General features: G+C 63.7%; 98 protein-coding genes and 1 tRNA gene. 37 read left to right on the plus strand and 62 right to left on the minus strand.

Annotation, left to right across the window (positions count from 1 at the left end; all coding sequences use genetic code 11):
* A partial coding sequence (locus IQ26_RS21465) for a transposase (RefSeq protein ID WP_145720349.1) occupies window positions 1–192 on the plus strand: 192 nt, incomplete at its 5' end.
* Window positions 193–361: 169 nt separating this feature from the next.
* On the opposite strand, the gene IQ26_RS21470 is transcribed toward IQ26_RS21465, so the two are convergent.
* A complete protein-coding gene (locus IQ26_RS21470; protein WP_145720350.1) occupies window positions 362–835 on the minus strand; it encodes a VOC family protein in 474 nt (157 codons plus the stop codon).
* 255 nt (window positions 836–1,090) lie between these two features.
* Between IQ26_RS21470 and ilvD the strand changes: the two genes are divergently transcribed.
* Complete coding sequence (gene ilvD / locus IQ26_RS21475; protein WP_145720351.1) at window positions 1,091–2,935, plus strand: dihydroxy-acid dehydratase; 1,845 nt, start codon at window positions 1,091–1,093, stop codon at window positions 2,933–2,935.
* Window positions 2,936–3,097: 162 nt separating this feature from the next.
* On the opposite strand, the gene IQ26_RS21480 is transcribed toward ilvD, so the two are convergent.
* The gene (locus tag IQ26_RS21480; protein WP_145720352.1) at window positions 3,098–4,852 is read right to left on the minus strand and encodes an ABC transporter ATP-binding protein; all 1,755 of its coding nucleotides are present in this window, start codon (window positions 4,850–4,852) and stop codon (window positions 3,098–3,100) included.
* Window positions 4,853–5,096: 244 nt separating this feature from the next.
* Between IQ26_RS21480 and IQ26_RS21485 the strand changes: the two genes are divergently transcribed.
* From IQ26_RS21485 to IQ26_RS21495, 3 genes are all read left to right on the plus strand, one after another.
* Entirely contained in the window at window positions 5,097–6,383 is a 1,287-nt protein-coding gene (locus IQ26_RS21485) for an amidohydrolase family protein (protein ID WP_145720353.1), read from the plus strand.
* Between the two features lie 138 nt (window positions 6,384–6,521).
* The gene (locus IQ26_RS21490; RefSeq protein ID WP_145720354.1) at window positions 6,522–6,776 is read left to right on the plus strand and encodes a hypothetical protein; all 255 of its coding nucleotides are present in this window, start codon (window positions 6,522–6,524) and stop codon (window positions 6,774–6,776) included.
* A gap of 158 nt (window positions 6,777–6,934) precedes the next feature.
* Window positions 6,935–7,855, plus strand: a complete 921-nt coding sequence (locus tag IQ26_RS21495) for a DMT family transporter (RefSeq protein WP_145720355.1) — start codon at window positions 6,935–6,937, stop codon at window positions 7,853–7,855.
* 53 nt (window positions 7,856–7,908) lie between these two features.
* Here the strand turns inward: IQ26_RS21495 and IQ26_RS21500 are convergent, their stop codons facing one another.
* Both IQ26_RS21500 and IQ26_RS21505 read right to left on the minus strand, forming a co-directional pair.
* Window positions 7,909–10,362, minus strand: a complete 2,454-nt coding sequence (locus tag IQ26_RS21500) for a GcvT family protein (protein WP_145720356.1) — start codon at window positions 10,360–10,362, stop codon at window positions 7,909–7,911.
* Window positions 10,359–11,243, minus strand: a complete 885-nt coding sequence (locus IQ26_RS21505) for a phosphotransferase family protein (protein ID WP_145720357.1) — start codon at window positions 11,241–11,243, stop codon at window positions 10,359–10,361. The genes IQ26_RS21500 and IQ26_RS21505 overlap by 4 nt, the downstream gene beginning before the upstream one ends.
* Window positions 11,244–11,678: 435 nt before the next feature.
* Between IQ26_RS21505 and IQ26_RS21510 the strand changes: the two genes are divergently transcribed.
* Window positions 11,679–12,455, plus strand: a complete 777-nt coding sequence (locus tag IQ26_RS21510; RefSeq protein WP_145720358.1) for a DeoR/GlpR family DNA-binding transcription regulator — start codon at window positions 11,679–11,681, stop codon at window positions 12,453–12,455.
* A gap of 123 nt (window positions 12,456–12,578) precedes the next feature.
* Here the strand turns inward: IQ26_RS21510 and IQ26_RS21515 are convergent, their stop codons facing one another.
* Window positions 12,579–13,499: an NAD(P)/FAD-dependent oxidoreductase gene (locus IQ26_RS21515; protein WP_145720359.1), complete on the minus strand. Its 921-nt coding sequence runs from the start codon at window positions 13,497–13,499 to the stop codon at window positions 12,579–12,581.
* Complete coding sequence (locus IQ26_RS21520; protein WP_145720360.1) at window positions 13,489–13,938, minus strand: RrF2 family transcriptional regulator; 450 nt, start codon at window positions 13,936–13,938, stop codon at window positions 13,489–13,491. Before IQ26_RS21520 ends, IQ26_RS21515 begins: the two co-directional genes overlap by 11 nt.
* Before the next feature lie 88 nt (window positions 13,939–14,026).
* Between IQ26_RS21520 and IQ26_RS21525 the strand changes: the two genes are divergently transcribed.
* From IQ26_RS21525 to IQ26_RS21550, 6 genes are all read left to right on the plus strand, one after another.
* Window positions 14,027–14,953 (plus strand): LysR family transcriptional regulator, encoded by a 927-nt coding sequence (locus IQ26_RS21525; protein WP_145720361.1) that lies wholly within the window; start codon window positions 14,027–14,029, stop codon window positions 14,951–14,953.
* Window positions 14,954–15,087: 134 nt separating this feature from the next.
* Window positions 15,088–16,260 (plus strand): ABC transporter substrate-binding protein, encoded by a 1,173-nt coding sequence (locus IQ26_RS21530; RefSeq protein WP_145720362.1) that lies wholly within the window; start codon window positions 15,088–15,090, stop codon window positions 16,258–16,260.
* A 215-nt stretch (window positions 16,261–16,475) separates the two neighbouring features.
* Window positions 16,476–17,474 carry an ABC transporter ATP-binding protein gene (locus IQ26_RS21535; protein ID WP_145720363.1) on the plus strand — a complete coding sequence of 333 codons (999 nt, stop codon included), beginning with the start codon at window positions 16,476–16,478 and terminating at the stop codon, window positions 17,472–17,474.
* Window positions 17,475–17,616: 142 nt separating this feature from the next.
* Window positions 17,617–18,582, plus strand: a complete 966-nt coding sequence (locus IQ26_RS21540; RefSeq protein ID WP_145720364.1) for an ABC transporter permease — start codon at window positions 17,617–17,619, stop codon at window positions 18,580–18,582.
* Entirely contained in the window at window positions 18,572–19,387 is an 816-nt protein-coding gene (locus tag IQ26_RS21545) for an ABC transporter permease (protein ID WP_145720365.1), read from the plus strand. Before IQ26_RS21540 ends, IQ26_RS21545 begins: the two co-directional genes overlap by 11 nt.
* A gap of 29 nt (window positions 19,388–19,416) precedes the next feature.
* Complete coding sequence (locus IQ26_RS21550; RefSeq protein WP_145720366.1) at window positions 19,417–20,844, plus strand: gamma-aminobutyraldehyde dehydrogenase; 1,428 nt, start codon at window positions 19,417–19,419, stop codon at window positions 20,842–20,844.
* 140 nt (window positions 20,845–20,984) lie between these two features.
* Here the strand turns inward: IQ26_RS21550 and IQ26_RS21555 are convergent, their stop codons facing one another.
* The 9 genes from IQ26_RS21555 to IQ26_RS21595 form a co-directional block, all read right to left on the minus strand.
* Window positions 20,985–21,299, minus strand: coding sequence for a hypothetical protein (locus IQ26_RS21555; RefSeq protein WP_145720367.1), 315 nt, complete (start codon window positions 21,297–21,299; stop codon window positions 20,985–20,987).
* Window positions 21,300–21,309: 10 nt separating this feature from the next.
* Window positions 21,310–21,846, minus strand: coding sequence for a nuclear transport factor 2 family protein (locus tag IQ26_RS21560; RefSeq protein ID WP_240547191.1), 537 nt, complete (start codon window positions 21,844–21,846; stop codon window positions 21,310–21,312).
* A gap of 5 nt (window positions 21,847–21,851) precedes the next feature.
* On the minus strand, window positions 21,852–23,405 hold the full coding sequence (locus IQ26_RS21565; RefSeq protein WP_145720368.1) for an alpha/beta fold hydrolase: 1,554 nt from the start codon (window positions 23,403–23,405) through the stop codon (window positions 21,852–21,854).
* Between the two features lie 125 nt (window positions 23,406–23,530).
* Complete coding sequence (locus IQ26_RS21570; protein WP_145720369.1) at window positions 23,531–23,851, minus strand: formate dehydrogenase subunit delta; 321 nt, start codon at window positions 23,849–23,851, stop codon at window positions 23,531–23,533.
* Window positions 23,841–24,674 carry a formate dehydrogenase accessory sulfurtransferase FdhD gene (fdhD, locus tag IQ26_RS21575; protein WP_145720370.1) on the minus strand — a complete coding sequence of 278 codons (834 nt, stop codon included), beginning with the start codon at window positions 24,672–24,674 and terminating at the stop codon, window positions 23,841–23,843. Before fdhD ends, IQ26_RS21570 begins: the two co-directional genes overlap by 11 nt.
* 2 nt (window positions 24,675–24,676) lie before the next feature.
* Window positions 24,677–27,589 (minus strand): formate dehydrogenase subunit alpha, encoded by a 2,913-nt coding sequence (gene fdhF, locus IQ26_RS21580; protein ID WP_145720371.1) that lies wholly within the window; start codon window positions 27,587–27,589, stop codon window positions 24,677–24,679.
* Window positions 27,590–27,600: 11 nt separating this feature from the next.
* The gene (locus tag IQ26_RS21585; RefSeq protein WP_145720372.1) at window positions 27,601–29,160 is read right to left on the minus strand and encodes a formate dehydrogenase beta subunit; all 1,560 of its coding nucleotides are present in this window, start codon (window positions 29,158–29,160) and stop codon (window positions 27,601–27,603) included.
* Window positions 29,157–29,636, minus strand: coding sequence for a formate dehydrogenase subunit gamma (locus IQ26_RS21590; RefSeq protein WP_145720373.1), 480 nt, complete (start codon window positions 29,634–29,636; stop codon window positions 29,157–29,159). Before IQ26_RS21590 ends, IQ26_RS21585 begins: the two co-directional genes overlap by 4 nt.
* 135 nt (window positions 29,637–29,771) lie before the next feature.
* On the minus strand, window positions 29,772–30,671 hold the full coding sequence (locus IQ26_RS21595) for a LysR family transcriptional regulator (RefSeq protein WP_145720374.1): 900 nt from the start codon (window positions 30,669–30,671) through the stop codon (window positions 29,772–29,774).
* A gap of 166 nt (window positions 30,672–30,837) precedes the next feature.
* Here IQ26_RS21595 and IQ26_RS21600 point away from each other — a divergent pair, with 166 nt between their 5' ends.
* Together IQ26_RS21600 and IQ26_RS21605 are read left to right on the plus strand one after the other, a co-directional pair.
* A complete protein-coding gene (locus IQ26_RS21600) occupies window positions 30,838–31,479 on the plus strand; it encodes a DUF47 domain-containing protein (RefSeq protein WP_145720440.1) in 642 nt (213 codons plus the stop codon).
* A gap of 3 nt (window positions 31,480–31,482) precedes the next feature.
* Window positions 31,483–32,487: an inorganic phosphate transporter gene (locus IQ26_RS21605; protein ID WP_145720375.1), complete on the plus strand. Its 1,005-nt coding sequence runs from the start codon at window positions 31,483–31,485 to the stop codon at window positions 32,485–32,487.
* Window positions 32,488–32,529: 42 nt separating this feature from the next.
* On the opposite strand, the gene IQ26_RS21610 is transcribed toward IQ26_RS21605, so the two are convergent.
* Window positions 32,530–32,907 carry a VOC family protein gene (locus IQ26_RS21610; protein WP_145720376.1) on the minus strand — a complete coding sequence of 126 codons (378 nt, stop codon included), beginning with the start codon at window positions 32,905–32,907 and terminating at the stop codon, window positions 32,530–32,532.
* 160 nt (window positions 32,908–33,067) lie between these two features.
* Here IQ26_RS21610 and IQ26_RS21615 point away from each other — a divergent pair, with 160 nt between their 5' ends.
* The gene (locus IQ26_RS21615) at window positions 33,068–34,261 is read left to right on the plus strand and encodes an Mrp/NBP35 family ATP-binding protein (RefSeq protein ID WP_145720377.1); all 1,194 of its coding nucleotides are present in this window, start codon (window positions 33,068–33,070) and stop codon (window positions 34,259–34,261) included.
* 155 nt (window positions 34,262–34,416) lie between these two features.
* Here the strand turns inward: IQ26_RS21615 and IQ26_RS21620 are convergent, their stop codons facing one another.
* Window positions 34,417–34,866: an SRPBCC family protein gene (locus tag IQ26_RS21620; RefSeq protein ID WP_145720378.1), complete on the minus strand. Its 450-nt coding sequence runs from the start codon at window positions 34,864–34,866 to the stop codon at window positions 34,417–34,419.
* A gap of 211 nt (window positions 34,867–35,077) precedes the next feature.
* Between IQ26_RS21620 and IQ26_RS21625 the strand changes: the two genes are divergently transcribed.
* Window positions 35,078–36,883 (plus strand): IlvD/Edd family dehydratase, encoded by a 1,806-nt coding sequence (locus IQ26_RS21625; RefSeq protein WP_145720379.1) that lies wholly within the window; start codon window positions 35,078–35,080, stop codon window positions 36,881–36,883.
* Between the two features lie 62 nt (window positions 36,884–36,945).
* On the opposite strand, the gene IQ26_RS21630 is transcribed toward IQ26_RS21625, so the two are convergent.
* From IQ26_RS21630 to IQ26_RS21640, 3 genes are all read right to left on the minus strand, one after another.
* Entirely contained in the window at window positions 36,946–37,365 is a 420-nt protein-coding gene (locus IQ26_RS21630; RefSeq protein WP_145720380.1) for a GFA family protein, read from the minus strand.
* A gap of 67 nt (window positions 37,366–37,432) precedes the next feature.
* Complete coding sequence (locus IQ26_RS21635) at window positions 37,433–37,900, minus strand: SRPBCC domain-containing protein (RefSeq protein WP_145720381.1); 468 nt, start codon at window positions 37,898–37,900, stop codon at window positions 37,433–37,435.
* Window positions 37,884–38,234 carry an ArsR/SmtB family transcription factor gene (locus tag IQ26_RS21640; RefSeq protein WP_145720382.1) on the minus strand — a complete coding sequence of 117 codons (351 nt, stop codon included), beginning with the start codon at window positions 38,232–38,234 and terminating at the stop codon, window positions 37,884–37,886. Before IQ26_RS21640 ends, IQ26_RS21635 begins: the two co-directional genes overlap by 17 nt.
* A gap of 264 nt (window positions 38,235–38,498) precedes the next feature.
* On the opposite strand from IQ26_RS21640, the gene IQ26_RS21645 reads away from it, so the two are divergent.
* The 3 genes from IQ26_RS21645 to IQ26_RS21655 are packed head-to-tail and all read left to right on the plus strand — an operon-like array spanning window position 38,499 to window position 41,193.
* Window positions 38,499–39,317 (plus strand): chromate resistance protein ChrB domain-containing protein, encoded by an 819-nt coding sequence (locus IQ26_RS21645; RefSeq protein WP_145720441.1) that lies wholly within the window; start codon window positions 38,499–38,501, stop codon window positions 39,315–39,317.
* Window positions 39,314–40,741, plus strand: coding sequence for a chromate efflux transporter (chrA, locus tag IQ26_RS21650; RefSeq protein WP_145720383.1), 1,428 nt, complete (start codon window positions 39,314–39,316; stop codon window positions 40,739–40,741). Before IQ26_RS21645 ends, chrA begins: the two co-directional genes overlap by 4 nt.
* A gap of 53 nt (window positions 40,742–40,794) precedes the next feature.
* On the plus strand, window positions 40,795–41,193 hold the full coding sequence (locus IQ26_RS21655; RefSeq protein WP_145720384.1) for a hypothetical protein: 399 nt from the start codon (window positions 40,795–40,797) through the stop codon (window positions 41,191–41,193).
* A 21-nt stretch (window positions 41,194–41,214) separates the two neighbouring features.
* On the opposite strand, the gene IQ26_RS21660 is transcribed toward IQ26_RS21655, so the two are convergent.
* Both IQ26_RS21660 and pdxR read right to left on the minus strand, forming a co-directional pair.
* Entirely contained in the window at window positions 41,215–42,804 is a 1,590-nt protein-coding gene (locus IQ26_RS21660; protein WP_145720385.1) for a trimethylamine methyltransferase family protein, read from the minus strand.
* 173 nt (window positions 42,805–42,977) lie between these two features.
* Window positions 42,978–44,471, minus strand: a complete 1,494-nt coding sequence (gene pdxR, locus IQ26_RS21665) for a MocR-like pyridoxine biosynthesis transcription factor PdxR (RefSeq protein WP_145720386.1) — start codon at window positions 44,469–44,471, stop codon at window positions 42,978–42,980.
* A gap of 242 nt (window positions 44,472–44,713) precedes the next feature.
* On the opposite strand from pdxR, the gene pgi reads away from it, so the two are divergent.
* Window positions 44,714–46,375, plus strand: a complete 1,662-nt coding sequence (gene pgi, locus IQ26_RS21670) for a glucose-6-phosphate isomerase (protein WP_145720387.1) — start codon at window positions 44,714–44,716, stop codon at window positions 46,373–46,375.
* Window positions 46,376–46,380: 5 nt separating this feature from the next.
* Complete coding sequence (locus IQ26_RS21675; protein WP_145720388.1) at window positions 46,381–47,103, plus strand: HAD family hydrolase; 723 nt, start codon at window positions 46,381–46,383, stop codon at window positions 47,101–47,103.
* Window positions 47,104–47,183: 80 nt separating this feature from the next.
* On the opposite strand, the gene IQ26_RS21680 is transcribed toward IQ26_RS21675, so the two are convergent.
* Both IQ26_RS21680 and IQ26_RS21685 read right to left on the minus strand, forming a co-directional pair.
* Window positions 47,184–47,948, minus strand: a complete 765-nt coding sequence (locus IQ26_RS21680; protein ID WP_407660289.1) for a class I SAM-dependent methyltransferase — start codon at window positions 47,946–47,948, stop codon at window positions 47,184–47,186.
* A gap of 8 nt (window positions 47,949–47,956) precedes the next feature.
* Window positions 47,957–49,894: a long-chain fatty acid--CoA ligase gene (locus tag IQ26_RS21685; RefSeq protein WP_145720389.1), complete on the minus strand. Its 1,938-nt coding sequence runs from the start codon at window positions 49,892–49,894 to the stop codon at window positions 47,957–47,959.
* A gap of 429 nt (window positions 49,895–50,323) precedes the next feature.
* Between IQ26_RS21685 and IQ26_RS21690 the strand changes: the two genes are divergently transcribed.
* Genes IQ26_RS21690 through IQ26_RS21710 form a run of 5 tightly spaced genes read left to right on the plus strand, consistent with a single transcriptional unit; the run spans window position 50,324 to window position 55,607 of the window.
* Entirely contained in the window at window positions 50,324–51,916 is a 1,593-nt protein-coding gene (locus tag IQ26_RS21690; protein ID WP_145720390.1) for an ABC transporter substrate-binding protein, read from the plus strand.
* A 59-nt stretch (window positions 51,917–51,975) separates the two neighbouring features.
* Window positions 51,976–52,983: an ABC transporter permease subunit gene (locus tag IQ26_RS21695; protein WP_145720391.1), complete on the plus strand. Its 1,008-nt coding sequence runs from the start codon at window positions 51,976–51,978 to the stop codon at window positions 52,981–52,983.
* A 1-nt stretch (window position 52,984) separates the two neighbouring features.
* On the plus strand, window positions 52,985–53,902 hold the full coding sequence (locus tag IQ26_RS21700) for an ABC transporter permease subunit (protein WP_145720392.1): 918 nt from the start codon (window positions 52,985–52,987) through the stop codon (window positions 53,900–53,902).
* Between the two features lie 2 nt (window positions 53,903–53,904).
* A complete protein-coding gene (locus tag IQ26_RS21705) occupies window positions 53,905–54,780 on the plus strand; it encodes an ABC transporter ATP-binding protein (RefSeq protein ID WP_145720393.1) in 876 nt (291 codons plus the stop codon).
* The gene (locus tag IQ26_RS21710; RefSeq protein ID WP_145720394.1) at window positions 54,777–55,607 is read left to right on the plus strand and encodes a dipeptide ABC transporter ATP-binding protein; all 831 of its coding nucleotides are present in this window, start codon (window positions 54,777–54,779) and stop codon (window positions 55,605–55,607) included. Before IQ26_RS21705 ends, IQ26_RS21710 begins: the two co-directional genes overlap by 4 nt.
* A gap of 44 nt (window positions 55,608–55,651) precedes the next feature.
* On the opposite strand, the gene IQ26_RS21715 is transcribed toward IQ26_RS21710, so the two are convergent.
* From IQ26_RS21715 to IQ26_RS21805, 18 genes are all read right to left on the minus strand, one after another.
* Window positions 55,652–56,932 (minus strand): cysteine desulfurase-like protein, encoded by a 1,281-nt coding sequence (locus tag IQ26_RS21715; RefSeq protein WP_145720395.1) that lies wholly within the window; start codon window positions 56,930–56,932, stop codon window positions 55,652–55,654.
* 67 nt (window positions 56,933–56,999) lie between these two features.
* A complete protein-coding gene (locus tag IQ26_RS21720; protein ID WP_145720396.1) occupies window positions 57,000–57,674 on the minus strand; it encodes an amino acid ABC transporter permease in 675 nt (224 codons plus the stop codon).
* A 199-nt stretch (window positions 57,675–57,873) separates the two neighbouring features.
* Window positions 57,874–58,671, minus strand: a complete 798-nt coding sequence (locus IQ26_RS21725) for an ABC transporter substrate-binding protein (RefSeq protein ID WP_145720397.1) — start codon at window positions 58,669–58,671, stop codon at window positions 57,874–57,876.
* Between the two features lie 99 nt (window positions 58,672–58,770).
* Complete coding sequence (locus tag IQ26_RS21730) at window positions 58,771–59,910, minus strand: aminotransferase class V-fold PLP-dependent enzyme (RefSeq protein ID WP_145720398.1); 1,140 nt, start codon at window positions 59,908–59,910, stop codon at window positions 58,771–58,773.
* Between the two features lie 167 nt (window positions 59,911–60,077).
* Window positions 60,078–60,806 carry a GntR family transcriptional regulator gene (locus IQ26_RS21735; protein ID WP_145720399.1) on the minus strand — a complete coding sequence of 243 codons (729 nt, stop codon included), beginning with the start codon at window positions 60,804–60,806 and terminating at the stop codon, window positions 60,078–60,080.
* Between the two features lie 372 nt (window positions 60,807–61,178).
* Entirely contained in the window at window positions 61,179–61,574 is a 396-nt protein-coding gene (locus tag IQ26_RS21740) for a RidA family protein (RefSeq protein WP_145720400.1), read from the minus strand.
* 77 nt (window positions 61,575–61,651) lie between these two features.
* On the minus strand, window positions 61,652–62,800 hold the full coding sequence (locus tag IQ26_RS21745) for an acyl-CoA dehydrogenase family protein (protein ID WP_145720401.1): 1,149 nt from the start codon (window positions 62,798–62,800) through the stop codon (window positions 61,652–61,654).
* 245 nt (window positions 62,801–63,045) lie between these two features.
* Window positions 63,046–63,858 carry an enoyl-CoA hydratase family protein gene (locus IQ26_RS21755; protein WP_145720402.1) on the minus strand — a complete coding sequence of 271 codons (813 nt, stop codon included), beginning with the start codon at window positions 63,856–63,858 and terminating at the stop codon, window positions 63,046–63,048.
* A complete protein-coding gene (locus IQ26_RS21760) occupies window positions 63,855–64,325 on the minus strand; it encodes a MarR family winged helix-turn-helix transcriptional regulator (protein WP_095487734.1) in 471 nt (156 codons plus the stop codon). The genes IQ26_RS21755 and IQ26_RS21760 overlap by 4 nt, the downstream gene beginning before the upstream one ends.
* The gene (locus IQ26_RS21765) at window positions 64,319–65,092 is read right to left on the minus strand and encodes an SDR family NAD(P)-dependent oxidoreductase (protein ID WP_145720403.1); all 774 of its coding nucleotides are present in this window, start codon (window positions 65,090–65,092) and stop codon (window positions 64,319–64,321) included. The genes IQ26_RS21760 and IQ26_RS21765 overlap by 7 nt, the downstream gene beginning before the upstream one ends.
* A complete protein-coding gene (locus tag IQ26_RS21770; RefSeq protein WP_145720404.1) occupies window positions 65,089–67,383 on the minus strand; it encodes a bifunctional salicylyl-CoA 5-hydroxylase/oxidoreductase in 2,295 nt (764 codons plus the stop codon). Before IQ26_RS21770 ends, IQ26_RS21765 begins: the two co-directional genes overlap by 4 nt.
* A gap of 144 nt (window positions 67,384–67,527) precedes the next feature.
* Complete coding sequence (locus tag IQ26_RS21775) at window positions 67,528–68,127, minus strand: VOC family protein (RefSeq protein WP_145720405.1); 600 nt, start codon at window positions 68,125–68,127, stop codon at window positions 67,528–67,530.
* Window positions 68,128–68,226: 99 nt separating this feature from the next.
* Window positions 68,227–69,057 (minus strand): ATP-binding cassette domain-containing protein, encoded by an 831-nt coding sequence (locus IQ26_RS21780; protein WP_145720406.1) that lies wholly within the window; start codon window positions 69,055–69,057, stop codon window positions 68,227–68,229.
* A complete protein-coding gene (locus IQ26_RS21785; protein WP_145720407.1) occupies window positions 69,050–69,940 on the minus strand; it encodes an ABC transporter ATP-binding protein in 891 nt (296 codons plus the stop codon). The genes IQ26_RS21780 and IQ26_RS21785 overlap by 8 nt, the downstream gene beginning before the upstream one ends.
* Window positions 69,937–70,785: an ABC transporter permease gene (locus IQ26_RS21790; protein ID WP_145720408.1), complete on the minus strand. Its 849-nt coding sequence runs from the start codon at window positions 70,783–70,785 to the stop codon at window positions 69,937–69,939. The genes IQ26_RS21785 and IQ26_RS21790 overlap by 4 nt, the downstream gene beginning before the upstream one ends.
* Window positions 70,778–71,785 (minus strand): ABC transporter permease, encoded by a 1,008-nt coding sequence (locus IQ26_RS21795; RefSeq protein WP_145720409.1) that lies wholly within the window; start codon window positions 71,783–71,785, stop codon window positions 70,778–70,780. The genes IQ26_RS21790 and IQ26_RS21795 overlap by 8 nt, the downstream gene beginning before the upstream one ends.
* Window positions 71,786–71,856: 71 nt before the next feature.
* Complete coding sequence (locus IQ26_RS21800) at window positions 71,857–73,383, minus strand: ABC transporter substrate-binding protein (RefSeq protein WP_145720410.1); 1,527 nt, start codon at window positions 73,381–73,383, stop codon at window positions 71,857–71,859.
* A gap of 102 nt (window positions 73,384–73,485) precedes the next feature.
* The gene (locus IQ26_RS21805; protein ID WP_145720411.1) at window positions 73,486–75,060 is read right to left on the minus strand and encodes a phytoene desaturase family protein; all 1,575 of its coding nucleotides are present in this window, start codon (window positions 75,058–75,060) and stop codon (window positions 73,486–73,488) included.
* Window positions 75,061–75,182: 122 nt separating this feature from the next.
* On the opposite strand from IQ26_RS21805, the gene IQ26_RS21810 reads away from it, so the two are divergent.
* From IQ26_RS21810 to IQ26_RS21830, 5 genes are read left to right on the plus strand one after another with little or no spacing between them, the layout of a single operon-like run.
* Window positions 75,183–75,974 carry a cyclase family protein gene (locus IQ26_RS21810; RefSeq protein ID WP_145720412.1) on the plus strand — a complete coding sequence of 264 codons (792 nt, stop codon included), beginning with the start codon at window positions 75,183–75,185 and terminating at the stop codon, window positions 75,972–75,974.
* Between the two features lie 16 nt (window positions 75,975–75,990).
* On the plus strand, window positions 75,991–77,562 hold the full coding sequence (locus IQ26_RS21815) for a phytoene desaturase family protein (RefSeq protein WP_145720413.1): 1,572 nt from the start codon (window positions 75,991–75,993) through the stop codon (window positions 77,560–77,562).
* A complete protein-coding gene (locus IQ26_RS21820; RefSeq protein WP_126037474.1) occupies window positions 77,562–78,041 on the plus strand; it encodes a MarR family winged helix-turn-helix transcriptional regulator in 480 nt (159 codons plus the stop codon). Before IQ26_RS21815 ends, IQ26_RS21820 begins: the two co-directional genes overlap by 1 nt.
* Before the next feature lie 48 nt (window positions 78,042–78,089).
* Window positions 78,090–80,243, plus strand: coding sequence for a thiamine pyrophosphate-dependent enzyme (locus IQ26_RS21825; protein ID WP_145720414.1), 2,154 nt, complete (start codon window positions 78,090–78,092; stop codon window positions 80,241–80,243).
* Window positions 80,236–81,849, plus strand: a complete 1,614-nt coding sequence (locus IQ26_RS21830) for an indolepyruvate oxidoreductase subunit beta family protein (RefSeq protein ID WP_145720415.1) — start codon at window positions 80,236–80,238, stop codon at window positions 81,847–81,849. Before IQ26_RS21825 ends, IQ26_RS21830 begins: the two co-directional genes overlap by 8 nt.
* Window positions 81,850–81,930: 81 nt before the next feature.
* Here the strand turns inward: IQ26_RS21830 and IQ26_RS21835 are convergent, their stop codons facing one another.
* The 5 genes from IQ26_RS21835 to IQ26_RS21855 all read right to left on the minus strand — a co-directional run bounded on the left by IQ26_RS21835 (window position 81,931) and on the right by IQ26_RS21855 (window position 84,540).
* Complete coding sequence (locus IQ26_RS21835; protein ID WP_145720416.1) at window positions 81,931–82,386, minus strand: pyridoxamine 5'-phosphate oxidase family protein; 456 nt, start codon at window positions 82,384–82,386, stop codon at window positions 81,931–81,933.
* A 292-nt stretch (window positions 82,387–82,678) separates the two neighbouring features.
* Window positions 82,679–83,212 carry a DUF2380 domain-containing protein gene (locus IQ26_RS21840; protein ID WP_162458034.1) on the minus strand — a complete coding sequence of 178 codons (534 nt, stop codon included), beginning with the start codon at window positions 83,210–83,212 and terminating at the stop codon, window positions 82,679–82,681.
* A gap of 127 nt (window positions 83,213–83,339) precedes the next feature.
* Window positions 83,340–83,666 carry a hypothetical protein gene (locus tag IQ26_RS21845; RefSeq protein ID WP_145720418.1) on the minus strand — a complete coding sequence of 109 codons (327 nt, stop codon included), beginning with the start codon at window positions 83,664–83,666 and terminating at the stop codon, window positions 83,340–83,342.
* Window positions 83,667–83,731: 65 nt separating this feature from the next.
* A complete protein-coding gene (locus IQ26_RS21850) occupies window positions 83,732–84,157 on the minus strand; it encodes a globin family protein (RefSeq protein ID WP_145720419.1) in 426 nt (141 codons plus the stop codon).
* 307 nt (window positions 84,158–84,464) lie between these two features.
* Window positions 84,465–84,540, minus strand: a tRNA-Thr gene (locus IQ26_RS21855).
* A 265-nt stretch (window positions 84,541–84,805) separates the two neighbouring features.
* On the opposite strand from IQ26_RS21855, the gene IQ26_RS21860 reads away from it, so the two are divergent.
* Window positions 84,806–86,098, plus strand: a complete 1,293-nt coding sequence (locus tag IQ26_RS21860) for a hypothetical protein (protein ID WP_145720420.1) — start codon at window positions 84,806–84,808, stop codon at window positions 86,096–86,098.
* On the opposite strand, the gene IQ26_RS21865 is transcribed toward IQ26_RS21860, so the two are convergent.
* Window positions 86,095–87,693 carry a cisplatin damage response ATP-dependent DNA ligase gene (locus IQ26_RS21865; RefSeq protein ID WP_145720421.1) on the minus strand — a complete coding sequence of 533 codons (1,599 nt, stop codon included), beginning with the start codon at window positions 87,691–87,693 and terminating at the stop codon, window positions 86,095–86,097. The genes IQ26_RS21860 and IQ26_RS21865 overlap by 4 nt on opposite strands.
* Window positions 87,694–87,925: 232 nt before the next feature.
* Window positions 87,926–88,936 (minus strand): ligase-associated DNA damage response exonuclease, encoded by a 1,011-nt coding sequence (locus IQ26_RS21875; RefSeq protein ID WP_145720422.1) that lies wholly within the window; start codon window positions 88,934–88,936, stop codon window positions 87,926–87,928.
* 188 nt (window positions 88,937–89,124) lie between these two features.
* On the opposite strand from IQ26_RS21875, the gene IQ26_RS21880 reads away from it, so the two are divergent.
* Window positions 89,125–89,484, plus strand: coding sequence for a hypothetical protein (locus IQ26_RS21880; RefSeq protein WP_145720423.1), 360 nt, complete (start codon window positions 89,125–89,127; stop codon window positions 89,482–89,484).
* Here the strand turns inward: IQ26_RS21880 and IQ26_RS21885 are convergent.
* The 7 genes from IQ26_RS21885 to IQ26_RS21920 all read right to left on the minus strand — a co-directional run bounded on the left by IQ26_RS21885 (window position 89,481) and on the right by IQ26_RS21920 (window position 99,316).
* Window positions 89,481–90,422: a 2-hydroxyacid dehydrogenase gene (locus IQ26_RS21885; protein WP_145720424.1), complete on the minus strand. Its 942-nt coding sequence runs from the start codon at window positions 90,420–90,422 to the stop codon at window positions 89,481–89,483. The two genes, IQ26_RS21880 and IQ26_RS21885, sit on opposite strands and share 4 nt — an antisense overlap.
* A gap of 132 nt (window positions 90,423–90,554) precedes the next feature.
* Window positions 90,555–92,186: an ABC transporter ATP-binding protein gene (locus IQ26_RS21890; RefSeq protein ID WP_145720425.1), complete on the minus strand. Its 1,632-nt coding sequence runs from the start codon at window positions 92,184–92,186 to the stop codon at window positions 90,555–90,557.
* Window positions 92,183–93,322 (minus strand): ABC transporter permease, encoded by a 1,140-nt coding sequence (locus IQ26_RS21895; protein ID WP_145720426.1) that lies wholly within the window; start codon window positions 93,320–93,322, stop codon window positions 92,183–92,185. Before IQ26_RS21895 ends, IQ26_RS21890 begins: the two co-directional genes overlap by 4 nt.
* The gene (locus IQ26_RS21900) at window positions 93,322–94,416 is read right to left on the minus strand and encodes a microcin C ABC transporter permease YejB (protein ID WP_145720427.1); all 1,095 of its coding nucleotides are present in this window, start codon (window positions 94,414–94,416) and stop codon (window positions 93,322–93,324) included. Before IQ26_RS21900 ends, IQ26_RS21895 begins: the two co-directional genes overlap by 1 nt.
* 279 nt (window positions 94,417–94,695) lie before the next feature.
* Entirely contained in the window at window positions 94,696–96,582 is a 1,887-nt protein-coding gene (locus IQ26_RS21910; RefSeq protein ID WP_145720428.1) for an extracellular solute-binding protein, read from the minus strand.
* Complete coding sequence (locus IQ26_RS21915) at window positions 96,582–98,459, minus strand: extracellular solute-binding protein (protein WP_145720429.1); 1,878 nt, start codon at window positions 98,457–98,459, stop codon at window positions 96,582–96,584. Before IQ26_RS21915 ends, IQ26_RS21910 begins: the two co-directional genes overlap by 1 nt.
* A 158-nt stretch (window positions 98,460–98,617) precedes the next feature.
* A complete protein-coding gene (locus IQ26_RS21920; protein WP_145720430.1) occupies window positions 98,618–99,316 on the minus strand; it encodes a c-type cytochrome in 699 nt (232 codons plus the stop codon).
* Between the two features lie 193 nt (window positions 99,317–99,509).
* On the opposite strand from IQ26_RS21920, the gene IQ26_RS21925 reads away from it, so the two are divergent.
* From IQ26_RS21925 to IQ26_RS39175, 4 genes are all read left to right on the plus strand, one after another.
* The gene (locus IQ26_RS21925) at window positions 99,510–100,238 is read left to right on the plus strand and encodes a 3-deoxy-manno-octulosonate cytidylyltransferase (protein WP_145720431.1); all 729 of its coding nucleotides are present in this window, start codon (window positions 99,510–99,512) and stop codon (window positions 100,236–100,238) included.
* A 28-nt stretch (window positions 100,239–100,266) separates the two neighbouring features.
* Entirely contained in the window at window positions 100,267–101,130 is an 864-nt protein-coding gene (locus IQ26_RS21930; protein ID WP_145720432.1) for a prephenate dehydratase, read from the plus strand.
* A gap of 86 nt (window positions 101,131–101,216) precedes the next feature.
* Window positions 101,217–102,011 carry an alpha/beta hydrolase gene (locus IQ26_RS21935; RefSeq protein WP_145720433.1) on the plus strand — a complete coding sequence of 265 codons (795 nt, stop codon included), beginning with the start codon at window positions 101,217–101,219 and terminating at the stop codon, window positions 102,009–102,011.
* 24 nt (window positions 102,012–102,035) lie between these two features.
* Window positions 102,036–102,176, plus strand: coding sequence for a hypothetical protein (locus IQ26_RS39175; protein ID WP_156090943.1), 141 nt, complete (start codon window positions 102,036–102,038; stop codon window positions 102,174–102,176).
* Between the two features lie 8 nt (window positions 102,177–102,184).
* Here IQ26_RS39175 and IQ26_RS21940 read toward each other — a convergent pair whose 3' ends face one another.
* The 6 genes from IQ26_RS21940 to IQ26_RS21965 all read right to left on the minus strand — a co-directional run bounded on the left by IQ26_RS21940 (window position 102,185) and on the right by IQ26_RS21965 (window position 105,546).
* Window positions 102,185–102,670: a hypothetical protein gene (locus IQ26_RS21940; RefSeq protein WP_145720434.1), complete on the minus strand. Its 486-nt coding sequence runs from the start codon at window positions 102,668–102,670 to the stop codon at window positions 102,185–102,187.
* A 71-nt stretch (window positions 102,671–102,741) separates the two neighbouring features.
* The gene (locus IQ26_RS21945) at window positions 102,742–103,023 is read right to left on the minus strand and encodes a hypothetical protein (protein ID WP_208760194.1); all 282 of its coding nucleotides are present in this window, start codon (window positions 103,021–103,023) and stop codon (window positions 102,742–102,744) included.
* A gap of 64 nt (window positions 103,024–103,087) precedes the next feature.
* Entirely contained in the window at window positions 103,088–103,270 is a 183-nt protein-coding gene (locus tag IQ26_RS21950; protein WP_145720435.1) for a hypothetical protein, read from the minus strand.
* 566 nt (window positions 103,271–103,836) lie between these two features.
* Window positions 103,837–104,130: a Dabb family protein gene (locus IQ26_RS21955; protein ID WP_145720436.1), complete on the minus strand. Its 294-nt coding sequence runs from the start codon at window positions 104,128–104,130 to the stop codon at window positions 103,837–103,839.
* 18 nt (window positions 104,131–104,148) lie between these two features.
* On the minus strand, window positions 104,149–105,090 hold the full coding sequence (gene nudC, locus IQ26_RS21960; protein WP_145720437.1) for an NAD(+) diphosphatase: 942 nt from the start codon (window positions 105,088–105,090) through the stop codon (window positions 104,149–104,151).
* 36 nt (window positions 105,091–105,126) lie between these two features.
* On the minus strand, window positions 105,127–105,546 hold the full coding sequence (locus IQ26_RS21965) for an HIT domain-containing protein (protein WP_145720438.1): 420 nt from the start codon (window positions 105,544–105,546) through the stop codon (window positions 105,127–105,129).
* Window positions 105,547–106,202: the final 656 nt, after the last annotated feature.

The raw sequence follows: 106,202 nt of genomic DNA on the forward strand, positions 1-106,202 counted from the left end.
CCGCCGCGGCTCAAACGCTACAACCGCCTGATCGCCAGAAGGCGGGCTGCGGTGGAGACCACTTTCGCCATGCTCAAGCGCCGCATGAAGCTGACCACGATCCGCTATGTCGGGCTGGCCAAGGCAGCCGCCCAGGTGACGATGGCGGCCATCGCCTTCAACATGCGCCGATGGGCCGCCATCACAGGATAGGTGCGCCCGGATTCCGGCCACACAGGGCCGGACCGCCGCCTGAAACCCCAGACAGGACACCCCAAAACCCAAAAACAAACGAAAACCGGCGCCAAACCCGTTCCCGCCAGCGCTCTCCTGAAACTGCGCAACGGTCCCCTTGTGGGAGAAGGGAAGAGAGCGCGTTCGATCATCCCTTGGCTGCCTCTTCGAGCTTGGCGATGTCGATCTTGGTCATCTGCATCATCGCCTGCATGACACGGCCGGCCTTTTCCTTATCGGGATCCCGCAGCAGCTTCGGCAACTGCTCGGGAACGACCTGCCAGGAAAGGCCGAATTTGTCCTTCAGCCAGCTGCACTGGCTGGGCTCACCACCGCCCTCGATTAGCCTGTTCCAGAAATGGTCGACCTCTTCCTGCGTCTTGCAGTTGATGGACAGCGAGACTGCCTCGGTGAACTTGAATTGCGGCCCGCCGTTGAGCGCCTGAAACTGCACGCCGTCGAGCTCGAATTCGACCACCAACACCTTTCCCTCATGATCGCCGCTGCCCTTGGGCCAGCGCATCACGCTCAGCACCTTCGAATTCTTGAAGATGGAGATGTAGTGGTTCATCGCGTCCTCGGCCTGGTCTTCAAACCACAGGCAGGGGGTGATCTTTTGCATTTGCTTGCTCCTCGGCTGTTGCAGTTGGCTATCACAGTGAAACGGCCTGGCTTGGCGTTGGTGTTATTTGCCCTGCCGTTTGCCCAAGGACGCCCGGGCGGCACGCAATCCGACAGTGTCATCAAATTTTCTTGGAAAAATCTGGCGCATTGCAAAATTGTGGCCAGACCACACCCCTGCGTCTATAACGCCTGCGACCAGAATTCCGCTCCGCCGCTTGGCCAGTCCAGCGCGCCAGCCAGCAAGGAAAGACGCATGCCCGCCTATCGCTCCCGCACCACCACCCATGGCCGCAACATGGCCGGCGCCCGCGGCCTGTGGCGCGCCACAGGCATGAAGGATTCCGATTTCGGCAAGCCGATCATCGCTATCGTCAATTCCTTCACCCAGTTCGTGCCAGGCCATGTCCATCTCAAGGATCTCGGTCAGCTCGTCGCCCGCGAGATCGAAAAGGCCGGCGGCGTGGCCAAGGAGTTCAACACCATCGCCGTCGACGACGGCATCGCCATGGGCCATGACGGCATGCTCTATTCGCTGCCGTCGCGCGAGCTGATCGCCGACTCGGTCGAATACATGGTCAACGCCCACTGCGCCGACGCCATGGTCTGCATCTCCAATTGCGACAAGATCACGCCGGGCATGCTGATGGCGTCGCTGCGCCTCAACATCCCGACCGTCTTCGTCTCCGGCGGGCCGATGGAAGCCGGCAAGGTGGTGCTCGCCGGCAAGACGCAGGCGCTCGATCTGGTCGACGCCATGGTCGCGGCCGCCGACGACAAGATCTCCGACGAGGACGTCAAGACCATCGAGCGCTCGGCCTGTCCGACCTGCGGCTCCTGCTCGGGCATGTTCACCGCCAATTCGATGAACTGCCTGACCGAGGCGCTGGGTCTTTCATTGCCCGGCAACGGCTCGACGCTAGCCACCCATGCCGACCGCAAGCGGCTGTTCGTCGAGGCCGGCCATCTGATCGTCGATCTCGCCCAACGCTACTACGAGCAGGACGACGAAACCGCGCTGCCGCGCAGCATCGCCTCGAAGGGCGCCTTCGAGAACGCCATGACGCTCGACATCGCCATGGGCGGCTCGACCAACACCGTGCTGCACATCCTGGCTGCCGCGCATGAGGGCGAGGTCGACTTCACCATGGAGGACATCGACCGGCTGTCGCGGCGGGTTCCGGTGCTGTGCAAGGTGGCGCCGGCCAAGGCCGATGTCCATATGGAGGACGTCCACCGCGCCGGCGGCATCATGGCGATCCTCGGCCAACTCGACAGCGCCGGGCTGATCAACCGCGACCTGCCGACGGTGCACACGGCAAGCCTCGGCGAGGCCCTCGACCATTGGGACATCTCGCGCACGACCAGCCAGAACGTTCGCGATTTCTTTCTGGCGGCGCCGGGCGGCGTGCCGACGCAGATCGCCTTCAGCCAGGACCGCCGCTGGGACGAGCTCGATCTTGATCGTGAGAAAGGTGCCATCCGCTCGGCCGAACACCCCTTCTCGAGGGATGGCGGCCTTGCCGTGCTGAAAGGCAACCTGGCGCTCGACGGCTGCATCGTGAAGACCGCCGGCGTCGACGAATCCATCCTCAAATTCACCGGCCCGGCCCGGGTGTTCGAAAGCCAGGACGCCAGCGTCAAGGCGATCCTGTCGAACGAGATCAAGGCCGGCGACGTCGTCGTCATCCGCTACGAGGGGCCGCGCGGCGGCCCCGGCATGCAGGAAATGCTCTACCCGACCAGCTATCTCAAGTCGAAAGGGCTCGGCAAAGCCTGCGCGCTCATCACTGATGGCCGCTTTTCCGGCGGCACCTCCGGCCTGTCGATCGGCCATGCCTCGCCGGAGGCGGCGGAAGGTGGGCTGATCGGGCTGGTGCAGGAGGGTGACACGATCGAGATCGATATCCCGAACCGTACCATTAGGCTTGCTGTCGACGACGCCGAACTCGCAGCCCGCCGCGCGGCGATGGAGGCTAAGGGCGCTGCCGCCTGGAAGCCCGAGGAAAAGCGCAAGCGCAAGGTGACGACGGCGTTGCGAGCCTATGCGTCGATGGCGACAAGTGCTGCCAAGGGTGCGGTACGGTACGTGCCGGAGTAGGTTGGCGCCTAGGCCCCCTCATCCGGCCGCTTCGCGGCCACCTTCTCCCCGCTGGGGAGAAGAGGCTGGCGCCGGTGTTGGCGATCTCTTCTCCCCTTGGGGAGAAGGTGGCCCGAAGGGCCGGATGAGGGGGCATGGCTCCAATGCCCGGCAACATGCCACTCAAGGCATCAGCTGATACTCATAAAGCTTCTGGTAGAGCCCACCCTGGTTGAGCAACATCCGGTGCGACCCGCTTTCCACCACTTTGCCGGCTTCCAGCACCACGATCGTATCGGCCTGGTGCACGGTGGATAGCCGGTGGGCGATGACGATGGTCGTGCGTCCGGCCGTCAGCTGCTGCAGCGCGTCACGAAACAGCGCCTCGGACTCGGCGTCGAGCGCGCTGGTCGCCTCGTCGAGAAGCAGGATCTCCGCATTGCGCAGCATGGCGCGCGCGATCGAAATGCGCTGGCGCTGGCCGCCGGAAAGCCGGGCGCCGTTCTCGCCGACTTCCGTGTCGTAGCCTTCCGCCATGGCGACGATGAAGTTGTGAGCATTGGCAGCCTTGGCGGCGGCGATCACGTCCTCGTCGCTCGCGTCCTGCCGCCCGAGACGGATGTTGTGCATCACCGTGCCGGCGAACAGGAACGTGTCCTGGCTGACATAGGCGATCTTCTGCCGCAGCGAAGCGAGCGTGGCGTGCGCAATGTCCTGGCCGTCGAACAGCACCTTGCCGCTGTCGGGATCGTACATGCGCATGATCAGATTCAGCATGGTCGACTTGCCGCTGCCCGAAGGCCCCACCAGCGCCGTCATCTTGCCGGCCGCGAAGGTCAGGTCGAAATGTTCCAGCACGGGTTGGCCGTCCTGATAGGCGAAGCTCACATCGTCGAACCGGATTTCGCCTGGGCCCGGCAGAAGCGGCTTGGCACCGGGCTTTTCGGCCAGCGTCAGCGGCCGATCGGCCAGTTGGAACATCATGCGCACCCCGACCATGCCGGTCTCCAGCGAGATGCGGACACGGGCAAGGCGCTTTGCCGGCTCGTAGGCAAGCAGGAGCGCGGTGATGAAGGCCATGATGCTGCCGGGTGTCTGCCCGCCTTGCACGACGAGAACGCCGCTGACCAGGATGACGCCGGCGATGGCCAGCCCGGCCAGCGTTTCCATGATCGGGCTGGTGCCGGCCTCCAGCGTCGCGATGCTGTTGGCCCTGCTTTCGACATCGGAAACCGCCTTGTGCATGCGCTTGCGCATCGAATCCTCGAGATTGAAGGACTTGACGACGCGCACGCCGATTGTCGTTTCCTGCATCACCTGCACGATCTGTCCGATGGAGCGGAATTCCATTTCGGTGATCTTGCGGATCCGCTTGAGGATGCGGTTGACGAAATAGATCGCCGCCGGCCCGATAATGAAGGAAACCAGCGACAGCGCCGGTTGCTGGATAAACATGACCAGCAGCAGGCCGATGAGCGAAACCAGATCGCGCACGAACGACGTGACGACGAGGTCGAGCACCCTGCGCGCGGCCTGCGCGTTGTTGGTCATCCGGGTGATCAGGTCGGACGAGGAGGTCGAGTGGTAGAATTCGATGCCTTGCGCCAGGATCCGGTCGTAGATCTTGCGCTGCCGCTCGGCGATGATGCTGTTGCCGACCCGGCTGAGGAAATAGGCCTGGACGAAGCTGGCGACGCCCTTGATGATGAAGATGGCGGCGACCGCGCCCGCGATCAGGTAGATCCGCTTGACGTCCCGCGAGATCATGAATTCGTTGGTGATGTCGCGCATGATCCAGGCGCTGGCTGCCGTCATGCCGGCCACCACCAGCATCGCCAGTATGGCGATAGTGTAGCCGAACATGTGTTTGCGGAATGATTCCCTCAGCAGCCTCACGACGAGGTGCAGGTTCTCCGACGAGCGGAAAAATCGAAACAAACGGCTGATCCCTGAAACCGCGACAACGAAAGGCGGCTTATAGAGCGAGTTGCGGCCGGATGGAACCATTCGCCGCCGTGGAAAGAAGCGGCTGCGGCAACCTGTGCGCCACGATGCGCATGACCCGTAAATCGGAATCGATTTTCGCTGGGGATCATGCGCAAAATCAAAGTGCTGCAGCGTCCTTGCGCGTCCAAGAGGACACGCGGCGCTGTAGTGTGATTCTGAAAAGGGATGACGACAGATGAATTTCGACCTTATCGTTCGCGGCGGCATGCTGCCCGACGGCACGATCGCCGATATCGGCATCGTCGGCGAGACGATCGCGGCCATCGAGCGCGAACTGAACGTAACCGCGGGCACGGCGATCGACGCCCATGGCAATCTGATCTCGCCGCCTTTCGTCGATCCGCATTTCCACATGGATGCGACGCTCTCCCTGGGCATTCCGCGCATCAACGCGTCGGGCACGCTGCTGGAAGGCATTTCACTGTGGGGCGAGCTGAAGCCGCTGCTGACGCACGAAGCGGTGCGCGAGCGCGCGCTCGCCTATTGCGACTGGGCGGTGTCGATGGGCCTGCTCGCCATTCGCACCCACGTCGATGTTTGCGATAGCAGGTTGCTGGCGGTCGAAGCCCTGCTCGACGTGAAGAAGACGGTCGCGCCCTATATCGACCTGCAACTGGTCGCCTTCCCGCAGGATGGATTCTATCGCTCGCCGACGGCGCGCGACAACACCATCCGCGCGCTCGACATGGGCGTCGACATCGTCGGCGGCATTCCGCATTTCGAGCGCACCATGGCCGACGGCACGCGCTCGGTGACGGAATTGTGCGAAATCGCGGCAAAGCGCGGCCTCATGGTCGATCTGCATTGCGACGAGACCGACGATCCGCTGTCGCGCCATATCGAGCAGCTGGCCTATGAGACGCAGCGCCTCGGCCTGCAGGGCAGGGTCGCCGGCTCGCATCTCACCTCGATGCACTCGATGGACAACTACTATGTCTCGAAGCTGCTGCCGCTGATCGCCGAGGCAGGCGTCTCGGCGATTCCCAATCCGCTGATCAACATCATGCTGCAGGGCCGCCACGACACTTTTCCCAAACGGCGCGGCCTGACGCGGGTGAAGGAAATGCTTGCCCACGGCATCCGCGTCGGCTGGGGCCAGGATTGCGTGCTCGACCCCTGGTATTCGCTGGGCACCGCCGACATGCTGGACGTCGCCTTCATGGGCCTCCACGTCGCCCAGATGTCGAGCCCGGCCGACATGGCGCGGTGCTTCGACATGGTCACCAACGTCAACGCCGCCATCATGGGCCTCGACCATCTTGGCCTCAGCGTGGGCAAGCGCGCCAGCCTCGTCGTCCTCGACGCCGGCGATCCGGTCGAGGCGTTGCGCCTGCGCCCCGAGCGCCTGTGCGTCATCGCCAGGGGCAAGGTGGTGGCCGAGCGGACCAGGCAGGACACGCGGCTTTCGATCGCGGGACGGCCGGGAACGGTGAACCGCAGGCATCGTCCGCCCATGTCATGACCAGGAATTGTCATGACCGATAGTGGGCAGGCCCAATAGGACGGCGGGCCTGCATCAAAGCCGCCCGCTTCGATCAGATTGATAGGTCCTGATCTTAAGTCTACAGTCAGTCTCCACTTTTATGTCGAGGAGGACAGCATGTGGTACAAGACGGCGATCGTGGTCGCGCTGGCTGCAATCTGCACAGGCTGCATGACGGCGGAAGATCGCCGTGCCGCGGACGAGGCGAAATGCCGGTCCTACGGCTTCGTCAGGAAGAATGATGCCTTCGCCGAATGTCTGCAGCGCATCGATCTCGCGCGCCGCGCGGACCTGAGAAGCGCGTCGGCTTTCGATCCTTGGGACAGGCCGGTGATCTATCGTCCGATCATCATCCGGCCACGGCCGAAGTAGGCCGGCCGTTCGAGCGCCATTTCGATCATATTCATGAGTGTAGGCCCAGCCGATTTCCGGCTCTGGTCTGGCTGGTTTCCCGATTTCCGCTCGTCAAAGCGGCTGCTTGCGTCTACGACCCGGCTCACCGGCTTCATGCGGGAGGAAGCGAGATCGGCATGGCGGAGCCAACAGTCCAGAATTCGACGATCAGGAACGTGCTTTTGGCCGGCATTCTGCTGATGCTGGCCGGCGATTTCCTGTTTGCGTTGAACGATGCGATGGGCAAGTGGCTGGTCGCCAGCTTTTCGGTCGGCCAGGTCGTGCTGATCCGCTCCATCGGCGCCTTTTTCGTGCTCGGCCCGATGATCGCGCGTCAGGGCACGGCCAAGCTGTTCCACATGGAGCGCCTTGAACTGCAGGTCCTGCGCGTCGTCATGACGACGCTCGACACGGCGTTGTTCTATGCCGCCGTCGTCTATCTGCCGCTCGCCGACGTCATGAGTTTCTACATGGCGGGGCCGATCTACGTTGCGGCGCTATCGCACCTGTTGCTCGGTGAAAAGGTCGGCTGGCGCCGCTGGATGGCGATCCTGGTCGGCTTCTGCGGCGTTTTGATCATGCTGAAGCCGTCCTCGGCGGCGTTTTCGCTGTCGTCGAGCTTCGCACTGGCCGGAAGCATTTCATTCGCCTTCGCCATCATCCTCAATCGGCGGCTGCGTGGCACCAGCGACACCTCGCTCGTTACCTGGCAAACCATCGGCACCTTGCTGGTCGGCGGAGTTCTCACCATCGGTAACTGGCAGACGCCGTCCCCCCTCGATTTTGGCGCCATGCTGCTTCTTGGCATCGTCTCTTGCGGCGCGCATCTGATGATCACCAGGGCGCTGAAGCTGGCGCCCGCCTCGACGCTGGCGCCGCTGCATTACAGCCTGCTGCTGTGGGCCGTCATTTTCGGACTGGCCTTCTTCGGCGACATGCCCGGCCCGCGCATCCTGATCGGCTCGGGCATCATCGTGCTGGCCGGCCTGTTCATCTTCCATCGCCAGAAGGTGGTCGACACGGTGCCGCCCGAAAACGTGCCGAAGGGCGTCAACTAATGCTCAGATTTCTGATACCTAACGTTGCGTGTCGCCGCTGACCCAGAAAGCCTCTAAGCCCTGACCCTTTCGCCCGCCGGGTCGTAAAGCGGCTCGAAATGGATCTTTGCCGGCGTCCGTTCCATCGCCACCACCAGCTCGTAATCGCCGGAGGCGAGGAATTCGTCGCTGACGCCATCGGCGTTGCGCACATAGCCGTAGCCGATGGCCTTGCCGACCGTGTAGCCATAGCCGCCGCTGGTCAGGTAGCCAACCGGCTCGTCGTTGCGCAGGATCGTCTCGCGCCCGAGCAGCACGATCTCGCGATCGTCGACCGTGAAGCCGGCAAAGCGCTTTTTCAGCGCGGCGCCGTCGAGCTTTTCAAGCGCCCGCCTGCCGACGAAATCCGTGTTCTTTCTGAGCTTCACCGCCCAGCCGAGGCCGGCCTCATGCGGCGTGTCGTTGGGCGTGATGTCGGAGCCCCAGGCGCGGTAGCCTTTTTCCAGCCGCAGCGATTCCAGCGCCCGGTAGCCGACCGGGCGGATGCCGTGCTTCTCGCCCGCCGCCATCAGCGCGTCGAAGACCTCGCCGGTTGCCGCGATCGGCACATGCAGCTCCCAGCCGAGTTCGCCGACATAGGTAACGCGCAGCGCCCGGATTGTGTGGCCGGCGATGGCGATTTCCCGAACATGTCCGAACGGGAAAGCGGTGTTCGACACATCCGCATCGGTCACCACAGCCAGCACGTCGCGGGCACGCGGCCCCATCAGCGACAGCGTGCCGAAATCCTCGGTGACGTCGGTCGGCGTCACGTCGAGTTCCTTGCCGACATGGTCGCCGATCCACGAGAAATCATGCGTGCGGAAACCAGTGCCGGTGACGATGTAGAATGTTTCCTCAGCCAGCCGCGCCACGGTCAGGTCGGCCTCGATGCCACCTCGCGTGTTGAGAAGCTGTGTGTAGGTCAGCCGGCCGACCGGCTTGTTGATGTCGTTGGCGCAGATCCAGTCGAGTGCTTTCAGCGCGTCCGCGCCGCGCAGTTCATATTTGGCAAAGGACGACTGGTCGAAGATGCCGACGTTCTCGCGCACGTGCCGGTGTTCGTCGCCGACCGGCGAGAACCAGTTCTGCCGGTCCATCGAATAGATGTCCTTCGGCTCGGCACCCTCGGGCGCGAACCAGTTCGGCCGCTCCCAACCGAGCTTCGAGCCGAACACGGCGCGGTGCTTTTGCAGCCGTTGATAGAGCGGTGACACGATCCGCGGCCGGCCCGTGGCATATTCCTCATGCGGGAAGCCGATCGTGTAGTGCTTGCCATAGGCTTCCAGCGTGCGGTCGCGAACCCATTGCCGGTCGCGGTGCAGGTCGCAAAAGCGTCTGATATCGACCACCCACAGGTCGAGCGGCGCCTCGCCGTCGACCACCCATTGCGCCAGCACCCAGCCGGCGCCGCCGCCCGATGCGATGCCGAAGGCGTTGAAGCCGGCGCCGACGAACATGTTGGCGCATTCGGGTGCCACGCCGAGAATGAAATTGCCGTCCGGCGTGAAACTCTCCGGCCCGTTGATCATCTGCTTGACGCCGACGGTTTCGAGCGCCGGAACCCGCGCGATCGCCTGGTTCATATGCTGCTCGAAATGATCGTAATCGTCGTCGAACAGCCGGAACTCCCAGTCATCAGGAACATCGCCCCCGGGAAGATCGGTCGTCCAGGCTTGCGGGTTCGGCTCATAACCGCCCATCACCAGCCCGCCGACCTCCTCCTTGAAATAAGTGCGGCGGTCGGGGTCACGGATCGTCGGCGCATCGGTCGCCAACCCGTCGATCTTTTCGGTGATGATGTACTGGTGCTTGACCGGCTGCAGCGGCACGTTGATGCCGGCCAGCGCCCCCACCTGCCGCGCCCATTGCCCGGCGCAGTTCACCACCTTGTCGCAGGCGATATCGCCCTTGTTGGTCTTCACCGCGGTGATGCGGCCATCCTTCATCTCAAAGCCGGCGACGCGTACCTCCTCGAACAGCCTGGCGCCATGCATGCGCGCGCCCTTGGCCAGCGACTGCGTGATGTCGGAAGGGCTTGCCTGGCCGTCGGTCGGCAGCCAGCTGGCGCCGACGAGATCGCCGGTTTCCAGCAGCGGCCACATTGTCTTGACCTCGGCCGGGGACAGCAACTGCATGTCCATGCCGAAGCTTTTCGCCGTCGTCGCCAGCCTCTTGTACTCGATCCAGCGGTCGGCATTGTTGGCGAGCCTGAGGCACCCGGTCATCTTCCAGCCGGTGGCCAGCCCGGTTTCGGCTTCCAGCCCCTTGTAGAGATCGACCGAATATTTGAGCACGCGGGTGATGGAGGCCGACGAGCGCAACTGTCCGACCAGCCCCGCCGCATGCCAGGTGGAGCCCGAAGTCAGCTTGCCCTGCTCCAAAAGCACGACATCGGCCTTGTGGTCACGCGCCAGATGATAGGCCGTCGAACAGCCGATGATGCCGCCGCCGATGACGACGATCTCGGCATGGGCGGGCAATGTCATGATTTCTGTCCGTACTTTGTTCTGTAGTTTTCCAGCGCGGCTTGCAGCCGCGTCAGGTTGTCGTCGGTATAGGCGACGTAGTCGATGCCGGGCGCGTCGAGATAAAGTTCGGAAACCATGCTCCACATCGCCTCGCGCAGCAGCGATGCGCATTGCATGGCCGCGTGCGAACGGCGGATCGCCTGGTCCGGCTCCTTCATGAAATAGGCGGTCAGGAAGGCGAAGGACTCCTCGTCGCTCATGCTGGCGTTCGAGGCGACGCCGGCGAGGTCGAACATCGCCGTGTTGAAGCCGGCATATTCGAAATCGATAAGCCACAGCCTGTGGCCGTCGTCGAGAATATTAGCCGGCAAGAGATCATTGTGGCCGAAGACGATTGGCAGCAGTTTCTGCGCCCGTTCGAGCTCGTCCGCCAGAGCCAACAGGCGTGGCAACTCGCTTCGCTTGCGGCTGCTGCCTTCCTCGAGCGTGCGTGCATAGTCGCGGATGACATGGAACACCCAGAACATGAAGCCGGCGCCGGAGACATGATTGGGCATCTCCCGATGGAAGCCGCGCATCAGGGCGGCGACGCGGCCGATATTGGCGCGCACGTCTTCCGCGACATAGGTCTTGGCGCCGAGAAATTCCGTCACCAGGATGCCGGGCTCGGAATAGCGGACCGCCGGCGCGAAGCCGGCGGCGTGCGCCGCTCGCGCGGTCATCACCTCGCGCTCGCGAAAGACGTGGTGGAACGGAAAGTCCTGGCCGAAGCGCACGACATGCCGCCCGGCCGCGTCCTCGACCAGATAGTTGGCGTTGCTCAGGCCGCCCGGCAGCGGCTCGATTTCGACGCTGCCGGTCCAGCAGGGCAGGGCGCGGATGCGGTCTTCAGCAGTCACAAATTCATCCCTCGTCTGGCAGATATCAAGACGCCACGGAGGACACAAAGATGGCGGTCGGCAGGAGGGAGCAATGCGAAAGTCTCGTCGGTGCGGGACGCCAGGATTGGTATCCCGCACCGCACCGACGAGCCCCTGTGCCGGGTTCTTTGACGCCGGCATCCGCCCCCGCGGATTCGAAAAAATCCTTTTCCCTTGCGCCAGACGATTTTCCAGACGTTCGGGCAGGTAAATTCTGGTGCGGCTCTGCCATCATTCTCTCGTGGCCGTTCCGAGCCTGTCACCAAGCCAGTGTCCTGCCATCTGACTTGGCTTGTCAACGAAAATTTGTGGCTTTTTCTGTCGTTTTGCCCGAAATCGCAAGGATTTCTTGTAAGCTGTGGCAGATTTGCCTTAGAAGCGGTCAGCGGCGCAACAATCCGATGGCGAAACCCGATGATCCATTCGAAGCGGCATGGCGAAATCCTGCGTCTCCTGCAGGAGGAGGGCACCGTCACCATCGCCAGCCTGGCCAACCGGCTGGGCGTCTCGCTCGAGACCGTGCGCCGCGACGTCAAGCCGCTGACCAGTGACGGTTCGATCCTGAAGATGCATGGCGCCGTCGGCCTGCCCTCGATGGCCGGCGAGGCGCCGTTCGAGCGGCGCATGCGCGAGAATGCCGACGCCAAGCGCGCCATCGCCCGCATGGTTGCCGCGACCATCCGCGACGGTGAATCGGTTATGCTCGACACCGGCACCACTACCTCTTTCCTGGCCCGCGAACTGCTCGGCCACCGGCGGCTGACGGTGGTCACCAACTCCTCCGACATTGCCCGCACGCTGGCCACGGTCAACGGCAACAAGGTCTACATGGCCGGCGGCGAGTTGCGCAGCGATTCGGGCGCCGCCTTCGGCGTCTCGGCCATCGAATTCGTCAGCCGGTTTTCCGTCAACCATGCGGTGATCTCCACCGGCGCGGTCGATGCCGTCACGGGCGTCATGGACTATGATCTGGAGGAGGCGGAATTCGCCCGCATGGTGCTGTCGCGCGGCCAGCGTACGCTTGTCATCACCGACCACACCAAATTCGGCCGCCAGGGCCTAGTCCAGGTCTGCGGCTTCGACGGTTTTTCCGAACTTTCCACCGACCGGCCGCCGCCGCGCGACATCGCCGCCGCCCTTGCCGAGTCCGGCGCACGGCTCAGCATTGCCGGCGACGAGAGCGGGATATAAAGCGCGTCGCGTTTGAACGAACGAATGCGATGCGCTTTAGCTTCTTGTTCTATGCGTGTCGCTATCGCAAAACCGCCACGCACCCTCGGTTCAAGACCGAGGGCATGCTTTTGGGCGACAGCATTAACCGAAAACAAGCGATTGGTGGGCGCATATGCCCGCGAAGGCGCCGCCTGATACGGCGAAGGCAATGTTGTGCATCGATCGTGCCGCATCTCCGGCGGCATAGACACCGGGGACCGTCGTCTGCTGGCGGTCGTCGACGGTGATCACCGGGCCGAGAAGACCTTCCGTGAAGCCGCAGCCGAGCTGTTCGGCAACCGGACTCGCCATGGTGTTGCGCGGTGCGGTGAACAGTGCCTTGACGCCGGCTTTGCGGCCGTCTTCGAGCCTGACGGTCAGTCCGCCCGAACCATCCTTTTCCAGTTCGGCCACGCCGGCCGGCTCAAGCCGCACATTCCGCCTTTCCAGCGCAAGCATTTGTTCCGCGTCGGGCTCGAACATGCCGTTTGCGAACAGCGTGACGTCGCCCCAGTCGGCGATCAGCTGCGCCTGATGCACCGACATCGGCCCGGTTGCGAGCACGCCAAGCGGACCGCCGGCCACCTCGTAGCCATGGCAATAAGGACAATGCAGCACGCTCTTTCCCCAATGCTCGGCAAGCCCGGGGACATCCGGCAGGATATCGCGCACGCCGGTGGCAAGAACCAGCCGCGCCGCGCCGAATGTTTCGCCGCGCTCCGTGGTGATCTCGAAGCCGGAACCGGCGGCAACGGCCTTGTCCGCCAATCCGGCGACGAGCTTGGCCGTCGGATAGGCCAGCAGCAGCTGCCGTCTTGCGTCGTCCAGGATTGCGCCGGGCGTGCGCCCGTCCTGTCCGAGGAAACCGTGCGAATGCTCGGCGAAACGGTTGCGCGGCTGGCCCGCGTCGATCACCAGGACGTTGCGCCGGGCCCGCGCTGCCTGGACGGCTGCGGACAGGCCGGCAAAGCTGCCGCCCACGACAATTAGATCATACTGCGTAACTGACAGATCATACTGCATGGCTGGTCACTCCAATCAGTTCGTAACGGCGGCGGAAATCGGCGGCGAGATCGGCAAGCGTGATGCGGCTGAGTTTTTCCGCCAGCAGCCTTTCGGCCTCGACGCGAAAATCATCGAGCGCCGCCATCACCGCTTGTTCGACAAGGCAGCCGGGGCTTTCCGGCTCGGTGCTGAACGGCAGCAGCGTTTCGCCAAGCGCGGCGCTGATCTCGGCCAGCGAAATTTTCTCGGGCGCACGGCCAAGCTGCCAGCCGCCGCCATGGCCGCGCGACGAGGTGACGATGCCGGCGTCGCGCAAGCCGGCGATGGTCCGGCGGACCACGACCGGGTTGGTGTGGATGAATGTGGCGAGTTGCTCGGAGGTCAGCGCGTGTTCCTGTGTCTCGGTCATGTGGACGAGAATGTGCAGGGTCGAGGACAGTCTGCTGTTTCGTTTCATGTAACTTAGTTAGTTACGAGTCTTGCGATCGTCAAGTGATGTCGATCGCCCACTTCCCAGCGCCGCCTCCGCCGTGTTTAGTCCGGCGATGGCCTTCACCATCCGCCAGCTGCAGTTCTTCATCGCCGTCGCCGAGCAAGGCACGGTATCGGGCGCCGCGCAGAACCTGTCGATCTCGCAATCGTCGGTCACCGAGGCGATCAAGGAGCTTGAGAGCGATCTCGGCGTCGAACTGTTCGAGCGCCACCCGCGTGGCCTTAACATCACCCACAAGGGTCACCAGTTCCTGCGTCACGCGACCAAGATCCTTGCCGACGTTTCCGACGCGCGCCGCGCCTTCTTCGGCGATCAGGCGGTGGCAGGCGGCCGGCTCCAGCTCGGCGTCACCTCGCTGGTAGCCGGTTATGTGCTGTCGGACCTTCTCGCCCGCTACCGCCGCGCCTATCCCGGCGTCGAAATCTCGGCCATCGAGGACAATGGCGACTACCTCGAGCATCTCTTGATCGGCGGCAAGCTCGACATCGCCGTCATGGTCACCTCGAACCTGCGCGACCGCACCGCGCTGCAGTCGGAAATCCTCGAAGTCTCGGCCTACCGGCTGTGGCTGCCGCTCGGCCATCCGCTGGCCGGCGCCGATATCATCGGCATAGGCGACATCGCCTCGGAGCCGCTGATCATGCTGACCGTCGACGAGATCGAGGAGAATACCGGAAAACTGCTGGCGGCGATCGGCGCCAAGCCGCATGTCGCCTTCCGCACCCGCTCGGTCGAAGCGGTGCGCAGCCTCGTCGCCACCGGCGCCGGCGTGGCGCTGTTGCCCGACCTCGTCTACCGGCCGTGGTCGCTGGAAGGTGACCGCATCGAATCGCGCGATATTTCGGGCTCCTTGCCGGTGGTCCAGGTCGGCATGGTCTGGCGCCGTGGCTCCGGCCTGCCGCAGGCCGCGCGCGACTTCATCGGCCTTGCCCAGTCGCAGCGCATGGTCCGTCAGCGGCCGGAGAAGATTGGCCGCTGACCTATCGGAAAAACCGATATCGCCTTTCTGATAAATGAATTTGCGAAACCGGAAGTTTCACAGCACCTTGACCATCAGGGACCAAAGCCGCCGCGAGAGTGCGGCCCCTTATGCGCCAAAATGGGAGATCGACGATGAATTCATTCCTGAAGTCATGCACTGCCCTGAAGTCTTGCACTGCATTCACAGTCGCGCTTGCCTTCTCCGGCCAGGCCATCGCCCAGGTCACGGAACTCGGCAAGGGCGAAGGCCAGGTCAACATTGTCGCTTGGCCCGGCTATATCGAGCGCGGCGAGACCGACAAGGGCTACGACTGGGTGACGTCCTTCGAGAAGGACACAGGCTGCAAGGTCAACATCAAGACCGCCAACACCTCCGACGAGATGGTCGCGCTGATGAATGAGGGCGGCTTCGACCTCGTCACCGCCTCCGGCGATGCCTCGCTGCGCCTCGTCGCCGGCAAGCGCGTCCAGCCGATCAACACCGATCTCATCCCGAGCTGGAAGACGATCGACGATCGCCTGAAGGATGCCCCATGGTTCACGGTCGGCGGCGCCCATTACGGCGTCCCCTACCAGTGGGGGCCGAACGTGCTGATGTACAACACCGAGGTGTTCAAGGAAGCGCCGAAGAGCTGGAACGTCGTCTTCGAGGAGATGACCTTGCCTGACGGCAAGTCGAACAAGGGCCGCGTCCAGGCCTATGACGGGCCGATCCACATTGCCGATGCCGCCAATTATCTGATGGCCCACAAGCCGGAACTCGGCATCAAGGACCCCTATGAGCTGACCGAGGACCAGTACAAGGCCGCCCTCGATCTCTTGCGCGTCCAGCGCACGCTGGTCGGACGCTACTGGCATGACGCCGCCATCCAGGTAGACGATTTCCAGAATGAGGGCGTTGTCGCCTCCGGTTCATGGCCCTACCAGGTCAACACGCTGGTCGCCGCCAAGAAGCCGGTCGCCTCGACCATTCCCGAGGAAGGCGTCACCGGCTGGGCCGACACCACCATGATGGAGGCCGACGCGGCCCACCCGAACTGCGCCTATATGTGGATGGAGCACTCGCTGTCGCCGAAAGTGCAGGGCGATGTCTCCGCCTGGTTCGGTTCGCTGCCGGTGGTGCCCGCCGCCTGCAAGGGCAACGAACTGCTCGGCGACGAAGGCTGCAAGACCAACGGCTACGGCAATTTCGACAAGATCAAGTTCTGGAAGACGCCAGTATCGAAATGCGCCACCCAGAACGACCAATGCGTGCCTTACTATCGCTGGGTGTCGGATTACATCGGCGTCATCGGCGGGCGGTGAGCTCCCTTACCCTCTCCCTTGTGGGGAGGGTCGACGCGTAGCGTCGGGGTGGGGGTCCGCTCGGCAGTTCCTGCTGAATCACCCCCACCCGCGGCTTCGCCGCGGCCTCCTCGCAAGGGGGGAGGTAGGGCGTCACGCAGTTCGTGGCCCCGCCCGCAGTCCGTGGCGGCGCTGACGATGTCAACAAAATCAAACCGGCTAAAGACTGACAGCCCATGACCTCAGCCGTTTCCTTTCAGAAAGTCTCGCGCCATTTCGGCAGCGTGCGTGCCGTCGACACTGTCGATCTCGATATCGTGCCGGGCGAGTTCTTCGCCATGCTCGGGCCTTCCGGCTCCGGCAAGACGACCTGCCTGCGCCTGATCGCCGGCTTCGAGCAGCCGACGGCGGGCTCGATCTCCATCTTCGGCGAACGGGCCGAGGGCGTCCCGCCCTATCGCCGCAACGTCAACACCGTGTTCCAGGACTACGCGCTGTTTCCGCATCTCGACGTGCTCGACAATGTCGCCTACGGGCTGATGGTCAAGGGCGTCGGCAAGCCGGAGCGGCGGAAGGCGGCGGAGGAGGCGCTGTCGCTGGTGCGGCTTCCCGGTTACGGCGCCCGCCGTCCCGGCCAGCTCTCCGGCGGCCAGCGCCAGCGCGTCGCGCTCGCCCGCGCCTTGGTCAACCAGCCAAAGGTGCTTCTGCTCGACGAGCCGCTTGGCGCGCTCGACCTCAAGCTGCGCGAGAACATGCAGGAGGAGCTGAAGTCGCTGCAGAAGGCGCTTGGCATCACCTTCGTCTTCGTCACCCACGACCAGGGCGAGGCGCTGTCCATGGCCGACCGCGTCGCCGTCTTCAACGACGGCAAAATCATGCAGGTCGGCACGCCGGAAGACATCTACCAACGGCCGAGGACGCGCTTCGTCGCCGATTTCGTCGGCTCGTCCAACGTGCTGCCGCCGGATTTCGTCCAGCGTTATTCCGGGCAGCACCGCTGGGGCAGCCTGCGCCCTGAATCCATTCGCGTCGGTCGTGCCGCCAAGGGCGACGGCGTAGCCGCCCGTCTCGTCTCGGCCAACTATCTCGGCGCTACGACAAGACTGGCGCTCGACGCCGACGGGCTGAGGCTGCACGCCATCGTGCCGGCGGGTTCGAAATTGCCCAGGGAAGGCGAGGCGGTCACCCTCACCTTCAACCGCGAGCATTTGCATCTTATGGACGAGACGGCATGAAGGTGTTTTCGGCAACTGTCGCCAATAGCCGAGGCAGGGCACTCTACGGCGCCCCCCTCTGTCCAGCCGGACTGTCCGGCAGGACAGAGGGGGGCGCGAAGGATCGCGGCCTCTCTATCCTCCGCCAAGGCAGGGCGGCGTCATGACAATCGCCGCGCTCAACTCCAACCCCGCCCCCGCCATCCTACCGGGAAGCGGCGGCCTGCGTGGCGCCCTGTCCGACCTCTTGTGGCGCAAGCCGAGCCTGCTGCTGCTCCTCATGCTGCTGCCACCGATCCTGTGGCTCGGCATCGTCTATATCGGCTCGTTGTTCGCGCTGCTCCTACAGAGCTTTTTCTCGATCGACGAGTTCTCCGGCCTCATCAATCGCGAATTCACGCTGAAGACCTATGGCGACCTGCTGCAGGCCGCCAATCTCGACATCATCCTGCGCACGGTGACGATGGCAGCCCTGGTCACACTCGCCTCCGCGGTCATCGCCTTCCCAATCGCCTATTACGCGACGCGCTATGCCCGCGGCCGCTGGAAGGCGCTGTTCTATCTCGGCGTCATGCTGCCGCTGTGGTCGAGCTACCTGGTCAAGATCTACGCCTGGAAGCTCATCCTCGCCAAGGAAGGCATCCTGACCTGGCTGCTCGCCAAGCTGCATCTTCTGTGGCTGCTCGATGCCTGGCTGTCGCTGCCGATCGTCGGCGGCAACTCTCTGTCGGTCTCTTATACCGGCACCTTCATCGTCTTCGTCTATGTCTGGCTGCCCTTCATGATCCTGCCGGTGCAGGCGGCACTCGAGCGCGTGCCGGGCAATCTGGTCGAAGCCTCGTCCGATCTCGGCGCCTCGCCCGGCCAGACCTTCCGCAACGTGCTGTTCCCGCTGGCGCTGCCGGGCATCGTCGCCGGCTCGATCTTCACCTTCTCGCTGACGCTCGGCGACTACATCATCCCGCAGATCATCGGCACCTCGCGACTGTTCATCGGGCAGGCCGTCTATTCGCAGCAGGGCACCGCCGGCAACATTCCGCTCGCCGCCGCTTTCACCGTGGTGCCCATCGTCATCATGGGCTTCTACCTCTGGGGCGCCAAGCGCATGGGAGCCTTCGATGCGCTCTGATCGCGGCCAATCGGCCCCTCCCGGCTTGAAGATCGCCGCCGCCGGCGGCCTGCTGTTTCTGCATTTGCCAATCCTCCTGATCTTCGTCTATGCCTTCACGACCGAGGAAAAGAGCTTCGTCTGGCCGCCGCCGGGGCTGACCACGCAGTGGTTCGCCGTCACCTGGAACCGCCCCGACGTGTGGGAAGCGCTGTCGCTGTCGGTCCGGGTCGCCGCCATCTCGACCGCCGTCGCCATGGTCCTCGGCACGCTCTGCGCGGCCGCCGTGTCGCGAACACGGTTTTTTGGCCGCGAGACGATCTCGCTGCTGGTCATCCTGCCCATCGCGCTGCCCGGCATCATCACCGGCATCGCGCTGCGTTCGGCCTTTTCGCTGGCCGAGATACCGTTCTCGTTCTGGACGATCGTCCTCGGCCACGCCACCTTCTGCGTCGTCGTCGTCTACAACAACGCCGTCGCCCGGTTCCGCCGCACCTCCGGCTCGATGATCGAGGCGTCGATGGATCTTGGCGCCGATGGCTTTCAGACGTTTCGCCATGTCGTGCTGCCCAATATCGCCACCGCGCTGCTCGCCGGCGGCATGCTTGCCTTCGCGCTGTCGTTTGACGAGGTCATCGTCACCACCTTCACCGCCGGCCAGCAGCAGACGCTGCCGATCTGGATGCTGGAGGAGCTGATCCGTCCGCGTCAGCGCCCGGTCACCAATGTCGTGGCCATGGTCGTCGTGCTGGTGACGCTGCTGCCTATTCTCGCCGCCTATTACCTGACCCGCGACGGCGACCAGATCGCCGGCTCGGGAAAATGACGTCAAGAATCCGCAAGGGAGAGACTGCCATGGACACAAAGATGCTGATCGGCGCGAAATTCGAGAAGGGCACCGAAACCGAGGAGCCGATCCTAGATCCGAAAACCGGGGCGACCATCCTCAACCTGCCCGAAGCCAGCCAGGCGCAGATCGAGGCGGCGGTGCTGGCGGCCGAGAAGGCCTTCGTCACCTGGTCGCGCACCACGCCGGCGCAGCGCTCCGGCTATCTCCTGAAGATCGCCGACCGCATCGAGGCCGACGCGAAGGATTTCGCGGCCCTCGAGGCGCTCAATTGCGGCAAGCCGATCAATGCCGTGCTCAATGACGAGATCCCGGCGATCGTCGACTGCTATCGCTTCTTTGCCGGTGCTGTCCGCTCGATGCCCGGCCAGGTCGCCGGCGAATACATTCCCGGTCACACCTCGATGGTCCGCCGCGACGCCATCGGCGTCGTCGCCTCGATCGCGCCGTGGAACTACCCGCTGATGATGATGGCCTGGAAGCTGGCGCCGGCGATTGCCGGCGGCAACACCGTCGTCTTCAAGCCGTCGGAGCAGACGCCGCTGACCTCGCTCAAGCTGGCGAAGATCCTCGCCGAGATCCTGCCGGAAGGCGTCGTCAATGTCGTGCTCGGCCGCGGCGACAGCGTCGGCAACACGCTGATCAACCACCCCAAGGTCAACATGATCTCGATCACCGGCGACGTCGCCACCGGCAAGAAGGTGCTGCAGGCCGCCGCCAAATCGGTCAAGCGCACGCATCTCGAGCTCGGCGGCAAGGCGCCGGTCATCGTCTTCGACGATGCCGATCTCGGCGCGGTGGTCAACGGCCTGCGCGCCTTCGGCTACTACAATGCCGGTCAGGATTGCACCGCCGCCTGCCGCATCTATGCCGGCAAGAAGATCTACGACAAGCTCGTCGCCGATCTCTCCTCCGCCGTCTCGACCATCAAGTACAACCGCCCCGACGACACCGAAAACGAGATCGGGCCGCTCATCTCACGCCGTCAGCGTGACCGCGTCTCGAGCTTCGTCGAGCGCGCCTCCGAGCTGAAGCACATCGAGATCACGACCGGCGGCAAGCCGGGTGAGGGCTCCGGCTTCTTCTACCAGCCGACCGTCGTCGCCGGCGCCTTGCAGGAAGACGAGATCGTGCGCCGCGAGGTGTTCGGGCCAGTCGTCTCCGTCACCCGCTTTTCCGAGGTCGACGAGGCGGTGACCTGGGCCAATGACAGCGATTATGGCCTCGCCTCGTCGGTGTGGACCAAGGATATTTCCCGCGCCATGGCGACAGCCGCGCGGCTTCAGTACGGCTGCACCTGGATCAACACCCATTTCATGCTGACCAACGAGATGCCGCATGGTGGACTGAAGCAGTCCGGCTACGGCAAGGACATGTCGCTCTATGCCCTGGAGGACTACACCGCCGTGCGGCATGTGATGGTGGCGCACGGGTAGCGGTTCTTACCTCTCCCTTGTGGGAGAGGCAATCTGGGTGAGGGGTAAGCCGGCGCCAAGCTGGAACACCCCTCATCCGTCTCGCCGCTTCGCGACGATCCACCTTCTCCCACAAGAAGGGGAGAAGGAAGACGCATTTGCTACTCGACAATGCGATAGATATTCCACAGGCTGGTGCCCGACACGACATGAGGCTCCATCTCCTTGCCCCAATTGGCGTGCGCGTCGATCTTGCCGATCTTGGCGAAGAACTCCTCCAGTTGGGCCAGGCTTTCGACCTGGTGATGCGACTCGACCGTCGCTTCCCGCGCACCGATCGAGCCAGTCATGATCTTGAACTCCAGATCGGCAATGCCAACCTGCGAGCCGATCTCGCGCTCCCATTTTTTCAACAAGTCGAGCACTGTCTGCTTGTGCCCGAACTTGGCGTCGATCTGCCATCTTGCGTTGAACATCGCCGCCTCCTCACTCGTCCCAGGCCTGTACGACAGTCTGCCGTGCAATCTGGCCGTCCTTCAGCTCCAGCATCGCCGCAGCAAACACCTTCGTACCGTCCGGATAGGCGCAAGCCTGGGTGAAGGCGAGGCTGTTGCCGTCGGCGATGGTGGTGTCGACCTTGTGGGTCATGGCACGGCTGCAGATGTCGTCCCAGAACGTGCTGATCGCCGCGCGCCCGCGGATTTCGCGCGGCTTGCTCGGCGGATTGTTGCGGTCGATCACCCGCACCAGCGCATCATCGGCATAGAAGCTCGATAGCATCCTTCCATCACGCCCCTCGATCGCTTCCTTGATCGCCGCGCCGTTCACGGCCTGTGTCTTGGTTGCCATTTCATCCTCCATGTGCCCGTCTTTACGATCGGGCTGTTGATGCTGTCCGGCGCTAGCCGTCGGGCAACACTTCATCGTCCCTTCGCAGCACCTTTCCAGCGGCATCCGCCTGGCCTGCATGGGCAGAATTGATAGCGCTTGCGCGTCCTGTGCCGCTTCGCCCGAAAGCGCCATGGCTCTCATGGCCCGTCCGGGCCAGGGTGCCTCACCGAAAATGCCGCCGCAGCCGCCCGCGACGGCAAGTCCAGCTTGAGGAGTATGTTGGCGACGTGGCGCTTGACCGTATGCTCGCTCAGCCTGAGCTCGGCGGCGATCGCGGCGTTGCTCTTGCCGTCGGCAATCAGGTTCACCACCTCGCTTTCGCGCGCTGTCAGCGCCGCCGGCTCGGTCGCCTTGATCCTGGAATGGCAGGCCGGCTCCAGATGCTGCTCGGACGTCGCCAGGACCAGTGCCAGCGGCTCGCTCAGCTCGTCGAGCGTGATCCGCCCGGCATCGGTGAAATGAAGGCCCGAGCCGGTCGCCAGATCGGCAACCAGCCGCGAAGCGAGAATGTCGCCGCGGCGGGCATGGGCGGCAAGCTGCGTCGCCACGCGCACCGTTAATCCCGTTGGCGGCCCGCGCAGTTCGATTTCGCCGACATGTATACCCTGCGCGCTGGCCACGCCGATGCCCTGCGTCGCCTCGCGCAGCGCCGCCGCGCAGCGTATGGCACGTGCCGGGCTGTCGAAGCGCGAAATCATCAGCTCGCCATGCATACCTGCCGCTCGGCCACCATGGTGCCCGACCAACAGCCGCCAGGTTTCCTGGAAGCGTTGGAAGCGCTCGTTCCACATGCGGTCACCGAGCCGTGCCGTATCGTGGATGCGCGTCGCCAGAAGTGCTGCGAGCGCGCGCTCCGTCTCGGCCACGACGCGTTGACCGGTGAGGAATACTTCGATCAGATCGGCAACTCGTTCCACATCGCCGGTCCAGATCGGGTGATCCCGCCCCGGCACCTCGACCAGTCGCGCATTCGCGATCTTCCTGGCCAGGAAACGGCTGGCATCGGGATCGACCCGCGCGTCGTTGCGGCGATGGATCAGCAGCGTTGGAGCGCGGATCGCCGCAAGCACGCCGCGTACGTCGATTCCCGCGTTCATGCGCGCCAGGGCGGCTGCCGCCGTCGGGCTTGCCGACAGCCGCTCGAAGCGCCCCCACCATGTGGCGAAACGGGGATCGTCGACCCGCCCGGGCGCAAAATGCTGCAAGGTGGCGCCGGTGCCCCATGCGGTCTCCGCCATCTCGATGAAGGCGTCGAGGCGTTCGGGCGGCATCACCCATTTGTGGAAATGCGCATAGCCGCCATAGAGCACCAGCGCCCGCGTCCGTTCCGGATAGGTGGCGGCAAACAGCATCGCCATCGATGCGCCTTCCGAAGCACCGAGCAATGCCGCGCGGCCGCTGCCGGCCGCATCCATCACCGCGCGCACGTCGTCCATGCGGGTCTCGAGACTGGGCAGATGATGACTATCGACGCGGTCCGACAAACCGGTGCCGCGCTTGTCGAACAGGATCAGCCGCGAGAAGGCAGAGAGCCGCTTCAGCAGCCGGCTGAAGCCTTCGTCTTCCCAATGCAGATCGAGATTGGAAATGAAACCCGGCACGAAAACCAGATCGAACGAACCTTGGCCGACCACCTGATAGGCGATCCGCACGTCGCCACTAAGCGCGTATCGAGTTTCGATCGGCCTCACGCAAATGTCCCGCCCGGCCAGACGATTTCTTGTCGCCGACCATAGCAGAACCATGCCGTTTGCGGCAGCCAAACTTTAGAGGGTCGAAATATAAGGCCTTTGGTGACCGGGAGGCGGTTGTCGGGCTATTTCTGCGGGGCGGCCCTCTCGGCCTGCGCAGGCCCACGCCCGGTGTAACCGATGCTCGTATCAGCCTGTTCTGGCGTCTTGGGCCGCTTGATCTTGGCGGAAGCAGCCACGACGAGTTCGTTGAAGCCTTCGCCGCCGGCATCCAGCATCTCGAACAGCTGCCGGCGCATCCTCGGCTCCCAGAACTTGTTGATATGCTCGGCGACGCCGGCAATGCCTTCCTCGCGTGGCTTGGAATGGAAGAAATCGGCGATCTGGTTGGCCATGAGCACCAGCTTTTCCCTGGTGCTCATGATGTGTTCTTCGTCATGCGACATGCTTGGCAACTCCGGAAACCAGCCGCTCGGGGTGGGTGAAAATATCGAAATCATTGCCGCGCACCAACGCCACCAGCGTCATGCCGGCCTCTTCCGCCGTGCGGATGGCAAGCGCAGTCGGCGCCGAGACGGCGATGATGAAGGCAGCACCTATCGCCGCCGTCTTCTGCACCATCTCCACCGACACGCGCGACGTCACGACCACGGCGCCCGATGCGCCGTCGATGTCGGCCTTGGCCAGCGCGCCGGCCAGCTTGTCCAGCGCATTGTGGCGGCCGACATCCTCGCGCGCCATGACGACGCCCTTGCCGGGGATGTAGAAGCCTGCGGCATGGACCGCACCCGTCTCGGCATGCAGCGGCTGCACCTTCGACAGAAGCTTGACCGAGCGGATGATGTCGTGGGCTTTAAGCGTAAGTTTTGACGAACCGACCGCATCTACCGAGCGCATCGCTTCCTCGATCGATTCGATGCCGCACAGCCCACAGCCGACCGGGCCGGCCAGCCGTCGGCGCCGCGCTTCGAAGCGCGTATTGGCTTGATCCTTCAGCCTGATCTGGATGTCGATGCCAGCGCCGTGATCCTCGACCTCGATCGCCTCGATCTCTTGCCGGTCGGCGATGATGCCTTCGGTCAGTGAGAAGCCGAGCGCGAAATCCTCGAAATCGGCGGGGCTCGCCATCATCACCGCATGCGTGGTGCCGGCGAAGGAGAACGCCACCGGCGTTTCCTCCGGCACCATGCGATTGGCGGCCGCAGTGCCGCTGGCGCGGTGCGCCAGCCGCGAAATCTGCGTCGTTGCTTTGCGGCGCCGCGCGGCCAAGGTTACTCCGCCGCTTCCAGCGGGGCGATGCGCCGGCTCTGACGCGCCTGCTCGTTATAGTCCCGCTGCCACTCGGTCGGTCCATTGGACGGCGCCACCTGCACGGCCGTGACCTTGTATTCCGGGCAGTTGGTCGCCCAGTCCGAGAAGTCGGTGGTGATCACGTTGGCCTGCGTGTCGGGGTGGTGGAAGGTCGTGTAGACGACGCCCGGCGAGACGCGGTCGGTGATCAGCGCGCGCAGCGACGTCTCGCCGGACCGGCTTGCCAACCGCACCCAGTCGCCGTCGCGGATGCCGCGGTTCTCCGCATCGTGCGGATGGATCTCCAACCGGTCTTCCGCATGCCACATCACATTTTCGGTGCGCCTCGTCTGTGCGCCGACATTGTACTGCGAGAGAATCCGGCCGGTGGTGAGCAGCAGCGGGAAGCGCGGCCCGGTCCTTTCGTCCGTCGCCACATATTCGGTGCGGATGAACTTGCCCTTGCCGCGCACGAAACCATCGATGTGCATGATCGGGGTGCCGAGAGGCGCCTTCTCGTTGCAGGGCCATTGCACGGATCCGACACGGTCGAGCAGTTCGAAGGAGACGCCGGCGAAGCTCGGCGTCGTCTTGGCGATCTCGTCCATGATCTCGGAGGGATGCCGATAGTTCCAGTCCAGCCCGATCGCGCGGGCAAGTTCCTGCGTCGCCTCCCAATCGGCGTAGCGGGCCTTCGGCTCCAGAACCTTGCGCACCATGTTGATGCGGCGCTCGGCATTGGTGAAAGTGCCGTCCTTCTCGAGGAAGGTCGAGCCCGGCAGGAACACATGCGCGTAGTTCGCCGTCTCGTTGAGGAAGAGGTCGTGCACGACGACGCATTCCATCGCGGCGAGGCCGGCGGCGACATGCTTGGTATCAGGGTCGGACTGCAGGATATCCTCGCCCTGGATGTAGATGCCCTTGAAGCTACCGTCGACGGCGGCATCCAGCATGTTGGGAATGCGCAGGCCGGGTTCGTCGTCGAGCTTCACGCCCCACAGGCTCTCATAGATGTCACGCACGGCTTCGCCGGAGATGTGGCGGTAGCCAGGCAACTCGTGCGGGAAGGAGCCCATGTCGCACGAGCCCTGCACATTGTTCTGGCCGCGCAGCGGGTTCACGCCGACGCCCGGCCGGCCGATATTGCCGGTGGCCATGGCGAGGTTGGCGATCGCCATCACCGTGGTTGAACCCTGGCTGTGTTCCGTCACGCCCAGGCCGTAATAGATCGCGCCATTGCCGCCGGTGGCATAAAGACGCGCCGCGCCGCGGATCAGCTCGGGATCGACGCCGGACAGTTTGCCGACGATTTCCGGGCTGTTTTCCGGCAAGGCGACGAAAGAAGCCCAGTCCTGGAACTCCGCCCAGTCGCAGCGTTCGCGGATGAAGGCTTCGTCGAAAAGACCTTCGGTGACGACGACATGCGCCAGCGCCGTCAGCACCGCCACATTGGTGCCGGGCTTCAGCGGCAGGTGATAGGCCGCTTCGATATGCGCCGACTTGACCATCTCGGTACGACGCGGATCGAGCACGATCAGCTTGGCGCCCTGGCGCAGCCGCTTCTTCAGCCGCGAGGCGAACACCGGATGGGCCGAAACCGGATTGGCGCCGATGACGACGGCGACGTCGGTGAATTCGACGGAGTCGAAATCCTGCGTGCCGGCGGAGGTGCCGTAGGTCTGGCCGAGCCCGTAGCCGGTCGGCGAATGGCAGACGCGCGCGCAGGTATCGACATTGTTGTTGCGGAAGCCTTGCCGCACCAGCTTCTGGACAAGATAGGTCTCTTCGTTCGTGCAGCGCGAGGAGGTGATACCGCCGATCGCGGTGCGGCCATACTGGTATTGGATGCGGCGGAATTCCTTGGCCGTATGGGCGATCGCCTCTTCCCAGCTCACCTCTCGCCAGGGATCGGTGACCTTTTCCCGGATCATCGGCGACAGGATGCGGTCCTTGTGGGTGGCGTAGCCATAAGCGAACCGGCCCTTCACGCAGGAATGCCCATGGTTCGCCTTGCCCTCTTTGTAGGGCATCATGCGAATGACCTCATCGCCCTTCACTTCGGCTTTGAACGAGCAGCCGACGCCGCAATAAGCGCAGGTGGTGACGGCCGAGCGCTCCGGCAGGCCCTTGGCGAGCACCGACTTCTCGCGCAGCGCATCGGTTGGGCAGGCCTGCACGCAGGCCCCGCAGGACACGCATTCGGAGGCAATGAAATCCTCGTGCATGCCGGCAACCATGCGCGATTCGAAACCGCGGCCCTCGATGGTCAGCGCGAAGGTGCCCTGCACCTCCTCGCAGGCCCGCACGCAGCGCGAACAGACAATGCATTGCGCGGGATCATAGGTGAAATAGGGATTGGATTCATCGCGGGCGATGTAGTCGACAGCCAGCGAGCCATGGCCGGGCGCTACGCCGTCTTCCTGCTTGACGTGGTTGCGTCCCTCGATGCCGTAGCGGTTTTCGGTCAGACCGACCGTCTTGGCGACCTTGTCGAACTCGCTGGCGCCGGTGCCGGCCTTCTCGTTCCAGCCGGTCGGGTGGTCGGAGACGTAGAGTTCCATCACGCCGCGGCGGATGGCGTTGAGGCGATCGGTCTGCGTGTGCACGACCATGCCTTCGCCAACCGGCGTCGTGCAGGATGCCGGCGTGCCGCCGCGTCCGTCGATCTCGACCAGGCAGACGCGGCAGGAGCCGAACGAGTCCAGCATGTCGGTGGCGCAGAGCTTCGGGATTTCGACGCCCGCTTCCATCGAAGCGCGCATGATCGAGGTCCCCGCCGGCACGGTCACCGACTTGCCGTCGACCGTCAGCGTCACCTGCTGTTCCGCTTCCGAGGCGGGGGTCCCGTAGTCGATTTCCTGCACCAGCGATTTGATGTCGAATGCCGCGTTCATGCCTGTCGCTCCTATTCCGCTGCTTCGGCGACCGGCGTCGGCCGAAAGTCTTCGGGGAAATGGTTGAGTGCACTCATCACCGGATATGGGGTGAAGCCGCCCAGAGCGCAAAGCGAGCCGAACTTCATCGTGTTGCAAAGGTCGGTGACCAGCGCGATCTGCTTTTCGGGTTCGATGCTCTGGGCGAGCCGGTCCAGCACCTCGACGCCGCGCGTCGAGCCGATGCGGCAGGGCGTGCATTTGCCGCAGCTTTCGATGCTGCAGAATTCCATGGCAAAGCGCGCCTGCTTCAGCATGTCGGCGGTGTCGTCGAACACGACGATGCCGGCATGTCCGATCAGCCCGTCCTTGGCTGCGAACGCTTCGTAGTCGAAGGGCGTGTCGAACAGCGCGCGCGGGAAATAGGCGCCGAGCGGGCCCCCGACCTGCACGGCCTTGACCGGACGTCCTGTCGCGGTGCCGCCGCCGATGTCGTCGACGATCTCGCCCAGCGTCATGCCGAACGCGGCCTCGTAGAGGCCGGGATACTTGACGTTGCCGGCGATCTGGATCGGAATGGTGCCGCGCGAACGGCCCATGCCGAAATCCTTGTAGAAGGCCGCACCCTTATCCATGATGATAGGCACCGAAGCCAGCGAGATGACGTTGTTGATCACCGTTGGTTTGCCGAACAGGCCCTTGTGCGCCGGCAGCGGCGGCTTGGCCCGCACCTGCCCGCGCTTACCTTCGAGGCTGTCGAGCAGCGAGGTTTCCTCGCCGCAGACATAGGCACCGGCGCCGACACGGACTTCCATGTCGAAGGCATTTGGAGAACCCAGCACGTTGAGGCCGAGCAGCCCGGCCCCGCGGGCGATCTCGACGGCCTTTCGCATGACCGCTACCGCGTGCGGATATTCCGAGCGGATATAGATGAAACCCTTGGTCGCGCCCGTCGCGATGCCGGCGATCGCCATGCCCTCGATCAGCACGAACGGGTCGCCTTCCATGATCATGCGGTCGGCGAACGTGCCGGAATCGCCCTCGTCGGCATTGCAGACGATATATTTGCGGTCGGCCGTGGTCTCGAGCACCGTCTTCCATTTGATGCCGGTCGGGAACCCCGCGCCGCCGCGGCCACGCAGGCCCGACTCGGTGACCTGCTTCACGATATCGGCCGGAGCCATCGCCACGGCGTTCTGCAGGCCCTTCAGCCCGCCATGCGCCTTGTAGTGATCGAGTGACAGCGGATTGATGACGCCGCAACGCGCGAAGGTCAGTCGCGTCTGCTTTGCCAGGAATGGAATCTTGTCCGGGGCGCCCAGCCAGCGCTTGTGATAGCCGCCAGTGAGAAAGCCGCAATCGAACAGGCTTTTGACGTCGGACGGCTTTACCGGCCCGTAGGCGACGCGGCCCTTGTCTGCTGTCGCCACTTCGACCATCGGCTCGAGGAAATACGCGCCGCGCGAACCGTTGCGCACGATCTTGGCCTCGATGCCGCGATCGGCCAATTCCTTCTCAATCGCCTTAGCGACCTTTTCCGCACCGAGCGCCAGCGCGCCGGAATCGCCTGGAATGTAAATGCGCGGGATCATGAGCGCACCTCGGCAACGATCTCGTCGAGCTTTTCGTCATTGAGCCGCCCGATCACCTCGCCGTCCAGCATCGCAGATGGCGCGCAGGCGCAAAGGCCGAGGCAATAGACCGGCTCCAGCGTCACCGAACCGTCGCGGGCCGTCTCGTGGAAGCCGATGCCCAGCAACTGCTTGAGCTTGGCGGCAATGGCGTCCGAGCCCATCGACTGGCAGGCTTCCGCCTGGCAGAGTTTCAGCACATGCCGCCCGGCCGGGTGGCTGCGGTAATCGTGATAGAAGGTGACGACGCCGTGCACCTCGGCCCTGGAGATGTTCAGCGCCTCGGCGATGACAGGCAGCGCGTCCTGCGGCACATGGCCGAACTCTTCCTGGATGCCGTGAAGGATCGGCAGCAGCGGGCCTTCGAGGCCCTTCAGCTCCTGGATGATCGCCGCCGTGCGCGACGCGATCTCGGTACTTGCAGGCTGCATCGTCATGCAGCGCCCTCCCTGGTCGTAGCGATTTTCCGCTAAGTCTTTAGGAAATCAGAGGAAACCCGCGAAATCAATAAAGCTGATCCGTTGCTCGATAGAAATCTTCTATCGATGCCCGTCCAGCCAGCAATCTCTAGCTCAGCGGCGGGCGCGGAAATCGTCTGCCAACGCCATCGCCTCGTCCAGCAGCGCCGAGACCAGCGGTGTATGCGGCTCGCGCGGCGTCGCCACCAGCCCGACGGTATGGCTGGCATCCGGCTCGACGATCGGAATGGCCCGAATCGGCTCGGAAAAGCCGAATGTTTCCGAGAGGTTGAGCGGCATGATCGACGACCATTTGCCGGTGCGGATATGGGAGAACAGCACGATCATCGAATTGGATTCGAGTGTCGGCCGCACCTGCACGCCGGCCTCGGCAAGATGCTGGTCGATGATGCGGCGGTTCTGCATGTCTGGGGTCAACAGGCAGAGCGGCAGCTGGCTGAGCTCCGCCCATGTCACTTTGTCGCGGTCGGAATAGGGGTTTCCGACCGCGGTGATAAGCTGGTAGCGCTCGTCATAGAGCGGCACGCTGATCACCCGTCCCAGCGGCTCGTTGTCGAGATAGGTGATGCCGGCGTCGATGTCGAAATTGCCGAGCAGCGACAGCACCTCGATCGAAGTGCGCGACAGCACGGAGAAGGTGACGCCGGGGTGTTTGGCGCGAAAAGGCGTCGTCAGCCGCGCCACCATGGCCAGCGCCGTCGGGATGGCCGCGATGCGGATCCGCCCGGAGAGGCCGTGACGCGCCGCCCGCATCTCCTCGCGCATGGTCCTGCTGTCGCCGACGATGCGGCGCGCCCAACCCAGCACCTGTTCTCCCTCCGGCGTCAGCCCCTGAAAGCGCGAGCCGCGCAATACCAGCATCACGCCGAGCTGGCCTTCGAGCTGTTTGATGCCGGCCGAAAGCGTCGGCTGGGTGACGCCGCACACCTCGGCCGCCCGGCCGAAATGCTCTTCCCTGGCCAGCGCGATGAAGAATTCCAGCTTGTCGATCATGCCATCTGTCCAGTGCGTTCCGCACAAGGTCGGGGAAATTGCGTTCCGCCGCAAGCCGCGCGTGCAATCGGCTGCATCCACATCTTTCAGCCGGCTTACTATTTCCGACGGCGGCATGCGGCGCTATGTGGATGAAACGACGCCGTGGGGCGACCGGAGGTTGAACATGCTGGGCTGGTTCCGCAAGCTGCTGCCGCGCGAAGATCGCTTCTTCGATCTGTTCGAGCAACATTCCCGCACCGTGGTCGATGGGGCCGAGGCACTCGAGCAGCTTCTCCAGGGCAAGGACATCGATCGCTGGTGCCAGAAGATCATCGATCTTGAAGACAAGGCCGATCACATCACCGCGGAAGTCCTGCTGTCCGTGCGGCGCTCGTTCATCACGCCTTTCGATCGCGGTGACATCAAGGATCTGATCCAGTCGATGGATGACGCCATCGACATGATGCACAAGACCGTCAAGACGGTGAAGCGGTTCGAGAAGAAGGAATTCGACCCGCTGATGCAGGAAATGGGCGGCATCATCGTTATTACGGCCAAGCTGGTCGCCGAGGCCATCCCGTTGCTCAGCAAGATAGGGGCTCACAGCGTGCGCCTCAATGCCATCGCCGAAGAGGTCATGCGCGCGGAAGGCCGGGCCGACGATCTGCACGAGCAGGGCTTGAAGGATCTGTTCAAGAGACATGGCCGCAGCGACCCAATGGCCTACCTGATCGGCAGCGAAATCTATGGCGAGTTGGAAAAGGTTGTCGACCGCTTCGAGGACGTCGCCAACGAGATCAGCGGCATCGTCATCGAGAACGTTTAGACAATGGATGCCGCCATCGCCTTTCCCGTGCTGGTCGGGCTCATCGCCGTTGCGCTGTTCTTCGATTTTCTCAACGGACTGCACGATGCCGCCAATTCCATCGCCACCATCGTCTCCACCCGCGTGCTGAGACCGCACTACGCGGTGCTGTGGGCAGCCTTCTTCAATTTCATCGCGTTCCTGTTCTTCGGCCTTCATGTTGCGGAGACGCTGGGAACGGGCATCATCGACGCCAGCATCGTCACCCCGGGGGTGGTCTTCGCCGCCCTTGTCGGCGCCATTGTCTGGAACATCGTCACCTGGCTCGTCGGCATCCCCTCAAGTAGCTCGCATGCGCTGATCGGCGGACTGGTCGGCGCCGGCGTTGCAAAGGCAGGCGGCGGCGCCATCGTCTGGACCGGGCTCGGCAAGACCGTTGCGGCCATCGTCCTGTCGCCAGCGACCGGGTTTCTGCTAGCGCTTGTCTTGATCCTTACGGTTTCCTGGGTGTTCGTGCGCCAGACGCCGTTCGCTGTCGATAGCACTTTCCGTGTCATGCAGTTCGTTTCCGCCTCGTTCTATTCGCTCGGCCATGGCGGCAACGACGCACAGAAAACCATGGGCATCATCGCCGTGCTGCTCTACTCACAAGGCATGCTCGGAGACAGTTTCTACGTGCCGCTATGGGTCGTCATCACCTGCCAGGCGGCGCTGGCGCTGGGCACGTTGTTCGGCGGCTGGCGCATCGTCCACACGATGGGCTCGAAGATCACCCGGCTGAACCCGATGCAGGGTTTTTGCGCCGAGACCGGCGGCGCGATCACCCTGTTTGCCGCCACCTGGCTCGGCATTCCCGTGTCGACCACGCACACGATCACCGGCGCCATCATTGGGGTCGGCGCCGCCCGCCGTGTCTCCGCCGTGCGCTGGGGCATCGCCGGCAACATCGTCATCGCATGGATTGTCACCCTGCCGGCCACGGCCGCGATTTCGGCCCTCACCTACCTCGCGGTCAGCCTGGCGACGTGACGTGGGTGGCGTTCGAAGTCGCATTGTGCGGCAATGCTAAATCTACCTGTCCACAAGGTTCAGGATGTTGCCGTCGGGATCCTTGAACCATGCGACCTTCATGCCGTGACCGACGTGGATGTCGCCTTCCATCATTGTGTGAGGCATGTCGTAATGTTCGAAGACAACACCTTTCGACCTTAACGCACTGACAATCTTTTCGATCGCGACGCCGACCATCCAGGTCACCGCCGTCGCCTTGTTGGTTCCGGCAAACTTCGAGCGGTACACATTGATGCTGGTATCGCCGCATTTGTAGACGATCAGTTCGCCACCCTCATTGTGGACCTCCGTCAAACCCAGGATATCCTGGTAGAAAGCCCTGGCTTTGGCCAGGTCCTTCACCGCGAGGTTGGCCGTTGCGTTGCTGTTTGCGAGCATGGCGGTCTCCTTTCCTTGCTGGCTGGTGCCACCGAAAGCTGTGCAGGAAATAGGGCCGCTTCGTCTTCTGGCGACCGCAATGCCACAGCGCGCGTCGTTCCGCCGCTTGGTTCTGTTCGGCAACTGCCTTATCTGAAGCGGAAAGCAGAGGAAAAAGCTGATGCCCGCCGTCCAGGAAAACGTCACCAAGGAAATCGTCATCGAGCGTCTGAAGACGGTCAACGGACCGGATTTCACCGGCAACATCGTCGACCTCGGCATGGTTTCCGAGATTTTCATTGCCGATGCCAAGGTCTTCTTCTCGATCACCGTTCCTGCCGCTCGGGCTCAGGAGATGGAGCCATTGCGTGCCGCCGCCGAGCGTGTCGTCAAGGCGATCCCCGGTGTCGCCGGCGCCGTGGTCGCGCTGACGGCGGAAAGGAAAGGCGGCGGCATGGAGGCCCCTGTTCCGGCGCGGCCTGCCCCCAGGCCCACGCCGCCGGCCGCACCCGCCACCGCGCCACGTCCGGCTCCACATGCACCAGCCTCGCACAACCAGGGCAAGCGCGGCATACCCGGCATCGAGGCGATCATCGCTGTCGCTTCGGGCAAGGGCGGCGTCGGCAAGTCGACCACCGCCGTCAACATCGCGCTTGGCCTCGCCGCCAACGGCTTGAAGGTCGGCGTGCTCGACGCCGACATCTACGGCCCGTCCATGCCGCGGCTGCTCAACATCCATGGCCGGCCGCAGACCGTCGACGGCAAGGTCCTGAGGCCGATGGAGAACTACGGCCTGAAGGTCATGTCGATGGGCTTCCTCGTCGACGAGGAGACGCCGATGATCTGGCGCGGGCCGATGGTGATGTCGGCATTGACGCAAATGCTGCGAGAGGTCGAGTGGGGCCTGCTCGACGTGCTCGTCGTCGACATGCCGCCCGGCACCGGCGACGCGCAACTGACCATGGCCCAGCAGGTGCCGCTGGCCGGCGCCGTCATCGTCTCGACGCCGCAGGATCTGGCTCTGATCGATGCCCGAAAAGGCCTTAACATGTTCAGGAAGGTCGACGTGCCGGTTTTGGGCATCGTCGAGAATATGAGCTATTTCCTCGCCCCCGACACCGGCAAGCGCTACGACATCTTCGGCCATGGCGGCGCGCGCCGCGAGGCCGAGCGTCTCGGCGTGGCCTTCCTCGGAGAAGTGCCGCTCGAGATGGGCATCCGCGAAAGCTCGGATGCCGGCACGCCGGTGGTGGTCTCGAAGCCCGGTGGCGCCGAGGCGAAAATCTACCGCAACATCGCCGCCAAGGTCTGGGACAGGGTCAATGAAGAACGCGGCATGGCGGAAGCCGCTGTGCCATCAATTGTGTTCGAGTGACCCCTCCCCCTTGAGGGGAGGGTGGCCCGAAGAGCCGGGTGGGGTCGGTGGCGACGGGCTTCACCTTTCTTGGTCAAAACCCGTTATAGGTTGAGGCAGTTGAGGCGACCCCTCCCGCCGCGCTTCGCGCGGCAACCCTCCCAAGGGGGAGGGGCTCAGCCGCCGACCTTCTGGCCGAACGAGGAAAAAAACTGTCCGGCCAGCTTCTTCGACGTCGATTCGATCAGGCGACTACCGAGCTGGGCGATCTTGCCGCCGACATCGGCCTTGGCCGCATATCTGAGGATCGTCGCCTCCGGCCCATCGGCGGTCAGCGTCACATCGGCGCCGCCCTTGGCGAAGCCGGCGATGCCGCCCTTGCCTTCGCCCTGGATGGTGTAGGAATGCGGCGGGTTGAGGTTCTTCAACGTCACCTCGCCGTTGAACGTCGCCTTGATCGGCCCGATCTTGAGCACGACGGTCGCTCCCATCTCGGTGTCCGACTTCTTTTCGAGGCTCTGGCAGCCGGGAATGGTCTCTTTCAGAACCTCCGGGTCGTTCAGCGCTTCCCACACCTTTTGCAGGGGTGCGGCGATGCGCTCCTCGCCTTCGATCACCAAAGCCATGAAAATCTCCCCGACAAGACAGGCACGAAGCCTATCGCACCGGCCCGAAAATCGGAATCGATTTTCGGAAAGCACGATGCGAAGATTCAAGACGCTAGAGCAGGGCCGCTCACATGTCTATCGCACCAAAGTCCGGTTTCGGATCGCACGTCCCCCTTGCTTGCTCTCGCGCGTTGTCATATCGATTTGTCATACAAATACGGAGACCATGATGGCAGGCGCCCCTACCGGAAAGAAGAAATTTCGCTCGCAGGAGTGGTTCGACAATCCCGACAATCCGGGCATGACGGCGCTTTACCTCGAGCGCTACCTGAATTACGGGCTGACGCGCGCTGAACTGATGTCGGGCAAGCCGCTGATCGGCATCGCCCAGACCGGCTCGGATCTGTCGCCTTGCAACCGCCATCATCTCGAACTGGCCAAGCGCGTGCGCGAGGGGATCGTATCGATGGGCGGCATCCCTTTCGAATTTCCTTGCCACCCGATCCAGGAAACGGGCAAACGCCCGACCGCCGCACTTGACCGCAACCTTGCCTATCTCGGCCTGGTCGAGGTGCTCTACGGCTATCCGCTCGACGGCGTCGTGCTCACCATCGGCTGCGACAAGACGACGCCGGCCTTGCTGATGGCCGCGGCCACCGTCAACATCCCGGCCATCGCGCTGTCGGTCGGCCCGATGCTCAACGGCTGGCACAAGGGCAAGCGCACCGGCTCCGGCACCATCGTCTGGGAATCACGCCAGCGCCTGTCGGCCGGCGAGATCGGCTATGACGAGTTCATGGACATCGTCGCCTCCTCGGCGCCGTCCACCGGCTATTGCAACACCATGGGCACCGCCACCACAATGAATTCGCTGGCCGAGGCGCTCGGCATGCAGTTGCCGGGCTCGGCCGCCATTCCGGCGCCCTATCGAGAGCGCGGCCAGATCGCCTACGAGACGGGAAAACGCATCGTCGACATGGTGCATGAGGATCTGAAGCCCTCCGACATCATGACCCGCAAGGCCTTCGAGAACGCCATCGTCGTCAATTCGGCCATCGGCGGCTCGACCAACGCGCCGATCCATCTCAACGCCATCGCCCGTCATCTCGGCGTGCCGCTCGACAACGACGATTGGCAGAAGGTCGGCCTCGAGATACCGCTCCTCGTCAATCTGCAGCCGTCGGGCGAATATCTCGGCGAGGATTATCACCATGCCGGTGGCGTGCCGGCGGTCGTGGCCGAACTGATGAAGGCCGGGCTGTTGCCTCATCCCGACGCCATCACCGTCAACGGCAAGACGATGGGCGATAATTGCAGCGCGGCCGTCAACGAGAATCTCGACGTCATCCGCACCGTCGCCGAACCGCTGAAAGCCAATGCCGGCTTCATCAATCTCAAAGGCAATCTGTTCGATTCGGCGATCATGAAGACCAGCGGCATCTCGCCCGAATTCCGCGAACGCTATCTGTCCAATCCGAAGGATCCCGAGGCCTTCGAAGGCAACGCCATGGTCTTCGACGGGCCAGAGGATTACCACGCCCGCATCGACGATCCGGCGCAAGGCATCGACGAGCACACGATCCTGTTCATGCGCGGTGCTGGTCCGATCGGTTATCCAGGCGGCGCCGAAGTCGTCAACATGCAGCCGCCGGCCCATCTCATCAAGAAGGGCATCCATGCGCTGGCCTGCATCGGGGACGGCCGCCAGTCGGGAACGTCGGGCTCGCCGTCGATCCTCAACGCCTCGCCCGAAGCCGCTATCGGCGGCGGGCTGGCGCTGTTGAAGACCGGCGACCGCGTCCGCATCGACCTGCGCAAGGGCACCGCCGACATTCTCGTCACCGACGACGAGATCACGCGCCGCCGCGCCGAACTGCAGAACAATGGCGGCTATCACTATCCCAAGCACCAGACGCCGTGGCAGGAGATCCAGCGCGGCATGGTCGACCAGTTTTCCGAAGGAATGGTGCTGAAGCCGGCGGTCAAATACCAGGATGTGGCGCACACCAGCGGCGTGCCGCGGGACAATCACTAAACGCCGCCGCGCGTCTTCCTTCTCCCCACGGGGAGAAGGAAGAGCCGTCGCCCAAGCGGCGCCTATAGATAGCTGGTGATCTCGGGCGCTTCCATCTGCCTGTCGCGCTTGCCGTCCTCGTAGACGATGGGTGCCGAGGCCAACTCCTCTTCGGTGACGTCGTCGAGGCAGGCGACGTTCACCGCCCAGAAGTTTCCGCCCATGAAGTCGAGATAGCCACGCGAGAGAAAATTCGCGCCGCAGTTCGGGCACATATAGTGGTTGATGTCGCCCTCCGGCCAGTTGGACGGGATTGCCTTGTATTCCCGCATCCGGTCGCGGCCATCCGTCACCCGCACGGCCTCGTAGGCGGCGAAGGATTTCCGGTAACCGAGCTTCCAGCAGAAGCTGCAATTGCATTTGCGGATGCCTTCGGCGAGGTCGATATCGGCTTCGAAGCGCACCGCGCCGCAATGACAGCTGCCATGATAGGTCTTTTTCATCGTCTTGCCTCGTGGGTCTTGAATTGTGTTGGCTGCGCCCGACAGGCCTGTCGAGCGAGACTTCCTCTCAAAGGCTCGCCAGATAGACGCCGAGCCTGTCCAGGCATTCGCTCCAGCCCTCGATATGAGAATCCCGGGTTTCGATGACGGCGAACGGCTCCTGCCTGAAAGTCAGCCGTGTGCGGCCGCCTTCAGCGGCCATGGTCACCGCCACCATTGTTTCAAATCGACCCTGGAAGTCGCCGTCGTCCCAAGCAAATGTGAACACGATGCGCTTTGCCTCGACAATCTCGCGAAAGATCCCCGACATGGCATAGGTCAGGCCGTCGGGCCCGTGGATAAGGTGGCGGTAGCGTCCGCCTTCGCGGAATTCGAATATATCCGTGGTCGAGGAAAAATTCTTCGGACCCCACCAGCGCACCAGATGCTCCGGCGTCGTCCACAGCTTGAACACCAGACCCGGCGGTGCATCGAACAGGCGCGAAATCTCCAGTGCGTATTTTGGTGCTTCGGCTGTCTCAGTTCTTGCGGCCATCCGGGTCTCCCTTGGTCTGGATTTCCTTGAGATAGTCGGCCATGCGGTCGAAACTGTCGTCCCAGAAGCGGCGATAGTGCTCCAGCCAGCCGGCTACTTCCTTCAGCGGCCCGGCTTCCAGCCGGCACGGCCGCCACTGCGCCTCCCGTCCGCGCGTGATGAGCCCGGCGCGTTCCAGCACTTTCAAGTGCTTGGAGATGGCTGGCAGGCTCATCTCGAACGGCGCGGCCAGTTCGTTCACCGTCGCTTCGCCAAGCGCCAGCCTTGCCAATATGGCGCGCCGTGTCGGATCGGCCAATGTCGCAAAGGTCGCTGAGAGATGGTCAGTTGGCATATCGATTAGCCTGAAAGTTAATTAACCTATAAGTTAAATACAGGTGACCTGTCCGCCTGTCAACCCGCGCAAGGTGCCAGTGCATTGACCTGTGTCCTTTTTCCCTGAACCGCTTGGCGGACAGAGTGGGATGAGGACGAGGGATGATGCTTGACAAGCGGGCACTACAAATCCACGATCATAACAAGGGGTGCATCGCGACGACCCCGTGAGGCGTCAGCCCAACGTTCGCGTCCAAGCTTCTCTCTCAAAGAGGTGGACGCCATGCCGTCGACAACCGCTATTACCGTATCACAACTATCCCGCCTGATTGGTCTGCCGGGCGCGCCCGCAATCATCGACGTTCGCATCGAAGATGATTACAACGCCGATCCGCGCCTGCTGCCGGCCTCAAACCGGCGTGATTTCAAAACCGTATCGACCTGGGCCTCAGAATTCGCCGGCAGCCGAGTGGCGGTCGTCTGCCAAAAAGGGCAGAAGCTCTCGCAAGGCGTGGCCGCCTGGCTGCGGCATGAGGGCGTCGGCGCCGAATCGCTGGAAGGCGGGTTCGAAGCCTGGCGCGATGCCAAGGGGCCGTTGATCCACGCCGGCAAGATACCGCCTCGCGATGAAAAAGGCCGCACCGTGTGGGTGACGCGGACCCGCCCCAAGGTCGATCGCATCGCTTGTCCCTGGCTGATCCGGCGTTTCATCGATCCGGGCGCGGTCTTCCTCTTTGTCGAGGCGGCCGAGGTGTCGGCCGTCGCGGATCGCTTTCGGGCCGTGCCGTTCGACATCGACAATGTGTTCTGGACTCACCGGGGCGAACGCTGCACTTTCGACACGATGATCGAAGAGTTCGGGCTCGACTCCGAGGCGCTCGACCGCCTGGCCATGATCGTGCGCGCAGCCGATACCGCAAGCCTCGATCTGGTTCCCCAGGCGGCCGGATTCCTGGCCGCCTCGCTTGGCCTGTCGCGGATGTTTCGCGACGATCTGGAACAGTTGGAGGCAGGCATGCTGCTTTACGACGCGTTTTTCCGATGGTGCCGCGACGCCACCGAGGAAACGCACAACTGGCCAAGCGCGAGCAAGCCAGCATGAGCACCCTTGCTTCGGGAAAACCGGGGGCTTCTGACAAGACGGGGGCTTCGGAAAAAACGGACGAGATCGTCCAGGCCCCGGCTGCGCCAACCTTCAGCGAAGGCGTAAAGCTCTGGGCGAAAATCGGCCTGCTCAGCTTCGGCGGGCCGGCCGGGCAGATCGCGCTCATGCATAGAGAACTGGTCGAGGAGCGGCGTTGGATCGGCGAGCAACGTTTCCTGCATGCGCTGAACTACTGCATGCTGCTGCCCGGCCCTGAAGCTCAGCAGCTCGCCATCTATATCGGCTGGCTGCTGCACCGGACGATCGGCGGCCTGGTCGCCGGCATCCTCTTCGTCGCGCCGGGTGCGCTTGTGATCCTCGCCCTGAGCATCCTCTATGCGCTGTATGGCGACGCCCCGCTGGTCGAGGCGCTGTTTTTCGGGGTGAAAGCGGCCGTGCTCGCCGTCGTGATCGAAGCGATGGTCCGGATCGGACGACGCGCCTTGAAGAATAGGGTCATGGTGTCGATCGCGCTCGCCGCCTTCATCGCCATCTATGCATTGAACGTGCCGTTTCCGCTCATCATCCTGCTTGCCGGCCTGACGGGCTGGATCGGAAACCGTATTGCGCCGGCCCTCTTTTCCGGCGCGGCGCACGGCACGGACGCGATTCACGACATCAAGGGCGCGGTCGATCTGATGTTCGAACGCGGCGAGCTGACCCACGTCAGGCCGACGCGATGGCATGCGCCGCGCACTTTGGCGATCTGGCTGCCGATCTGGCTCGCCCCCGTCCTTCTGATCTGGGCATTCACCGGATCCGCCAGCGTGTGGACGCAGATCGGTGGCTTCTTCAGCGTCATGGCGGTCGTCACCTTCGGCGGCGCCTACGCAGTCCTGGCCTATGTCGCGCAGGCAGCGGTCGAATCCTTCGGCTGGCTCGCACCCGGTGAGATGGTCGATGGCCTCGGACTTGCCGAAACGACGCCCGGTCCGCTCATCCTGGTCCTGCAGTTTGTCGGCTTCCTTGCCGCGTTCCGCCAATCCGGATCGTTGAGCCCGCTGCTTGCCGGGTCGCTTGGGGCGATGCTCACGCTGTGGGCGACGTTCACCCCTTGCTTCTTCTGGATATTCCTCGGCGGCCCCTACATCGAATCTCTGCGCGGCAACAAGGCGCTGTCGGCGGCGCTGGGCGCGATCACCGCCGCCGTCGTAGGCGTCATCATGAATCTCGCTCTATGGTTCGCCTTGCACGTCATCTTCGGCGAGGTGCGCAACGTCGGCCTTGGCATGGACGTGCCGGTGTTTTCATCGATCGACTGGCGCGCGGCGCTGCTGTCATTGGCCGCCATGATCGCCATCCTGAAGCTGAAGATCGGCATGCTGCCGACGTTGGCGGGATCGGCCCTCGCCGGTGTTTTGTTGCTGTCGGCGAGCGGGTAGTGGCTGCGCGACCGCCGCTACGCTGCGGTTTCGGGCATTCGGATAGGAACATCATGGCGAGACGGCGCTCTTCCCTAGGCTTCCTCGGAATGTTCGGCCGTTCAGGCGACCTCAGGCAACTCGACGCCGCGTTGCGCGGCGTCGACCTTCACCCCGCCCTTGTGCCGGAGGGAGCAAAGCTCACCATCGTCAATCTGATGAAGGATCACTGGCCCGACGAGCCGCCGCCACAAGCCTATCCGCCGGTGGCACTGCTGCTTGGCTATTGTATTGCCGGGCCGGAAGCGTTCGAACTGTCCAATGGTCGTGAAGATACGCTGGATGCGGAGCGCCGGATCGAGACCGCACTTGAGATCGGCGACAGCTTCGATGCGCAAATCATACTGATGACGCTGCATGCCAAGCTGATTAGTGGCGAGGTCGTCGAGCGCTACGGGTTGAGCACGGACTGACCGTTCCGCGGACAAGCGTGCTCAGCCGCCCATGCCGCTGCGCGGCAGCTGGATCAGATTGCCGAAGCGCGCGCGCAACTTGTCGTCGACCGGCTTCGGCACATGGCGTGGGAAGCGCTCGGCGAGGATGCGTTTCTTCTCGATGATCGCCCGTTGCAGGATGTCGGGCCTGCCCTTCTCGTTCCATTCCTTCGGCGAAAAGCGGTCGCCGACCGCCGGATAGAAATATTCGGTCTGCATCAGCCGCAGCGTCTGCTCGTTGCCGAGATAGTGACCCGGCCCCTTCAGGCAGACGTCGGCAATGGTGTTGATCGACAGCGACTCGTCGGTCACCTCGATGCCGCGCACGCAGCGCAGGCAATGACCGAGCATGTCGTTGTCGATGATCAGGCTTTCCAGGCAAAAGCCGAGCAGCGAGGCGTGCATGCCGGCCGATTCGTAGACGAGGTTGAGGCCGGCAAGGCCGGCCATCACATCGGTGATGCCCTTTTCGTAGCCGGACTGAATATCAGGCAGTTTCGAATCCGTCATGCCGGCGGCCGAACCACCTGGCAGGTCGTAGAATTGCGCCATCTGGGCGCAGGCCGCGGTCAGCACCGCCTGCTCGGCCGAGCCGCCCGACATCGCGCCGGTCCTGAGGTCCGAGACGAACGGCCAGGTGCCGAAGATCGCCGGATGGCCGGGCTTGATGGCGTTGACGTAGACGAGGCCGGCGAGCACCTCGGCCACCGCTTGCACCACCGCACCGGCGATCGCCGCCGGCGCCGTGGCGCCCGCCTGGCCGGCAGAGAGCAGGAGGATCGGGATGCCGCCTTCGACGCAGGCCTCGAGCACGCCGCAGGCGTCCTCGGCGAATTTCATCGGCGGCACGACGAAGCAATTCGAATTCGACACGAACGGCCGGGCGCGGAAGTTTTCCTCGCCGCCGGCAATCGCATAGAGCATGTCGAGCGCCGGCTTGACGTTCTCGCGCACCGTGAAGGACGTGCCGACATGCTTCGACGTGCCCATCACGCAGGCGTAAAGCGTGTTGAAATCCATGTCGAGCGGATCGGGAATGTCGCGCGGCACCATCGGCCGCTGGAAGAAATGGATGTTGTCGAGCCCTTCGACGATGCGGGCGGCGTCGTAGATGTCCTGCAGCAGCGACTCGCGATACTCGCGTTTCTCGACATCGACCAGATGCACGGCGGCCCCCGCCGTGCCGTAATGCACGCGCTTGCCCTGGATCACCATGTCGTGCCTGGGATCCTGGCCGTGCAGCGTGAAATGCCGCGCCGCATTTTTGATGGTGTCGAGGACGAGGGCGCGCGGAAAACGAATGCGGCCGTCCTCGCCGAGGGTGGCGCCGGCCTTAGTCAGTGCCTCGATGCAGGACGGGATGGCGTTGGCGAAGCCGACCGTCTCCAGAAGAGTCAACACCGCTTCATGGATGCGCTCGCGGTCGTTTTCGCTGAGCGGTCCGTAGCTTCCGCCTTCGAGTCCCGCGCGCACCGGCCTGATATCGTCGGCAAGTGGCGCCGCCCGCATGGCGCGGCGCGCTTCGCGCCCACCGGAGCGCCGCGAACGTTGGTCCGTGGGCGTATCCGGCTTCTCAACAGCCACTGACATGGAGGCACTCCACCTTTAGCTGCGAAGCGGCGGCGGTGGTTGGTCCACCATCGGCCTGCTTCGTCCCCTTATGCCTCGAACTATGCCGCCGGCATTGGCACAGCCTATGAGCCAGACGGCTTCGTCGCATATGCCAGGGTGCTAAACAACCGTGGCCGGTCCCCGACGAGGCATCAAGCCGCCGCCGGCCTGCGGCCGGCCGCCGTTGCCAGTTCGCGGATGCCGGGTTCGATGTGCTGCAGCGCGATCGAGGAGATGCCCAGCCGCATGAAGCGCGACGGCTTTTCGGTGCGGTCGAAGAAACGGTCGCCGGGCTCGATGATGACGCTGCGCGAGGCGGCGGCCTCGGCCAGCCCGCGCGAATCGGTGCCGCGCGGCCCCTCGAGCCAGAGCGACGCGCCGCCGGCCGAATCGGTTGAGCGCCATTCCGGCAGGAAGGCGGAAATCGCATGGATCAGACGCTTGCGCCGTTCGTCGAAGGCGCTCGACAACCGCCGCACCAGCGCCTCGTGATGGCCGAGTGACAGGAACAGCGCGACCGCGCGCTGATTGTTGGCCGGCGGATGACGCAGCATGAACCGGCGTAACGCGCGAAGCTCGGCAATCAGGCCGGCCGAGGCGACGATGTAGCCGAGCCGCAGACCGGGGGCCAGCGTCTTCGACATCGAGCCGACATAGATGACGCGGCCGGAACGATCGAGGCTCTTCAGCGCCTGCTGCGGCGCCTCGTCGAGAAGCTGGCTGTCATAGCCGTCCTCGATGATGATCTGGTTGTGGCGGTTGGCGCGCGCCAGCAGGTCCTGCCGGCGTTCCGCCGACAGCGGCACCATGGTCGGGCAGTGGTGGCTGGGTGTCACGAAGACGAAGCCGGAATCATTGGGAATGGAAGCGGTTACGATGCCGGAGTGGTCGACCGGAACCGGTGTGACGTCGGCGCCGGCCAGCCGGAAGATCGAACGTGCGTCGGGGTAGCCGGGGTCTTCCATGGCCACCTTGGAACCCTTGGTCATCAGCAGCGTCGCCAGCATATAGAGCGCGTTCTGCGCGCCGAGCGTCACGATGATCTCGTCGGGATTGGCAAAGATGCCGCGCCGCGGCAACAGCCGCGCCTGGATCTGCTCGATTAGGAGCGGGTCGTCGCGGTCGACCATGTCGGATGCCCAGTTGCGGATCTCGAGCACGGCGAGCGCCATGCGGTTGCACTCGCGCCATTCTGCTGTCGGGAACAGTGCCGGATCGAACTGGCCATAGACGAACGGGTAGGACGACTTGATCCAGTTGTCGTGCTTGGCCGGCGGCGGCATGTCGCTGGCGGCGATCTGCCGGCGCGCCTTCCAGTCGATCTCGTTGGCCTGGTCGGGCGCCTTCTGATGCGGCCGCGCCGGCGTCGCCAGCACCTCGGGATTGACGAAATGGCCGCGCCGTTCGCGCGCCACCAGGAAACCCTGGTCGACAAGCTGCTGGAAGGCCAGCACCACGGTGCCGCGCGCCACGCCCAGTTTCTCGGCCAGGATCCGGCAGGATGGAAGCGGCATCGAGGCGGCGATCTGCCGGTCCAGGATGGCGGCGACGATCGCCTGACGGATCTGCGCCTGCAGGGTCTGGCCGGATTCCGCCGAAATCCGGAACAGGCCGGACCATATGGCCGTGTCGTTTCGCTGTGGCATGGGATTGTTCCTCGATGGCCAGCCTTTTTCACTTGGCTGGACCAGTCGAATGTACCGGTGGCACAAGGGGTTGCGCCAATCAATTTTTCTGATCGCTGAGATTTATGCCAGTGATCCTTCGCTGCGCTGCGTCATCGCTGCGCATTGAAACCGGTGGATTTCGTCTAGATAGTTTGCCGCGACGACACGCGCCGGAAACATCCGGTCTGATATGATGGCATCAAAGACTTCGGAGCGAGGCAGTGGATCAATCGTCCTTTCAAAAACAGCTCGACGCCCTGCGCGCTCACCGTGTGGCCAAATCGGGCAGCATGCGCGAAGCCTTCGCCGCCGATCCGCAGCGCTTCGAAAAATTCTCCGCCACCGACGGCGACCTGCTGCTCGACTGGTCGAAATGCGCGGTCGATAGGCAGACGATGGATTTGCTGGAGAAGCTGGCGGCAGCCGCCGATCTCGAAGGCCGGCGCGACGCGATGTTCTCGGGCAAGAGGATCAACGTCACCGAAGGTCGCGCCGTGCTGCACACCGCGCTGCGCAACCTGAACGGCAAGGGCATCGTGCTCGACGGCCAGGACGTCAAGGCGGAGGTTGTCGCCGTGCTCGACGCGATGGGCGCCTTCGCCGATGCGGTGCGTTCCGGCAAGGCGGCCGGCGCCACCGGCAAGAAGATCACCGACGTCGTCAACATCGGCATCGGCGGCTCCGATCTTGGCCCTGCCATGGCGACGCTGGCGCTGGCGCCCTATCACGACGGCCCGCGCGCGCATTACGTGTCCAACATCGACGGCGCCCATATCCATGATACGCTGAAGGAACTTTCCGCCGAAACCACGCTGTTCATCGTCGCATCGAAGACCTTCACCACAGTCGAGACGATGACCAACGCCGAGACGGCGCGCAAATGGGTGCAGAACGCGCTCGGCAAGGAAGCGGTCGGAAAGCATTTCGCCGCCGTCTCGACGGCGCTCGACCTTGTGGCCAAATTCGGCATCGCATCCGACCGCGTCTTCGGCTTCTGGGACTGGGTCGGCGGACGCTACTCCGTCTGGGGTGCGATCGGCCTGCCGGTGATGATCGCCGTCGGCCCGAAGAATTTTCGCGCTTTCCTCGATGGCGCGCATGCGATGGACGAACATTTCCAGACGGCGCCGCTGGCCAGGAACCTGCCGGTGCTGATGGGGCTGATCGGCTGGTGGCATCGGGTGATCTGCAAATACCCCGCCCGCGCCGTCATTCCCTACGACCAGCGCCTATCCAGGCTGCCGGCCTATCTGCAGCAGCTCGACATGGAATCGAACGGCAAGAGCGTCACCCTCGACGGCGGCGCCGTGACCACGCCGACCGGCCCGCTTGTCTGGGGCGAGCCCGGCACCAACGGCCAGCATGCCTTCTTCCAGCTGCTGCACCAGGGCACCGACTTCATCCCGGTCGAATTCCTCGCCGCGGCCATCGGCCACGAGCCGGATCTCAAGCATCACCACGATCTGTTGCTCGCCAACTGCCTGGCGCAGTCGGAGGCCTTCATGAAGGGCCGCACGCTGGAGGAAGCGCGCGCGCAGATGCTGGCAAAAGGCATGGACCCCGCCGATGTCGACAGGATCGCCCCGCACCGCGTCTTCTCCGGTGACCGGCCCTCGGTGACCATCCTCTACAGACAACTCGATCCGCACACGTTCGGACGGCTGATCGCACTCTATGAGCACCGCGTCTTCGTCGAAGGCACGCTCTTCAACATCAATTCCTTCGACCAATGGGGCGTCGAACTCGGCAAGGAACTAGCGACCGGCCTGCTGCCCGTCGTGGAAGGCAAGGAGGTCGTGGAAGGCAAGGAGAATGCCGCAAAGCGCGACGCTTCGACTGCCGGACTGGTGGGACATATCCACCGATTGCGCGGATCGGAGTAAGCGGCTTGGCCGAGATCAAGGGAATATTGTTCGACAAGGACGGCACGCTTGTCGACTTCAACGCAACGTGGCTCGGCGTCGCCGATTTCATGGCGATGGACGCGGCGGAGGGCGACCGCTGGAAAGCCGACAGGCTGCTTGCCGCGGCTGGCTTCGATTTCGCCACCAAGCGCTTCAAGCCCGATTCCATCTTTGCTTCCGGCACCAATATGGATGTCGTCGAACTTTGGTTTCCGCGCCTGTCCGAGGAAGATCAGATGCTTGCCGTCGCCCGCTTCAATGAGATCACCTCGATGCAGGGCTCGGCAATGGCGGTGGCGCTGCCGGGCATCGTCGAGACGCTTGGAATACTTCACGGGAAATCCTACCGGCTCGGCGTTGCCACCAACGATTCGACCACCGGCGCGGAAAAGACATTGCTGACGCTGGGCGTCGCCCAACTGTTCGACGCCGCCTATGGTTACGACGCGGTGGCCAATCCGAAACCGGCGCCGGACACAATCCTGGCCTTTTGCGACCTGACGGCCCTGAAGCCGTCGGCGATCGCCATGGTCGGCGACAGCCGCCACGATCTGGAGATGGCGCGGGTCGGCGGCTGCGGGCTGGCGATCGGCGTGCTCTCCGGCACCGGCACGCGCGAATCGCTGTCGCAGGTTGCCGACGTCATTCTGGAATCCGTTGCCGATCTGCCCGAGCTTCTTTCGGCGAGGGTCAGCGAGACGATCTAATGCATGTCGCCCAAAAGTGCGCAGCGGTTTTGGGACAACGACATGCACAAAACAAAGGCTTGAAGCGCGTCGCATGAGTCTCACCGGACGCGCCGCGCTTCAAGCTCGCATCCAGGTTGCTCCGGCTCGAACGAGAAGACGCCGCTCGGCTTCATCGCATTCCCGACTTCGCCGACATCCGGCACACGATATTCTGCCAGCAGGCGAAGCCGCGAGCGGGGCAGGTAGGCGCGGCCCGGGTCACCGATCAGCACATTGATGCCGGCGGCCAGGCAGCGGTCGAGGAAGAGCATGACCCGGTTGGCGAGATCTCGTCCATAAAACAAGTCTCCGACTGCCACGACATCCACCGCCGGCGGCGGACCAGCGGTGATGTCCTCGCCGACTACCGTGATCGTAACGCCATTCGCCGCCGCATTGAGACCGAGTGCGGCGACGCCGTTGCGGTCGATCTCGGACGCGATCACTTCGCTGGCGCCGGCCTTTGCCGCGGCGATGCCGACGAGGCCCGAGCCGGCGCCGAGGTCGAGCACGCGAAACCCGGCCACGCTCTCCGGCCGATCGAGGATGTAGCGGGCAAGCACCGCGCCGCCGGCCCAGGCATAGGCCCAGTAAGGTGGCTGCGGCTCGGGCCCGTCCTCGTCAGCTTCCTCTTCTTCCGGCTCGGCTCCTCGTCCTTCTGGATGCGTGAGCCGCCACAGACCGCTCGTTGGATGGGCTGCGTAAAGCCGGATTTCGGGAAGCGCGGGAACAGCGGCGATACGCATGTTCGCCTTGATGAATGTCAGCGGATCGGGGCGGGAAAACGTGTCCGCCGTATCGTCGACAGCAAAGCAATCGCCCAAAATTATACCTATCCCCGTAACGCCCGCCGCAGGATCTTGCCCACTGGCGTCTTCGGCAGTTCGGTCCGGAACTCGATATATTTTGGCCGCTTGTAGCCGGTCAGGTTTTCGCGGCAATAGACAGTCAGCACCTCGGCGGTCAGCGATGGGTCCTTCTTGACGACGAACAGCTTCGGCACTTCGCCCGAATGCTCGTCAGGCACGCCGATCGCCGCCACTTCGAGCACGCCCGGATGCAGGGCCACGATCTCCTCGAGTTCGTTCGGATAGACGTTGAAGCCGGACACAAGGATCATGTCCTTTTTACGGTCGACGATCTTGGTGTAGCCACGCTCATCCATGAAGCCCATGTCGCCCGATTTGAAGAAACCATCCTTGGTCATCACCCTGGCGGTCTCGTCCGGCCGGTTCCAGTAACCGGCCATCACCTGCGGTCCGCGGATGCAGATCTCGCCGACTTCGCCGAGCGGCAAATCATTGCCGTCGTCGTCACGGATGGCGATCTTGGTCGATGGCAGCGGCAGGCCAATCGTGCCGGTAAAATTGCCGTCGCTGAATTTGTTGGCAGTGGCCACCGGCGAGGTTTCCGAAAGCCCGTAGCCCTCGGTGATCGGGCAGCCGGTCAGCGCCTTCCAGCGCTCGGCAACGCCCTTGTGGACTGCCATGCCGCCGGCCAGCGTCAGGATCAGTGGCCTGAAGTCGAGCTTGCGGAAATCTTCATTGTTGAGCAGCGCGTTGAACAGCGTGTTGAGGCCCGGAAAGATGTGGACCGGGTATTTGCCGAATTCCTTGACGAAGCCGGGAATGTCGCGCGGATTGGGAATGAGTATGTTCTGGCCGCCCATCTGCATGCCCATCAGCGCGTTCACCGTCAGCGCGAAGATATGATAGAGCGGCAGCGCGCAGATGAAGTTGAGATGCGCCGGCCTCGGCTTGATGGTGAAGGCGTCTTCGATCCAGAGCGCGTTCTGCGCGACATTGGCCAGCACGTTGCTGTGCAGCAGTACCGCGCCCTTCGAGATGCCGGTGGTACCGCCCGTATACTGCAGGAAAGCGACATCGTCGGCAGCGACCTTCACCGGCTTGAAACTCACGCTGGCGCCTGCCTGCAACGCGGCGTTGAACTTGATATGGCCCGGAAGCGACCAGGCCGGCACCATCTTCTTCACGCGGCGCACGACGAAATTGACGATCGTCCCCTTCAGGCCGCCGAGCATGTCGCCCATCGCCGCGACCACGACGTGCTTGACCGCCGTGCTGGCGATCACCGCCTGCAAGGTGCTGGCGAAATTCTCGAGGATGACGATGGCTTGCGCGCCGGAATCCTTAAGCTGGTGTTCCAGCTCGCGCGGCGTGTAGAGCGGGTTGACGTTGACCACGATATAGCCGGCGCGCAGCACCGCCATCATCGCCACCGGATATTGCAGCACGTTCGGCATCATCAGCGCGACGCGCGCGCCTTTCTGCAGTCCCTTCGATTGCAGATAGGCGCCGAAGGCGGCCGATAGCCGCTCGACTTCCGCATAGGTGATGGTCTTGCCCATACAGGTGAAGGCGGGGCGGCTGGCGTACTGCTTGCAGACGTCGGTGAGCAGATCGCCGATGGAACCGAAGCGCGGGGCGCCGATCTCGGCCGGAACGACTTTCGGATAGCTTTTGAGCCAAGGCTTTTCCGGCAATCCGGCGGCAGGCGCCTCCGGCGATCTACTGGCCGGCCCCGGCTTCGACGCTGATGAAGCCGTTGTCGGTGCCGCGTTCGCCTCTGGTTTGACGACGGCGGGCTTTGCACCAGCCTTTGCAAACACATCGGTCTTCGCGGACGCAGCAGCCGCCTTCGGCCCGGCAACGGCTTCGGCAAACAGCGCTTTTGGCGTGTCGCGGCTGGCCGGCTTTGCGGCAGTTTTGGCGCCCGCTTTCGCTGGCGTCGTCCTTGATGTTTTTGCCACCTGTCGCTCCCTTGGCTGTTATTCTTATCTCTGCTTGCCCGCCGCGCCGTCTCCGAATGACAGAGACGTTCCTCCGCGGCCGGGCATCCAGGAAATCCAGCATGCCACTATGTATTGCGACTATCGGCAGCCGTGCAAGTCTTGCCCCTGCGGCAAGACGGGAAGAAAATCTTCCGCGCCAGCGACAAGCCGAAGGTCGCGGTTCCTCACTATCGATCGCGTTGAAGATCAATAAAAAAATGCAGTCGTTAATAATGCCGTGATCGGCAAGAATTGACAATTTATTCTATTTTCTCGCGAGCATGCAGAATTAAATTCTGCTTCCCGTGGGGTAGGCAAGCGGGGTGTTCCAAAGCCGGAAAAACGGTGCTTATATGCGCGCTTCGCGAGCCTGATAGAGGGGCTTGGAAGAACATCAGGGAGTCCTCCATGAAAAAGAAATTGACTTTTGCGGCCGCGTTGCTGGCCGCAAGCGTCCTCGGCGGCATGGCCAATGCGAAGCAATTGGTCTACTGCTCGGAGGCGTCGCCGGCTGGCTTCGACCCGTCTCCGTGGAGCGGTGGCAATGACTTCGACGCGTCGTCGCGCACCATCTATTCGCGCCTGGTCGAGTTCGAACACGGCAAGACCACCATCACGCCCGGCCTCGCCGAGAGCTGGACGGTTTCCGACGACGGCCTCGAATACACGTTCAAGCTTCGGCCAGGCGTGAAGTTCCAGACCACCGACTACTTCACGCCGACGCGCGACCTCAACGCCGACGACGTAATCTTCTCCTTCGAACGCCAGTGGAAAAAGGAAAGCCCGTGGTACGACTATCTGGCAGGCACCGGCTGGGAATATTTTGCCGGCATGGGCTTCCCGGATCTTCTCAAGGAGATCGTCAAGGTCGACGACCTGACGGTGAAATTCGTGCTGAACAAGCCTGAAGTCGCTTTCCTGCCGGACCTCGGCATGGACTTTGCTTCGATCGTTTCCAAGGAATATGCCGACCAGCTCGACAAGGCTGACACCAGGCAGCAATTCACCCAGAAGCCGATCGGCACCGGTCCGTTCCAGTTCGTCGACTACCAGGTCGATGCGGTCATCCGCTATGCGGCATGGGACGGCTACTTTGGCGGCCGCCAGAAGATCGACGATCTGATCTTCGCCATCACGACCGATCCGGCCGTGCGCGCGCAAAAGCTGAAGGCAGGTGAGTGCGATATCATGTCGTACCCGGCACCGGCCGACATCGCCGGCCTGCAGGCCGACCCGAACCTCAAGGTCGACGAGCAGGAAGGCCTGAACATCGGCTATATGGCCTACAACACGACGCAGTCGCCCTTCGACAAGGTCGAAGTCCGCAAGGCCCTCAACATGGCCGTCAACAAGCAGGCGATTCTCGATGCGGTCTATCAGGGCGCCGGCCAGGCGGCCATAAATCCGATCCCGCCGACGATGTGGTCCTACAATAAGGACATCAAGGACGATCCGTACGATCCGGACGCGGCCAAGAAGATGCTGGCCGACGCCGGCGTCACGGATCTTTCGATGAAGATCTGGGCAATGCCCGTCAGCCGCCCGTACAATCCGAACGCCCAAAGAATCGCGGAACTGATCCAGGCCGACTATGCCAAGATCGGCGTGAAGGCCGAGATCGTCAGCTACGAATGGACCGAGTATCGCGAACGCGGCAAGCAGAAGGATCGTGACGGCGCCTTCCAGCTCGGCTGGACCGGCGACAATGGCGATCCGGACAACTTCCTGTTCCTGCTCGGCTGCGATGCCATCGGCCAGTCCAACTATGCGATCTGGTGCAACCAGGAGTTCGAAGGCCTGTTGCAGAAGGGCAAGGCGACCACGGACGTCGCCGAGCGCACCAAGATCTACGAGGAAGCTCAGGCCGTGTTCAAGCGTGAGGCCCCGTGGCTGACCATCGCCCATTCCAAGGTCTTCATGCCCATGAACAAGAAGGTTTCGGGCTTCGTCATGGATCCGCTCGGCATTCATCGGTTCGACGGCGTCGACGTCACCGAATAAGTCAACGAGAAATTGGACGGCGACGCTGGACTTCCGGCGCCGCCGTTCTATGAAGTACGATGCTCCGCTATCTCCTCCACAAGCTCGCCTTGATCATCCCGACCGTGTTCGGCATATCGCTGGCGGCGTTCGCTTTCGTCCGGCTTCTGCCGGGCGACCCGATCCTGGCCCTGGCCGGCGAGCGCGGCGTCAGCCCCGAACGCTACGCGGAGCTTGTCGAGCGGTTTGGCTATAACCGGCCTTATGTCATCCAGTATCTGGAGTATATCGGCAGGGTCCTGACCGGCGACTTCGGCATATCGATCGCCACCAAGCGGCCGGTGCTCGGTGAATTCCAGGCGCTGTTTCCGGCCACGCTGGAACTGGCGACGATCGCGCTGATCATCGCCGTGCTCATCGGCATTCCCGCCGGCATCTTCGCCGCGGTCAAGCGCGGGTCATGGTTCGACCAGGCAACGATGGGCGTGGCGCTGACCGGCTATTCGATGCCGATCTTCTGGTGGGGGCTGCTGCTCATCATATTCTTCTCCGGCTACCTCGGCTGGACGCCGGTTTCCGGTCGCATCGGCCTTCAATATTTCTTCAAACCGACGACGGGGTTCATGCTGATCGACAGCCTGATCTCCGGCAAGAGCGGCGCTTTCAGGTCCGCCGCCAGTCATCTGATCCTGCCGGCAATCGTGCTGGCGACGATTCCGCTCGCCGTCATAGCGCGCCAGACGCGCTCGGCGATGCTGGAGGTGCTGGGTGAGGACTATGTCCGCACCGCCCGCGCCAAGGGCCTGGCGCCGCGTCGCGTCATCGGCCTCCACGCTTTTCGCAATGCACTGATCCCCGTCGTCACCACCATCGGCCTGCAGGTCGGCACGCTGATGGCGGGCGCGATCCTGACCGAAACGATCTTTTCCTGGCCCGGTATCGGTAAATGGATGATCGACGCGATCGGCAAGCGCGACTACGTCGTCGTCCAGAGCGGCTTGCTGATCATCGCGCTGATCGTCATGGCGGTGAACCTGATCGTCGATGTGCTCTACGCCGTCATCAACCCACGTATCCGGGTGCAGTGAGATGACCGACCAAACCACGGCAGAAGCCACCGCCGCATCCATTCCGACCGGCGGCCGGCAACGCGCCTTTGCCGAATTCTGGCATTACTACTCGATGAACACCGGCGCCGTCATCGGCCTGGTCGTGTTCACGGCTCTGGTGCTGGTGGCGATTTTCGCGCCACTGGTCGCGCCGCATTCGCCTGACGAACAGTTTCGCGATGCGCTGCTGACGCCGCCGGTCTGGCAGGAGGGCGGCAAATCGATGTTCCTGCTCGGCACCGACGCCGTTGGCCGCGACATGCTTTCGCGGCTGATTTTCGGGGCGCGGTTCTCGCTGTTCATCGGTCTGGTCGTCGTGGTTTTCTCGCTGACCAGCGGCATCGTCCTCGGCGTGCTCGCCGGCTATTTCCGCGGCTGGGTCGATACGCTGATCATGCGCGTCATGGACGTCATTCTGGCCTTCCCGTCGCTGCTCCTTGCCCTGGTTCTGGTGGCGATCCTCGGACCCGGCCTGTTCAACGCCATGCTGGCGATTGCGCTGGTGCTGCAGCCGCATTTCGCGCGGCTCACGCGCGCGGCGGTGATGGCCGAAAAGAACCGCGAATATGTGATCTCCGCCAAGGTGGCCGGTGCCAGTCATGTCAGGCTGATGGTGAAGACGATCTTGCCGAACTGCATGGCACCGCTGATCGTGCAGGCGACACTGTCCTTCTCCAACGCCATCCTCGAGGCCGCGGCTCTCGGCTTCCTCGGCGTCGGCGCGCAGCCGCCGACGCCGGAATGGGGCACCATGCTCGCCACGGCGCGGGAGTTCATCCTGCGCGCGCCATGGGTGGTGACCTTCCCCGGTCTCGCCATCCTGATCACGGTGCTTGCCATCAACCTGATCGGCGATGGCCTGCGCGATGCCTTCGATCCCAAGCTGAAGAGGTCGTGATCATGCCTCTTCTCGAGATCAAGAACCTCACCGTGTCCTTCGATACCGCTGCCGGACCGTTCATGGCCGTACAAGGCATCGACCTGTCGATCGAGCCGCGCGAGGTGCTGGCGATCGTCGGTGAATCCGGCTCCGGCAAATCGGTGGCGATGCTGGCGGTGATGGGGCTGTTGCCGAACACGGCGACGGTGAAGGCCGACCGCATGGCGTTCGACGGCATTGACTTGCTTGAGCTCGGTCCGTCCGAGCGCCGCAAGATCGTCGGCAAGGACATCTCGATGATCTTCCAGGAGCCGATCGCCAGTCTCAATCCATGCTTCACCGCCGGCTTCCAGATCGAGGAGGTGCTGCGCTTCCACATGGGCATGGACCGCGCCCAGCGCAGGGCTCGCGCCGTCGAACTGATGAAGCTGGTCGGCATCGCCGATCCGGAAGAGCGGCTGAATTCGTTCCCGCACCAGATGTCGGGCGGCCAGTGCCAGCGCGTCATGATCGCCATTGCCATCGCCTGCAATCCGAAGCTGTTGATTGCCGATGAGCCGACCACCGCGCTCGACGTCACCATCCAGAAGCAGATCCTCGACCTGTTGGTTGGCTTGCAGGCCAAATACGGCATGGGGCTGATCATGATCACCCACAATATGGGCGTTGTCGCCGAGACCGCCGACCGCGTCATCGTCCAGTACAAGGGCCGCAAGATGGAGGAGGCCGACGTCCTGTCGCTGTTCGAGCAGCCGAAGAGCAACTACACGCGCGCGCTTCTGTCGGCGCTGCCGGAAAACGCCGTCGGCGACCGGCTGCCGACCATTTCCGACATGCTGTTCGAACCGGCCCCCTCTGTCGCGGGAACTGAGCCTGCAACGGGAGCCGCGTCATGAGCGCGACGGTTCTCGAGGGCAAAAACATCGTGCGCGACTATCATGTCGGCGGCGGCCTGTTTCGCCCCTCGCGCACGGTGCATGCGGTCAAGGGCGTCTCGTTCAGCGTCGACAAGGGCAAGACGCTGGCCATCGTCGGCGAAAGCGGCTGCGGCAAGTCAACGCTCGCCCGCATCATCACCCTGATCGATCCGGCGACATCGGGTGAGCTCTTCATCGACGGCAACAAGGTCGACATCGCTAAGGACGGCTTGACGAAGGAGATGCGCCGCAAGGTGCAGATCGTCTTCCAGAACCCCTATGGTTCGCTCAATCCGCGCCAGAAGATCGGCGACGTGCTGGGCGAGCCGCTGCTCATCAACACCGACAAGCCGGCCGACGAACGGCGCGATCTCGCCATGAAGATGCTGAAGAAGGTCGGCCTCGGACCGGAGCATTACAACCGTTACCCGCATATGTTCTCGGGCGGCCAGCGCCAGCGCATTGCCATCGCCCGCGCGCTGATGCTCAATCCGAGCCTCCTGGTGCTCGACGAGCCGGTTTCGGCGCTCGATCTTTCGGTGCAGGCGCAGGTGCTCAACCTGCTCGCCGACCTGCAGGACGAGTTCGAGCTGACCTATGTCTTCATCAGCCACGACCTGTCGGTGGTGCGCTACATCGCCGACGACGTGATGGTCATGTATTTCGGCGAGGCGGTCGAATATGGTTCGCGCGACACGGTCTTCGCTGACCCCAAGCACAACTACACCAAGACATTGTTCGCCGCGACGCCGCGCGCCGACGTCGCCAGCATCAAGGCGAGGCTGGCGAAGAAGAAGGCCGCCTAGACCCCGCAATCGCGGCCGTCAGGCGAGGATAACTTCCAAGTTGCTCACGATAGCCGGGCGATGATAGCGCGCAGGGTCTCGCCGAAGCGCTGGACTTCCTCGATCGTGTTGTAATGCACCAGCGAGGCGCGGACGGCGCCGCTGTCCATGCTGAGGTTCAGGCGCTTCATCAGCCGCGGCGCGTACATATGGCCGTCGCGGATGCCAATCTGCATTTCGGCCATCGCCTCGACGATCATTTGCGGCGACAGCGTGCCGATGTTGAAGCAGAAGGTCGGCACGCGCTCGTTGCGGCGGGCTTCGTCGGCGACGCCATAGATCGTCGCGCCGCAACCCTTGAGCACGGCAAGCATTTCGCGCGCCAGCACCAACTCGTAGTCGCGGATGGCATTCATGCCGGCGACGATGTTGTCGCGCCGCGACCGGTTGTTCTCAGCCAGGAAGTTGCGGCCGATCGATTCGAGATAGCGCACCGCGGCATCCATGCCGGAGACGTTCTCGTAGATGAAGGTGCCGGCCTCGACCTTGTAGGGCGGCTCGTCGGGAATGAAATCCTCGCGGAAGGTCGGCAGGCGCTTCAGCGTTTCGAAACGGCCCCACAGGAAGCCCATATGCGGCGAGAAATTCTTGTAGCCGGAGCAGACCAGATAGTCGCAGTCCCAGGCCTGCACGTCGATCAGCCCGTGCGGCCCGTAATGCACGCAGTCGAGGAACACTTCGGCGCCGGCGGCATGCGCGATGTCGGCCACCGCAGCGACATCGACGATCGAGCCGATCGAATGCGCCGTCACCGTACAGGCGACGAGCCGGGTGCGTTCGCAGACCAGAGGACGAAGGTCGTCGACATGGAGGTTGCCGTCGTCGCGCATCCGCCACCATTTGAATTTCGCGCCGGCGGGCGCCAGCGCCAGCCATGTCGCGATGTTGGCGTCGTGGTCCATATCGGTGATGACGATCTCGTCACGCTCTCCGAGCATCTGGCCGATGCCGAGACTGACGAGGCGGATGAACGAAGTGGCGTTCATGCCGAAACAGATTTCCGCAGGGCTATAGGCGTTGATCAGCAGTGCCACGCTTTCGCGCGCATCGGCGATCGCCTGGTCGACGGCGACGCTGCGGCCATAGCGGCCACCGCGCTGCACATTGTGCGCGACCAGATGATTGGTCACCGCGTCGAGCACGCTTTGCGGGATCTGCGCGCCGGCGGCGTTGTCCATGAAGATGAAGTCGCCAGCCTGCTGCAGGGCTGGAAACATGGCGCGGATCGTGTCGACCGGGAAGGCTGCGGAGACGTCGCGCGCACTAGGGGTCTGATGCTTGTTCAAGATGGTCTCCTGCGAAGTGCCTGACAGTTGGGGAAGCGAAAATTGACAGATGGCGAAGCTGCCGAGGTCAGCGGGTCTTTTCGGTTTTGAAGCGGCGTTCCAGCAGGCTGACGAGGCGGACCATCGGCCAGAGAAAGATGAGATAGACCAGCGCTGCGCCAATCAGCGGCGAGGGGTTGGCGTAGAGCGACTGCGCGTTGGTCGCTTCCTTCAGCAGTTCGGGCAGCGCCACGGTGGAGGCGAGCGAGGTGTCCTTGAACATCGAAACGCAGTTGCTGGTCATCGGCGGAATGACCACGCGGATTGCCTGCGGCAGCACCACCTTGCGCAAGGTCAGCAAAAACGGCAGGCCGAGTGCCTGCGCCGCCTCGAACTGGCCGCGCGGAATGCTCTCTATGCCGGAGCGGAACACCTCAGCCGAATAGGCCGCCATGATGATGGCGAATGCCGTCACCGCGGAGGTCCAGGACGACAGGCGTATGCCGAGGAATGGCAGCGCGTAGTAGATCAGGATCAGCACGACCAGCACCGGCATCGCCCGGAAAATATCGATATAGCCAACCGCCAGCAGCCGCAGCGGCTTTGGCGCATAGAGCCGCACCAGGCTGATCGCCAGGCCGACGGGAATGCCGATGCCGATGCTCAACAGCCCGAGCAGCAGCGTGTTCAGGAAGCCGCGCAGCAGCGCCGGCAGGCTGGAGATCATGACATCGGCGTTGAAGAAGGTCTCGATCAGCGACATGGGGAGCATTCCCGAAAGATTTGGCGTCCCGCGACGCTAAGGCATGGCTCCGAGACCGGAAATCGGCCTTTTGAGCGGATCATGCGTGAAAGTCGAAAGGCTGCGGCGTCCGTTGCGCGTCCACGAGGGCGCGCAACGCTGCCCCGTGAGACTGCTGCGCCGGCGCGGAAGCCGGCGCAATCTCGGCATGAGTTGCTGCTCAGGCCTTCGGCACCGGCATTTCCTTGACGGTCGAAGAATCGGCGGGCGCGTCGCTGCCGAACCACTTCTTGTGGATCGCGGCCAGCGTGCCGTCCTTCTTCATCGCGGTCAGCGCGTCGTTCAGCTTGCCGAGCAGCGGGTGGTCCTTGGCCATCATCAGGCCGTACTGCTCGCCGGTCTTGATGCGCTCTTTTACGGCGAGATCCTTCATCTTGGTGAAGGAGTATTCCAGGCCCGGAACGTCGCTGACCGCGGCGTCGACGCGACCGGCGCTGAGATCGAGCAGCAGGTTCTGCTGCGTGTCGTAGCCCTTCACCTCGCTGAACCCGCCGGCCTCCTGGTGCTGCTTGGTCCAGGCTTCCCCGGTCGAGCCGGACAGCACGCCGATGATCTTGCCCTTGAGGTCGGCCTCGGCCATGATCGGGCTGTCGGCCTTGGCGGCGATGCCCATGTCGGAATCATAATAGGGCTGCGTGAATGCCTGCGACTTCAGTCGCTCCGGCGTGATCGTGATCGACGAGATGGCAACGTCGATGCGCTTCGACGTGGTGGCGGCGAACAGGGCCTGAAATCCGAGGTCGGCAATTTCCGTGGTCATGCCGATGCGCTTTGCCGCTTCGTTGACGATGTCGACTTCGAAACCCTCGAACGTGCCGCTTTCGTTCTTGTATTCGAAGGGCGGATTGGTCGGATAGGCGCCGACGTTCAGCACGTCCGCGGCATAGGCGGTGGCCGGGCCGGCGGCGATGCCGATGGCGGCAGCGAGAAGAAGCAGGTTGCGACGAGTGAAGCTCATTTTCGTTCCCTCTGGTTCGGCCACTCCCTGTGGCGATTTTCACTTCCGCCCCTTTCAGCGCCGTATTTCCGGACACTGCAGGCGAGGCGGCGCCTGAAGTCAGGATGCGCGGCGTTGCCGCGCGCCGATCAACTGTTGCAGGCGCTCCAGCAGTGCATCGACCGCGGCGTCCGTGGTGACCATGCCGGGCGACAGCCTGAGCGTCGCGCTGCGCGTGTCGCAGTAGAGTCGCTCATCGCGCAGCGTCGACACTGTCTTCACCGGGTCGACGCCTTGCGGCAAGGTCAGCATGACGCTGCCGCCGCGCTCGTCTGGATCGAGCGGCGAACGGACCGTCCAGCCATTGTCCAGCGCGCAGCCGACAATGCGCTCGGTCATGCTGGCGTTCTGGGCGCGGATGGCGTCGACGCCTGTCTCGGCGACCCATTCGAGGCCGGGCAGCGATGCGACGCTGGCCAGGATGGCCGGCGTGCCATGGTCGAAACGGCGCGCATCGTCCGCATAGGCGAAACTGTCGAGATCCCACGAAAATGGGTTTGGCTGGCTGAACCAGCCGCGAAGTTCCGGCCGGCATGTTGCCAGGAGATCGGGCGTCACCTGCAGGATGCCGGCGCCCGAGGTGCCGCACAGCCATTTCAGCGAGGTCGAGACGACGAAATCGACCGGCGTCTTCGCGATCGAGAAGGGCGTCACGCCGACCCCTTGGGTGATGTCGACACCGATGATGGTGCCCATCTTCCGGCCATGCGCGGCAAGCCGCGCCACGTCGCAGCGGTGCGAGGCTGTCGAGGTGACGAAGGTCAGCAAGGCGAGGCCGATATCGTCCTGCCAGCGTGCGATGAAATCCTCGTCGCGCACCCAGCTCTCACCGGGCCGCAGCGGCACGGTATCGAGCGTGAAGTTGAAGCGCTCTGCAAGTCCGGCAAGCAGGAAGTGCAGGCTCGGAAAACAGTCGGCCGCGACCAGAATGCGTTTTCCCGCCAGACGCTCGGACGGCAAGGCGCCGATCAGACTGTAAAGGGCCGATGTGACGTTCTCGGCGGTGGTCAGTGTGCCCTGCGGGGCATCGATCAGCGAACCCCAGGCATCGATGAAGCGCTGCCTCGCGGCAAGGGCGGCCGGCCATTGGCCGTCATCTTCCGCCGACCAGACGCCCGAGAATTCCGACAGGGCAGCAGCCATGCGCTCCGCCTTGCCGGGAAACGTTCCGATCGAATGGTAGAGAAAATAACCAGACACTACGCCTTTGCTCCCGTGATCATGTGATCACAAAACGGAATACGGATCAATCGCTGCCAGCGAACAAATGCGATTCAATCGGGAAAATCGGGCGATTTTTCCGACCGTGAGCGGTCGCGGATCGGCATTTTCCGGCGTCGATTTGGCGTTCGACCGCGGCGGAGTTTTCAGGAGGCCTTGCCGAACCCGGCGAACTCGACTGGCTTGGGTTCCGGCACGTCGGGGCAGATGGCGCGCAGCGTCTCCTGCGTCGTCGTGATGTCCGCAACCACCTCCTCGCGGGCGCGAGCAAAATCGCGATCCTTCAGTGCCGCGATGATCGCGGTGTGCCGCCCGGAAGGCTCCATCGTGCCGGCGCGCATCAAAGGCGCGACATGGTTTGACAACAGCCGCATATAAGGACCGAAGCGCAGCCACAGCGTCTCGATCAGCTGGAACAGCACATCGGAGCCGGAGGCGCGGTAGATGGTGAAATGGAACTGCTGGTTCTTGGCGATCAGCTCGTAGATGCTGCCATTGCGCCCGATCGCCTGCTGGTCGGCGGTGATCTGCTGCAATGTGGCTATGTCGGAAGCGGTCAGGCGCGGCGCCCCGAGTTCGGCCGCCAGCCCCTCGACGGCGACGCGAGCCCGGCAGAGGTCGTCGAGCCGCGCGCGGGTGACGACCGGCACGCAGGCAGAGCCGTTCTGCGAGATCTCCAGCGCGTTCTCGGCGGCGAGCCGCCGCAAGGCCTCGCGCACCGGCATGTTCGAAGTACCGAAGGCTTCGGCCAGAGAAGCAATGGTCAGCACTTGGGCCGGATCGAAGCTGCCGACCATCAGGGCATGCCGAAGCTGCTGGTAGACACCATCCTGGACGGTCACACGTCCCGATACAGGTTCAAATCCCAGAGCCACGGTTTCGCTTTCCTCCGACAGAAGCTATGTGCAAGTTGCACGCTGTGATCGCCCGGTCGAAGCAGGCGTGATCATCTGATCACAAAAAGCGGATACAGCCAAGGTCCGGGTTGAGCGCTAAGACATGGCTCCACAGCCGTCCAGCGTCAGTGCTGGCCCTCATTGCCCTGCCGGACATTTCTCCCGTTCAGGGAGAAAGAAGCCGGCCGCAACCTCGGCGTTCGTCCTGCAACGTTGGTGATTGGCGAAACCGCCGATGAGAGTGTCCCTCGCCCGTTTACGGGGAGAGGATGCCGGCAGGCAGGTGAGGGGCGGCGCCAGCTGCTATAGGCTTGATGCCTGACTTGGGAGAGGCCGAAGTAGAGCTGAACCTCAGTCCGGGATCACCGCTGTCGCCTGGATCTCCACCTTGGCGCGATCCTCTACCAGCGCCATGACCTGCATGGCGGCCATGGCCGGAAAATGCCGCCCGATGACCTCGCGATAGGCCTCGCCGATACCCCTGAGGTTGGCCAGGTACTCGGCCTTGTCGGTAAAGTACCAGGTCATCGAGGTGATATGCTCAGGCTCGGCGCCGGCCTCGGCCAGCACGGCGACGATGTTGGCAAGTGTCTGGCGCACCTGGCCGACAAAATCGTCGGTTTCGAACCGGCCTTGCCCGGTCCAGCCGACCTGGCCGCCGATGAAGATCAGCTGCCCGCGCGCGGCGATGCCATTGGCGTAACCCACAGGTTTCGCCCAACCTTCCGGCTGCAGGATGGTGTGCATATCAAGCCTCCCGATATTCAAATCCGGTTCGAAATATTCAAAATTCGCAACCGGTCCAAACTGCAAATTTCTCGGCCTCAGGCCGCTCCCATCACTTGCCGCGCGATCACCACCTTCTGCACGTCGGACGCACCCTCGTAGATGCGCAGCGCGCGGATCTCGCGATACAGGCTTTCGATGATGTGGCCCTTGCGGACGCCATCGCCGCCATGCAGCTGCACGGCCTTGTCGATCACCTCTTGCGCCTTGTCGGTGGCGAACAGCTTGGCCATCGCCGCTTCGCGGGTGACACGGGCGGCGCCCATGTCCTTGGTCCAGGCGGCGCGATAAACCAGCAAGGCGGCGGCATCGACATCCAGCGCCATGTCTGCAATATGGCCCTGCACCATCTGCAACTCGGCCATCGCCGCGCCGAACAGTTTGCGCTCGTCCACTCTTTTGATGCTTTCATCCAGCGCGCGCCGGGCAAAGCCGAGCGCCGCCGCACCGACGGTCGAGCGGAACACGTCGAGCACCGACATGGCGATGCGGAAACCGTCGCCCGGCCGGCCGATCAATGCCGCCGCCGGAAGGTGGACATTGTCGAAGGACAGGCGTGCCAGCGGATGCGGCGCGATCACCTCCAGCCGCTCGGTGATGGTAAGGCCCTTGGTCTCGGCCGGCACGATGAAAGCGGAAAGCCCCCTGGCGCCGGGCGCCTCGCCGGTGCGGGCGAAAACGACGTAGAGATCGGCAATGCCGCCATTGGAGATCCAGGTCTTTTCGCCTGAGAGGATATAGTCGTCGCCGTCACCCGTGGCCGTCATCTCCATATTGGCAACGTCCGATCCCGAGCGCGGCTCCGACAGCGCGAAGGCGGAAATCGCCTTGCCGGCGCGGGTCTTCGCCAGCCAGCGCTGTTGGTCGGGCGTGCCGAACAGGCTGAGCGCGCCGGTGCCGAGCCCTTGCATGGCGAAGGCGAAATCGGCCAGTCCGTCATGCCGGGCCAGCGTCTCGCGCGTCAGGCAGAGCGTGCGCACGTCGAGCGGCCCGGGATTTTCCGTGTCGAGCGCCGTTGGCTTCAGCCAGCCGTCCTGGCCGAGCTTCGCCACCAGCTCGCGGCAGGCGGCATCGACATCGTCATGCGCGACCGGCAGGGTCTTCGCGCACCACGCGTCCAGCCGCTCTGCAAGCTCGCGATGGCGGTCCTCGAAGAACGGCCAGGAGAGGAAGGACCGGTCAGGCATTTCTGCCTCCGCTGTACGTCGACCCTTGCGCTCTACGGCGCCGCCCTCTGTCCTGCCGGACATCTCCCCCACAAGGAGGGAGATTGGACGTCACCACCGCTTTCGCCAATCGCCTGCGTTGCAGGAAAGGCGCTGCGGGCGGAACCGCCGATCTCCCCCCTTGTGGGGGAGATGTCCGGCAGGACAGAGGGGCGCGCTGTCCCGCCAACGTGTTAGTTCTTGTCGGCTCAATCGAGAATTCCATCTCAATCCCCCTCGAACACCGGCTTTTCCTTGGCGACGAAAGCCGTGTACGCCCGCTCGAAATCGCGGGTCTGCATGCAGATCGCCTGCGCCTGCGCTTCCGCCTCGATCGCCTGGTCGAGACCCATCGACCATTCCTGGTTCAGCTGCGTCTTGGTGATGCCGTGGGCGAAGGTCGGCCCGGAAACAATGCGCGCCGCCATGTCGAGCGCGTCGGCCTCGAGCGCCGCCGCATCGACCAGCCGGTTGTAAAACCCCCAGCGCTCGCCTTCCGCCGCGCTCATGGTGCGACCGGTGTAAAGCAGCTCGGCGGCGCGGCCCTGACCGATGATGCGCGGCAGGATCGCGCAGGCGCCCATGTCGCAGCCGGCCAGACCGACGCGGGTGAACAGGAAGGCCGTCTTGGCCTCCGGCGTGGCGATGCGGATGTCGGAGGCCATGGCGATGATGGCGCCGGCGCCCACCGCCACGCCGTCGACCGCCGCAATGATCGGCTTGCCGCAATTCAGCATCGCCTTGACGAAATCGCCGGTCATGCGGGTGAAGGCAAGCAACGCCTTCATGTCCATCTTCACCAGCGGGCCGATGATGTCGTGGACGTCGCCGCCCGAGCAGAAATTACCGCCATTGGACAGGAACACCACCGCATCGACGTCGTCAGCATAGACGAGGTCGCGAAAGATGTCGCGCAGTTCGGCATAGCTGTCGAAGGTCAGCGGGTTCTTGCGTCCCGGCCGGTCGAGCCGGATTGTTGCGATCTTGCCTTCGACCTGCCAGTGGAAATGCTTCGGCTTGCGGCTGGCCATTTTTGTCATTCCCGTCCCTCCCAGTTGCTTCGGAAGGAATTCAGCATGCCGGTCAGCCGGCGCGCCTCGTCCTCGCTCACATTGCCCAGCAGCTCGCCGATCCAGCTCTCATGCGCGGCGGCGATCACGGCGAAAGCCTTCGAACCTTCCTCCGTCAGCCGCACCATCGAGGTGCGGCGGTCGCCGTTGCGCCGGGCGCGGGCAACCAGTCCTTCCGAGACCAGCCGGTCGACGATACCGGTCACATTACCGTTGGATACCAGCAGGAAGCGCGACAGGTCGCTCATCAGCATGCCTTCTGGCACGCGGTAGAGTGCCGCCATCACGTCGAAGCGCGGCAGCGTCGTGTTGAACTCCTGCCGCAGGCGCTCGCGCAGCTCAGCCTCGATGCTGCGTGAGGCGCGCAGCAGCCGCACCCATAGGCGCAGGCGATCCTTGCCGGGTCCGGACGGCGCGGGCAGGGGACCGGCTACCATGTCTCGCCTCCAGAGATCGAGATCGTCTGCCCGGTGATCGATTGGGCAGCATGTCCGCACAGCCACAGCACGGCCGCTGCAACTTCTTCGGGCTGGATGAAGCGGCCTTGCGGGTTGGTCGAGGCAAGGCTCGTCCTTGCGTCTTCGGCCGATCGGCCGGTCTTTTCGACGATACGCTGGACGGAGCTTTCCAGCATCTCGGTTTCGACGAAGCCCGGGCAGACGGCGTTGACCGTCACCCCGGATTTGGCGGTCTCGATCGCCAGCGCCCGCATCAGCCCGACAACGCCATGCTTGGCCGCCACGTATGCGGCGACATAAGGATAGCCTTTCAGGCCTGCGGTCGAAGCGACGAATATGATACGGCCTGTCTTCCGCACCACCATGCCGGCCAGCGCCGGCTTCGCCGTCAGGAACGCGCCGGTCAGGTTGACGTCGAGCGTGCGCTGCCAATCCACGAACGACGTTCGCTGGGCCGGGGCGCTGCCGGACATGCCGGCATTGGCGACGACGATGTCGATCGGTCCGCGCGCCGCCTCGGCGTTGCTGTAGAGGGACGCCATCACCGCTTCGTCGGTGACATCCGCAGCGATGCCGAAGATGCGTTCATTTCCCCTGGCGACTTCGGCAAGTGCAGCCTCGCGCCGGCCGCAGATGGTCACGTCAATGCCGGCGCCGGCCAGCGCCAGCGCGATGGCCCGGCCGACGCCGGAGCCGCCGCCGGTGACCAGCGCATGCCTGCCCGCGATTGCTCCGGCCGCGCTCATACTTTCAACCCCGCCGCTGCGTCGCGTTCGGCCAGCCGGTAGATCTGGTCGCGGCCCGGCAGATAGGGATCCGGCCATTTGACGCCGCGGTCGCCGAGCGTGACAGCCGCATGCAGCGTCCAGTAAGGATCGGCCAGATGCGGCCTTGCCATCGCGACGAGATCGGCACGGCCGGCCATCAGGATCGAATTGACATGGTCCGGCTCGTAGATGTTGCCGACCGCCATGGTCGCCATGCCGACCTCGTTGCGGATGCGGTCGGAGAACGGCGTCTGGAACATGCGGCCATACACCGGTTTTGCCTCGGCCGAGGTCTGGCCCGCCGACACGTCGCAGATGTCGACGCCGGCCTCATGCAAGAGCCGCGCGATCTCGACCGCATCGGCCGGCGTCACGCCTTCGATGCCGACCCAGTCATTGGCCGAGATGCGCATTGAAACAGGCTTTTCATCAGGCCAGGCGGCGCGCACCGCATGGAAGATTTCCAAGGGATAACGCATGCGGTTTTCGAGCGCGCCGCCATAGGCGTCCGTGCGCCGGTTGGTCAGCGGCGTGATGAAGGAGGACAGGAGATAGCCGTGCGCGGCGTGGATTTCGAGCATGTCGAAGCCGCAACGCACCGCCATCTCAGCCGAAGCGATGAACTGGTCGCGCACCAGATCCATGTCGGCGCGGTCCATTGCCTTCGGCATCTGGTTCTGCGACGACCATGGTACCGAGGACGCCGCCATGACCGGCCAGTTGCCTGACGTCAGCGGCACGTCGTTTCCCTGCCAGCCGACCCGGGTCGACCCCTTGGCGCCCGAATGGCCGATCTGGGCGCAGATCTTCGCCTCGGTCTCGGTATGGACGAAATCGACCAGCCGTTTCCAGGCCACCTCATGTTCGGGCGCGTAGAACCCCGGGCAGCCTGGCGTGATGCGGCCTTCCGGACTGACGCAGGTCATCTCGATATAGACAAGCCCGGCGCCGCCCTTGGCTCGTTCGGCATAATGGGCGAAGTGCCAGTCGGTCGGGCAGCCGTCGACGGCCTTGTACTGCGCCATCGGCGAGACGACGATGCGGTTCTGCAGCGCCATGTCGCGCAGCCGGAACGGCGCGAACATCGGCGCGCGCCGGAGGCTGTTGTTGCCGGCGCCGGCCTGGCGCTGGAACCATTCTTCCGCGCCGGCCAGCCACTCGGCGTCGCGCAGCCGCAAATTCTCGTGGCTGATGCGCTGCGAACGTGTCAGCAGCGAATAGTTGAACTGCACCGGGTCGAGGCCGAGATAGCGCTCGACCTCCTCGAACCATTCGAGCGAATTGCGCGCCGCCGATTGCAGCTTCAGCACTTCGGTGCGGCGGGCGTCTTCATATTTGCGGAAGGCGGCTTCGAGGTCGGGCTCTGACTCGACATAGTCGGCCAATGCCACCGCGCTTTCCAGCGCCAGCTTCGTGCCCGAGCCGATCGAGAAATGCGCGCTCGCCGCCGCGTCGCCCATCAGCGCCAGGTTCCTGTAGGACCAGCGCTCGCACAGCACGCGCGGGAAATTGATCCAGGCCGATCCGCGGATATGGTTGGCGTTGGTCATCAGCGCGTGGCCGCCGAGATGCTTGGCGAAGATCCGTTCGCAGACGGCGATCGATTCCGGCTGCGTCATCGTGCCGAAGCCGAAGCGCTCCCAGGTCTGCTCGCTGCATTCGACGATGAAGGTCGCGGTATCCTTGTCGAACTGGTAGGCATGCGCCCACACCCAGCCATGCTCCGTCTTCTCGAAGATGAAGGTGAAGGCGTCGTCGAATTTTTGGCTTGTGCCGAGCCAGACGAACTTGCATTTGCGGGTGTCGATGTCTGGCTTGAACACGTCGACGAAAGCGCCCCGTGCCTTCGAGTTCAGACCGTCGGCGGCGACCACCAGATCGTGGCTCCCCATGTAGGGTTTGGGATCGTCGATGTCGGTTTCGAAGACCAGCCTGACGCCAAGTTCGCGCGCCCGCCGCTGCAAAAGGATGAGCAGCCGCTTGCGGCCGATGCCGCAAAAGCCGTGGCCGGTCGAGACCGTGCGCACGCCGTCATGGATGACGGCGATGTCGTCCCAATAGGCGAAATGCTTCCTGATCCAGACCGCGCTGACCGGGTCGTTCCTGGTTAGATTGTCGAGCGTTTCGGCCGACAGCACGACGCCCCAGCCAAATGTGTCGTCGGCGCGGTTGCGCTCGAACACCGTCACCTCGTGGGCGGCGTCCCTGAGCTTCATCGAAATGGCAAAGTAGAGGCCGGCTGGCCCGCCGCCGAGAACCGCAACCTTCATGCGTGCGATCTCCTCTTCGCTTATTATTCGCCAGTATCGCCCCTGAGGTAAATTATTTCAAGCTTGAAGTTTCATAATTGAAGCGATCCATCCTGACGCCTTTCGCGTGCCTGCAGTCAGACCCGCAAGCACGCGCTTGCCGGATCATTTTTCCGGGGTCTTCGGGCTCCACAGCACCGTTTCCGCGTCCTTTTCATAGGCCATGCCGTCGGGATAGCTGATCGCTTCCAGCTGCAGGCCCCAGGGCGCCTGGAAATAGAGGATGGTCTGGCCGGCGGCCGGCCCTTCGGTAACCGGCAGCGGTCCCATTCGCGTCTTGACGCCCTTTTCATCGAGATAGGCTTTCGCCGCGGTGATATCGTCGACATAGAAGGCGATGTGGAAGCCGCCAATGTCGCTGTTACGGGCCTGCAGGTCCCTCTGGTCCGGCGCCGTGTATTTGAACAGCTCAATGTTCGACCCGTGGCCGCAGCGGACCAGGGTGATTTCCTCGATCACCGCCTTGGGGTCTACGCCCAGCAGATCCTGCATGAACGTACCCTTGTCGTCGGCGAACGGGCCGAAGGACATAGCCTTCTTGCAGCCGACGACCTCGGTGAAGAAGTCGATGGCCTGCTTCATGTCGGGCACCGTAACCCCGGTGTGATCGTGCCCGCGCATGCCGGGAATGGAGTCGGCGGAAGCGGTGCCGATGCTGGCCAGGACGGCGGTCGCAAGCGTTGCGTTTCGGATTGCGTTCTTCATCTCAGTCATCCTCTCGCGGGACAATTGTGACTTGCCGGGCGCACGCCCGAGGCCCGCTCTTCGGCGTGCGAATGATACTGACGATCCTTGCGGCCGCTTTCATGGCGACGTCTTCGCCGCGGACAGCAGCCAGTCGGCATCGATCTCAGGCAGCGGAATGGCGGCGAGGAGATCGCGCGTGTAGGCCTGTTGCGGGTTGTCGAACAAAGCGTCGGTGGCGCTGGCTTCGACGATCGCGCCTTCGCGCATGACGATCACCTGCTGGCACAATCGTCGGATTACCGACAGATCATGGCTGATGAAGGCGACGGTCAGGCCCATTTCGGCCGCCAGCCTTTCCAGCAGCGTCAGGATCTGCGCCTGGGTCGATACGTCGAGGCCGGAGATGATCTCGTCGGCCAGCACGAATTTCGGCGACAGCGCCAGCGCCCGGGCAATGCCGACACGCTGGCGCTGGCCGCCAGACAGTTCGTGGCGGTAGCGGCTGGCGAAACTTTGCGGCAGGCCGACGCGCTGCAGCGCCTCGGCGACACGCCCCTTGAGATTGTCGCCAAACCCGTTTTGCCTGAGGGGGGCGGCGATGATACTGAAAATCGTGCGGCGCGGATTGAGCGACGACATCGGATCCTGGAAGATCATCTGCAGGTTGCGGCGCAGAGGCCTGAGTTCCGCCTCAGGCAGATGCGTGATGTCGCGGCCGTCGAAAATAATGCTGCCGTCGCTCGGCTCCAAGAGGCGCACCAGGGCGCGGCCGAGCGTCGATTTGCCCGACCCGGATTCGCCGACGATACCGGTCACCGAGCCCCTGGGGAGGTCGAAGTCCAGCCCTTTCAGGATCTCGGCCATCGGCGCCCGGCCGATCAGCGGCTTGCGCGTCATGTCGGGTAGCGCGACCTTCAGCCCGCGCACGGAAAACAGCGGCTCAGCCATGTGGCCGCCTCCAGGCCTGGTCGGCAGCGGCGATTTCCGAGGCCAGTCCGGCCAGCACCGCCTCGTCCACCGGTTTCAGCGAGGCGAACGGGTTGGTGTAGCGCGGTGTCGCCGCCATCAACGCCCGCGTATAGGGGTGCTGCGGCGAAGCGAATAACGCCGCCGTTTCGGCCTCCTCCACCACCTTGCCGGCATAGAGCACCGACACTTTCTGGCTGATCTTGGCGACGACGCCGAGATCATGGGTGACGAACAGGATCGCCGTGCCGTGCTCGCGCTGCAATTGCGCGATCAGCCGCAGGATCTGCTTCTGCACGGTCACGTCGAGCGCCGTGGTCGGTTCGTCGGCGACGATCAGCCTTGGCTCGGCGGCGAAAGCGGCGGCGATCAGCACGCGCTGGCGCATGCCGCCGGAAAGTTCGTGCGGATAGCTTTTGGTGACACGGTCCGGATCGCGGATCTGCACCTCGTCGAGCAATTGGCGGATACGGATGTCGGCTCGCTGTCCACTCCAGCCGAGGATGCGCACCAGCCGGTCGGTCATCTGCGGGCCGATGCGGCGCGACGGGTTGAGCGCGGTCAGCGGATCCTGCGGGATCAGCGCGGTGCGGGCGCCCATCAGCGTCCGCCTTGCCTTTGGCTGAAGCCGGCCGAGATCCTCGCCCTCGAGCAGTATGTCGCCTTCGACGATGCGCACGCTGGGCGGCAGCACGCCGAGCACCGCCTTGCCGATCATCGTCTTGCCGGCGCCGCTCTCGCCGACCAGCGCGCGGACCTCGCCGGGTTGAACGGAGAGCGACACCGAACGCAGCACGCGGACGCCATTCGGCAGCACGGCGCTCAAGGACCGGATGTCGAGGCAAGGGTTCACAGCCGCGTTCATCGCAACACCGGATCGAAGCGTGCCTTCAGCCCCTCGCCGAACTGGCTGAATGACAGCACCGTCAGGATCAGCGTGATCAGCGGAAACACCAGCACCCACCACGCCTGATGGATCGACAGCCGGCCCTCGGCGATGATGCCGCCCCAGGTCGGATCGTCGGTCGAGATCGACAGATTGACGAAGGACAGGATTGCTTCGACGATGACGGCAATGCCCATTTCGAGCGACAGCAGCGCCACGATCGACGGCACCACATTGGGCAGCACTTCGCGCAGCATGATGCCGATGCGGCCATAGCCGGCGATGCGGGCGTTCTCGACATAGTCCATGCGCGCCTGGCCCATGGTCTCGGCGCGGATCACCCGGCAGAAGCGCGTCCAGTCGATGACGGCGATGGCAATGATGACCGAGCTCAAGCCCGTGCCGAGCACGGCGACCAGCAGGATGGCGAACAGCACCGGCGGAAACGCCATCCAGACATCGACGACGCGCGAGATGATGCGATCGGCCCAGCCGCCGAAATAGCCTGATATCAGCCCGAGCGTCGAGCCGACCAGGCAGGCGGCCAAGGCCGCCGCGAAGGCGACGACGAAGGCGATGCGGGCGCCGAAGATGAGCCGCGACAGCAGATCGCGGCCGAGGCTGTCGGTGCCGAGCCAGAAGCCCGGTTCGGAACCGCTCATCCAGAAGGGCGGCAGGCGTTCGAACATCAGATCCTGCGCCAGCGGATCCTGCGGTGCCACCAGCGGCGCGAAGAGCGCGGCAAGCAAAGCCAGCAGCAGCCAGCCGCCGGCAAGCCATAGTTTTGCGCCCGAACCATGTCGTGAGATGCGGCCGTCATCCATGGCGCAGCCTCGGATTGAGCACCGCATACGTCATGTCGACGGCAAGGTTGATCAGCACGAACAGCAGCGCGAAGACCAGCACGATGCCTTGGATCAGCGGCAGGTCGCGGTTGATGACGGCGTCGATCGCCATATTGCCGAGACCTTCATAGGAAAACAGCCGCTCGACGATGACCGTGCCGCCGATCAGGAAGGTGAATTGCACGCCAACCAGGGTAAGCGTCGGCAGCGCGGCGTTCTTCAGCGCTTCGCGCAAAATGACCTGCGTTTCCGAAAAGCCCTTCACCCGCGCCAGCACGACGTAATCGAGGTCGAGCACTTCCTTCAGCGACTGTTTCAGCAACTGCGAGATGATCGCGGCGAGCGGCAGCGCCAGGGCCACGGCCGGCATCAGCATGTGCCCGAGTAGGTCCTTGGTCAGGTCGAAGCGCAGCCGCACCAGGCTCTCGAACAGATAGAACTGGGTGACGAAGGGCAGGTCGAGCTGCGGCGACACCCGGCCGGAAATGTCGAACACCGGCATCAGCACGCCGAACAGCAGGATCAGCACAAGGCCCCACAGGAAGTCGGGAATGGAAAGGGCGGCACCGCTGGCGATATCGATGCCGGCCTCGACCGCGGTGCCGCGTTCGCGCGCGCCGAGGATCGCCGTCGTGCCGCCGATCGCCAGCGCCATCAGCAGCGCGACGATGGCAAGCTCCAATGTCGCCGGCAGCCGGTTGAAGACCAGCCCCAGAACATCCTGCCGGAGAGAGATCGAGGTGCCGAAATCGCCTCTGACGACGCCGGCCAGCCAGATGAAGAACTGCTCGACGATGGTCTTGTCGAGCCCATAAAGCGCCCGCAGCCGGGCGATGTCGGCATCGGTGGCGCCGGGCGGCAGCATCATCGCGATCGGGTCACCGGGCGCGACGCGGATCACGACGAAGACGACGACGGCCACGCCGAACAGCGTGATCGCCATCGTCAAAAGGCGGATCAGGAATCTTTGCAGCAGCATGGTCGCCTGTATGCCTGGCGGAAAGATGCGCGCCGTCATTGCTGACGGCGCGCGGCAATCCCGGACCGATGTCAGGCCGGGGTCATCAGCGCCGGCAAAAGCGCGCCGGACACATTCTGCACGACGTTGACGCCCTTGGCATGCACGATCGGCTGCGCATACTGGATCAGCGGCAGCACATAGGCCTGTTCGGCGATGTACTTGTCGACAGCCTTCCAGCCGGCGATGCGCTTGGCCTCGTCCGCCTCGCCCCACAGCGGGTTGATCATGTCGATCAGATCCTGGCTGTCCCACACCGAATGCGGGCTCGGGCCATAGGTGGCAAAGCCGGTCGAGGTGGTCGGATCGCCGATGGCATTGCCCCAATTGTAGAAGGCGGCCGGCGCCAGCTTGTCGGCGGCGCGCAGTTCGTAGTGCTTGGCGATCTCGTAGACCTCGATCGTCGCCTCGATACCGACCTTGCGCCACATGCCGACGATCGCCTGGATCATCTCGTAGTCCTTGGGCTTGAAGCCCTTGGTCGTCTGGATCGTGAACTTGACCGGCTTCTCCGGCGAATAGCCGGAAGCGGCCAGCAATTCCTTGGCTTTTTCCGGATTGTGCTCGACCTTGATCGACGCATCGTAGGCGGCGTATTCCGGCGTTTCCAGCGTGTCGATCGGCTGGCCGTAGCCGCGCAGCAGCCGATCGACGAGCAGTTTCTTGTCGACCGCCATCACAGCTGCCTGACGGACATTCTTGTCCAGCATCGCGTCGATGTCGTTGAAGAAGATCATGCCGATGTCGGAAACATTCTTGCACGAGCCGGCAAGCCCGTCCTTGGCGATCAGCCGGTCATATTCCTCATAGGGGATTTCGAGCGTCACCTGCGAGGAACCGGACTCGATCTCGGCGACACGGCTCGCCGCGTCGGTGACGAACTTGATCGTCACATTCTCGAAGGCCGGCTTGCCGCCCCAGTAGTTCGGGTTGGCCTTCAGCCGCAGGAAGGCGTTGCGCTCGAATTTGTCGACCATGTAGGGGCCGGTGCCGATCGGCGCCTTTTCGAAGTCCTCGGCGCCGACCTTCTCGTAATAGGCCTTCGGCATGATGTAGCCCGTCAGGAACGACATCCATTTGAACAGCGTCGGCTCGAAGGCGATGACGTCGCCGGTGATCTTGTTGCCGTCGATCTTGAAGTTGCCGATCTTCGACCAGACGAACTGGATCGGGTTGCCGGTCTCCACCTTGCCGGCGCGCTCCAGCGACCACACCACGTCCTCGGCGGTGAATGGCGAGCCATCATGCCAAGTGACGCCGTCGCGCACCGTCATCATGATCTTGGTGCGGTCGTCGTTCCATCCCCATTCGGTCAGCAGGCCCGGCGCAAACGACAGGTCCGGCTTCTGCGGGATGAACTGGTCGAACACCGACTGGTAGAGGCCCTGGATGGTCGGGTTGACCGCCGAAGGCCCGGTGGTCGGGTCCCAGGACGGCAGGTTGACGTTGTAGGCGATGGTCAGTTCGCCGGCCGCCTTGGCTATCTGCGGCAGGCCGAGCGCCGTCGCGCCAAGTGCTGCCGCGCTATATCCGAGCAATTCTCGTCTGTTGAGTGTCATGGTCGTTCCCCTGTTGGTTTTGTCTGCGCGGCGTCGTTGTCGTTCTGTGGGTTCAGGCTCCCTGGGCAACCGCGCCTCGCCCATTCGCAAGTCTCTTGAATCCTACCTCCCGCCAAGCTGTTGGGCGAGCATATAGCCCGAGGCAGCACCGGTGCCGGCGCCTGGCCATGTCGCGGCACCTGTGAGATGCAAATTCGTGACCGGCGTGTTCCAGCGCGCGAAGCCGCGCGCCGGGCGGAAGAGAAAGTTCTGCGCCAAATGGTGGCTGCCGCAGATCTGGTCGCCACCCACGAGGTTGGGGTTCTCGCGTTCGAGGTCGAGCGGCGAGAACACGGCGCGGCCGAGGATCTTCTGGCGCAGGCCGGGCGCATAGCTCTCGATGATGTCGAGAACGCGCTCGGCGTAGTGTTCCCTAACCTCGTCCCAGTGAGCCGGCGCGATTGTGCCCGCCGCATCGCCCAGGATTTCGGCGGGCAGCATGCGCACCTGCACCCACAGCACATGCTTGCCTTCCGGCGCGCGCGACGGATCGATCGCGGTCGGCTGGCCGACGACCAGGACCGGCTCGTCCGGCAGCATGCCCGACATTGCCTGCTGATAGGTCCGCGACATGGCGTCGAGCGACGGCGACAGATGGACATAGGCGAATTGCCTGAGATCGGCGCCGGCGCGCCAGTCCGGCAAATCGTCCAGCGCCAGATGGATCATCATCGTGCCCGGCGCGTGGCGGAACTTTTTCATCGCCGTGTCGAAGCCGGCGTCGCCGGAACCATCCGGCAGCAGTCTGCCGGGCAACGCTCCAGGCGCGACGCCGGCGATGACGGCCTTGCTGGCGGTATGGGTCTCGCCGGAAGCGAGCCGCACGCCGGTCGCCTTGCCGGCGGCAACCGTGATCTCGGCCACCTCGGCCCCGGTTGCAATCTTGCCGCCGGCAGCGGTGACCATGCCCGACAGGGCGCGGATGATGGTGTCGGCGCCGCCCTTGCCGAGCACCATGCCGAAGCACTGGTTGGCCATCGATTCCAGATACGGGAACACCGCGCCGCCAGCGATGTCGGGGGCGAAGTCGAGATGCATGCCCCAGGTGGCGAGCGTCGCCCTGACATGCGGCGACTCGAAATTCTCCTCCAGCCAGGAGCGGGGTGATGACATCAGCAGGCGGCCTGTGTCGAGCGCGCCGGCAAAACCCTTCTTGCGCCACAGGTTCCAGGCGGTGCCGGCCAGTACCCGTCCGCCCATCGGCGAGCCCAGCAGCCGGAACAGATGCTCGGCTTCCGCCGGGAAAGCCGCGACCAGCCGGCGCCATGTGGCTGCGTCGGCCGCGGAAAAAGCTGCCATGCGCGACGCGGTCTTTTCCAGGTCGTTGCTGACGCCAAACCAGCGTCCGTCCGGAAAGGCACTGGCAAAGCAGTCAGCGACCGGCGCGAATTCCAGTCCGTGGGTTTTCAATTCATTTGCATATTTCTTGTGAAAGGCCGAGCCGGCGAAGAGGCTCAGATTCATCGCGCCGAAATCGTGCTTGAAACCGGGCAGCGTGAATTCGCGGGTCTGGACGGCGCCGCCGATCGTTTCGCTACGCTCGAAAATCGCGGTTTTCCAGCCATTGAGCGCCAGATGCGCGGCGCATGCCAGACTGTTGTGGCCCGCCCCCACGAATATGGCGTCAAACTCGCTCACGCCCCACCCAACCCATTTCCTTTATGCTTAAAGATAATTGCAGATGCATATGTTTTCGTCTAGTAGGATATTAAGGGCCGCAACGAGCCTTCAGAGCCATCCAAGAAGAGGGAACAGAGACCATGGACACGCAACAACTCCTCGGCGAGGTCGCCGGCCAGCTTCTTTCAGGCGCCATCCAGGTGGTCGACCTGACTGCGCCGCTTGGGCCTGACACGCCGCTGATCAAGCTGCCGCCGGAACTGGCGGTGGACACGCCGAAGATCGAGATCCACGCGATCTCCCATTATGACAAGAATGGACCGTGGTGGGCCTGGAACTGGCTGAAGCTCGGCGAGCATTCGGGCACGCATTTCGACGCGCCGCAGCACTGGATCACCGGCAAGGATTATCCGGACGGCGCTACCGACACCATTCCGGCGCAGAACTTCGTTGGCCCGGTCAATGTCATCGACTGCTCGAAGCAGGCCGCCGCCGACCATGACTTCCTGCTCACCGTCGACCACATCAAGGCGTGGGAAGCCGAGCACGGTGCCATCAACGCCGGCGAATGGGTGGTGATGCGCACCGACTGGTACAAGCGCAACGGCTCGGAAGCCGAATTCCTCAACGCCGACGAGACCGGCCCGCACACGCCCGGACCGACCGCCGAGGCCATCCAGTATCTCATCAGCAAGGACATAAAGGGCTGGGGCAGCGAGACGATCGGTACAGATGCTGGCAAAGCAGGGGGAATGGAGCCGCCATTCCCGGCGCACAGCCTGATGCACAAGGCCAACCGCTACGGGCTCGCCAGCCTCTGCAACCTCGACCGGCTGCCACCGAAGGGCGCGATCCTGATCGCGGCACCGCTCAAGATCGAGCACGGCACCGGCAGCCCGATCCGCGCATTGGCGTTGGTGCCCCGCGCTTAAGCGACAGGCCACGACGATGAGCGATATCGATCACATCATCGTCGGCAGCGGCATCAACGCGCTGGTCTGCGCGGCGATGCTCGGCGGCAAGGGAGCGAAGGTGCTGGTGCTCGAGCGCAACGACCGCATCGGCGGCTGCGTGCGCACCGAGGAGATCACCGCGCCCGGCTTCATCCACGACGTGATGGCGACGACCTTCGTGCTGTTCATCACCTCGCCGGCCTATGCGGCGCTGGGCAAGGACCTGGCGCGGCATGGTCTGGAGTTCTGCAACACCGGTACGCCCACCGGCGTGCTGCGGCCGGACGGCAGCCATGCCGTCCTGCGCACCGACCGCGCCGCCAATGTCGCGGCGGCCAATGCGCTTGCCGCGGGCGACGGCGACCGGCACGGCAGCGATGTCGGTGAGATCGAACGCAATGCCGGCCTGCTGTTCGGCCTGCTCGGCGGCAGCCTGTGGTCTTATCCCACGACCAGGCTGCTGGCGGGCGAAGCCTGGCGGCGCGGCCCGCGCGGCCTTGCCGGCTTTCTCGGCCAGGCGCTGGTGCCGGCGCGCGGCTGGCTGGAAAGCACCTATCAATCCGAAACCACCCGCGCGCTCTGGGCTCCCTGGGTCCTGCATGCCGGCCTCGGACCCGAAGATGCGTTTTCCGGCCAGATCGCCAAGGTCATCGCCTTTGCGCTTGAAGCCGCCGGCGCGCCGATCGTCAAGGGCGGCGCCAGCAACCTGCTGGCCGCTTTCGAGGCGCTGATCAAGGAGCGCGGCGGCGTGATCCGGACGGAAGCGGACGTTGCCTCCATCATCCAGAGCGGCGGCCGTGCAACCGGCGTGCGGCTGGCTTCGGGCGAAACGGTCACCGCGAACAAGAGCGTGATCTGCTCGGTCACGCCGACCCAGCTTTATGGGCGGCTGCTCGGCGACGCGGCCCCGAAATCCGAGGTCGAAGCAGCGCAAAAATACCGCTACGGCAAGGGTAATTTCCAGATCCACTACGCGTTGGACAAGCCGCCCGCATGGCGCGGCGACGGCTTGGACAAGGTCGCGCTGCTGCACCTGACGCCCGGACTCGACGGGGTGTCGAAAGCTTGCAACGAGGCGGTGCGCGGCATGCTGCCGGAGGTGCCGACCATCTGCGTCGGCCAGCCGCATGCGCTCGATCCATCGCGCTGTCCGGACGGCAAGGCGATCCTGTGGCTGCAGCTGCCCGAGGCGCCACGCCATATCAAGGGCGATGCTGCCGGTAAACTCGCGATGCCGGCGGACGGCCGCTGGACCGAAGCATTGCGCGAAGCCTATGCCGACCGTGCCGAAGCCATCCTCGCCAGCCATATCGACGGGTTCAAGGACAGCGTCATCGCACGCCGTGCCTATTCGCCGGCCGATCTGGAAGCGATGAACGTCAATCTGGTCGGCGGCGATCCCTATGGCGGCGCCTCGACCATCGACCAGTCGTTCCTGTGGCGGCCGTCCAAGACGAGCCGCAACCACGACACCGGGGTCAAGGGCCTCTACCATATCGGCGCTTCGACCCATCCCGGCGCGGGCTTGGGCGGCGGTTCCGGCTTCCTGCTGGCGGGGAGGCTGTGATGGAACAGAAGGTTGAAAAGCGCCAGCGCATCTCGACACTGGGTCAGATCGGCCTGCAGCAATTCGCGCCCTATCTGATGAACCGCATCATGGGCCGCTACAACGCCACCTTGCGCGACGATTTCCGCAAGCAGGGCCTGACCATTCCGCAGGTGCGCACGCTGGCCGTGCTGTCGGTCACCGACGGCGTCACGGTCAACGATCTCTCGGTCTATACGGTCATCGAACAATCCACCTTGAGCAGGACGCTCGACACGCTGGAAGGGCAGGGATTTGTGCGGCGGGAGCAGGGCGTCACCGACAGCCGCATCCGCCATGTATTCCTGACCGACGAGGGTCGCGCCGAGTTCACCCGCGCCTGGCCGGCCATGCATGACGCGTTCGAGGCTATGTTCGACGATGTCGACGATGCCGAATACGCGGCGCTGATCGCGACGCTGCAGAAGATGCTGAAGAACATTCGCAAGCACGACATTTGACGATCTCACGCGCCGCCAAATTTCGGCGGTAACGGAAGGAGCCAAAAAATGGCCGAACGGTCTTTTGCCAAGGAAGTCGAGAAGCTCAGGGTCGGCGCCGGCGAGGAGTTTTCCGGCGAGGGCATTCTCGCCATCACCAAGGCGCTGCTGCAATGCGGCGTCGGCTATGTCGGCGGCTATCAGGGCGCGCCGATCAGCCATCTGATGGACGTACTGGCCGACGCGCAGGACATTCTGGGCGAGCTCGGCGTGCATTTCGAGGCGAGCGCCTCGGAAGCAACCGCCACCGCCATGCTGGCGGCCTCGGTGCATTATCCGATCCGGGGTGCGGCGACTTTCAAGTCGACGGTCGGCACCAATGTCGCCTCGGACGCGCTCGCCAACCTCGCCTCCGGCGGCGTCACCGGCGGCGCGCTGATCATTGTCGGCGAGGATTACGGCGAGGGCTCCTCGATCATGCAGGAGCGCAGCCATGCCTTTGCCATGAAGAGCCAGGTCTGGCTGCTCGACCCACGGCCGAACCTGCCGTCGATCGTCAAGGCGGTGGAGGACGGCTTCGAGCTTTCCGAGATTTCCAACACGCCGGTCATGCTGCAGGTCCGCATCCGCTGCTGCCATGTCCACGGTCATTTCATCGCCAAGGACAACAAGCGGCCGGCGATGACTGTGGCCGATGCGCTGGAAGCGCCGCGCCGCGACACCGGCCGCATCGTGCTGCCGCCAGCCTCCTTCCTGCATGAGAAGGAGAAGGTCCAGAAACGCTGGCCGGCGGCGGTGGATTTCATCCGCACCAACAAGATCAATGAGTTCTTCGGGCCGGAACATGGCTCGGTCGGCATCGTCATGCAGGGCGGCATGTACAATTCGGTCATCCGGGCACTGCAGCGCCTCGGCTTGGCCGATACTTATGGTGTGACAGACGTACCGCTCTATGTGCTCAACGCCGTCTATCCGCTGGTCGACGACGAGTTCCTGTCCTTCTGCGAAGGCAAGGACGCCGTGCTCGTCGTCGAGGAAGGCCAGCCCAACTATATCGAGCAGGCCTTTGCCGCGATGCTGCACAAGGCCGGGCGCGGCACCAAGCTCGTCGGCAAGGAACATCTGCCGATGGCCGGCGAATATACCGGTCAGGTCATGCTCGACGGCATCGGATCGTTCCTGCGTGCCACCATCCCGCATCTGCTGCCGAGCGAGGTCCGCGCGCCCAACAAGATCGGCGACGGGCTCGATACCGCCGACCTGATCAACGTCGTACCGGGCCGTCCGCCCGGCTTCTGCGTCGGCTGTCCGGAACGGCCGATCTTCGCCGCCACCAAGCTGGTTGAGCAGGAACTCGGCAAGCACCACATCGCCTCCGACATCGGCTGCCATCTGTTTTCGATCATGCCGCCCTTCGAGCTCGGCGCCACCACCATGGGCTACGGGCTGGGGCCGGCTTCGGCCTCGGCCTTCAATTCCCCCGACGCCAAGCGCCGCTCGATCTCCTTCGTCGGCGACGGCGGCTTCTGGCACAACGGCCTGACCTCGTCGATCGGCAATGCCGTGTTCAACAAGAATGACGGCGTCATCGTCATCGTCGACAACTTTTATTCGGCGGCGACGGGAGGGCAGGACATTCTCTCGTCCCGCGCGGGCAACAAGACGAAATCGACCAAGCACCCGATCACCGAGGCGGTGAAGGGCATGGGCGTCAAATGGCTGCGCCACATCGACCGCACCTACGATGTCGGCAAAATGCAGGCCACGCTGCGCGAGGCGCTGACGACGGACGAGAAGGGCCCGAAAGTCATCGTCGCCTCGTCCGAATGCATGCTCAACCGGCAGCGCCGCGAGAAGCCGCTGATCGACAAGGCGATCAAGGGCGGGACAAGGATCGTCAAGCCGAAATTCGGTGTCGACGAGGACATCTGCACGGGCGACCATGCCTGCATGCGGCTGTCCGGCTGCCCGTCGCTTTCGGTCAAGTCGCTGGACGATCCGCTACGCGACGACCCGGTGGCGCATATCGACCAGAGCTGCGTCGGTTGCGGCAATTGCGGCGAGGTTGCCGATGCGGCAGTGCTGTGCCCGTCCTTCTACCGCGCCGACGTGGTGCACAACCCCAGCCGTTGGGACCGTTTCCTGGAGGCCGCGCGTCGCGCCACGATCGGCCTGTTGCAGCGGCGCCGCGAAAGCCGGCGCCTGATGTTCGCCGATGCTTGACGCCGTCCCCTCATCGCGCTCGAAAGCCGGCGCTCCCGAAGACGAGCGCGTCATCAAGCTTGCCGTGCTGGCGGTCGGCGGCCAGGGCGGCGGCGTGCTGGCAGACTGGATCACCGACGTCGCCGAGCGCAACGGTTATGTTGCGCAATCGACCTCGGTCGCCGGCGTCGCCCAGCGCACCGGCGCCACCATCTACTATGTCGAAATGTGCCGCGACACCGGCCGCTTGCCGGTCTTCGCGCTGTCACCCTCGCAGGGCGACGTCGACATCTTGATCGCGGCCGAACTGATGGAAGCCGGCCGTGCCATCATCCGCGGCTTCGTCACGCCCGAGCGCACGACGCTGATCGCCTCGTCGCACCGCATCGCCGCCGTGTCGGAAAAGATCGAGCCCGGCGACGGCCGCGCCTCGTCGTCAAAAGTGCATGCGACGGCGGAAACCGCGGCCAAGCGCTTCATCGCCTTCGACATGGAGAAGATCGCCGCCGACAACGGTTCGATGATCTCGGCCAGCCTGCTCGGCGCGCTGGCGGGGTCCGACGCCTTGCCGTTCACGCGCGAGAGCTATGAGCAGGCGGTCAGTGCCGGCGGCCGCGGCGTGAAGGCCAGTCTCGCCGCCTTCGTCGCGTCCTTTGATCGCGCGCGTGGCATCACGAACACGCCACCTCCGGGCGACAAGATCGCAGGGCCGAAAGCTGCCGAAACCGGCTCGGGCGCGGCGGCAAAGGTGAGCGGCCCGGAAAACCTGCTGAAGGGCTGGCAGGACCTTGCGGCGCGCGTCGATGCGCTGCCGCTTCCCGCGCGCGACATGGCGTTTCGCGGTCTGAAAAAAGTCGTCGACTATCAGGACATCGCCTATGGCGGCGAGTATCTCGACCGCCTCGACCGCGCCGTCGCGCTGGACAATGCCGATGGCTATGGGGCCGAACATGCCTACGCGCTGTCGATCGCAGCGGCAAAGCATCTGGCCAACGCCATGTGTTACGACGACATGATCCGCGTCGCCGACCTGAAGACGCGTTCGACGCGCGACCTACGCGTGCGCCGCGAGGTCGGCGTCAAGGACGGTTCGATCCTGCAGGTGACCGAATATTTCCATCCGCGCATCGAGGAGTTCTGCGGCACGCTGCCGGCCGGGCTGGGCAGCTACATCGAGGCGCGGCCGAAGCTTGCCGCCTTTCTCGACCGCCGCATCAATCGCGGCCGGCGCATCCGCACCGACAGTTTTGCCGGTTTTGCCGCGCTGTGGTTCATCGGCGGCCTGCGCCGCTGGCGCCGCCGCCTGCTGCGCCACAGGGTCGAGACCGCGCATCTCGAGCGCTGGTACGCGCTGGCGCTCGGCCATGTCAGGGAAGACTACGGACTTGCCGTCGAAATCCTCAACTGCCGCCGGCTGATCAAGGGCTACAGCGACACCCACGCCCGCGCCCAGTCGAAATTCGACCGGGTGCTGTCGGCGCTCGACCTGGTCAAGGGCCGCGCCGATGCCGCCGACTGGATCAGGCGCCTGCGCGAATCAGCGTTGAAGGACGAGAAGGGTGACATGCTCGATGGCGCGCTGAAAACGGTGGCAACGCTGGGAGATGGCCCCGTCCCATCCGCTTGACCAGTGAGATCGGAATAACTCCAGACCAACGCCCCCACACCGGAGGAGTGCAACGGCGACCGCCTACCCCCGGCAAAAGCCTTAGCAAGTGACAAGGTCTGTGTGGCCGAAGCCCTTGGAGTAATCGAGCACCGAGATGACCGTCGGCGTGACGCGGAATATGCGGACATCCTCCGGGGTCGGCATCGGAACAGGCAGGGGCGCGACCTGCTCAGGATACTTCAGCGGAAGCATGCCCAAGACCTTGGCCGCTTCGGCCGGATCAGCCACCGCTTTCGCGTGCGCCGCCATGGACAGGCCGGTAATCGCCATCAAATCCGGAGTGTCGTGATCAATCGTCACCGACACCCGATCATCGCGCGCCAGATTCGCTGCCTTTTGGCTGTCCAAGCCGCAGAGGAAGTAGAGGGCGAGGCCTTCGTTCACATAACCGACGGTCGTCGCCTGCGGCCAGCCATCCGGCCTTAGCGTGGCGATCGTCATGATCCGGTGTTGGTCCAACAGCGTCAGGATCTTCTTTTTGAGCTCTTCGTCCATCGGTCGTCTCCATGATCGCGGGCAATCCAAATGCACGGACAATCATCCGGCCACCCAACTGCTTTGGCGTTGACGCAAGTCAAACCATGGCACCCGACAAACCAGGCACCGTTGATGCGATCGAACACGGAGTTGGAAAAGTCGAGCTGGTGAGGACTGCGCCGCGTTCGGGGGCCGCAGCGGCGGCGACACCACAACAACGCGTTGGGGGCATTCCTGCCGGTCTGATCACCTGCGCTGTTGCGTTGCTGTCGGGGCGACCCATTTCGGTCGCCGGACTTCCTATGCAACCCTACGGAATGCAGTGCTTCTCGATGTCGCGCGCCGTGAACTCTGCGGCTCGTCGCCACGCTTCGTCGGTATCTCCCCGATAAGTCAGGTATCGATCGCAGACAGGTTTGTTGTCGTTCAAATCCAGCACTGCAAACTTCACCCAGCCAACCAGCGTGCTCATCTTGTGCATCTGACCGATCAGGAGATATTTCGCGCGGGCTGTTCTTGCCTGCTTCGAGAGATCGACAAGGCCGGGGTCCTTGATGGTGCACTGTTCTGCCTGACAAGGTAACTCGACGAGGTCGATCTTCTCCGAAAGAGCATCGTGCAACGCAACGCCAAATGCCTTCAGTCGCGCTTCGTGCTCCGCGGTCTGGTCCCTGACTTCGCCTGATGTATCCTTGAACTCGAAATCCGCGACAGCGAGGGCCGCTGGCTCGACGGCATCGGCAAAAGCGGCCGACGCAAGCACGCCAGCGCCGATCAGGGTCAGGAGAAATTGTCCGCACTCAAAAAGTCGAAATCGTACTTCCGCGCATTGCACCTTGAGCATCTCGGTCTCCGAGGTAGGGACGATAGCCGTCCCAATGGCGGTGCCCATTGTCTCTTCGCGTTGTTGGAGGCGCGGAAAGCAAGCGCAAGACTACCCAGTTGCGTCGTAACGTCAACTTTCCACCCGTTTACTGGGTGGACTCCACCTTCGCGACAACGAGCTTGCCTTTGGCGCGCGAGATTTCGAGTGCCTGGCCGGGGCCTGTCAACGCGCCCGGGACCGAGATCACCATCGCCTGGCCCTCGGTGAGGGTCGCGACGAAGCGTACGGGCAGACTTTCTTCGCCCGCCGCCATCGTGGTGACCACCCGATAGCCGTCATCCGCCTCGGTGTAGTAGACGATGCCGTGGAAGCTGCCGAGATCGACGGTCCCGCCCTGACGGGCCGTGAGTTCGCCGGCAGAAGCGGAACTTGCCACAACGCAAAGCGCTGCTAGAGCTGTGTATCTGAACATCGTGTTTTTCTCCATTGAGAATTATCGTCCGGGTGGATGGTCGCCTTCGACTGCATCCAATAAAATCACGCTGCGAGCTGATCCTCGCGGGCAGCCGCGATCATCACACTCGCGAGCAACCCGTAGGCAGCCTCCCACGCCTCGCGGACCGCCGGCGTAAAGGCCGTGCCGAGGCCGGCCGCCAGCGTCTCGATGAGCGCTTGCCCGACGATCGGATAATGATGTTCCTCGACGCCGTAGGTCACGTGACGCCTGGCGAGCACGCGCACCGTCGGCAGGATGGTGTCGGCCCGGTCCAGTCCGTGCACGACGAAGCCCAGGCTCGCCATCAGCTTGGCGCCTTGCTTGGTCATGTCTCTCACCGGAAACAGCGCGCGAAGATCCGAGTCGATCGCGAACAGGCGTTCATAGAACAGCGCGGCGGCGGCCACGCGTATCGGCACGACCTCGCGAAAACTATCCTGGACAAGTCTGATCTGGTCGGGTGTCATCGGCGACGCTCCTGCGTTCCTTGGTGAGGCTCGACCATCGCCCCAAAGCGTTTCGCTCGCATGTCGCCTGCGCATAGATGTGTTTCAGTTGTGTCTCAATTGGTTTTCATTTGCGCTCATTTGTTTTCAACTCCCTTGTGCGGCTTTGCCCTGAGGGCGGTGCCCGGAAGTCGTGCGATGTGATCAAACCACTCCCGATCGGTTCCCATCACGGTGATGGACGCGTCTGAAATTGAGGGAAGGCGGAGGCTCGCCTGTGGCGACACGAGGCAAGGGCGCACGGCGGCATGGGGATTATTGGAGGTTTTGGTGCCGCTTGCGTGACTCGAACACGCGACCCCATCATTACGAATGATGTGCTCTACCAACTGAGCTAAAGCGGCCTGGGAAGCCGAGGCCTCCAAGATGCGCTGGGTGATAGACGCAACCAGCCGCGAATTCAAGATGGGCAGTCGCGAATTCAAGAGGCCACGCTGGCTCAGTGACAGGAAAATCGGCGAAATATGTTGATTCCTTTGCCGAAAAACCTCTGGAAATAGGCCTTGGATGCATCGCCAAGGCAGAATGCGGCCGCTGGCCCGTTGATTGATTGGTCGCCTACGGCTAACGATCATGGGCAATGTGACCGTACGTGCAGAGGGGTCCCGCTTGGACGCGATCGAAAAAGCGATCCGGAACGCCTTCGAAAAAGGCAATGCCGACGACCGGGCGTTTCGCGAGAGGGTCTATCGATCGGCCTTCGCCGCACTGGACCGTGCCCTGCAGGCCAACCAGGGCGTGACGGTGGAAGTCGCCATCAAGCGTCGCAAGGCGGTGCAGGCCAAGATCACCGAAATCGAATCCGAGTTCCTGCCGGCGGTTCCCGATGTCGGCCTGCCGGCCGATGATGACGCTGCAGCACCGGCGGAGGAGCAGCCGGCCGATAGCGAAACCGAAGCCGAACCTGCGCCGTCGCCTGACGTCGTTGTCGAAGGTCCGGTGGAGCAGCCGGCCGATAGCGAAGCCGAACCTGCGCCGCCGCCTGACGTCGTCGTCGACGGTCCGGTGGAGCCCCAGGCCGATAGTGCGGTCGAAGCCGAATCTGCGCCGTCGCCTGACATCGTTGTCGACGGTCCGGTGCAGCCTCCTGCATCCGACGCGTCCCGGTCGCGCGTCCTGCCGGTCGTTCCCGATATCATGCCCGAAGCGGTTTTCGCTGGTGTGCCGGAGATCGACATGTCGAACCCTGCATCGGCCGGAGACGACGACGCAGAGGTGATGCCCGACCGCGACGAGAGGCGGGTGAGAGGCCGCCGTCTGCCGCTCACCGCGATCTTCCTCGGTGTTACGCTGCTCGCAGCTGCCGGCATCGGCCTCTATTTCGCTGCGCAGACTGGCGTCTTCAAATCGGCGGCCCAACTCGACACGGCCCCGCCGCAGTCGCCTCCCACGGTGGACGACGATGACTTCACGCCGCCAAGCGACACGGCCTCGCCGCTGAATCCCGGCGAGGCCGATGAGGAGCGCGACTGGATCAATGTGTTTTCGCCAAGCGACCCGACGCTTGTCAGTGCGCCTTCGGATGCCAAGGCCGAAGTCATGCAGGACGAGAGCGGTTCCTTCCTGCGCATCCGGTCGGGCGCCTCCGGCTCGGCCATCAGCTTCGACGTCGGGCAAGGCGTGCTGGAAAGGCTCGCCGGCAAGCACGCCGTGTTCGACATCATCGCCCGCTCCGAGGAGGGCAAGGAGACGCAGATTTCCGTCGATTGCAATTTCGGCGAATTCGGCGACTGCGGCCGCAAGCGCTACGCGGTTGGCCGTGAGAACAACGAATACCTGTTCGACGTGCGGTTTCCCGACAAGCGCCCGGGCGCTGCCGGCACCATCGCCATCAATTCCGACTTCGACCAGCAGGGCAAGTCGGTCGACATCTACGAGATCCGCGTCTCGGTTGTTCCCTAACCATCGAGCAATGCCTGCAGCGTCTCGATGCGGTCGGCTTCGGCGGCCGGCTTGTCCCAGCGCAGCCGTGAAATGCGCGGAAAGCGCATGGCGACGCCGGACTTGTGCCGTGTCGAGCGGTTGAGGCCCTCGAACGCCACCTCCAGCACGAGGCCTTGTCTGCGGTCGGCCCGCACCGAGCGGACCGGGCCGAAACGCTCGACCGTGTTGTCGCGGACATATTTGTCGATCTGCCTCAGCTCCTCGTCGGTGAAGCCGAAATAGGCTTTCCCCACCGGCACCAGTTCCTCCGATCCTTCGGGGCCGGACCAGACGCCGAACGTGTAGTCGGAATAAAAACTCGAACGCTTGCCGTGGCCGCGCTGGGCATACATCAGCACGGCGTCGACCGTGTGCGGATCGCGCTTCCATTTGAACCATGGGCCTTTCGGCCGGCCGGTGAGATAGGGCGAATCCCAGCGCTTCAGCATGACGCCTTCGATGACCGGATGCAGCGGCTTGCGGCGCAATTCTTCCAGCGCTTGCCAGTCCTCGAATTCGACCAGCGGCGACAGGTCGAAGCGGCTCGGGTCGAGCGTCCTGACGAAGGCCTCGAGCCGGCCGCGCCGCTCGCGGAAAGAGAACGCCCGCGAATCCTCGTCGCCGATCTGAAGCACGTCGTAGCAGCGCATGAACGCCGGGTATTGCTGCTGGATCTTGGGTGCCACGCTCTTGCGGTTCAGCCGCTGCTGCAGGTCCGAGAAGGTGCCCGTCGCCTGGGGATCGCCGACCAGAAGCTCGCCGTCGAGGGTGCCGGAAAAATCCATCGCCTCGGCGAGATCCGGAAAGGCGCCGGAAACATCGTCGCCGGTGCGTGAATAGAGCCGGCGAATGCCGCCTTCCGATACGGCCTGGACGCGGATGCCGTCCCATTTCCACTCGGCTGCATAGTCGGCCGGGTCGAGCTTTTCGAGATCGCCGTCACCGACCGGGTTCGACAGCATCACTGGCCGAAACAGCGCCAGCGCCGTCCTTTCGGGTTTTTCCGCCTTGCCTTCCAGCCAGGCGAACAGTCCGGCATAGGGCGGCGTCAGCCCGTGCCAGAGCTCTTCGATCTCGGCGATGTCGACCTTGCCGAAATCGGCCAGCGACTGCTTGGCCAAGCGTGCCGAGACGCCGATGCGCAGGCCGCCGGTGACCAGCTTTATAATGGCGAAGCGCGCCGAGATGCTGGCGCCGTCGAGCAGCCTTGCCAACACCTTCGGCCCGTCGGAACGGCTCGCCGCCTGCAGCTTTGCCACGACCTCGGCGAGTGTCGGCTCGTGGTTCGCGATATCCGCGGGCGATTGCGGCCAGACCAGCGAAACTGTTTCGGCGAGGTCGCCGACATAATCGTAGGAATAGCCGAACAGCACCGGGTCCATGCGCTCCATGACCAGCGCGCGCAGCATCGCCGGCTTGACCGCCGCGATGGTCAGGTCGCCAGTGATGGCGGCCAGCGCCAGGCCGCGATCCGGATCCTCGACGCTGCGGAAATAGTCGGTCAGCAGCGTCAGCTTGCCGTTGCGCGACGGCGTCAGCACGAGGCGGTCGAGAAGCTCGGCGAAGCGGTTCATTGTGAAAAGAGCCCGGCCAATGGGAGAAGCTTGCGATCCTTCGCGCCCCCCTCTGTCCTGCCGGACATCTCCCCCACGAGGGGGGAGATTGGCAGTTCCGTTCCTGCCGCCCATCCTGCAACGTCAGTGATTGGCGAAAGCCGGCGCGACATCCAATCTCCCCCCAAGTGGGGGAGATGGCCGGCAGGACAGAGGGGGGCGCCGTAGGGCGCTGCATCGGCCATGAGCGCCATCAATCGCCCTCATCCTCGTAGCCGACGAGATGCAGTGGCCTGGCAGCGATGCCTTCGAGTTCGCACCAGCGCACCAGGGCTTCCTCGCGGCCATGCGTCACCCAGATCTCCCCGGCGCCGGTCTCCTTGATCGTGGCGGTCAGCTCGTCCCAGTCGGCATGGTCGGAAATGATCAGCGGCAGCTCAACGCCGCCCTGCTTGGCGCGCTGGCGGATGCGCATCCAGCCGGAGGCGAAGCTCGAGATCGGATCGAGAAAGCGCCGCGCCCAGCGGTCGGCGAAGGCCGAGGGCGGGCCGACGACGATGGCGCCGGAGAAATCGGCCTTGCCGCCGCTTTCGACGGTCGCCGGCTCCAGCGTCCCGAGGTCGATGCCCTGGCTCTGATAGTAGTCGCTGAGCTTGGCCAGCGCGCCGTGTATGTAGATCGGCCTGTCGTGGCCGGCATCGCGCAGCAAGCGCATGACGCGCTGCGCCTTGCCGAGCGCATAGGCGCCGACCAGATGCGCGCGTTCGGGAAACTGCGCGGTCGATTTCAGCAGGCGGGCGATCTCCACGGTGTCGGGCGGATGGCGGAACACCGGCAGGCCGAAGGTCGCTTCGGTGATGAACACGTCGCATTTGACTGGCTCGAACGGCTCGCACGTCGCATCCCCCTGGCGTTTGTAGTCGCCCGACGCGACGATGCGCGTGCCCTGATGCTCGACCGCGATCTGCGCCGAGCCGAGCACATGCCCGGCCGGATGGAAGGTAATGCTGACGCCGTTCACGGCAATCGTCTCGCCGAGAGCCGCCGCTTGCGTCGCCCCGGCATAACCCACGCCATGGCGCAGCTCCATGATATCAAGCGTCTGTCTTGTCGCCAGCACGAAGCGATGGCCGGAACGGGCATGGTCGGAATGGCCGTGCGTGATCAGCGCCCGGTTGACCGGCCGCACCGGGTCGATGAAGAAGTCGCCGGGTGGGCAATAAAGGCCCTCGGGCCGGGGGTGAAGCAGGTCGCTGGCGCGCATGGCTCCAAGATAGGCATTAATTCCGGCGCGAGAAGCCTGTTGCAAGTGGCTGCTGACACCTGCATAGGCAGGAGATGTCGACCGCATCCGTGCCACCGGTGGCGGCGGCTGCGAAAAAGCCCGATTCGCATGCCCGACTGATGCGACCATCCCGATCGAAGGCGGCACATCGACACGGAGCACGTCCCATGCGCTGGAACATACTGGTCTTGGCATCTTGCCTGGCATCGGCCGGTTGCGTCGGCAACTCGATGTCCGAACGGCAGGATGCGGACGTCCGGTCCTCGCTGCAGTACGATAGCGTGCCTTGCGACCAATTGCTGGCGCAGCGCGCCGGGCTGGCGCGGCAATACCGCCTGCCGGTGGACGCCAAGCCGTCCTTCTCCAATCCGGCAATGGGCTTCGGCCCGTTCACGCCCGACATGCGCTCGAAGAGCAAGCGCGATTCCGATCAGGCACGCGGCAAGATCGATGCCATGAACCGTTCGATGGCTCGCCGCGAATGTGGCAAACCGGCCAAGCCAGACGAGCTCGGCCTGCCGGGTTAATACCCCGCGTCGCGATCCACGATGTTCTCGAGCTTCTCGCCGCGCTCGAAGGCCGCCATCTGGCGCAGCATGATCGGCGCCAGATGCACGGGATCGGAGGTCGCCGCCGCATGCGGCGTCATGAACACTTTCGGGTGGCTCCATAGCGGGCTGGTCTTCGGCAGCGGCTCGACCTCGAACACGTCGAGGCTCGCTTCCTTCAGTGTGCCATCCTCCAGCGCGCGCACGATGTCGGCATCCTTCTGCAGGCGGCCGCGCCCGGCATTGATCAGCACCGAACCGCCGAGGCCGTTGCGTTTCCTCAGCTCCTTCAGCACGCCGTAATTGACGATGCCTTGCGTCTGCGGCGTGAGCGGCAAAAGCACCACCAGAATGTCGGTGGCGTTGAGGAACGGAATCAACCCGGCCTCGCCCGAATAGGTCGAAACGTCCTTCATCGGCCGGTCGCTGCGCGACCAGCCATTGACCGGAAAGCCGAGCGACAAAAGCACCGACGCCGCCGCACGGCCGAGCGTGCCGAGCCCCATGATGCCGACGGAGATGTCGCTGGCCGGCCGTTGCGGCGGCTCGTGCCAGATCTTCTTTTTCTGCTGCGAGCGGTAGAGCATGCCCTGGCGATGGTGATCGAGCACGCGCCAGACGACATATTCGGTCATGTACTGGGTAAGGTTGTCGGCCACCACCTTCACGATCGGCACGTCGGGCAAAGTGGGATCGGCAAAGATGTGGTCGACGCCGGCGCCGATCGAAAAGACGGCGCGCAGATTGGGCAGCGCCGACAAGAGGTTCGGCCGCTGCTTCCACACCACCGCATAGGTGATCGAGGGGTCGCTGGCGCCGTCCGGCTCGAGCACCACCTCGCGTTCCGCCGACAGCAATTCGCGCCAGCGCTGCGGATGAAAGCCGGTGACGGCAAGCAGGATACGGCCTTTTTCCATTGCGAATTCTTTTTCCTTTTTACCTACGGCGCCCGCGTCTCCTGGACGCGCGAAGGACGCTGCAGCACTTTGATTTTGCGCATAATCCTCAACGAAAATCGATTCCGATTTTCAGGGCCATGGGCCGGCCCATTACTCGCTGACGATGCCGACCGGTGCCGTCTCGATCCTGAACGCGGCCGAGATCAGCGCCTTGGTATAGTCGGTCTGCGGCCGCTCGAAAATCTGTTCGGAGGGGCCGGCCTCGACGACCTTACCATTGCGCATGACGATGACGTCGTTGGCAAGCGCGCGGATGACCTTCAGGTCGTGGCTGATGAACAGATAGGCGAGGTCGTGCTTGGCTTGCAAGCTGCGCAGAAGGTCGACCACTTGCGCCTGCACGCTCATGTCGAGCGCCGAGGTCGGCTCGTCCAGCATGACGAAGCGCGGGTTGAGCACCATGGCGCGGGCGATGGCGATACGCTGGCGCTGGCCGCCGGAAAACTCGTGCGGATAGCGATTGCGCGTGGCGGGATCGAGCCCGACTTCCCCGAGCACATCGACAATGCGCTTGTCGCGCTGATCGGGCGACAGCTTCGGCTCGTGGATCCTCAGCCCCTCCTCGATGATCTCGGAGACCGACATGCGCGGGCTCAAGGACCCGAACGGATCCTGGAAGACGATCTGCAGCTCGCGTCGCAGTGGCCGCATGGCGTTGAAAGTCAGCTCGTTGATGTCGCGTCCGTTGAATTGAATGGTCCCGGTCGAGGAGATCATCCTGGCCAGTGCCAGGCCGAGCGTCGTCTTGCCCGAGCCGGATTCGCCGACGACGCCGAGCGTCTGGCCGGCGCGAACGGTGGCGTCGATGCCGTCGACAGCCTTCACATTGTCGACGGTGCGCCGGAAAAAGCCTTTTTTTATCGGAAACCAGACCTTGATGTCCTGGCCCGTCATGACAGGCTTGGCGGCATGGTTGGCCGCCGGCGGCTTGCCCTTCGGTTCGGCGGCCAGCAAATGCCGCGTATAGCTATGCTGCGGGTTGGGGAAGATGTCTTTCGTCGGCCCTGTCTCGACGATCTTGCCCTTTGTCATCACGCAGACCCGGTCGGCGATCTTCCTGACGATGCCGAGATCGTGGGTGATGAACAGCATCGACATGCCCTTGCGGCTCTTCAGCTCCGCAAGCAGTTCGAGGATCTGCGCCTGCACGGTGACGTCGAGTGCCGTCGTCGGCTCGTCGGCGATCAGCAGTTCCGGTTCGTTGGCCAGCGCCATGGCGATCATGACGCGCTGGCGTTGGCCGCCGGAAAGCTGGTGCGGATAGGCGTCGAGCCGCTTCTCCGGCTCGCGGATGCCGACCTCGTTGAGCAGCTCCAGGGTGCGCGCCTTGGCCTGGCGGTCACCCAGGCCCTGGTGCAGCGTCAGCACCTCGACGATCTGCTGCTCGACCGTGTGCAGCGGATTGAGCGAGGTCATCGGCTCCTGGAAGATCATGGTGATCTTGTTGCCGCGCACGCGGCGCAATTCCTTCTCGTCGGTGGCGAGCAGGTCGGCGCCCTGGAACAGGATCTTCCCCGACGGATGGCTGGCGGCCGGATAGGGCAGCAGCTTCAGCACCGACAGCGCCGTGACCGACTTGCCGGAGCCGGATTCGCCGACCAGCGCCACCGTCTCGCCCTTGGCGATGTCGAAGGAGACGTGGTCGACGGCCATCGACTGGCGGCCTTCCTGCGCGAAGGCGACGCTGAGGTCGCGGATGGAGAGGAGGGGGGCTTCGCTCATCGGAACGTCTTGCGCGGATCGAAGGCGTCGCGGGTCGCTTCGCCGACGAAAACCAGCAGCGACAGCATCAGCGAGATGACGACGAAGCCGGAAATGCCCAGCCACGGCGCGTTGAGGTTGCGCTGGGCCTGCTTCAGGAGCTCGCCCAGCGAGGCCGAGCCGGGCGGCAGGCCGAAGCCAAGGTAATCGAGCGAGGTCAGCGTCGAGATCGAGCCGCTGAGCAGGAAGGGCATGAAGGTCAGCGTCGCCACCATGGCATTGGGCAACAGGTGCCGGAACATGATGGTGCCGTTTGACACGCCGAGCGCGCGGGCCGCGTTGACATATTCGAAGTTGCGGGCGCGCAGGAACTCGGCCCGCACCACGCCGACCAGCGCCACCCAGGAGAACAGCAGCATCAGTCCAAGCAGGATGAAAAAGCCGGGCGGCAGGATGGCGGCGACGATCAGCAAGAGATAGAGCACCGGGATCGCCGACCATATCTCGATGAAGCGCTGGAACAGAAGGTCGGTCCAGCCGCCGAAATAGCCTTGTAATGCGCCGGCCGTCACGCCGATCAGCGCCGAGCCGGCGGTGAGGATCAGGCCGAACAGCACCGAGACCCTGAAGCCGTAGATGACGCGCGCCAGCACGTCGCGTGCCTGGTCGTCGGTGCCCAGCCAGTTCCAGTTGCCGACGACGCAATTGGGATCGGCCGCACCTTGCGGATACTGGTTGCAGCGTGTCTTGGCGTCATAGAGCCAGGACGGCTTGGTGGGCGCCGCCTCGGGGATGGCGTTGTTGACGGTCCGGTAGGAGTAGCGGACCACCGGCCAGATCATCCAGCCATTGGCATTGATCTCGTCCTGGATGACCGGGTCGCGATAATCGGTGACCGCGTAGAAGCCGCCGAACTTCTCCTCGGGATAAGCGACCAGGACCGGAAACAGGATCTCGCCCTTGTAGGAAACCAGGACCGGTTTGTCGTTGGCGATCCATTCGGAAAACAGCGACAGCACGAAAAGTACGAGGAAGATCCACAACGACCAATGGCCGCGCCGGTTGGCCTTGAAGTTCTGCAGGCGACGCTTGTTGAGCGGCGACAGCCAGGGTCGGGCAATCCGGTCCGGTGCCGTTTCGACCGCGCTCCCGGCCATCAGACGTCTCTCCGCTCGAAGTCGATGCGCGGGTCGACCCAGGTATAGATCAGGTCGGACAGCAGCCCGACGAACAGGCCAAGAAGCGAGAAGATGTAGAGATTGGCGAAGACCACCGGATAGTCGCGCTCGACCACCGACCTGAAACCGAGCAGACCGAGGCCGTCGAGCGAAAAGATGTTCTCGATCAGCAGCGAGCCGGTGAAGAAGGCCGAGATGAAGGCGCCCGGAAAGCCGGCGACGACGATCAGCATGGCGTTGCGGAAGACGTGCCCGTAGAGAACCTGCCGTTCCGACAGGCCCTTGGCGCGCGCGGTCACCACATACTGCTTGCGGATTTCCTCGAGGAACGAATTCTTGGTCAGAAGCGTCGTGGTGGCGAAGGCCGACAGCACCAGTGCCGTCAGCGGCAAGGTCATGTGCCAGAAATAGTCGACGATTCGCGCCGGCCAGGACAGCTGGTCCCAATTGTCGGAGGTGATGCCGCGCAGCGGGAACCAGTCATAGAACGATCCGCCGGCAAACAGCACCATCAAAAGGATGCCGAACAGGAAGCCCGGGATGGCGTAACCGACGATAACGACGCCGCTGGTCCAGACGTCGAATGCCGAGCCGTCCTTGACCGCCTTGCGGATGCCGAGCGGGATCGAGATCAGGTAGGACAGGAGCGTGATCCACAGCCCGATCGAGATCGACACCGGCATCTTCTCCAGGATCAGATCGATCACTGAAATGTCACGGAAATAGCTGTCGCCGAAATCGAACCTGGCATAGTTCCACAGCATCATGCCGAAGCGCTCGAGCGGTGGCTTGTCGAAGCCGAACTGCTTTTCCAGCTTGGCGATGAATTCGGGGTCGAGCCCCTGCGCGCCGCGATATTTCGAACTGACCTCGCCGGCCGCATCGAAATTACTGCCGCCCGCGTCCCCACCGCCACCGCCGAGGCGGTCGCTGCCGCCCTGGTTCGTCAGCCTGGCGATGACTTGCTCGACCGGCCCGCCCGGTGCGAACTGGATGACGGCGAAGGATATTGCCATGATGCCGAACAGGGTCGGGATCATCAGCAGGATGCGGCGCAGGATGTAGGCGCCCATCAGACGTTGTCCTCCTTGAGGAAAAGCACTGTGTCTGGACCGCCCCCCAAGGCAATCGCTTCAGACCAATTGTCGACGCCAGCGCCGCCCCTCATTGTCCTGCCGGACATTTCTCCCCGTATAGTGACGGGGAGAAGGGGGCCGGCCGTAGTCTCGGCGCTTTTACTACAACGCTTGTGATTGGCAAAACCATCGATGAAAGCGCCCCTCTCCCCGCCACTATACGGGGAGAGGATGCCGGCAGGCAGGTGAGGGGCGGCGCCGACGCCCGCAAGAAATTCACCCTTTGCCAATTTTTGCCGCCTTGTCCTTGTCGAACCACCACAGCGCCTCGACCGGAAAGCCGAAATCGGGCTTCTGCTCGGGAAAGCCGAACATGTCCCAATAGGCGGCTCGGTGATTCGCGAGATAGTATGTTGGAATCCAGTCTAGCCGCGCGCGCAAGACCCGATCGAGCGCTTTGAGCGCCGTGACCAGTTCGATCCGGCTCTGTGCATTGCCGGCCGCGACGATCAGCGCGTCGATGGCTTTGCTTTCCGTACCGGGATAGTTGCGCATCCCCGGCGTTTTCGCCATCTGGGAGTCATAGAGGATCTCCAGGCCGTCGGCGGTGGGCGTCGCTCCGATCGACCATGCGAGCATGATGAGATCGAAGTCGAAATTGCTCTGCCGCTGTTCGTACTGCGTCGAATCGACCTGCCGGATCGAGGTGTCGATCCCGATCGCTTTCATGTTCTCGGACCACGGGGTAAAAAGGCGAACGAGGCTGTCGTCCTCGACCAGCATTTCCACCCGCAGTCGCTCGCCCTTTTCGTTGACGACGAAATTGCCCGCTCGCTTCCAGCCGGCCTCAGTAAGCAGTCTCGAAGCCTCGCGCAGCAGCTTGCGGTCGTGGCCCGAACCGTCGGAGACAGGCTGCATCACCGGTTCGCCGAAGGCTTCCGGTGGCAACTCGGCTCTGAACGGCTCCAGCAGGGCCAATTCCTCGGGCGAGGGCAGGCCCTCGGCCTTGTAATCCGACCGCTCGAAGTTCGATTGCGAGCGCTCGTAGGCGCCGTAAAACAGAACCCGTTTGGTCCATTCGAAATCGAAGCAATTGGCGATCGCCCGCCTCACGCGCACATCGCGGAATTGCGGGCGACGCTGGTTCAGCGCGATAGCCTGCATGGATGGCGTTTTTTCGCCGGGAAATTCGCGTTTGACGACCCTGCCGTCCTTCAGCGCCGGAAAGTCGTAACCGGTTGCCCATACCCGCGCGGTAAATTCCTCGCGAAAATGCGTGTCGCCTTTCTTCAAGGCTTCAAACGCTGCCTGGCGATCGAGATAGAAGTCGATACGGATGCGGTCGAAATTGTAAAGGCCGCGGTTCACCGCCAGATCGCGGCCCCAATAGTCGGCGACGCGCTCATACTCGACCGTCTGTCCGGCGGCCACGCGCCCTATCTTGTACGGTCCTGAACCGAGCGGCGGTTTCATCGTCGCGGCATCGAATTCGTTGGCCGTGTAAAAGGCCTTGGACACGATCGGCATTGTGACCACCGCAAGGATATTCTGCGCGGACTGTTTGCCGTTGAAGGTGAGGTCGACGGTAGCCGGATCGACCGCGACCGCTTCCGTCATATGCCGCAGCGCTTGGGAAAGGTTCGGGTGGCCTTTGTCCTTGTAAAGCGTCAACGCGAAGGCAACGTCCTCGGCCGTCAGTGGCGAGCCGTCGTGGAAGCGCGCTTGCGGTCGTAGGCCGAAGCGGAAGCCGTTGCGGTCCGGCGACAGGGTAACGGTTGCGGCAAGCAGGCCATAGACCGCATCCGGCTCGTCGAGTGCGCTTGCCATCAGCGAATCGAAACAGAGTTCCGTGCGCGGCGGCGATTCCCCCCTCAACACCAGGGAATTCAACGTGTTGAACGTCAGGAAGCTCTGATTGAAGGTGGAGTTCGGCGGTGCGAAATTCATCCCGCCACCCTTGGGGGCGTCCGGATTGACATAGTCGAAATGCTTGAAATCCGGAGGATATTTGAGGTCGCCGAAGGCCGACAGGCCGTGCAGCTTTACGCCGGTCGGGATGGTGGCAAAGGCCCGGCCCGGCAGAAGCGCTGCCGCCGTGGCCGCGGCGCTCAGCGCCAGGAAGTCGCGGCGGGCCAGAGAGTCGCGGCGAGGGAGCGCCGCCATCAATTGCCGCTCTTGTATTTTGCGGTCAGCGCCTTTTCCTTGTCCTTGTCGATCCACCAGGAGTCGATGTCGGTGCCGACATAGGCGGGTTGCTTCTCGGGAATGCCGAACTTGTTCCAGTAGGCTAGCCAGACCACCGGTCTGTGCCATTGCGGCACCACATAGTAGTTCCACAGCAGAACCCGGTCGAGCGCATGGGTGGCGGCAACCAGATCGTCGCGGTCGGTGGCGAAGATGACACGGTCGACCAGCGCGTCGACCACCGGGTTCTTGATGCCCATCAGATTGCGTGAGCCGGGTGCATCGGCGGCTTTTGAACTCCAGAAATCGCGCTGCTCGTTGCCGGGGGAATCCGACTGTCCGAACATCCCCGTCACCACGTCGAAGTCGAAGCTGCGGGTGCGGTTCACATATTGGCTGGGGTCGACGATGCGAAGCGCGGCATCGATACCGATCTTGCGCAAACTGTCGACATAAGGATTGGCGATCACCTCGTCGCTCGGGTCCCGTCCGAGGATCTCCAGCTTGAATTGCTGGCCGCTCTCGGCGTTGACCATCTTGCCGCCCTTGATGACCCAGCCGGCCTGAGCGAAGAGGTCGACCGCAGCCTTCAGGTATTTGCGCTCGGCCTGCGGGGAATCGTAGACCGGCAGCTTGAATTCCTGGGTGAACAGCTCCGCTGGCAGCTTGTCTCGATACTGCTCGAGGATTTCCAGCTCCTTGCCTCGCGGCAGGCCACTCGATGCCAGTTCCGTACCTTGGAAATAGCTGCTCGTTCGGGTGTTGAGGCCGAAGAACAGCGTGCGGTTCATGCTTTCGAAATCGAGCACGTTGGTCAGCGCCTCGCGTATGCGTCGATCCTGAAACTGCTGGCGCCGCAGATTGAGCACGAAACCCTGCATCGGCTCGGGCGTTTCGGTCTTGAACTCCTTCTTGATGACGTCGCCTTGCTTGATCGCGGGGAAATTATAGGCGGTCGACCAGCGTCTGGAACTGTTTTCCGCGTTGATGTCCTCAAGCCCACCCTTGGTGAACGCCTGCCAAGCCGCATTCTCATCGAGAATATAGGTGAAACGCTGCGTGTCGAAATTCTCGCGGCCGATCTTCACCGGCAGCTTGGCGGCCCAGTAGTCGGGTACGCGCTGCCAGACGATTTCCGAACCCGGCTTGAAGCTGGCGATCTTGTAGGCAGCGGAGCCGAGCGGCGGCTCTTGCGTCGGCCTGGTGACGTCGCGCTTCTTGCCTTTGGCGTCGGTGCCCTCCCACCAGTGCTTCGGCAGCACGACGAGGTCGCCGAGGATCTTCGGCAGCTCCCGGTTGCCCTTCTGGTCGAAATGGAATTCGACTTCGCGGTCCGAGATCGCGACGGCATCGGTGACGTTCTCGAAATAGCGGCTGTACATCGGGCTGTTGGCCTTCAGCACCTGGAACGACCAGATCACGTCGTCGGTGGTGATCGGCTTGCCGTCATGCCATTTCGCGCGCGGGTCGAGACGGTAGGTCACCGAGGAATAGTCGTCCGGATGTTTGTAGGCGTCGGCGATCAGCGGGTGGCTGACGCTGCCCTCGTCGGTCGCCTGCTCCATCAGCGTGTCGTAGAGCAGCCCGCCGCCGAACGGGACGAAGCCGGCGGCGAAGGAACCCTGGACGATATAGGGATTGAAGCTGTCGAACGTGCCGGGCGCCACCGAATTCAGCGTGCCGCCCTTCGGCGCGTCCGGATTGACGTAGTCGTAGTGCTGGAAGTTGTCGCCATATTTGGATTCGCCGATCAGCGACGAAGTGGTGCGCCATTCGTCCGCGAACGCTGCCTGCAGGCCGCCGGCGAAAGCGGCCACAACCAGCATCGATCTGAGAAACGTTCGGCCAACCGTCATGCCTTCTCCTCTTTGCGATAGCTGTCAGCGGACAATCTAGATCATTTGACGCCTATGAAAACCGCGACAGGCCGGCTTTGTCGCCGCACATGCGCTTTTCCCATCAAAAAAGCCGGGCTGAACCCGGCTTTTCTAAGGATGCTGTCATGACAATTGCGTTATTGGGCCGGTGCGGGAGCAGGGGCTGCGGGTGCTTCACCCTCGGCCGGCTTGGCTGGCGCCTCACCCTCTGCAGGTGCTGCACCCTCTGCCGGCTTGGCCGGCGCCGCGCCTTCGGCGGGCGCAGCCGCATCGGCCGAAGCGCCGGGCGTCGGCAGCGGCTTGGGACTGTCCGACAGCGTGCGCAGATAGGCGATGACGTTGGCCCGGTCTTCGTCCTTCGGCAGGCCGGCGAAGCTCATCGCCGTGCCCTTCACGAGCTTCTTGGGCGAGGTGAGGAAGTGGTTGAGATTGTCATAGGTCCACTTCTCGGCGCCGTCCTTGGAAAACTCCTTCATGCCGCCCGAATAGGCGAAGCCCGCATGCTCGGCGACAGGACGGTCGACGATGTCCCACAGATCGGGGCCGACCTTGTTCGGACCACCCTTCTCGCCGGTATGGCAGGCCTGGCACTTCTTGAACACGGCGGCACCCGCCTCGGCATTGGCGTTGGCCAGCAGGTCGGCGATCGGCTTGGCTTCTGCCGCGGGGGCCGCTGGGCCGCCCTCCGCGGGCTCCTCGGCCGCCTCGATGGCGAAACCGGGCTTTTCCGGTGTGGGGGAGGCGAACAGCGCGTCGGATATGATGCCGACCGAGAAGACGACGAACACGGTTCCCAGCAGCCCGCCGATCAGCTTGTTGATTTCGAAAGAGTCCATACGCCCCAGGCTCCCTTTTCCGGCGGACCGATCCGTCCACTCCGTCCGTCGGTAATCGTGAACCACCTCGCGAGGCGGTCAAATCGGGCGGAAACTAGGTCTTTTGCTCTGGCGTTGCAACACCTATAAGGGCGCTTCCAGTGAGACCTTTTGCCACTTTTCCCGTCCTCTTTTCGAACGCTTCGTCATCCCGATGTCCACGCTCATTCTCATCCCGGCCCGCATGGCCTCGACCCGCCTGCCGGGCAAGCCGCTGGCCGACATCGCCGGCGCTCCGATGATCGTCCATGTCGCCCGCCGCGCCGCCGATGCCGCACTTGGCCGGGTGGTGGTCGCGACCGATACCGAAAGCGTGGCCGAAGCGGTGCGCGCGCACGGTTTCGAGGCGGTGATGACGCGGGCGGATCACGAATCGGGCTCCGACCGCATCTTCGAGGCGCTGGCCACGCTCGATCCAGGGCGCAAGGTCGAAACAATCGTCAATGTGCAAGGCGACCTGCCGACCATCGATCCCGACATCATCAATGCCGCGCTGAGGCCTTTCGAGGATGCGGCCGTCGACATCGCCACGCTCGGCATCGAGATCGTCCGCGACGAGGAAAAGACCAATCCGAATGTCGTCAAGATCGTCGGCTCGCCGCTGTCGGGGACACGGCTGCGGGCGCTCTATTTCACCCGCGCCACGGCACCCTGGGGCGAGGGGCCGCTCTACCACCACATCGGCCTCTACGCCTATCGCCGCGCCGCGCTCGAACGCTTCGTCGCGCTGAAGCCGTCGCCGCTGGAACGGCGCGAGAAGCTCGAGCAGTTGCGGGCGCTGGAGGCCGGCATGCGCATCGACGCCGAGATCGTGCAGTCCTCGCCGTTCGGCGTCGACACGCCGGACGACCTCGAACGCGCCAGAACCATCCTTTCAACCTGAGACATTTGGTCAACCCGAGACATTTGGCATGCCTGAAAAAACCAACAGAATAGCCTTCCAGGGCGAGCCGGGCGCCAATTCCGACACCGCCTGCCGCAACATGTTCCCTGATATGGAGCCGTTGCCGTGCCCGACCTTCGAGGACGCGTTCAACGCCGTCGAGACCGGCAAGGCCGATCTCGCCATGATCCCGATCGAGAACACGATTGCCGGGCGCGTCGCCGACATCCACCATCTCCTGCCGGAATCGAAGCTGCACATCGTCGGCGAATATTTCCTGCCGATCCATTTCCAGCTGATGGTCTTGCCGGGCGTCAGGCGCGACGAGATCAGAAGCGTGCACAGCCACATCCATGCGCTCGGCCAATGCCGCAAATACATCCGCAAGAACGGCTGGAAGCCGGTGGTCGCTGGCGACACGGCGGGCGCCGCCAAGCTGGTCGCCGAGCTGAAGGACCGCACCATGGCGGCGTTGGCGCCGGCCTTGGCCGCGACGCTCTACGGGCTCGACATCATCGAGGAGAATGTCGAGGACACCGACAGCAACGTCACTCGCTTCGTCGTGCTGACCAAGAACAGGCGATGGGCCGACCGCCCTTCCGACGCCGCCAAGATGATGACGACGTTCATCTTCCGCGTCCGCAACGTGCCGGCCGCGCTCTACAAGGCGATGGGCGGCTTCGCCACAAACGGCATCAACATGACCAAGTTGGAGAGCTACCAACTCGGCGCGTTCACCGCGACCTTGTTCTATGCCGATATCGAGGGCCATCCCGACGATCCGCTGGTCAAGCTGGCGCTGGACGAGCTTGCCTTCTTCTCGCGCGAAATGCGGATCCTGGGTGTCTATCCGGCCAGCGAATCGCGCGAGCAATGGAAGGTGGCGGATTAGCTGGCATTCATCGAGAGCTCTGCGGCGTCCTGACCTAGAGCCTTGCCAGGTGACGTGCGCCGGGCGACATTCCTGCGATGTGGCTCATGAAACTGACGCTCGCGGTCGCTGGGTTGTATGCGGTCGTTGTCGCCGTCGCGTATGTGCTTCAGTCCTGGCTGATCTTCCCGGCCGGCTTTGCGGCTTTCGGACCCGATCTGCCGGCCGGGGCCCGCCATGTCGAGCTGGCGACGGAGGATGGCGAGCGCGTCGTTCTGGTACGCCTGCCCTCAAGACAGGCGGTGGTCGAGCCGCGCCCGCTTCTGCTGGGATTCGCCGGCAACGCCTGGAATGCCGACGCGCTTGCCCTCATGCTGCACCAGCTCTTCCCCGAACATGAGGTCGCTGCGCTGCACTACCGCGGCTATGCGCCGAGCGGCGGAAGCCCGTCGGCCGCCGCCCTGTTCGAGGACGCCCGACGCGCCCATGACCACCTGACCACCGATGCCAAAGCCGGCATCGTCGCCATCGGCCTTAGCCTCGGCGCTTCGGTTGCGGTCGATCTGGCGGCGGCCCGGCCGCTGCGCGGCATCGTCATGGTGACGCCCTTCGATTCGCTGAGCGAACTCGCCGCTCACCACTATCCCTGGCTGCCGGTGCGCCTCTTGCTGCGGCATCGCATGGAGGCGGCAGGAGCTCTGCGCCACCTCGATGTCCCCGCGGCCATCATCATCGCCGAGCACGACACCATCGTTCCCGCGGCACGTTCGGCACCCCTGCGCGAGGCCGCCCGTGATCTGCGCAGCCACATCGCCATAGCGGCTGGCCACAACGACCTCTATGGCCATCCCGACTTCGCCGGCGCGCTACGCGCCTCCGTTGCGGCGGTCACGCACGATTGACGAGCAGTTCAGGGAGCACGCAAGGTGACGATCCAGGCCGGCCCGGCGACACGGCTGCTGGTTGTACTGAAGGGCGCTTTTGAGGCGCGCCGCCGTGAGGAAGGCTATCGCTCAAGCCTTTGGATGCGTCCCGAACAGACGCCATCGCGCCTCATGCTGCATTGATCCGTATGTCACTCGATCGCTTTGCAAGTTCCGAACGCGTTCAACACGCTATGTTGCGAGGCCACGGTGAAGGAGGCCATCTCGTCACTTGTCGAGCCCTGGATCGTCCAGCCGGTTGCCCCGTCGACACCTTGAAGGATGAGGCTGTCGCCCGACCGAGCCAGGACACCGATCGTCGACACATGCGGCAGGCCGTCCGCATTGACCGACGCGATGATTTGCTGCTCGAAATGGATGAGAAAACGCGCCGGCAGTGGAACCTCGCCAAGCGCCTCGGCCGCACTGCAATCGGTACCTGTCTTGCAGAGGCGGGCCTCGGTAAAGGTACAATCGATCGGATGCGGCAACGGTTCGGTCCCGGCCGCCTGTTGATCCCGGGGCGCGGGTTCCTGTTCAGCAGGCTGTTGACCTTCCGGCGCGGGCTGCTGTGCGTTGGCGAAGCTGATGAGGCCGCCGGCGATCAGGGCAGCGATGATTGGTGAAAGGACGTGCATCTGAAGCCTCCTATCCTGGGTGCAACGTTGAAGGCGACGACCGACGGATCTCGACGCGGTTTCGCCGGACGTCAGTACGGTTCATAGGGTGGATAGTAGGCAGGACGCCGGGGTGGAGGATAATAGTAGACGGACGGAGGCGGCGGACGATAATAAGCTGGGGGGAAAGGCTGCCCGTAATAGTAGCGCGGGCGCGGGTGCTGCCGCGCGCTGACCGCGGCTCCCAATACCGCACCGGCGACGAGGCCGGCTATCAGCGCTCCATCATGATTATGGTGGGCATGGGCTGGCGTCGACATCGACGCTGCCACGACGCTTACAGCGGCAAGCACCGGAACTGTGACTTTCAGCATCTCTCTCTCCTTCCTCTTTCGCCTCACTTGACTGCTATCTCCGGGCACTGACTGCGCCCGGAATTTACGGAATTTCTTCCTCGATCGCTTCGGCCAGCACGGATCCCAGCCGCCAGCCGTCATCGCGATCCCCGTAGCGGATGTCGTAGATGCGCCATTCATCGGCGTGCCGCGAGAGGACGAGACCGGCCTCGAGTACCGCCGCATTTTTTGCGATTGCCGACTTTGGCTCCCGCTTCACGTTCATTCTCGGCGGCATCCGCCTACGTGGAGAAGAAAGCGCTGGCTTTAATGGTATGGGCCGGGTCACCACGGCGCCCATCCTGTGATGGTCGCGCCAAGCAAGGTAGATTGACCGGATTGCTGGATTCCAACAAGGAACCCTGCAGACCAGCACCGCCGCTTGGCCGATCGGGCACCCCTCCGCCTCTTCATGCACGTTATACGTGTTGTCTTCGAAAGAAAACCCCATCGAATATCGAATCCCACTTTTCGGACTTCGCAAAATGCCGCGAACGCGGACGACACCAGATCAAGCGCAGCCCAGATCGCGATTGACCCCTCCACATCCCTGGCTTGCATGCGATCCCCGATCGGGAAATCACCGTGACCATGGCGCACTGCACGCCATGATCCCGAAGGAGGTCGAGAGCTTCCTGGCGCAGGCAGGCATCTCGAACCGAGCTCTTTAGCCGTGTCGATGGTCCGTTCACCCTGGGCATCCGCTTCCGTGCGCATCTCGGACTTGCGAGCGATGTGCTTCGATGCCTAGTGGGATCAAACTTGTTCGTTCGGAGCGATTGGACTTTGTCCCTAGCTCAGCGGCTCGTAGTCGATCTCGAGAAACGCCTCGACTTCCGGAATCCATCGGTCGCGGACGAAGGCGACGTGGTCGGGATGGTCGTTGTAGCCTGAATAGGCGGCCTGGTCGGCGAACTCCATCGAGAAGCCGAAGTGATAGTCGTTCTTCGGGCTGACCTGCCGCAACTGCTCGAACTTTTCGACGCCTGGTATAGCCCCGAGCATTTTGGCGTCGGCAAGGAACTTCTTCTCCTCGACCGAGCCCTCCTTGTGCTTCAGCCTGAACACCACTGTGTGACGGATCATATTGCTCCCCCTGAATGTCTATGCGCTGTCGGCCCACGCGCGAATGAGGTTATAGGCGATCGCCCCCTTCGGCGGCGTGACCAAGCCGCCCGGATGCTCGCGGGCCAGCATCGAGAGCACCTCGTCGCGAAAGAACCAGCGGCAGTCTTCCAACTCGTTGAGGTCGGCCTGGATGTCATCGTCGAGCGGTTCGCCGAAGCAGCCGATCATCAGCGAATAGGGAAACGGCCAGGGCTGGCTGGCATGATAGACGACGCGGCCGAGCCTGATGCCGGCTTCCTCCAGCGTTTCGCGGCGCACCGCAGCCTCGATCGTCTCGCCCGGCTCGATGAAACCGGCAAGTGCCGAATACATGCCCGGCGCGAAATGCCGACCGCGGCCGAGCAGGCATTTTTCGCGCGTCGCCGTCAGCATGATCGCCACCGGGTCAGTGCGTGGAAAATGCTCGGTGCCGCAGGCCGGGCAAAGCCGCTTGTAGCCGCCTGCCCGCATCTCGGACTCGGTGCCGCATTTGCTGCAGAAGCGGTGGCTGGCATGCCAGGCGAGCAGCGCTGCCCCTTGCGCCAGCGCGCCGGCCGCCGGCTCGTCGATCAGCCCCTGCATATAGACCGAGCGATAGTCGATGGCCTTGATGGTTTCGGGAAGTTGTTCGGGGTCGACGCCGGCCGGCACGGCGAGCACCGGTCCGCTCTCGGAAAAACCGAGCAGGACGCCATGGTCGAGCGATGCCTGGAGCGACTGGCTTTCCTCGGCGCCGAACCAGGGGTCGAAGCCATCATCTTTGAGCTTCAGGCAGAGCCGCCCGCCATGCATCAGCAAGAGCCTGGCCGAGGGATCGGCGAGCGCCTTTTCGACGGAATCGTCGGCGCGGTTTTCGGATTGCCGGTCGATCATGTTGCCGGCGAAGCCGACGAACTGGCTCGGCTCGCGCAAGGGCGCGTCAAACAGGCGGAAGCTCATCGAGGTCTCAACTTCAGGATGGACACGGGGAGAGGCTTATAGCGCCGCCTTGATCGTTTGGGCAAACCGGCGCAGGTCCGGGCGCTGGTAGGGCTCGCGCATGCCGTGGCCCCATACCGGGCCTGGCCAGCCAGGGTCGCCCTCCGAGCGCGCGATGACATGGACATGCAACTGGCGCACGATGTTGCCGAGTGCGCCGGTGTTGATCTTGGTGCAGCCGGTCACCCTTTTCAGCGCCTGCGCCACCATGTTGGTCTCGAAGGTCAGCATCGCCTGGTCGAGCGGTGTCAGATCGTGGATTTCCTCCGCGCCCGGCCGCTGCGGCACCAGAAGCAGCCACGGCCAGCGGCGGTCGTTCATCACCCGCAACTCGCACAGCCCGAGCCACATCAACTGCTCGCTGTCCGCCTCCAGCCGCGCATCCAGTGTGAATCCGGCCTTGAGGCCCGGCAACATCGGCGTTTCCTTCACTTTTGTCGTGTTTTTTAAACTTTATCGACGCTAGAGCGGCTGTCGTGGGGCTGCAAGCGAATCATTGGAGCAATCGCCTCAGGCCGGCGCCCTGCCGGCACTTCAAACATTCCGAAACAGGCGTCGTCGGTGAAGCTGCCGATCTCCGCGCTTACGGGAGATCGGATGTCACCTTCGGCTTTCGCCAATCTTCAAAGCTGAAGGCTGGCAACTTTGTTCTTGCTTTGTGCCTGCAGTTATGCTAATAATTCCAGTATGGTGCTGATTGCGCCAATGACTCGCCCTTGACGACCCGCCCCCGAGGCGGGTTTTTTGTGTGTGCCGAGCATGATCGACAGCTTGGAGGTGTAAGTCCTCTACCCAGCCTGATGGCGGCGAAGGGTTAGCGAAGCGCAAGGGCGTCGTCGCAAGGCGGGGTCTGAAGGAAGCGTGGAGCAAACCCGCGACCCGATGGACAAGAACCGGATACGAGGCCTACCCGGCCGGACGAGCGGGCACATGACCGCGAAGTCCATGGTCATCAAGGACCGGGGTGGTAAATCCGGCGGGTGTGCGGGGAAGGCGGTCGATCTTACCTCGGGAGATCTGTGCCGTGTCCGGAATTCCGGACTGAGCCCGCCGTGAGGCGCGCTGATCGCGGT

Source organism: Mesorhizobium tianshanense, from assembly GCF_007830515.1.
Classification (GTDB): domain Bacteria; phylum Pseudomonadota; class Alphaproteobacteria; order Rhizobiales; family Rhizobiaceae; genus Mesorhizobium; species Mesorhizobium tianshanense.

Excerpts from the sequence above, each read along its gene's own strand:
- IQ26_RS21470 (WP_145720350.1), bottom strand. The coding sequence starts at position 835 with ATGCAAAAGATCACCCCCTGCCTGTGGTTTGAAGACCAGGCCGAGGAC.
- ilvD (WP_145720351.1), top strand. The coding sequence starts at position 1,091 with ATGCCCGCCTATCGCTCCCGCACCACCACCCATGGCCGCAACATGGCC.
- IQ26_RS21485 (WP_145720353.1), top strand. The coding sequence starts at position 5,097 with ATGAATTTCGACCTTATCGTTCGCGGCGGCATGCTGCCCGACGGCACG.
- IQ26_RS21490 (WP_145720354.1), top strand. The coding sequence starts at position 6,522 with ATGTGGTACAAGACGGCGATCGTGGTCGCGCTGGCTGCAATCTGCACA.
- IQ26_RS21495 (WP_145720355.1), top strand. The coding sequence starts at position 6,935 with ATGGCGGAGCCAACAGTCCAGAATTCGACGATCAGGAACGTGCTTTTG.
- IQ26_RS21500 (WP_145720356.1), bottom strand. The coding sequence starts at position 10,362 with ATGACATTGCCCGCCCATGCCGAGATCGTCGTCATCGGCGGCGGCATC.
- IQ26_RS21510 (WP_145720358.1), top strand. The coding sequence starts at position 11,679 with ATGATCCATTCGAAGCGGCATGGCGAAATCCTGCGTCTCCTGCAGGAG.
- IQ26_RS21515 (WP_145720359.1), bottom strand. The coding sequence starts at position 13,499 with ATGCAGTATGATCTGTCAGTTACGCAGTATGATCTAATTGTCGTGGGC.
- IQ26_RS21520 (WP_145720360.1), bottom strand. The coding sequence starts at position 13,938 with ATGAAACGAAACAGCAGACTGTCCTCGACCCTGCACATTCTCGTCCAC.
- IQ26_RS21525 (WP_145720361.1), top strand. The coding sequence starts at position 14,027 with ATGGCCTTCACCATCCGCCAGCTGCAGTTCTTCATCGCCGTCGCCGAG.
- IQ26_RS21530 (WP_145720362.1), top strand. The coding sequence starts at position 15,088 with ATGAATTCATTCCTGAAGTCATGCACTGCCCTGAAGTCTTGCACTGCA.
- IQ26_RS21535 (WP_145720363.1), top strand. The coding sequence starts at position 16,476 with ATGACCTCAGCCGTTTCCTTTCAGAAAGTCTCGCGCCATTTCGGCAGC.
- IQ26_RS21540 (WP_145720364.1), top strand. The coding sequence starts at position 17,617 with ATGACAATCGCCGCGCTCAACTCCAACCCCGCCCCCGCCATCCTACCG.
- IQ26_RS21545 (WP_145720365.1), top strand. The coding sequence starts at position 18,572 with ATGCGCTCTGATCGCGGCCAATCGGCCCCTCCCGGCTTGAAGATCGCC.
- IQ26_RS21550 (WP_145720366.1), top strand. The coding sequence starts at position 19,417 with ATGGACACAAAGATGCTGATCGGCGCGAAATTCGAGAAGGGCACCGAA.
- IQ26_RS21555 (WP_145720367.1), bottom strand. The coding sequence starts at position 21,299 with ATGTTCAACGCAAGATGGCAGATCGACGCCAAGTTCGGGCACAAGCAG.
- IQ26_RS21560 (WP_240547191.1), bottom strand. The coding sequence starts at position 21,846 with ATGGCGCTTTCGGGCGAAGCGGCACAGGACGCGCAAGCGCTATCAATT.
- IQ26_RS21570 (WP_145720369.1), bottom strand. The coding sequence starts at position 23,851 with ATGTCGCATGACGAAGAACACATCATGAGCACCAGGGAAAAGCTGGTG.
- fdhF (WP_145720371.1), bottom strand. The coding sequence starts at position 27,589 with ATGAACGCGGCATTCGACATCAAATCGCTGGTGCAGGAAATCGACTAC.
- IQ26_RS21585 (WP_145720372.1), bottom strand. The coding sequence starts at position 29,160 with ATGATCCCGCGCATTTACATTCCAGGCGATTCCGGCGCGCTGGCGCTC.
- IQ26_RS21590 (WP_145720373.1), bottom strand. The coding sequence starts at position 29,636 with ATGACGATGCAGCCTGCAAGTACCGAGATCGCGTCGCGCACGGCGGCG.
- IQ26_RS21595 (WP_145720374.1), bottom strand. The coding sequence starts at position 30,671 with ATGATCGACAAGCTGGAATTCTTCATCGCGCTGGCCAGGGAAGAGCAT.
- IQ26_RS21600 (WP_145720440.1), top strand. The coding sequence starts at position 30,838 with ATGCTGGGCTGGTTCCGCAAGCTGCTGCCGCGCGAAGATCGCTTCTTC.
- IQ26_RS21605 (WP_145720375.1), top strand. The coding sequence starts at position 31,483 with ATGGATGCCGCCATCGCCTTTCCCGTGCTGGTCGGGCTCATCGCCGTT.
- IQ26_RS21610 (WP_145720376.1), bottom strand. The coding sequence starts at position 32,907 with ATGCTCGCAAACAGCAACGCAACGGCCAACCTCGCGGTGAAGGACCTG.
- IQ26_RS21615 (WP_145720377.1), top strand. The coding sequence starts at position 33,068 with ATGCCCGCCGTCCAGGAAAACGTCACCAAGGAAATCGTCATCGAGCGT.
- IQ26_RS21620 (WP_145720378.1), bottom strand. The coding sequence starts at position 34,866 with ATGGCTTTGGTGATCGAAGGCGAGGAGCGCATCGCCGCACCCCTGCAA.
- IQ26_RS21625 (WP_145720379.1), top strand. The coding sequence starts at position 35,078 with ATGGCAGGCGCCCCTACCGGAAAGAAGAAATTTCGCTCGCAGGAGTGG.
- IQ26_RS21630 (WP_145720380.1), bottom strand. The coding sequence starts at position 37,365 with ATGAAAAAGACCTATCATGGCAGCTGTCATTGCGGCGCGGTGCGCTTC.
- IQ26_RS21635 (WP_145720381.1), bottom strand. The coding sequence starts at position 37,900 with ATGGCCGCAAGAACTGAGACAGCCGAAGCACCAAAATACGCACTGGAG.
- IQ26_RS21640 (WP_145720382.1), bottom strand. The coding sequence starts at position 38,234 with ATGCCAACTGACCATCTCTCAGCGACCTTTGCGACATTGGCCGATCCG.
- IQ26_RS21645 (WP_145720441.1), top strand. The coding sequence starts at position 38,499 with ATGCCGTCGACAACCGCTATTACCGTATCACAACTATCCCGCCTGATT.
- chrA (WP_145720383.1), top strand. The coding sequence starts at position 39,314 with ATGAGCACCCTTGCTTCGGGAAAACCGGGGGCTTCTGACAAGACGGGG.
- IQ26_RS21655 (WP_145720384.1), top strand. The coding sequence starts at position 40,795 with ATGGCGAGACGGCGCTCTTCCCTAGGCTTCCTCGGAATGTTCGGCCGT.
- IQ26_RS21660 (WP_145720385.1), bottom strand. The coding sequence starts at position 42,804 with ATGTCAGTGGCTGTTGAGAAGCCGGATACGCCCACGGACCAACGTTCG.
- pdxR (WP_145720386.1), bottom strand. The coding sequence starts at position 44,471 with ATGCCACAGCGAAACGACACGGCCATATGGTCCGGCCTGTTCCGGATT.
- IQ26_RS21690 (WP_145720390.1), top strand. The coding sequence starts at position 50,324 with ATGAAAAAGAAATTGACTTTTGCGGCCGCGTTGCTGGCCGCAAGCGTC.
- IQ26_RS21695 (WP_145720391.1), top strand. The coding sequence starts at position 51,976 with ATGCTCCGCTATCTCCTCCACAAGCTCGCCTTGATCATCCCGACCGTG.
- IQ26_RS21700 (WP_145720392.1), top strand. The coding sequence starts at position 52,985 with ATGACCGACCAAACCACGGCAGAAGCCACCGCCGCATCCATTCCGACC.
- IQ26_RS21705 (WP_145720393.1), top strand. The coding sequence starts at position 53,905 with ATGCCTCTTCTCGAGATCAAGAACCTCACCGTGTCCTTCGATACCGCT.
- IQ26_RS21710 (WP_145720394.1), top strand. The coding sequence starts at position 54,777 with ATGAGCGCGACGGTTCTCGAGGGCAAAAACATCGTGCGCGACTATCAT.
- IQ26_RS21720 (WP_145720396.1), bottom strand. The coding sequence starts at position 57,674 with ATGTCGCTGATCGAGACCTTCTTCAACGCCGATGTCATGATCTCCAGC.
- IQ26_RS21725 (WP_145720397.1), bottom strand. The coding sequence starts at position 58,671 with ATGAGCTTCACTCGTCGCAACCTGCTTCTTCTCGCTGCCGCCATCGGC.
- IQ26_RS21740 (WP_145720400.1), bottom strand. The coding sequence starts at position 61,574 with ATGCACACCATCCTGCAGCCGGAAGGTTGGGCGAAACCTGTGGGTTAC.
- IQ26_RS21745 (WP_145720401.1), bottom strand. The coding sequence starts at position 62,800 with ATGCCTGACCGGTCCTTCCTCTCCTGGCCGTTCTTCGAGGACCGCCAT.
- IQ26_RS21755 (WP_145720402.1), bottom strand. The coding sequence starts at position 63,858 with ATGACAAAAATGGCCAGCCGCAAGCCGAAGCATTTCCACTGGCAGGTC.
- IQ26_RS21760 (WP_095487734.1), bottom strand. The coding sequence starts at position 64,325 with ATGGTAGCCGGTCCCCTGCCCGCGCCGTCCGGACCCGGCAAGGATCGC.
- IQ26_RS21765 (WP_145720403.1), bottom strand. The coding sequence starts at position 65,092 with ATGAGCGCGGCCGGAGCAATCGCGGGCAGGCATGCGCTGGTCACCGGC.
- IQ26_RS21770 (WP_145720404.1), bottom strand. The coding sequence starts at position 67,383 with ATGAAGGTTGCGGTTCTCGGCGGCGGGCCAGCCGGCCTCTACTTTGCC.
- IQ26_RS21775 (WP_145720405.1), bottom strand. The coding sequence starts at position 68,127 with ATGAAGAACGCAATCCGAAACGCAACGCTTGCGACCGCCGTCCTGGCC.
- IQ26_RS21780 (WP_145720406.1), bottom strand. The coding sequence starts at position 69,057 with ATGGCTGAGCCGCTGTTTTCCGTGCGCGGGCTGAAGGTCGCGCTACCC.
- IQ26_RS21785 (WP_145720407.1), bottom strand. The coding sequence starts at position 69,940 with ATGAACGCGGCTGTGAACCCTTGCCTCGACATCCGGTCCTTGAGCGCC.
- IQ26_RS21790 (WP_145720408.1), bottom strand. The coding sequence starts at position 70,785 with ATGGATGACGGCCGCATCTCACGACATGGTTCGGGCGCAAAACTATGG.
- IQ26_RS21795 (WP_145720409.1), bottom strand. The coding sequence starts at position 71,785 with ATGCTGCTGCAAAGATTCCTGATCCGCCTTTTGACGATGGCGATCACG.
- IQ26_RS21800 (WP_145720410.1), bottom strand. The coding sequence starts at position 73,383 with ATGACACTCAACAGACGAGAATTGCTCGGATATAGCGCGGCAGCACTT.
- IQ26_RS21810 (WP_145720412.1), top strand. The coding sequence starts at position 75,183 with ATGGACACGCAACAACTCCTCGGCGAGGTCGCCGGCCAGCTTCTTTCA.
- IQ26_RS21815 (WP_145720413.1), top strand. The coding sequence starts at position 75,991 with ATGAGCGATATCGATCACATCATCGTCGGCAGCGGCATCAACGCGCTG.
- IQ26_RS21820 (WP_126037474.1), top strand. The coding sequence starts at position 77,562 with ATGGAACAGAAGGTTGAAAAGCGCCAGCGCATCTCGACACTGGGTCAG.
- IQ26_RS21825 (WP_145720414.1), top strand. The coding sequence starts at position 78,090 with ATGGCCGAACGGTCTTTTGCCAAGGAAGTCGAGAAGCTCAGGGTCGGC.
- IQ26_RS21830 (WP_145720415.1), top strand. The coding sequence starts at position 80,236 with ATGCTTGACGCCGTCCCCTCATCGCGCTCGAAAGCCGGCGCTCCCGAA.
- IQ26_RS21835 (WP_145720416.1), bottom strand. The coding sequence starts at position 82,386 with ATGGACGAAGAGCTCAAAAAGAAGATCCTGACGCTGTTGGACCAACAC.
- IQ26_RS21840 (WP_162458034.1), bottom strand. The coding sequence starts at position 83,212 with ATGCTCAAGGTGCAATGCGCGGAAGTACGATTTCGACTTTTTGAGTGC.
- IQ26_RS21845 (WP_145720418.1), bottom strand. The coding sequence starts at position 83,666 with ATGTTCAGATACACAGCTCTAGCAGCGCTTTGCGTTGTGGCAAGTTCC.
- IQ26_RS21850 (WP_145720419.1), bottom strand. The coding sequence starts at position 84,157 with ATGACACCCGACCAGATCAGACTTGTCCAGGATAGTTTTCGCGAGGTC.
- IQ26_RS21865 (WP_145720421.1), bottom strand. The coding sequence starts at position 87,693 with ATGAACCGCTTCGCCGAGCTTCTCGACCGCCTCGTGCTGACGCCGTCG.
- IQ26_RS21875 (WP_145720422.1), bottom strand. The coding sequence starts at position 88,936 with ATGCGCGCCAGCGACCTGCTTCACCCCCGGCCCGAGGGCCTTTATTGC.
- IQ26_RS21880 (WP_145720423.1), top strand. The coding sequence starts at position 89,125 with ATGCGCTGGAACATACTGGTCTTGGCATCTTGCCTGGCATCGGCCGGT.
- IQ26_RS21885 (WP_145720424.1), bottom strand. The coding sequence starts at position 90,422 with ATGGAAAAAGGCCGTATCCTGCTTGCCGTCACCGGCTTTCATCCGCAG.
- IQ26_RS21890 (WP_145720425.1), bottom strand. The coding sequence starts at position 92,186 with ATGAGCGAAGCCCCCCTCCTCTCCATCCGCGACCTCAGCGTCGCCTTC.
- IQ26_RS21895 (WP_145720426.1), bottom strand. The coding sequence starts at position 93,322 with ATGGCCGGGAGCGCGGTCGAAACGGCACCGGACCGGATTGCCCGACCC.
- IQ26_RS21900 (WP_145720427.1), bottom strand. The coding sequence starts at position 94,416 with ATGGGCGCCTACATCCTGCGCCGCATCCTGCTGATGATCCCGACCCTG.
- IQ26_RS21910 (WP_145720428.1), bottom strand. The coding sequence starts at position 96,582 with ATGGCGGCGCTCCCTCGCCGCGACTCTCTGGCCCGCCGCGACTTCCTG.
- IQ26_RS21915 (WP_145720429.1), bottom strand. The coding sequence starts at position 98,459 with ATGACGGTTGGCCGAACGTTTCTCAGATCGATGCTGGTTGTGGCCGCT.
- IQ26_RS21920 (WP_145720430.1), bottom strand. The coding sequence starts at position 99,316 with ATGGACTCTTTCGAAATCAACAAGCTGATCGGCGGGCTGCTGGGAACC.
- IQ26_RS21925 (WP_145720431.1), top strand. The coding sequence starts at position 99,510 with ATGTCCACGCTCATTCTCATCCCGGCCCGCATGGCCTCGACCCGCCTG.
- IQ26_RS21930 (WP_145720432.1), top strand. The coding sequence starts at position 100,267 with ATGCCTGAAAAAACCAACAGAATAGCCTTCCAGGGCGAGCCGGGCGCC.
- IQ26_RS21935 (WP_145720433.1), top strand. The coding sequence starts at position 101,217 with ATGAAACTGACGCTCGCGGTCGCTGGGTTGTATGCGGTCGTTGTCGCC.
- IQ26_RS21940 (WP_145720434.1), bottom strand. The coding sequence starts at position 102,670 with ATGCACGTCCTTTCACCAATCATCGCTGCCCTGATCGCCGGCGGCCTC.
- IQ26_RS21945 (WP_208760194.1), bottom strand. The coding sequence starts at position 103,023 with ATGCTGAAAGTCACAGTTCCGGTGCTTGCCGCTGTAAGCGTCGTGGCA.
- IQ26_RS21950 (WP_145720435.1), bottom strand. The coding sequence starts at position 103,270 with ATGAACGTGAAGCGGGAGCCAAAGTCGGCAATCGCAAAAAATGCGGCG.
- IQ26_RS21955 (WP_145720436.1), bottom strand. The coding sequence starts at position 104,130 with ATGATCCGTCACACAGTGGTGTTCAGGCTGAAGCACAAGGAGGGCTCG.
- nudC (WP_145720437.1), bottom strand. The coding sequence starts at position 105,090 with ATGAGCTTCCGCCTGTTTGACGCGCCCTTGCGCGAGCCGAGCCAGTTC.
- IQ26_RS21965 (WP_145720438.1), bottom strand. The coding sequence starts at position 105,546 with ATGTTGCCGGGCCTCAAGGCCGGATTCACACTGGATGCGCGGCTGGAG.